Below are 115,343 nucleotides of genomic sequence, written 5' to 3' on the forward strand. Positions count from 1 at the left end.
TTTTCACCTTGATATAATTCAATAATCGTATCTTCTGAAGTAAGCAACAACTTCACACCACGGTCATAAAACTCATCAACTAGATAGATAAAACGACGAGTCCCTTCAGACAAATAATCCGTCATGTGCGGCACATTACTCACCAAGACCGTATTATAAATATTGGCAATTTCAATAAAGTCTGCTGGGCTACGTGGTTTTAGGCAAAGTTCAGAATATTCACACCACAGTACATCTTCCGTATGACCAATGGTTTCCACAATACGCTGATTAATAATAATTGGCTCTTGTGAAACTGTTTGGGTTTGCGTTAATGCGGTAAAACGCTGCGCCATCCACAACTTATGTTCGTGGGTTAAGGGTGATTTAAACAACTGTGCTTGCTTCAATACACGTAAACGGTAATCCACACCTGCATCGACATTTAAAATAACGCAGTTCTTTTTCACCATTTCAATAGTCGGAATAAAACGGTCACGATGAATACCATTTTTATATAAACCATCTGGTGCAATGTTTGAAGTTGCTACAAGTGTGATTCCACGTGTAAATAATTTCTGGAACAAGTCACTTAAAATCATTGCATCAGTAACGTTCGATACAAAGAACTCATCGAAACAAATCACCACAGCTTCTTTGTAAATTTGATCTGCAACAAGCTCTAATGGATTACGTTGTCCTGATAGCTTATTTAACTCGCGATGCACATATTGCATGAAGTGATGGAAATGCATACGGGTTTTACGGCGAAATGGTACAGATTCATAGAACTGATCCATTAACCATGTTTTACCACGACCTACACCACCCCACATGTACACACCCTTCGGTGCAGTTTGACGGCGGAAGCGACGGAATGCTTTTTTCGACGCTTTAAAACGCTGTATTAATTCCTGCCAAACACGATCCAGCTCATGCACTGCTTGCGCCTGCTCTTGATCTGGTAAAAATTGACCAGATGCTAAAGCTTGAGCATAACGCTCAGCCGGTGAAATCGGTGTGAAAGAGGTGTTTTGTGTAGACTGAAATTCGGACATATCATTGAATACTTTTTTGGGCTACATAAATTATAGCGGAGATTGAATTTGAAGATATAACACTTTGGCATTAATCAACTTAGGCTATTTGTTATATTGGCGCGGACTATGACCAAACCAGCGTTTAAATGCGTGATTAAACGCCGCCGGCTCAGAATAACCGAGCAATTCTGCAATCATTTCAATTGAATACTCATTATATTCAATCATACGGAGTGCTTTATCTTTAATAATATCTTCACGAATTTGCTTATAACTGGTATTTAACTGTTGCAGTTGATGACGCAAAGTTCTTTCAGGCAAGTTCAACGCTTGAGCAGTTGCTGCCATACTTGGCATCGCACCACTTTGTAATTCCAAATAATCTTGCACACGTTGAACCAATGATGGCGCATCTTCATCGGCGCTTAAACGTTCTAACTCCGCAATACATTTCGACTCATATAATCGAAAAGTAATAATATCTGCGGAAGGGATCCGAATATCTAAAACATCTTCATCGAACCAAAATGCCGCAAATGGCGCACCAAATCGAACTTGAGAGCCATAATAATCAGTAAACATTTTTAATTTTTCAGGATCTTTGGGGTCAGCGAACGGCAAATCAATTTGAACTTGCGGTGTAGATAGCCCCATCATTTTGTACAGATCACGGATGAATTTATACGTTCCTGAAATCTCTGACTGTGCCAATAATGCACCCAGTGGTGCATACACATCTTGGGGTTGATAACATAAGGCCACTTTATGCTGACTGATTTGCAAACTCAAACGCCCAGTTAGATGTGTCAACTGTTGAAAGCGAATCCCCTGATTTAAAGCTTGGCGTAAAGTATCACTAGTAACCAATAACATCAGCAATGGGCCATAACCCGCCAACGTATAATGTTGACCAATAAATAACCCTTGTTCAGGTTCTACATCTTTACCAATGACTTTCAGTACATCCCACTCCAAACTCGGATGGATCACTGAGGTGGGATCGAGTGCGTCGACACGCAGCCCAATGGTTTGCAAACGTTGATCGACATCTACGCCTGCTTTACGCATTCCTTGTACTAAATACATCAGGCTTAGAATGGATCGTTTCATAAATCGTAAAATGACATTAAATTTCTTCTTTTTTACTACAAATTTGCAATTATGAACATTGCCGTTTCGATCAATTTTTCTGTCACCTCAATCATATTGTTCTGATCATGAACTCAAGTATGCTTAGCCTGTAATCTCGCTTGGAATTAAAAAAATGATGCAGGAAGCGCAAACAAAAACAATGCAAACCTCTAAAGCCAATTCGGAAATTCATACGCAAATCGCTATCATCGGCGGTGGTTTTGGTGGTATTGCTATGGCAATACGGCTTTTCCAACAAGGCAATCAAGATTTCCTGATTCTCGAAAAAGCCAATGATTTTGGTGGAACTTGGCGTGAGAACCGCTACCCTGGCGCTGCGTGTGATGTGCAATCACATATGTATTCGCTTTCTTTTGCACCCAAAACAGATTGGTCAAAACGTTATGCCGAAGCACCTGAAATATTTGATTATATCCAACACGTCACCCGTGAATATAATTTAAAACAATTCTGTCGCTTTAATAGTGAAGTGCTTTCAAGTCGATACAATGAATCAACCTGCGACTGGCATTTAGAACTCAAAGATGGTGTTAAAATTACCGCTCAATACGTGATTTTTGCATCTGGCCCGCTACATGTCCCGCAAATTCCACACATTCCGGGCATTGAAAAATTTAAGGGTAAAGTGTTTCATTCTTCGCAATGGGATCATCAATATCCATTAGAAGGTAAAAAAGTCGCATCGATTGGTACAGGCGGCAGTGCCATCCAATACATTCCAGAAATCGCACCACAAACACAGCAACTGTATGTTTTTCAGCGTACCGCGGCTTGGGTCATTCCACGAGATGAACGTAGTTATCATGGTTTAGAAAAATCATTATTTAAAAAATATGATTGGTTTCGAAAAATTCACCGCGCTCGCCTGTATTGGACCAACGAATCACGTGTCGTACCAATTGTTAAACCAACCACCATGAAATATGCGCAAAAACTGGCAGAACTGTATATTAAATACCAAGTCAAAGATGCTGAACTTGCCAAGAAACTAACGCCAAACTACATCATGGGTTGTAAACGCATTTTAATTTCTAATAAATACTTTCCAACGTTTAATCGACCTAATGTGGAATTGGTCAGTGATGCAATACAAGAAATCACTGAAAATGCCATTATTACCAAAGATGGAAAATCCCGTGAAATCGATTGTCTGATCTATGGCACAGGCTTTATTACCGATCCAAGAATTTATTTAAAATCATTTAAATGTATTGGTGAAAATGCTCAAGAACTCAAACAAGTTTGGCAAGCTGGCGCAGAAAGTTTTTATGGCATTTGCACCAAAGGCTTTCCAAATCTATTCCAATTATTAGGCCCCAATACCGTACTTGCGCATAATTCAGTGGTATTTATGATTGAGGCACAAGTCGATTACATCTTACAAATGATGCAATTGGTTTCAAAATCTAATGTTCAAGCCATCGCTGTCAAAGATCAGGTGCAAGATCAATTTAACACTCATGTACAAGACATGCTTGATGGCACGGTATGGCAATCAGGCTGCGTAAGCTGGTATCAACAAAATGGCGGTAAAAATTTTGCACTGTGGCCAACTTATACATGGAAATATTGGCTGGCTACTCGAAAAATAAATCCAGCCGATTTTCGACTCCTCAGTAAAACAAAATCTAGTCATGCAGCTTAAGTAATAACAGTTCATAATAGGCAGGTATTCATTATCTGCCTATTTTTGTATGCAATCTTTCTGGTTGATTTTCCAGCTCTTGGCCTGTTTAGGGCTTGGTTTTATACTTGCACGTCGCCTACCCACTTGGCTTGAAAAAATCGCCTTTAAACTCCTGCCTTACTTTACTTATATTTTGTTATTTGCGATTGCGATCGAATTTTCTGAAACATTACACACCATTTCAGCACCTCTGCAAATCCTCTCTTCATCAGTACTTATTGCACTATTGACCTCAGTGGGTGCTTTTATTTGCTGCTATATTTTATTTAAGCTTTTAGGCTATAAACCCAGTCATGGCAAAGTGTCCATGCAGTTAGTAACAAGCTCACTCATCAATATTAGCTATGCTTTTATTGCATTGGGTTTAGGTTATGCTTTTGCTGAAATGGCAGCACATTTTAGTCTTCAGCCACATATGAGTACTTGGGATCTACTTTTAGTCTTCATGTTTCTGATTGGGCTTGATCTCGCCTACTCACCGCTCGATCGTTCTTGGTTAAATTGGAAAATTCTACTTGTTCCACTCGGTTGTATCGTCGGTTCACTTTTGGGCGCTTTTGCTGCTGCCTATCTATTGCCACAAATCAGCTTGAAAGATTTGATTATGCTGTCACAAGGCTATGGTTTCTATTCGATGACAGGCATCGTCGTAACTGAATTAAAAAATGCGCATCTAGGTAGTATTGCGTTGATGAATGATTTATTCAGAGAAATCTTTGCGATTGTGTTTATGTATATTATTGGCTGGCGCTACCCACGCTCTGCAATTTCATCTGCGGGTGCAACAGCTATGGATGTCACCCTACCCATGGTCAAACAAGCCTGTGGGAATGATTTTATTCCACATGCCATGGTCAGCGGCTTTATCCTTTCTGTACTTGCACCTATATTGGTAAGTATATTGGCGGCTATCTAACCCCCTCACCTAAATCCTCTCCCAAAGGGAGAGGACTTTCTCTCTCCCTTTGGGAGAGAGTTAGAGAGAGGGTAAATATTAAAGTGTCGCCAAAATATCTTTTAAAGTTTGACGCATATTGTCCGATTTAGTAATTGGACGGCCAATCACCAAATGTGTAGAACCATCAAGCATAGCTTGTTTAGGTGTCACAATTCGTTTTTGATCATCAGCAGCAGAACCTGCAGGACGGATACCCGGTGTCACTAAAGCAAACTCTGCACCCAAAGTTTCACGCAGCATTTTCGCTTCTTGAGCTGAACACACCACACCATCTAAGCCACTTTCTTTCGTTAAAGTCGCAAGACGTTTCACGTGTTCAAATGGTTCAACATCCAAACCTAAATCAGCAAGATCTTCACGCCCCATCGAGGTCAAAACCGTAACAGCAATCAGCTGAGTATTGTAATTGCCCGCCTTTAAGCGCTCTACACAGGTTTCCATCATTTTACGGCCACCTGATGCATGGACATTGACCATCCACACACCCATATCCGCAGCTGCACAAACTGCTTGCGCTGTAGTGTTTGGAATATCATGGAATTTTAGATCTAGAAATACTTCAAAACCTTTATCATGCAATGCCTTAACGACACTTGGGCCCTCATGGGTAAATAACTCTTTACCAACCTTAACTCGACATAATGCAGGATCTAACTGCTCTGCAATTGTAAGTGCGTCATATTGGCTTTTAGCATCTAGTGCAACGATGATACTCAAGAGACTTACCCTTCATTTTGACAAAATTAGTACATTATAGATGGATTCAACTTGATCAGAAAGTCATAAAACTCATGTTATTTGAAATGATTAATTTGAATTGAGCTATCTCATTATTTTATTTGAGATAAGCGTATTATTTTTTCAGCCCATAAAAAAACACTCCGATGATCCACCAGAGTGTTAAATATAAAATTTAAATCTACTCATAAAAGTAGTTCATTTACTTCAAAAACCCAATTATAACGGGTTAGAAGGACGCTCATTTGCATCAATATCTAAAACTGTCTTTTCATGACGCGTATGTGCAGCCGCTTCAGCAGCAGCCAGTTGAGCAGTTTGAATTTGCTCTTTACGTAGGCGGTCAATATCTTTACGTAGACGTTTAATTTCCCAGTTATTTTGAAATACTCGAAATACTTGCACTGCCAATAAAAGACCTAACACCAAACCTAATGACAAGGTTAATAGCAATAAAAGCCCTAAACGCATTGCAGGCACTTGTGTAAACAACAAATCGACCGAAAGTTCAGTTCCGTTTTGCAGAACCAAAGCCAATGAGTATCCAAATAGGACCAGTAGAATTACGACCAATACGTAACGCATAAACACCCCTAACAATGTTTTGAATTAGTTTGCAGATTCGTTTACCGCATCACGTAAAGCTTTACCAGGTTTAAAGTGCGGTACAGCTTTTGCTGCAACTTCAACTGATTTACCTGTTTTTGGGTTACGACCCACACGTGGTTCACGGTGATGTAATGCAAAACTACCAAAACCACGGATTTCTATTCGGTTGTCTGTAGACAAAGCTTCGATCATTTGATCGATCATTATCTTAACGGCCTCTTCCACTAAGGGTTCAGCTAAGTGTGGGTTTTTAAGAGAAATACGCTCTATTAAGTCAGACTTATTAAGTGCTTCAGTAGTCATCTGCGACCTCTTTAATTATCAAGCTACCTAGGATCAGTTTCCTGATAATAACCTGTTTAAATACAAAACGGTAGCGTAATAATCACTTACTACGCTACCGTTACAGTAATTGTGTAAAATATATTAATTAATTTACATTAACAATACAATTCAAACACTTACTTAGTGGTTCATTTGAGCTTTGATCAAATCACCAATAGTCTTAGGACCATTGTCTGAAGTTGCTGTAGCTGTCTTGTTCAAGTTAGCTACTGCTTCTTTTTCTTCAGCTTCGTCTTTCGCTTTGATAGACAAGTTGATAGAACGTGATTTGCGGTCTACGTTGATGATTTTAGCTTCAACTTCTTGACCAACTTCAAGGAACTTAGTTGCATCTTCAACGCGGTCGCGGTTGATTTCAGATGCTTTAAGAGTCGCTTCAACTTCGTCAGCTAACTTAACAGTAGCGCCTTTAGCGTCAACTGCAGTTACAGTACCTTTAACAAGCGCACCGCGTTCGTTAGCAGCCAAGAAATCGTTGAACGGATCGCTGTTCATTTGTTTGATGCCAAGGCTGATACGGTTGCCTTCAGCGTCTACTGAAAGGATAACCGCTTCAACTGTGTCACCTTTCTTGTAACGACGGATAGCTTCTTCGCCTTGTTCGTTCCAAGAAATGTCAGACAAGTGAACTAGACCATCGATACCGCCTGGTAAACCGATGAAGATACCGAAGTCAGTGATTGACTTGATAGTACCTGAAACTTTTTCACCTTTGTCGTGTTCTTTAGCAAACTCTTCCCATGGGTTAGCACGAGTTTGTTTGATACCAAGAGAAATACGACGACGCTCTTCATCAACTTCAAGAACCATAACGTCAACTTCGTCACCGATCTGAACAACTTTAGATGGGTGGATGTTTTTGTTAGTGTGGTCCATTTCTGAAACGTGTACTAAGCCTTCAACGCCTTCAGCGATTTCAGCGAAGCAACCGTAGTCAGTTAAGTTAGTTACACGAGCTTTAACGATAGAACCTTTAGGGTAACGGTTCATGATCGCTAACCATGGATCTTCGCCTAATTGTTTAAGGCCTAAAGATACGCGGTTACGTTCGCGGTCGAATTTAAGTACTTTAACAGTAACTTCTTGACCAACTTCAACAACTTCTGAAGGGTGCTTGATACGTTTCCAAGCCATGTCAGTGATGTGAAGAAGACCATCAATACCACCAAGGTCAACGAATGCGCCGTAGTCAGTAAGATTTTTGATAGTACCAGTAACTGTTTGACCTTCTTCAAGCTGAGCAAGAAGAGCTTCACGGTCAGCTGAAGATTCAGCTTCCATAACAGCACGACGAGATACAACAACGTTGTTACGTTTAGCATCAAGTTTGATTACTTTAAATTCTAACTCTTTACCTTCTAAGTGAGTAGTATCACGAATAGGACGAGTATCAACTAAAGAACCTGGAAGGAACGCACGAACTGGACCGATGTCAACAGTGAAACCGCCTTTAACCTTACCAGAGATAACACCAGTAACGATTTCGCCGTCTTCAAAGATTTTTTCAAGTTTAGTCCAAGTTTCAGCACGTTTAGCTTTTTCACGTGATAAAACTGTTTGACCCATACCGTTGTCAAGAGCTTCAACAACTACGTCAACAGTGTCGCCAACTTGAACTTCAAGTTCACGTTGTTCATTTAAGAATTCAGCGCGGTCAACAATACCTTCTGATTTAAGGCCAGTGTCAACTGTTACCCAGTCAGAGTCGATATTTACTACAACGCCTTGGATGACAGCACCCTTTTCAACGTTGAGGTTTAATTCGCTTTCTTCAAAGAGGGCTGCAAAAGATTCGGTCATGATATACCTAGTAAAGTCAGCGGTCTTGGATCAGACAAGGCCGGTTTAATTAAGCGTCTACATAGTCCATATAAGACTGATCAAGCTATGCTTCTGCTGAAAATTCTTTAGTTTGCTAATTGCTGATCGATGTAATTCGTCATCAGCGTGAATACTTCATCAATACTCAAAGTTGAACTATCAATGAAATAAGCATCTGGCGCAGGCTTGAGTGGAGCGACTGTGCGTTCCATATCTCGCTTATCACGCGCTTCGATATTAGCTAAAATGTCGTTTATTTTAACATCCACGCCCATAGCCTGCAACTGATTTAGACGGCGCTCTGCACGGGACTGAGCAGAAGCCGTTAAATAAATCTTGGCTTGAGCATTGGGAAAAATCGTAGTTGCCATGTCACGGCCATCTGCAACCAAACCAGGTGCTTGGGCAAAGGCATGCTGACGTTCTAAAAGCGCAGTTCTAAGTGCAGGAATTGCAGCAACTTTTGAGGCAAACTCTCCGACTCTCTCAGTACGGATAACTTTTGAGACATCTTCACCATCTAAAAGCACCGAAACACCTGCTTCATTTGTCACAAATTGTATGTCTAAATTTGTTGCAATTTTTACGCATTCATCGAGCTTTGAGTCTAATGCATCAATTAAGTCTTGCTTATGCAATGACAATCCCAACAGACGATATAACGCACCTGAGTCGAGTAAGTGGAACTGATAATGTGCCGCAATTTTTGCTGCCAATGTTCCTTTACCTGAGCCACTTGGGCCATCAATTGTAATGATTTGAACTGTCATTGCTCTTCCACTTTTGTTTATACGGTTTTTGCAAGTTTTGAAAAACCAATTTTAATCGCTGACTTCAGTTGCGCAAGGATTAATTGACTAACGAATGGCGCACGCGCCTGTAATTCAATCGTATAAGTGACTAAAGTACGCGCAGCATCAATCGCTTCGAATTGAATCACACCCAAATGATGTTTCACCAAAGGGTTTTTAATAATCTTATATTCAATGCGTTGGTTTGGCTCAAGCAAGGTAATTTGCTCTTGTAACGGCTTCACTGGCCCAAAGCCCATACGACGTACTGAACCTACACCATCAGGACGCTTAGGATCTGCAGAATCTTTGACGCGCACCACTTGAATCGGTGCAAAAGCCACGTTATAGGTCGAATGTTTTGAAAGTAAGTCAAAAACCTGCTCGACCGGTGCATTAAATTCTTTTTTTACTTGAATGGATTTCATGGTGTACCCTATTTTATTTGACAATATTAATTGTCAGTAGAGTTTACTTGATTTTTTAAATTAAGTTCAGTCAAAGTGGCTTTTTCCTGTAACTTCATCAGTCGTTTTTGTTCACGACGCATTTTAAAAAAATCACTTAATTGTTGGGAGCATTGCTCTTGTAGGCAACCATGCTCAAACTCAAAGATATGGTTATAGTAGCCTGAATTTAATAATTGACGCGAACTGACCAAAGAACCTGCTTTAGGCTCAGTCGTCGCAAATACCACACGTTTAATTCTCGAATGTACCAAAGCACCCACACACATTGTGCATGGCTCCAATGTTACATATAAGGTTGCATCATCAGGTAAACGGTAATTATCGATATTTAAACAAGCTTGACGCAAAGCTTGTACTTCCGCATGCGCGGTGGGATCTTTCAAAGAAATAGGCGCATTAAACCCTGCACCTATGACTTGATTTTGACTCACAATCACTGCACCTACAGGAATTTCTTGCAATTCGGCAGCTTGCGCAGCTTGCTCGAAAGCAAGCTGCATCCAATGCTCATCACTATGTTGGTTTTGTTCAGACATCAATTAACTAAATTACACCATACTGTCTTAACAGTGCATTCCAACTGTCAATATTGGTTACAGGAGGATCGTCAGCCAAAATCCCTTTAAGGGAAAGGTCTGTACCTTTTTTCCACTCTGGGGACAGGTCTTTATCAACAAGACGTGCACGCACACCTTCCACAAAGTCCGCATGACGAATTTTCCACTCTGAAATTTGAGTTTCTAGTTCAAACACTTCATTCCAAGAATGCACTTTTTTCCCCCACTGCCACAATAACCATGTTAATGCTGCGGTTGCAGGTGAACCTTTTTGCAGATTTTCACTGGCTTGGCGTAGCCAATCACTGCGTGCATCGCTTAAACCAATAATTGATTCATAGTCATGTTCAAAATTGTGCCCACGGCACACACTCTGAATCACATCTAATGAATTTTGTAATGGGCCCGGCCCCACAGGACGATGCATACTATTTAAAGTGTCATCAATGGCACGGAAATCGCCCGCTGGATAATGATCCCAATCAATATTGATGACAGTTTCAAGTACGTTATCACGCTGAGCATCACAAATATGCGTTGCCCAGCCGATACCATAAGCACCTGCTGCGGTCATAATCGAGCCTGTTAATCCCGTAAACAAACCAATAGCACCACGGTCAGCTAGGAAACGCGTCGCACCTACATCTGGATACAAACCGATATTAATTTCAGGCATTGCTAAACGCGAATAAGGTGTCACCAAACGGAAAGGTGCGGCCATAAATAGACCTAAACCACCACCCATGACATAACCTTCGCCCCAAACCAAAATCGGCTTTGCATAGTTATGCAGCAGCAAATCTAGGGCATATTCTTGTTCAAAGAATTTATTCGCCGTTTCAACTTCATCATTGACCACCAATTGTCGCAATTTGCGTACATCGCCACCTGCACAAAATGCTTTCGGCGTAGTGGAATCCAACCAAATCGCTTTAACAGCATCATCATGTTGAAAGTCCTGAAAGACTTCAAGCAATGCTGTACAGATAGATTCATCTAATGCATGAAGCGATTTTGGGCGATTCAGGCGAACAATGCGCCAGCCCTTTTTCGCTTCTTCCACAATCAGATCTGGGTGATAATTTTTTGAAACGGGAGAATAAGTCATGCGTCCAGCTGCCAGTCTATTGGCTCAATGCCATTTTGTTTAAGATAATTATTACTTTTTGAGAACACCTTACAACCAAAAAAACCACCGCGGTTTGCAGCCAAAGGTGATGGATGCGCGGCTTTTAGCACCAAGTGCTTATTTTGGTCAATGCGTTGTCCCTTACGCTGTGCATATGCCCCCCATAAAATAAAGACAATATGCTCACGTTGCTCATTTAAAACATCAATCACATGGTCTGTAAAATCTTCCCAGCCACGTTTTTGATGTGAAGTTGGTTGCCCAGCCTCAACAGTCAGTACCGCATTTAAAAGCAAAACACCTTGTTCTGCCCAGCGTGTTAAGTCCCCATGTTTTGACACAGGCACCCCAAGGTCGGTATTTAACTCATGGAAAATATTACGTAAAGAAGGTGGTAATGCAACCCCCTTTTGTACCGAAAAACTCAAGCCATGTGCCTGATTTGGCCCATGATAAGGGTCTTGGCCTAAAATCACCACCTTTACATTCGCCATAGGCGTCGTATTTAAGGCATTAAAAATCAGCGGATTCGGAGGATAAATCACTTTATCCTGTTTCATTTGTTGTATCAGAAAGTCTTTTAACTCATCCATGCGGGGGCTAAGCAGAAACTCACTTAGACCATATTTCCAGCTAGCATCAAGCTGCACTTTAGCGAGTTTTGCTTGTTGCTCTTCTGTTAAAGACATCACTGTTAACTAATCCTAATAAAACCAAATATTTACTTAAATTTTAACTTGTAAATCAACTGCAGGGTTTAAAAATTTTTGACCCTGTTTTAATTTTTCATACATCTGGGGATCGTTCCATTCCGACTGAACCTGTTCGGAAAAGACGATTTGATCTAACTGCAACAGCCCCATTTGTGCGTTGTCGATATCTTCTAAAAAGCTTTGCGCATAGCCTGTGTCCGTCTCATGTACGATCACAGAATACACTTCAACATCACCCTCACCATTTTGAGTTTCTGTTGATTTTAGAACTTGTTGTGCCAAGTAAAAGAAGATCCGTGAAAACTGTTCTGCTGAAGGCGATACGGGTAGTTGAACCCAACGTGCGCTGAACTGCTTGCAGGCACGAATGTACTCGGCATCATCATGTTGCCAAAAACAAATCGCGTGATCAAAACTGTCAAATAAGTCTTTAATTACCCCTTTGAGCAAACCGAAATCGTAAACCATTTGTCCATGGTCAAGTTTCGACGCTTTAAGTAATAGTTCGACTTTATAACTGTGTCCATGAATGGAACGTTTGCAACGGTCTGACGTGCAATTACGCACGATATGCGCGTTTTCAAACTTAAATAACTTACGAATTAACATGTGTCGTAATGCAATCAAATAATCTATGGGTTCTTAGAGATTATAATGCAAAAGTCTAACAAGAGGCATTAATTTTGCTATTCAGCACAATTGGGAAAAGGCATCATGAAAATTTAGCGACCTTTAAGACCTAAAATGGTGCCATACTGCGAAAAGCCACATATACATCTTTATCTTTTCGCACTAACTCACTGGTAAATTGACGCTTTCTTTCATTTAAAATAATTTCAATTTGCGCTTTAAAATAGTTCGACTGCACACCCAATTGTGAATTTAAAACTTCTCGATTTTCTGTGCTCACCTGTGCAAATGGCTCCATTGCCCATAAATCATTGATATTTTCGAAATGTTCAAATTTGGCAGCTTTTTGTTGCAAAGCTTGTTCGACTGCATTGACATCTAAACGATCATCCAAGGTCGCTAACAAAAATGCAGGAGCAGTATTAATGTTTACTGTTGTTTCATGCGAGGGCAAGCTACTCACATAGGGCGCAATCAGTTTATATTGAGCACCTTCAAAACCACGGACTGATTTCAGTTCTTCCACACTATGAAATTTTGCATTTGGCGGTAATGCCGCATTATTTAAACCACGATAGTACGCCAGCTCTGCCCCCATCGGGCCAGAAGTCTCATCATCTTCATCTTGCCAATCAATCACGGCTTGACTTAATTCTGCGGGTAAACCAACACGCTGCAATATTTTTTCAAACCATAGCTTTGCTTTGTCATTTACCACACCCTCTTCTGAAACCAAACTATTGAGGTTAAATTTTCCAGATTCGTCTTGCAGCACACCTGCAACAGTTCCACCTTCCACTGGAAAGGCGGGCATAGGCTGAGCCCAATTTTCTTGGAGGTGATCCACCTGCCCTGCATTTTCGGCATCATTTACTAAAAGTTCAGCAAAAAATGCTTCGGCACTTTTCGCATATAACAACGACTGATTTTGGCGCATCACATAAGCGGTATTTTCAGAAGTATGGGCTTGTTGTTTTGCGATACCTGCTGCAACTATGGTTGCCAAAGCTACCATCATCAGGATAGTTAACAAAGCGATACCACGTTGCTGTTTCATACGCAACTCCGAACTTCAAATGACTCTACTACCTGACCGCTAACCATTCTTATTTTTATCCAATAAAAAATCAGTATTTAACAAACTGAATAACCATTCGTAGTTTGTCCCATCAACTGTGAGCTGCATCCTGATACCCCGCGGTAACAGTTGTATGGTTTTTTCATTATTCAAATCAGCGGCAGCATCTGGCCAATTCTCTAACTCATTTGGATTGAGTACCGTGATTTTATATTGTTCAACATTATCCAGTAAAACACTCGAATCTGGCTGATCATGCCCCGTTTGGTTGAGATTTTTAAATTTTAGCCGATACAATTTTTTTTCATCAGCTTTGTATTGATATTCCACTCGCTCGTCAGGTGCAATGCCCTGATTTAATGGATCAGTGACACCTGTCTTACTGAAATTAAATCGGCCATTTTGCAATACTAACGCTGGTTGAATATCTCCATTAATATTGGCAGTTAAGGGCACAGCTTGTACTGTGTCTCTGAGAATTTGCTGATGGGCATCTTGCAACTGACTAAGCCTTGCCTCATGGGTTGCGTTTCGTTCCTTCACTTTCGAGACATAATCAAAAACCTTCCAACCCAAAGCAGACAGCACTGCGAAAATAGCAATCGCAACCAAAAGCTCAACTAAGGTAAATCCTGCTTGATTCTTCATTCCTTGCTGTACAAGCACAGGCATATCTTGAGATGTACGTTTTTTTCTAGTTATTATTTTCATCCAACGGAGCCTTATAGTTAAAGAACACCAAACTGCTAATCCCTGCTTCAACATCGCCTGTTTCAGCATTCATCAAACTCACTTGGATATCAATCCGTTGTACATTTGGACTAATGGTGGCTTGGGCTTTTTTGTCAATTTGCCATTGTTCGCCTTGTTCAGTGACTTGTTTAGATGCAGTACCCGTCATCCATTCACGATTGATTTCCATCTTAGCGATTTCATTCAACGCGACAAATTGTGCTTTATTTCTTAAAATTGCGTGTGCTGTCGACTGTGTATATTGCATCGCAACATTAGACAAAGCCATTGCCGCAGTCGCAAAAATCGCCAATGCCACCATGACTTCAAGTAGTGTAAACCCTTTAGCCCGCATTAACTTTCCCTAAATGATCGATTTCGATTTCATTACCAATGGGACGTTCTTCAAAATAAAACTGTATACGCACAGGCTTTACCTCACCATTGCCCAACCAAATCAACTTGGGTGCATTGGTATTTAACAAATCATCATTATTGGCATTTGCATACTGCTGATCTAAAGGCTGAATCGTAAAAGAGACATTTTCAGGTAATACTCGGGTTTCAAAATCTTTATAGTTTTGCCATTTATTATTCTGATTTAAAATACTATTTTCTACACGTTTTTGTTCTGGTAAATATTCTTGTACCGCATAGCTTTGCGTGTTGACATCCGTTCCAGCGTTTTGCTGTAAGGCCAATATCAAAGCTTGATCATTTGCATCGCGTAAAATTCGTTTCAGATCCATTACAAACACTTCACGTGCCTGCATGGCTTTGCGTTGATCTGTCCCACCGATATTTAAAAGCACCAATGAGGCCATGATGCCCATAATCACAATCACCACCATCAATTCTACGAGGGTGAATCCACGAACCGATGATGGTGATGCACTTTTCATAAGCAGCCTTTAAGCGAATTGAGCAACCGCATGCACTTGTTTTGGTAAGGCCAAGGCTTGATCAATATAAGCAACCCGCAAGGTGTCTCTTGAACCCAAATAACGCTGATAAAAACTAGAGTTCAAAATTGCTGCGGCGCCATGTGTAAGTGACCAAATCGAAGCAAGATAATCACGTACTGGCATGCTACTTTGAATCGACTCCAAATAACGCTCAGTCATACGAATGATCAATCGTAGGCGTTGTTTGCGCACTTGATATAGTTCACTAAACAAGTGCTGAATACCCACACCCGTTGTCGATAAACGCTCTTCAATTTGGTGAAACAACACTGTACGTTCTGGGTGATGTAAGTGATGCAACATAAAGAAAGCAAGGTGTTCAGGAAAAGCTTTATCGGTGTCTTTAATCATTTCCAATAACATGCGTTCATTACGAATAATGAGCAACATATATAGTTCATCTTTACTTTGAAAATGTTTATATAACGTCCCTTTTGCCAAGTCGAGTTCTGCCGCTAGCGCATCTAGTGTCATCCCTGCTTCGCCATTTTCCAATAGCAGCTGCTCTGCCACTTGGAAAATTAATGCCTCTCTTGCTCTAAACTGAGCTTGACGATCCATCTTCACCCTATACTCTCTTACTCTTATATCAATTCAAATTATTTACTTAAGATTGAGGAGATTTTCAAAGTTTTGCATTGTAATGAAAGCCATCTCTTCAATTGACTTATCATATACATCACTTAAGGCTTTGGCTACATAAGGAACGTATTTTGGTTCATTAGACTTTCCTCTATAGGGCATCGGTGCAAGATATGGACTATCTGTTTCAATGAGCACGCGATCCAGTGGCACTTGCTTGGCCACATCACGCAAATCTTGTGCATTTTTAAAAGAAACAATGCCTGAAAATGACACGTAATAACCGCAATCTAAGACCGCTTTTGCCGTTTCCCAATCTTCAGTAAAACAATGCAAAATACCGTGAGTGGATTTCTCTGCACGGATAATATCCACCGTATCATGCTTTGCAGAACGGGTATGAACAACCACTGGTTTTTTTACAGCTTGTGATGCGTGAATATGGCGGGCAAAGCATTCTTTTTGCTCTGCAATAAAGTCTGTACTATGAAAATAGTCCAGCCCTGTTTCACCAATCGCCCAAACCTTTTCAGGTTGTGCTAATTCAATGAGATATTCTTCTGTTGCCCGAGCCATCGTTGCAGGATCTTCACATGGGTGAACCCCAACGGAATAACCCACATCAGCATGACGTGATGCAATTTTTGAAAGTTCGATATGGTCATCTAGATCAACCGAGATACTCATAAATTTTGAGACCCCGGCTTGACGAGCCTGATCCAATGCAAGATCTAAATTACCCTCATAAGGGCTTAAGTCAAGCATGGTTAAATGGCAATGGGTATCTACAAACACAATATGTACCTACAAGTCTTCACTGTTGTAACTACATAGTGTAACTTCTACGCCCCTCAGATTTAAGCCCTGCAAGTAAACGTTCTGCTTCTGTTTTGAAATAAACGCCTTTTTCGCCGCTTAATTGAATTCCAAAGCCTTGTGGTTTAATGCCATTTTGCTTTTGCGAAATCCAAATCACTTTCCCTGTCAAAGGAATTTTTATACTTTGTTCAGGCAAAGTCGCCAATAAGAAAACCTCATCACCCATTTTCACAGCTTGCTTTGATGGTACAAATAAACCGCCACCAACGACATAAGGCATGTAGCTCGCAAAAAGTGTTTCCACATCTGGAATATTAGCGTGAACGATCCCGCCCATACGTGGTTGCATGATGTTTCCCCTTAATTAAACATTCATCAGTTTGATGCAAAGCTCATCTACGACCAGATTCCCCTGTACGTTCTGCTCAATGAACTGCTTAGACTGCTGTAATTCTGTATAAATCCCAAAGAGTGTTTCGAGCGAATATTGCTCTGCCAACACCCCAAAATCCAAATCTATATTTTTTATGGATTGATTTAGCTTGACACAAATTATATCGGACAACAAGTATTCAAACATTTGACTAAAATCACTAAAACTCAGAGCTTTATTCCACTTGGTCGCAATTGCCATCGGCATATTTTTTTGTGTCACAAGTTTTTGCCAATCTTGTAGAAACTCTTGGCGCATATTTAGCCATTCACTACTTGCCAATGAAATCGCTTGTAATGGCATTTGACTAGCTAAGTTCATGAGAACTTTGCGCTGGGTTTCACCACTATCGGGCAAATGCTGCTGTAAATATTGCTGTGATTGTTCCGGTTCAATACGATCCAATGCATAGTGCTGCATTCGACTGCGAATGGTTGCCGGCAATTTCAAATAATGCTCTGCCAATAACATAATCACAATCCGCTCGCCCGGCTCTTCCAATGTTTTCAGCAATGCATTTGATGATGCAATGTTTAATGCTTCAGCAGGCTCAATCAACACAACTCGCCAACCGTCTACGGTTTGCTGTACAAAAGGCAATAAATCACGAATTTTCTCGATTTTAATTTTGGCGTTTTGCTTTTTATTGTCTTCATCTGTACTGATATGGACAAAATTTGGATGTGTATCTGACTTTAACCACTGGCAACTCCCACACTCACCACATGGCTCAGTTCGCTCATCACGTTTTTGACACAGCACCCAAGCAAGAAATTGTTTTGCAAATGCCTCTTTACCACAGCCTTTTTTGCCATACAAAAGCACGCCATGTCCCAGTTGTGGAAAACGGCTGGTTAATGTATTCCATGTATTTTGCTGCCAAGGGTACACTTGCGCCACAATGTCATTTTGCATAAATCGTTAAACCTTATTCGAAGTTTGAAACATCCATTTGGTTCAAACGATCAAGGTCAGCTTGAGTATCTACGCCCGGTGGTAGGTTCGCTTCTGCCACAGCAATGGCAATACGGTGACCATTTTCCAAAACGCGTAATTGTTCAAGGCTTTCTAATTTTTCTAGTACACCCATATCCCAAGTGACATATTCTTGAAGGAGTTTTACGCGGTATGCATAAAGTCCTAAATGACGAAAAGCTTGATCATGCAAGGTTTTTTCAGCTTGCTTTGCACCGTCTCGGTCATAAGGAATAGTCGCACGACTGAAATAAAGCGCTTGATTGTGCTTTGACATCACCACTTTGACAATGCTGTCACGTTGAAATTCTTCTAGACTATGAATCGGCTCGCAGAGTGTCGACATCGAACATGTCGGCTGATCTACAAGTAATTGTGCAACTTGTTTTACCAATTGAGCGGGAAGCAAAGGTTCATCACCTTGCACATTGACAATAATGTCATCACTTGCCCAACCTTTGATACGCGCAACTTCACTTAAACGATCTGTCCCAGATGGATGCTCTGCAGAGGTCAATACCACATCAACCCCTTCCGCACGACACACTGCGGCAATACGTTCATCATCTGTAGCAACACAAAGATCATCGAATCCTGCAACTTTTTTGGCTTGATCGACCACACGTAAAATCATCGGACGGCCATGAATTTCAAGCAATGGCTTACCTGGTAAACGTGAACTTGAAAAACGTGCAGGAATAACAATATGTTTCATAAATTAAATGCCTTCGGGAAGTTTCAGACCCAGTTGTTTCAACTGTGCATGCAAAGTTTCATAACACGCAGGTGACAACACTGCATCTACAGGAACAACCCATATTTCTCTTTTAAAATCTGGATTATTTTTGAGGATCGCTAAAATTTTAACTGCATCTTTTTCAGTAGTAATGATGGGATTGGCATCTTCAAACTGCAAATCACTCAGTTCATATTCATAATGATCTGGGAATTCATGACATTGAAATTGATGAATCCCCATGTTTTCTAGGGTTTTATAAAATCGTTGCGGAAAACCGATACCCACTACGGCATAAAAATCTTTATTTGCATCAAATGTCGTCACAAGATCTTTATTGAGCAAATAAGGCTGCGCCGCTTCTAGGTGCATATTCAGTGGAGAACTTGGATCTGCTGAATGCTCAATGACCGTTCCACTGGCAAGGCGCTTTTTCGGTTCACGCAAATAACCTTCGGGTAATAATTTTTCATTGCCTAAACCACGGTTATTATCCAACACGATCCACTCCAACTGACGTTGAAGCGCCCAATGCTGCAAACCATCATCACAGATGATCAAATCCAATTCATGCTTGGATAGTAGCAGCTCAATACTTTGCTGGCGATTTGGACCGACCGCCATTGGCACACCTGTAGACTGAACGATTAAGCTCGGTTCATCACCCACGATTTCAGCCGTCGAGTCTAAATCCACATAGGCCGGAAATGGTCCTTGACCACCATAGCCACGACTGATCACACCAACACGCAGGTTTAAGCTATTTAAATAACTGACCAAGTGAATGAGCAAGGGGGTTTTGCCACTCCCACCCACTGTGATATTTCCAATGACCATGACTGGAATAGGCGCTTTATAGCTTTGCTTAATACCTGATTGATAGAGTTTTTTATTAAGTAAAAAGCCGCCACGATAAAGCCATGACAAAGGTCTAAACACAATGAGCCACTTTGCCTGTTCATTCCAAGCATCCTGAATCAATTGTGCAAAAGACATGTCTTAATTTTCCTCAAAATTACGCTGATGAAGTTGGTAATATGCACCACGTTGTGCCATCAATTCCGTATGAGAACCTTGTTCAATAATACGCCCTTTATCCATCACTACAATACAGTCTGCATTTTCAATGGTCGATAAACGATGCGCAATCACGATCGTGGTACGATCTTGCATCGCAGCGTCAAATGCTTGCTGAATAAAAAATTCAGATTCATTATCCAGCGCACTGGTCGCTTCATCTAAAATTAAGATCGGTGCATTTTTCAAAATGGCACGTGCAATCGCAATCCGTTGACGTTGACCACCTGATAGATTTAAACCTTGGGCACCCAATGGTGTGTCATAACCTTGCGGTAAATCCATAATAAAATCATGTGCAAATGCAGCTTTAGCAGCAGCAATGACTTGTTCATCTGTTGCATGCTCGAGCTGACCATAAGCAATATTTTCACGCACTGTACGGTTAAACAAAACCACTTGCTGATTGACCATCGAAATCTGAGTACGCAAGCTATTGAGCTCTATGTCGTGAATATCATGCTGATCAAGCAACAATTGGCCTGAGGATACCTCTTGGTAACGCACCAACAGATTGACCAGTGAGGTTTTACCTGCACCTGAACGCCCAACCAATGCAACAGTTTGCCCTGCATTCACTTTTAAATTGAAGTCATGAATCGCATGGTGACCATCGGCATAGATCAAATTAACATTTTTAAATTCGACATCACCTTTCAAAGCAGGCTTAAGCGTGCCGTTATTTACTTCTTCAGGCATATCAAGCAATTCAAAAACTGAATAAGCTGCTGCCATGCCTCGTTGTAGTTTTTCATTGACATCCGTTAAGGTTTTAATCGGCTTACTCAGCATACCTGCGGCAGTGATATACGCTACAAACTCACCTGCTGTTGTATCTTGTAGAATCTCTGGGCGTAGCGCGATATACATCACGATACTGAGCGCGATCGACATAATCAGCTGAACAATTGGGCTATTGAGTTGCTGCACCACAACCATTTTTAAGCCGCGGCGTAAGTTCTCCATTGAGCTTTCATAAAAACGTTTTTGTTCATAATCTTGCCCTGCAAAGCCCTTCACCACTAGGTTGCCTTGTACTGTCTCTTGCACCACATGGTTAACGTCACCCATGGTACTTTGTACTTGCATGGATAATTTACGCATGCGTTTCGACGCTTTACGAATGATCAGCCCAATAATTGGGCCAAAAATTAAAATACATAGAGTTAAACGCCAGTTGGTATACAGCAAATAACCCAATAATGCGATGGTAATCAGACCCTGTTGTACAATCGTTTTCAGTGACTCAGATGATGCTGCCGTCAACTGTTCAACGTTATACATAATTTTTGCAGTGATATGACCGCTCGAATTATCTAAATAATATTGCGAAGGCAAACGCATGAGTTTTGCGAACACTTGCTGACGAATATTAAAGATTAAGTTTCGAGAAATCACTGCGGTAAAGTATCCCCCCATGAACAAACCGAGTCCACGGAAGAACATCAATAAAACCACCAAGAGTGGAAATAAGGTTGTAAAGCTTTGATCTTTGTTTTGAATGGCTTCAATAATGCGTTCCAATAATTTTGCGACAGAAACTTCTGTCGCAGCATTAATACCGAAACCAAGCAAAACCAGCAGGCCGATTCCCCAAAAAGGTTTTAAATAACTTAATAGGCGTAAATAGACCTTAAAATCGTGCTTCACTAATAACCTCGAGTTGGAACTTTAGTACTGATGTTGACATTCACAAATCCAAGTTGACCTGCAACATCCATCACCCGAATCACATCTTGATGTGTTGCTTTTGCATCTGCGGCAATCACAAACATTAAATCACGACGATCATTGGCTGTCTGTTTAATTGCAGTATTCAAATCAGAAACTTCTTTACTGGCCAATGACTGACCATTGACAGAATAATGGCCTGATGAATCCACCACAACTTCAATTTTTTGATCATAGTTTTTAGGTGGAACACCTTGTGCATCTGGCAAAGTGAGGTTCATTCGACTCATCTGATTAAAGGTAGTCGAGAGCAACAAGAACACCAAAATAAACATCAAACAGTCAATCATCGGTGTGAGGTTGATATGAATATCTTCAACCTGACGACGTTTAAATTTCATGCGCAGTCTCCACTCAGCTGGCTTTCTGAATGTCCTGACTTTCTACTTCAGGTGTTTTTTTATAAAACAAAGCGGCATGAAACAATGTCGACTGCTGTTCTAACTCAGCCACATATTCCTGAACCAAACGTTGGAAATAACGATGCGCAAATAATGCAGGCACAGCAATTAACATACCTGCAGCAGTGGTAATCAAGGCTTTTGAAATACCCGGCATCATTAACACTGGATCACTATTAGTACCAATATCAATCATTAAGAATGCTTCAATGATACCGATCACCGTACCCAACAAACCTAGTAACGGTGCAACAGCGCTTAAGGTGCCCAAAAAGTTGATATTTTTTTCTAAATAACCAATTTCTTGTGACGCTGTGACTTCCATTTGCGCACGTGCATATTGCTCGTTTTGATCTTTACTAGCGTAACCTGCGCCCAATACACGACCCAATGTACTTTGCTGTAAACTTGGACTTTGCTTTAGCTGCTGCACCACATCTTTCACCGATGTGTTTACATTCATCATCAAGTCTTTTGGCAACACCATTGATTTCTTTAAACGAATAAAGCGCTCAATGGTAATGGCTACCGTAAAGATCGAACAAATGACGAGCGGGATCATTAACCACCCGCCCGCTTTGACTAATTCCCACATTTGATTTTCCCCAATAAATCGAATTTAAAAATTATTCAGCTAGACAAATATTTAAAATGCCATCTAGCTCTTCAAGAGTATGGTAGCTAATCACCAGCTTGCCTTTCCCTTGTTTATTATGATCAATTTTCACGTCTGCACTGAAACGATCAGAGAGACGTTGTGTCAGTTGTTGAATGTCTGATGAAACAATTGGTTTAGCTTTTTGTTGTTTTGGTGCATTCAAATCACGAACAAATTGTTCGGTTTGACGTACAGACATACTTTTTTCAATCACCATTTCAGCAACTTTAAGCTGATCTTTGGCTTTTAACGTCAAGATCGCACGTGCATGCCCCATATCGAGCAAACCTTGCTGCATAAAGTCTTTGACTTGATCCGCTAAAGACAAGAGGCGTAGCAAGTTACTAATCGTGGTACGTGCTTTACCAACCGTATCGGCAATCTCTTGATGACTTAAACCAAATTCGTCATGGAAGCGTTGTAAAGCCATGGCTTGATCGATTGGGTTCAAATCTTGACGTTGAATGTTTTCAATCAACGCCAAGGCAATTGCCACTTGGTCACTCAAGTCACGAACAATGGCTGGAACTTCGGTTAAACCTGCAAGCTGAGCCGCACGCCAACGACGCTCACCTGCAATAATTTCGTAGGGATGCTTTTCATCTTCGACAGGACGAATGACGATTGGTTGCATGACACCATGCTTTTCAATCGATGCAGCAAGTTCTTGTAAATCTTGTTCTTTAATGAAACGACGCGGTTGATACTCGCCGCGTTTCAATAAATGCACATCAATTTGTTTTAACTGTCCATGATCTAAAGCTTTTGCTTCGAGCTGTAGTTTTTCTTTTTGGATTGAGCCGAGTAAGGCATCCAGACCACGACCTTTAGCCAGTCCGCGTTTTTTTACGGTCATGCTTTAGTTCCTTTTTTTACTTTGGTTTTTTTTAACATCTCAGCTGCCAAGTTCAAATAAGCAACTGCACCCTTCGAGCTTTTTTCAAAATAAATCACTGGCAAACCGTGCGCAGGCGCTTCAGCCAAACGAATATTACGCGGAATGACCGTGTCATAAAGTTTCTGACCGAAGTATTGTTCAAGCTCAGCAGACACATCACGTGTTAAGGCATTACGCGCATCGTACATGGTACGAAGCACACCCACGATCTCTAGATCTGGGTTTAAAGCTTGCTGAATACGGTCAATGGTTTGGGTTAAGTCAGCCAAACCTTCCAAGGCATAATATTCACACTGCATTGGAATCAGCACCGCACGTACCGCTGCAAGGGCATTGACAGTGATCAAACTTAAACTTGGTGCACAATCGACAATAATATAGTCGAAGTCTTTTTCAACGCTTGCCAACGCTTCACGCAAAATAAACTCACGACCGTCTTGATCCGCAATCGCCAGTTCAACGCCGGCTAAGTCACGGTTTGCACCTAAAACTTTATAGCCCACTTCCGCTTTATAAATAGCGGTTTCAATCGGCACTTCACCAAGTAAGACATCCGTGACTGAATACAACAAATCATTTTTTTGAATGCCCGAACCCATCGTGGCATTGCCTTGTGAATCCATGTCCACAAGTAAAACTCGTTTTTTTAATATGGCTAAAGATGCAGCCAAGTTCACAGCCGTTGTGGTTTTACCTACGCCACCCTTTTGGTTTGCAATCGCAATAATTTGAGCCATGGTAACCCCAGTCCTTTGAAAATTTTAAATACGTTTAAGAAAAATTAAATGACGCTGCTCATCAAGTCGTGGAACTTTTAATGCAACGATATCAATCTTGAAATCACTTTTTAGTGTTTCAACTTCTTCTTCAGGAATTAAGCCTTTCATCGACGCGATAATACTTTGCGCATGCATATACGGTTTAGACGCATCCACAAAATCCGTTAACGACGCAAAAGCACGACTCGTAATCACATCAAACTGCCCCAGTTCATTAATGCTGTCTTCATTTTCGACACGTGTTTGTACCGCAATGACATTTTTTAGTTTTAAGTCAGCAATAAATTGTTTTAAGAATCGAATTTTTTTACCGTTGGCATCTAAAAGCACACATTCACGTTCAGGCTGACACAGTGCAATGATCATGCCCGGCATGCCACCACCCGTACCGATATCCAATAAACGACCTGCAGGCAAATCATTTAGGATACTTAAGCTATCCAATAAATGCTTAACCAACATTTCTTTAGGATCACGAATAGCAGTCAAGTTATACGCTTTGTTCCACAGCACTAGGGCATCTTGGTATTTCAGCAATAGATTTAATGCTTCTTCACTCAAATCTAAGCCAAGCTTTTGACTACCTTGCTTTAAGTCTTGAAAAAAAGGATGCATAAAGAAGACATCTCAATAAAAATTAACTGAAGTATACCGATTTCTAAGCCGTGGAACAGTAGCTAACGCTTAGCGAATATGCACTTAATCGTACATGCCTTGGCGAATCTGTAGATCTAGATCACTTAAACGCTCAGGTGTGCCAACATCAACCCACGCAGTTTGCATTTTCTCTGCAGAAATTTTTCCATCCAACATAGCTTGTTTCAATAAAGGTGCGAGCGGACGCTTGCCAGCTTCCAATCCATTAAACATGTTTGGATGTATAACTGCGATTCCGCTATAGGTGAGTGCCTCGCCTGTATGTTCTTGCTCAAAGGTATAACTACGCCCAGCATCCAAGATAAAATCACCCTTTGGATGTTGCGTTGGGTTAGTCACATAGACCAAGTGTGCCAAGTCATCTTTTAGCTCAACATTGAGCAAGGCTGAAAAATCGTAGGTCGTCCAAACGTCACCATTGACTAAAATAAACGGTTCTGTCCCAAGCAAAGGTAAGGCATTAATAATACCACCGGCTGTTTCCAAGCCTTCTGCTTCACGTGTCCAGCGAATATCCACACCAAACTGCGAGCCATCGCCCAAAGTACCAATCAATATATCTGCAAGCCATGCAGAATTGATGATGATTTCAGTTACGCCAATTTTTTTTAGCTTTTCTATATGCCAAACAATCAGTGGTTTTCCACCCACTTCAAGCAAAGGCTTTGGCTTATACAATGTTAAAGGGCGCATCCGATTTCCGAGACCCGCCGCTAAAATCATGGCTTTCATTATGCAACAACCTCATAAGTGCCGTATTTGGCTTCAAATTTCGGCAATACTTTAGCCTGAATAAATTGCATAAAAGGTTGTAATTCTGCATACGGTTTACTTTCTTCAAGTAAATACCACATCACACGCGGCAAATCTTTGAGATAACCTGACTTACCATCACGCTCAAATAAGCGCACAAAAATACCTAAAATTTTGATATGACGTTGAATCGCCATGAGGTCTGCGTCTTGTTTGAATTGCTCAAAGCTACGACCTTCTTTTGCCGATGCAGGTAGCAAATCATAGAATGTTTTAAACCATGCATAAACGCGATCTGCATTCCACTGCACATAAGCATCACGTGTGATTGAGATCAAATCATAAGTATCTGCACCAATCACAGCATCTTGGAAATCAATCACGCCCTGATCTTGCTCACCGTCAAGTACCATCAAATTACGGCTATGAAAATCACGATGCACAATCACTTGAGGCTGAGCCAATGCAGCATTGGCTAAGATAGCAAAGGTACGTTTAATGAGTGCCGATTCTTCTGCAGTTGGCTGCACTTGTAGAGATGGCAATAACCAATCGGTTAACAGCTCCATTTCAGAAATCAGCTTTTCATAGGCATATGCAGGAAAATGAGCAGCACCATCAATTGACTGTAATTGAATCAACTGTTTAAAACTTTGAGCATAATGTGCGTCTACTGTTTGATCATTTAACAATGTCGACAACAAAACATCACCAAAATCTTCTAACAATAAGAAGCCTTGATCAAGGTCTTTGGCCACGATATGTGGTACACGCACACCATGTGCATCAAAAAATTCATCAATCGACACAAAAGGACCACAATCTTCTTTTTCTGGTGGTGCATCCATAAGCATAAATGTTTTATTATTCAATTTGATTCGTGCATAACGACGGAAGCTTGCATCGCCTGCTAAGAAGTTAATTTCAAATTGATCTGAACCGAGTACAGATGAAATCCATGTTTGTATCAATTGTTCACGTTGTGTATTCATTTGCGATAAATTCTAATACAGGCTGAGTTTTTAAAGTGCTAAGTGTAGCTACTTATCAACTTTTTCTCTATGATGCGACAATAATTAATTGCGATTAAGCATACCTGGTTAATGAGACAAATGAAGCATCAGTTTAAATTTAATCCTTTAGCGACTGCGATCTTAACCCTTCTATGTGGTAGCTCGTTACCAAGCTATGCAGCACCTGTTTCAAACCCGTCCACGGATGACGATACAGAACAACTCAAACAAAGCATTTCAGAAGCTTATCCGGGGCAGCAGTTCTTCGAACAATATTATGTCGATAAGTCTGCACCTGAAGCACAGATTCGCAACACCAATCAATTAAGTTCAGCGTTTTGTACAGGCACGTGGATTACCCCTGTTGCGCCAACAACGAAAGCAGTCGCACCTGAAGATGCAACCTCAACCATTACCGCAGACTATGGTCATTTTGACCCGAATGGCGATTCCATTCTTGAAGGTAATGTACTGATTGACCAAGAAGGTCGTCAAATTCGTGCCGATCAAATCAAAATTGATAAAACCCAAACCTATGCCAATGCGTCTGGCCGCGTACAAATGGCACAGTCTGGGTTGATCTCTCAAAGCGATTCCATTGATTACAATTTAAAAACCCAACAGGGTGATTTAAATAACAGTTTCTTTATTGCTGAACAGCAACATGCGCATGGTCGTGCTGAAAAAATTTCACGCACTTCAACCGAAACACTTGAATTAGAAAATGCGGTTTATACCACTTGTCCACCCGATGAAAAACCAACGTGGAAAATTCAAGCAGACAAAATTAAGCTGAATCAAGAAACTGGTCGTGGCGAAACAAAAGGAACAACACTTTATGTAAAAGATGTTCCGGTCATGGCTGTACCCTACTTCAACTTCCCGATTGATGACCGCCGTACCACAGGTATTTTGACCCCAAGCTTTGGTTTTACCAATGACGGTGGTATTGAACTCGCAGTACCGGTTTATCTGAACCTTGCACCAAACTATGATGCTACAGTAACGCCGCGTTATATCGCAGATCGTGGCGCAATGATGGAAGGTGAATTCCGTTATTTAACTAAAAATTTTGGTTCAGGGATGGTTTGGGGTGGTTATTTACCATCCGACCAAAAGTATGACGATCAAGATCGTAAAGACTTACATTTCCTCCATAACTGGAAAATTAACGATCAATTCACGACAAATTTAGAATACAACTATGCATCTGATAAAGACTATTTCTCAGATCTCAATAATAATCCAAACTCAAAAACTGACCTGAACTTACGCCGTGCATGGGAACTCAATTATAAAAATGGTATCCCCGGCCTAAAAGCACAGCTTAAAGTTGAAGACTTCCAAACACTGGATAAAACTGTCAGTGATGAAGACCGTCCGTATGCGCGCTTGCCGCAATTCCTACTGAACTACAAGACTGGTAATCCGCTCGGCTTACAGTACGAATTTAACAACGATACAGCATATTTTAAAAAGAATCTGCGTGGCGATAATATTCCGCAAAACAATAGTGATGCGACAATGTATGAGCCAAGTGGTGCACGTATTTATAACGACTTTAGTGTGCGTTATAACTATCGTAACCCATGGTCTTTTGTAATTCCAGAAGTGTCTATTCGTAACGTAAACACGATTTATGATCAAGATACTGTTGATCGTGCCAATACAAATAACAATCACTCTAGTAGTGAAAGTAAATCGGTCATTGTACCGCAATTTACTTTAGATGCGGGTCTTGTGATGGAGCGCGAAGGTCGTTATCTACAAACTTTAACGCCACGTTTCTTCTACGCGTATTCTCCATACAAAAACCAAGACACTAACCCAAACTTTGACTCAACCACAGCATCAATTAACTATGACCAGTTGTTTAGCCCGCGTCGTTTCTACGGTAATGACCGTTTAGAAGACAACAACTTCGCATCTCTAGGTTTAAGCTATAGTTTATTTGATGATGTAGGTCTTGAGCGTTTAAAAGCTAGCGTTGGTCAAAGTTTCTATTTTGAAGACCGCCGCGTCACGCTAAACAACGTCTCTGATAAATTTGATACCGAACGCCATACTGGCCCTGTCGTGAGCATTTCTAGCCAGCTATCTGACAGCATCAGTGTCAATGCCAATTCTGCATGGATGGCGAATGGTGATAATGCTCAGCGCGATATTCAAATGTATTACACAGGAAATAAAGGCAATTTATACAATGTCGGTTATTTCTATCGTAAAGACATTCCGAACCGCCAAGACAGCTATGACCAAGCAGTAGCATCGTTTATTCAACCTATTCACAATAACTGGCGTATTATCGGTCATGCACAATATGACCTCGACAACAGTATTGCGCGTGAATATTTACTTGGTGTGAACTACGAGTCATGCTGCTGGGGTGTTTCAGTTTATGGTCGTTCGTACTATAACGATTTAGATGATGTAACATCTTCAGATGTTAAACCAAAACGTGCCATTATGGCGGAGTTCACCCTAAAAGGTTTAGGTGGCTTCAACAATAAATTAACCTCTTTGCTTGAAAACCGAGTGTTGGGTTTTAACAATATTAATCAATCTTGGACAGAACGTTAATGAAGACAAAACAGTTAAAACAAATTTTTAAAGCGTCAGCTTTGGCACTTTGCCTATCGACTTCTGTATCTGTATTTGCTGCTGCGCAACCTAAAGATGAAATTGTAGCTGTCGTTGACAATAGCGTGATTCTACGTAGTGATCTTGATCAAAGCATTGCCGAGATCACTCACCAACTTCAAGCAAAAAAACAAACCGCCCCACCGACCGAATACTTGCAGCAACAAGCTTTAGAACAGCTGATTACGCGCCAAGCACAGCTTGAACAAGTGAAACGCTATAACGTCAAAGCGGATGAAAAATCACTCAATGAAGCCGTACTTAAAGTTGCGAAAGATGCCGGCTCTCCAAGCTTAGAAGCGTTTCAGCAAAAATTAGATGCTGTTGCACCAAATACCTATGCAGGTTTACGTGCACGTATCGCTGAAGACATCGCGTTACAACGCCTACGCCAACAGTTGGTCACTTCTCGCATTCAAATCAGTGACCAAGATGTGAAAAACTTCTTAAGTTCACCACAAGGTCAAGCTGCGCTAGGTAATCAAGTCCACGTCTTACATGTACGCGTTGCTAGCAGTGATAATGCCGTTAAAATCGCTGAAGACATTCGCAAAGAACTGGCAGCAAGTAACGATGTTAAAGCGATTACCAACAAATACAGCACCAAAGACATTAAAGTTGACGGTGCAGATATGGGCTTCCGCAACTTATCTGATATTCCAGATGAACTTGCTGCACGTGTAGCACCTTTGCAAGTCGGTCAAACCACTGAACTGATTTCAGTACGTGATGGCGTTCATGTTTTAAAATTGGTTGACCGTAAAGGTGGCGAACAAAAAGCCATTGTTCCACAATACCAAACTCGCCATATCTTGATTCAACCTTCTGAAGTGGTGAGTCCTGAAAACGCAAAACAAATGATAGACAGCTTGTATAACCGCCTGCAAAAAGGTGAAGATTTTGCTGTCTTGGCTTCAACATTCTCGAATGACACCGGTTCTGCTGCCAATGGTGGTAGTTTAGGTTGGGTTAGCCCAGGTGTTATGGTTCCAGAATTTGAAGCGATGATGAAATCAACAGCGAAAGGTGAAATCAGCAAACCTTTCCAATCTCAGTTTGGTTGGCACATCCTGCAAGTAACAGATACACGTCAACAAGACATGACACATGAAGTACAAGAACGTATGGCACGTCAGATTTTAGGTGAGCGTCAATTTGACACTGAACTGGACAGCTGGTTACGTGAAATTCGCAACAATGCCTATGTTGAAATTAAAGATCCTACTCTAGATCGTAAAAAGAAATAAGTGAATAAACAAAAAACCAGCTTCGGCTGGTTTTTTTATGTCGATTCTTATCATCATTCAGCACTTTAGTAATTATTACATACCCTTTGTGAAAACAATCTACTCTTTTATAGGCAAAAAAACCTCCCATTTGGGAGGTTTTTTTTAATTCAATTAACGATTGTTGTTTTCGTCGTCTTGAGCATCTTCAAATTTAGTTTCGCCATCAAAACCAGCATTTTGACCGCCGAAACCACTTTGACCACCGAAGCCACCTTGACCACCAAAGCCACCTTGACCACCGAAGCCACCTTGACCACCGAAGCCACCTTGACCACCAAAGCCACTTTGACCACCGAAGCCACCTTGACCACCGAAGCCACCTTGACCACCGAAGCCACCTTGTTGACCGCCGAAGCCGCCTTGTTGACCACCGAAGCCAGCAGCGCCTTGAGCACCAGCAGGAGCACCAGCAGGACGTGGGTTACGTGCTGGAACAACAGTTGAAATAGCGTGTTTGTAAACCATTTGGCTTACAGTATTTTTTAATAAAACAACGTATTGGTCGAAAGATTCAATATGACCTTGCAATTTAATACCGTTTACAAGGAAGATCGACACTGGAATACGTTCTTTACGGAGAGAATTTAAGAACGGATCTTGTAAAGTTTGACCTTTAGACATGTTATAACTCCAAAAAATAATAAAAATCAGCGCAAAAGCTACCTTTACTTTTCAATTAAAAATTATCAAAAAGGTAGTCTGTAAATTTTGCTTTATCCGTAGCACTTTCGCAAGTCTTCTTGAGCCTGCTGCGCAGTTAAATATGTAGTAAATTTATGCGTTTCTTGCAAAGATCTTAACCAAGTATATTGACGTTTTGCAAGTTGTCGTGTTGCAAAAAGTGCCTTATCCTCCATTTCACTCTGTTTTTCGCTACTTTGATCACTATTTTTCAAAAAATCTAAAGCTTGACGATATCCAACTGAGCGCATAGAGGGTAAATTTTCATCTAAATCGTATTTTTCAATGAGAGCTTTCACTTCATTTAAAAATCCAATTTCCCACATTATTTTTAGACGTTGAGCTATACGCTCATGTAATTCTAATCGGTCTGGCAATAATGCGTAATTATGAAAATTGTAACGGTATGGTACGTTTTTAGGTTGCTCAGCTTGTAACTGCGTAATGGGTTTACCTGTTAATTTAAAAACTTCGAGCGCACGGATAATTCGTTGCTTATCACTCGGTTTAAATTTTTCACCTGCCAATGGGTCTACATTGCACAGTTCTGCATATACAGCGTCCCAACCTTGCGACTCAGCTTTGGCTTCAATTTCAGCACGTACAGCATAGTCTGCACTTGGTAAGTTTGAAGACAACCCTTCCAATAAAGCTTTGTAATACAACATCGTGCCACCGACTAAAATCGGTGTTTTACCTCGGGCATGCATATCATCAATCAGCACACACGCATCTTCCACAAAGTTCGCTGCCGAATACACTTCTAGCGGACTGATAATATCAATCAAATGATGTGGATATTTCTCCAACTCAGCTTTACTCGGCTTGGCCGTACCAATATCCATATCCTGAAAAACCAAAGCAGAATCGACAGAAATTAATTCGAATCCACCTTGCTCGTATAACTCACATGCCAAGGCGGTTTTACCGCTTGCAGTTGGTCCCATTAAGTTGATGACCGGCAATTGATTTGACATGTAAAACTACTCTCCCCGAGCAAAAAGTTTATCTAGCTGTGCCAATGGAAACGCACGCCACGTCGGACGTCCATGGTTACATTGGCTGGCAAATTCAGTTTGTTCCATCTGACGCAGTAATGCATTCATTTCAGATAGACTTAAAATACGGTGTGCGCGTACAGCGCCATGACAAGCCATGCCTGCCAATATTTGATCACGCTTTTGTAGTAACCCTGCAACCTGATCACTTGGGTCTAAATCATTTAATAAATCTGGAATCAGCGCATCAAAGTCTGCTTTATGCAAAATGGCAGGAACACCACGAACAATGACTTGCTCATCGCCATATTGGTCTATTTCTAAACCTAGGCGTGCCAATTGTTCTTTGAGCTCATCGACGCGCATCGCTTGCATCCGACTGATACTGACGACTTTAGGAATCAGCAATTGCTGTGATGTCCAAAACTCAGGTTTATCCCAAGCCGTTTTCATTTGTTGTAAAACAATGCGCTCATGCGCAGCATGCATATCAACAATGATTAAACCTTCGGTGTTTTGGGCCAAAATATAAATACCATGCAATTGCGCAATGGCAATCCCCAAAGGATGCTCATCGACTTTCTGCTGAATATGTTCAGCCAATGCGGTATCCGGATCATTTAACGACTCAGTTTGACGTAAAGGCGCCAAATAACTTTGCAATGCATTATTGAGCTGTCTGGAACCCGCTAAATTTGACTGATATCCAGCACTATTGTTCGACGCATTTGAATATTGCTGTGTATAAGCTTCCTGCCCTGTTGGCGCATGATTAGAAGCATATTGCACTGTTGCAGGTGAACTAAAGTCAGTGAGTCCGCCTGAGATCTCTGGACTGACAAAATTTGAGCCTTGCTCTGCAACTGGCTGAGATTGATGTAATGAAAATTGTTCCTGATGACGCGGCTGCGGAATAATATTTTCGTGTGCCTGCCCGTCGAGTTTCATTGCAGATGACAATTCGGCTGTCGCGGTTTGAAATTGCGCTAAAGTCGATTTGGCAAAATGGCGCACAAACTCATGTACTTCACGTTGATTTAGAAAACGTATTTCATGCTTGGTTGGATGCACATTCACATCGATATTTTCTGGATCAACTTCCATAAATAACAAATAAGCCGCATGTTGATGTCCATGCAAAATACCGTCATAGGCCATGCGAAGTGCATGTGAAACTGTCTTGTCTTTTACGATACGTCCATTCACATAGACATATTGCATATCGGCTTGCGCACGTGCATCTGAAGGATGACCTAACCACCCACTGAGACGCATATTGACGCTATCAGCATCCATCCAGTACGCATTTTCAGTAAATTGACGGCCTAATAATTGTTGCACCCGCTGAAAACGCAGCGCACCACTATCTGCAATAGGCAAGTTCAGCTTAATGCTATTGTTATGCTCAAGGACAAAACGTATATCAAAATGGGTCAGTGCTAAACGACGGACAATTTCTTCGATATGTCCAAACTCAGTCCCCGGTTTTTTGAGGAACTTACGCCGTGCAGGTACATTAAAAAATAAATCTTGCACACGGATGGTGGTGCCTTGCGTCGCTGCCACAGGCTGAATTTCTTGCGAATCAAATGCGGTGCCATTTACTTCGACCTGATAGCCTACACCGTCATCATTTTGGCTACTGGTCAATGTCAAACGAGACACCGCAGCGATCGAAGCCAAGGCTTCCCCACGAAAACCTAGACTTACAATGGCATGCAAATCTTCAGCAGTTTGGATTTTACTTGTGGCATGGCGCATGACCGCCAAAGGTAGATCTTCAGGGTGAATACCCCGACCATTGTCTATTATTTCAATCAGTGTACTGCCGCCTTGTTCAATACGAACAATCAGCTCAGTCGCCCCTGCATCAATGGCATTTTCCAGTAATTCTTTGACCACAGAAGCAGGACGTTCAATCACTTCCCCTGCGGCAATTTGGTTGGCTAAGGCAGGATCAAGCGTTCGAATGCGGCGGGCACTGATTTCATTCAGCATGGTTAAATTTTTGCTCCAAAGCGTTTTGCAAAGTTTCTGAAGAAGAGCTTAAAGTCGCTGTACGGGTGGTTTCATCCGCAGACTTTTCAATATTAATAATTAAATCAGCCTCAGGGATTTCGTCGCCCCCTTTAGATGGCCATTCAAATAAAAATAGGGCGTTCGGCGTTTCTAAATAATCACGGATACCCATAAGTTCAAGCTCATAAGGGTCATTCAGACGATATAAATCAAAATGAAAAATATCTTGTCCTTGAATATTGTAAGGTTCAACTAATGTATAGGTTGGACTTTTTACCGCACCTTGATGACCCAAGTGTTGTAAAAAATAACGTGTTAACGTGGTCTTTCCTGCACCCAAGTCACCAATTAAATACGCTACACCCGTCGTAAAATGCGTCGCCAGTACGGTAGCTAAGTTTTGGGTATCGACTTCACTATTAAGTTCCAGACTGAATGAATACTGCATATTACTCACAACATGTACATAAGAATTAAATATGATAGCATCGCACTGGCTAAAATGGATATGTTCACACTACAGATTGAGCATTTTTCATGATGTGTTCTCTGCTTCATTTGCTCAGTTTTTAGATCTTTCTTCATGCACAGTTTTGAATTTACTCCCCCGATGATCAATGGTGTTAGTGCCAGCAAAGTCTTCCTTGACGGTCAACACACGCAAGCCTCTACCGTCTATGCATATTTGTGTGAACAATTTCCTCATATCCAAGCAGCAGAGTGGCAACAACGATTTAAGGATGGATTGGTCTATGCCGCAAATGGTGACGTTTTAACGATAGACAGTCCTTTTGAAGCCAATCGTCATGTTTATTATTATCGATTCTTAGCGCATGAAATCCATGTTCCTTTTGAGCATCAGATTTTGTTTGAAAATGATCATTTCATTGTGGTCGATAAACCACATTTTCTCACCATGAGTCCAACCGGTCAGTATGTACAAGAAACCTTATTGGTTCGACTCAAAAAACAAACGCAGCTTGAACAGCTAACGCCGATTCATCGTTTAGACCGTGAAACTGCAGGTGTGGTGCTGTTTTCCAAATGTGTCGAAAGCCGTGGGCTGTATCAACAAATGTTTGCCACTCGAAACGTTCAAAAAACCTATCATGCCATTGCAGCTTATCGAGATGAATTAAATTTCCCAATCACAACTCGCTATCGCATGGAAAAAGGTCAACCTTTTTATACAATGCAAATAGTAGATGGTGAACCTAACAGCGAAACCTTCATTCAGCTGATCCAGCAGCATGGAAACCGCGCTAAGTATGAATTAAATCCCCATACCGGCAAGCAACACCAACTTCGTGTACATTTAAATGCTTTGGGCATTCCAATTCAAAATGACCCCTTTTATCCAGTAGTACAACATAAGGCAGATGACGATTTCAGCCAACCTTTACAACTACTTGCGAAACATCTTGAGTTTATCGATCCTGTGACAGAGCAGGCTTTTCAATTCAGTTCTGCCTATGAATTGACACTGTAAATCGATTGTCATTACATTAAATTGATAAAATACTGCCAAACTTTCTTGAATTTAAAACAGTTTTGATTAGAATAAATGCGAAAAGTTAAGTATTTTAAAGCTTTCTAAGAATATGAGAAAAACTGAAGTCTACCAAATCCGCCTCGATTCACAGGAAAAGAAACAGGCCTTTGCCGTGTTTAAACAATTAGGCATTACACCTGCACAGGCTGTACGTCTATTCTTTAAACAAGTTGTTTTAACCAAATCAATCCCCTTCTCTATTGAAAACCAAAATATCAATATTGAACAATTGATTAAGTTACGCAAATTAAAACAACAAGAAGCCCAAGCCATTTCAACCACTGAAATTAGCCCTGCGGAATTAGAAATTTTAAATAATGATCCATTATTAGATGATGATCATCTCGACTTGTTTGAAGAGCTCAATGCAATTTTGGGTGAAGGTGACAAAACTTAACACTGTCGCATTTATAAACAATTTATAAATCAACCAATTTCGAAAATTCGATATGCTTCATGCAAGACTGATAAAAATAGCATGGAGTATAGAAAAAAATGATCGTTCGACGCGCAACAGAAGCAGACCTTCATCCACTTGCTGTTTTATTTGATGAATATCGCCAATTTTATGGCACCTCTTCTAATCTTGATATCTCATATAAATTTCTAAGACAACGTTTTGAAAATAATGAAAGCGTAATTTTTATTTGCTTAAAAGATGATGTGATTACTGGGTTTATCTTACTGTATTTGGGCTTTTCATCTGTGGCTTGTTCAACCTACTATATTTTAGATGATGTCTATGTCAGCCCTGTATATCGTCGTCAGGGTTCAGCCAAACAATTGATCGATACCGCGGTTCTCTTTGCTCAACATGAAGGTGCGCTTCGAATCAGCCTCGAAACTCAAAAAAATAACTATCACTCACATCAGCTCTATGAATCGATGGGCTTCATTAAAGATGATGAATTTCAAACTTATCATTACTTTATTCGCTAATGCCTTGCTCGGCATTAAAAACATCATCAACGCATATTAGAAACGCATCTTTAAATAATTAGCAGACATATTTATGGGCTTTAATACCGCACATTCATCCTTCAAATGATGACGTATCAAAGCCCTGTACCTATTACTGTGAATTTAGATTTTCACGAAATTTCGATTGTTCAATTTGCGCTGCATTCAAATAGATCCATTCACCCTCAGCAATATCTTCAAGCTTTAATTGTCCTATTTGAGCACGATGTAATGTTTCAACTTTATTGCCGACAGCCGCCAACATCCGCTTCACTTGATGATATACCCCTTGATGGACAGTCATTTGCAATTGATGTGAAGCCAATAGCTGTACATCGGTTGCAGCGAAAATGCCTTTTTCGTTTCGAAGCTCCACGCCTTGTTCTAATTGTTGTATTTGCTCAGGTGTCACAGGATCTGCGGTATGCATCGAATACACTTTGGCAACATGCTTTTTAGGGTGTGTAAGCGCTTGTAGATATTGACCATCATCCGTGAGCAGCAACAGTCCAGTGGTGTCTTGATCCAGTCGCCCGACGCATTGCAGACCACGATTTAACAGCACATCATCAAATAATTCAAAAACACTAAAATGATGGGTTGCCTGATGCGAACATTCATAACCTTGAGGTTTATTTAACGCGATATAAACATGCTCACGATAGGTATAGTCCTGTCCATGCACACTGTAAGTTAAATCATTCAAGTCCAGCTTTTGCTTTGGATTATCTACAATCTCACCGCGTATTTCGACCGCACCATTTTTAATCAACTGTTGGCAATATTTACGCGAACCAAAACCTTGTGATTGCAGCATTTTTTCCAAAAACATAGAACAACCTAATAAACACCATATATTGCTATTTTATACTGAACCACGAGCCAACTTGCAGGAAAAATAGCGGAAATAATCTTGAACGCCAGTTTTTAATGTTTCTGCGCTACACTATTGATTATTTATTGAAGTTTCTCACGAATATCCTATGTCTCAGTTGGATTTAAATCTGATCGTGTTATTGGTGTTATTGGCTTGTGGCATCTTTAGCCACAATACAGCGATCACCATAGCTGCAGGTGTCTTGATTGTTTTCCGCATCACGCCTTTAAGTGAATTTTTCCCCTATCTGCAACAATATGGCTTAAACATTGGCATTATTATTTTAACCATTGGCGTACTCACGCCGATCGCTAGCGGAAAAATTCCTGGTGATTCGATTTTAAAATCCTTTTTAAGTTGGAAATCCCTCGTCGCAATCGCCATTGGCATCTTTGTAGCATGGCTAGGCGGACGTGGTGTCAAACTGATGTCCAATCAGCCTGATGTGGTTGCCGGACTATTGATTGGGACAGTCGCAGGTGTTGCGATGCTGCGTGGTGTACCTGTCGGCCCACTCATTGCAGCAGGCATCTTGTCTTTACTGATTGGGATTAAGCAATAAGGCCGTTGCTGACATAGCGGTTTAACAAAATGTTAATTTGAGCCATGCTGCATTTGAAATAAACACCGACTAAGCATAATTCCAACGAATGACAACGCTGACATCAAGATACCTGCCCAGAACCACGCTCCAGTCTGTGAAACTACGGTGGCAATCACAGGTGGCAAAACAAATTGGGAAATGGCAGAACATTGTAAAATCATGCCGACCGTCGTACTGATTGCCGCGGGATAAGGTGCAAAATGCAGTGATTGCGCAAAGACCGTCGCAGCAACCAAGCCTCCAAAAAGCGAAAAACTAAACACCGTTAAATATTGCAGTAAAAACGGTAACGCATCTTTAGAGAGATAAAAACCTAAGGAGCAAATGATCAAAACAGCAAAACCCAGTTGGACTAAAGTTTTAGCTTGAAAACCACGCTGTAATAGCAGTCCACACCCCCAAGTGCCCACTGCATTCGCAACGGCAACACTGGCTGTTAAAGCACCTGCCAATTCGGCTGAAATTTGATTTTGCGCATAAATCATCGGTAAGAAACCCACCAATGCAAACCATTGCCCTGCATATGTCCCAAAAATGAGCGCCAAAAGCCATGCTGCAGGATGTTTCAAGGTATCCCGAATGAGACCGATAACAGGTGTTGTATTCAGCGCCACATTAGGCTGAGGAATAAACATAGCGATACAGAGTAGTAATGCTGCAGTAATCATAGCGAAACTGAGCCAAACCACACTCCAACCATATTGAGCAATTAGAAATGGCGCAACCAATAAGGCTATGCCCATACCTCCGCCCATATAAGCACTCCACAGTCCCATCTTTGCGCTGATGTGCTGTAGCGGTACAAGCTGACGGATAAATGCAGGCCCTGTGAGTGTCACCAATAAGAAGCCAAATCCTTCTATGACACGCAGTAGCAACAAGACATCAAAGCTTTGTGCAAAGCTCCCCCATGCACTTGCTATCGTCAATAGACTTAAGCCCAATAAGATACACAGTTTAAATCCAATTTTTTGGATATAACTACCAATCAACAATGCAAAGCACATTCCTGCACCCTGTACTAGTGAGAGCAATAAACCAGACTGAATAAAGCTAATGCCGAGTTGCTGTTGTAATACAGGTATTGCGGGCGGTAGTTTCCCGATATGCATTGCAGCAATAAAACCTGCCGCAATAATGAATAAATCTTTTGACATCCCTTTCATTGAATTGTCATGCTCTTTTCGCCATGCAATAGTGCACAGCTTAACAATTCAAAATATTATTTTGAGTCAAAAAACAAATGACCTTAGATGATTTTTCAATTATTTAATCATCTTGCACCGTCACATGCTAAGCGCACTTTGATTTAAATTAAACAATGATATTCCGTGATGTCATCTGCAATTGTTTGAGACAACACGTATTCCCATCAAAAATGTTTTTTCTGATACTTTCAATAATTTGGCGGTAGTGAAGGAATTCACCTGCATAACAATTAGTGAATTATTTAAGCAGTGAGTTATTCAATATTTACTTGTTTCCGTTCACGCTTATTGGCGTACATTTTCAAATCAGCCATTTCGACCAATTGATCGATGGATTCGGCATCCTCTGGAAATAAAGCCATGCCAATACTGGCACCAATTTTCAAGCTCATTTGCTCGAATGCAAATGGCAGTCCGCAACTTTCTGCGATTCGATTCATCGCCGTTTGCGCACGCTCTAAGTTGGCAATATTGGTTAAAATCACAGCAAATTCATCACCACCCAAGCGTGCAACCAAGTCATCTTGACGCGTTTCACGCAAAATGCGCTGCGCGATTTCTTTCAGTGCAGCATCCCCAATGCGATGTCCAAACTGATCATTAATCGGCTTCAGACCATCCATATCAATCATCAAGATACCCAACACTTTTTTCTGCGCACGTGCTTTTTCTATCCCTTGGCGTAAAAAGTCGACAAACAAAGCCCGATTAGCTAAGCCGGTTAAGCTATCTTGCGTCGCCAATTTATATAGCTCTGTCGCACCGAAATGTGTCGCATGGTACATCGCCGCAGCGATCAACTCAGACATCAAACTTAATATATGCAAGTCGGCTTCCTGAAAGGCATCGACTTGGTCAGAGTAAATCTTTAAAACACCGACACCTTCATCACAATGAATCAATGGCACTACTGCCATCGAACGCAATCCAACACGTTGACATGCCACGCGATCTACCCGTGCATCTGTTTCCGAATCTTGGCAATACAGTGTTTGTTTTTGTGCAATACATAGACCTGATAAGCTGTTTTCAATATGAAGTCTTAAACCCAGTAAATGGCTCGCCCCGCCAGACACTGCACGATAGACCATATCACCATCTTCAGCCAACTCTACAACTGCACCTTTAGCGTGTGTAATCTGCTGCGCCTGTTCTGCGACCACGGTCATCACTGCATTTAGATCTAAACCCAGTTTGGCAATAGCTGTCTGCGTTTGAATCACAGACATGAGTTGAGTTGGTGAAGGTTCTATAGTATTCGGCATGATTGAGTTCAAACAGGGTTCAATGTGAGATACAGCTCAATTCTAAAAATTATTCATCCACTTGTATAGCAATCTTAAAGTGATTTCTGTGCATTCAAGCACTTTAGATACAACTCTTTCAAATACTGGTCTTCGAAAGAAAATGCACTCAAGGAAACAACAGAGCAAGCAGAATCATCGATACATATATCGAAGGTTGGGGAAAGTCATGATGTATGGATGGCCCACGTATTTTACGACTCTCCCTCACGATATTATTTCAAGGCATAAATTTCACTCTGCATCCATTCTCCGCCTTCCAGTTGTACATCGACAGCAACACGTTGATATTCAGTACCTTCAAATTCATCTAAAGCAGCCCAATGAGCTGCTAAGTTTTCAGAGATAAAAACATAGCCTTCAATGGCTTGACCTGCCTTCGATAAACGAATGCCCGGACTGCCCATCGCCGCACCCCAGCCTTTATGTTCTAATTCACCCCACACCACACCTTTCTTCCACTCGCCACCAATGCGATCCATCACGTGAGCATTGGGCTGACCTAGACGTCATGTCCCGTATACAAAAAGACTCTGAGTCATAGCTCCTCCTTAGTTGGAATAATATTGATTGCGTTTTTGTGAGAATTTGGCCAACTGTTTTAGGAAGCCTTCAAAATAGCTTTTTTCAGCCTCTTCGGTACGATAACCGGCGTACAAAGTTCGTCTTAAACCTTCAGGTGAAACACAATCTAAACGTCGAGAGGTCACCCAACCTTTTTGTTCATATTCATTTACCACCCAATCTGGTAATGCCGCAATGCCACGACCGCTTGCAACCAACTGAATCAGCATCTGGGTCAAATCTGTGGTACGGACGTGTTTAGGCTGAATATTGGCCGGTAAAAATAATTTCGCCATGATATCTAAACGATGTTTATCGACCGGATAGGTAATCAGCGTTTCTTCTGCTAATTCTTGAACAGTCACATTTGTCGCACGAACCAATGGATGTGTATTGGACAATACCAAACGAGACTCATATTCAAAGATAGGGAAATATTCCACACCTTTTAAATTGATTGGGTCTGCCGTAATCAGAAGATCAAACTCGCCTGTTTGTAATAGTTCATGCGGATTGGCTTCAAAGCCAGAGGCAAAGTCCAAATCTACATCGGGGTATTGCTGACGGTAGACATTCAATAACGGCATCAGCCAATCAAAACAACTATGACATTCAGAAGAAAAAATAATTCGGCCGGTTTGACCATGCACAATACGTGTAATGTCCGATTGCGCAATTTGAACTTGCGGCAAAATATCATCAGCAAGGCGTAGTAAACGTTGCCCAACATTCGAAAAGGTCACAGGACGTGTGCGTCGGTTCACCACCTCTACCCCATACCAATGATCTAGCTCTTTCAACTGGTGTGAAAGTGCAGAAGGCGTTAAACACAGATCATTAGATGCAGCGACCAAAGAACCGTGTTCTCTGAGTGCCAATAAGGTTTTGAGATGGCGTAATTCCAACATAATGAGTTCCACAAACGACATACTGAATGAGCTGAAAATCAGTATTTTTAAATTATATTTATCATATCATGATATTTATGAATCATATTCATCATAAATTTTATTTAACTATTTTTTATTCACATGAATATACTTCATCAAGTTTTACTGAATCATCTTTAGCTAATGTGTTTTTTTCACATTACAAATCAGGTAATTTTTTTCCACAATGCGGGCAATATGCATACTGCTCACGCTCCTGCTTTAATGATTCCTCTTTTTGCTCACGTAACAATTGCCAAATAATATCCTGTGTTTGCTCACGGGTTAAACCCACTGTTTTTCGGATTTCTTCGATTTTTTCAGGCTCAAGTACAAAATCAATTTCACGATTTTGAATCAACTCACGAAAACTGAGTTCTAATTGTTGTTTGCGTTGCTCCAATTCATGTGCCAAACCATTGGCTAAAATACCTGCTGGCAATGCTGCCAAGCCAACCCCTAATATCGTAATCATTGCACCTAATATCCGCCCAACAGGGGTTATCGGTGTTACATCGCCATAACCGACCGTCGTTAAAGTAACAACAGCCCACCACATGGACGCAGGAATAGAACTAAAGACCTCTGGCTGTGCTTTACTCTCAACTAAATACACCCCAGCTGCGGCCATAATAATCATAATAAATAAAATAAAAACAACAGCTTGAAATGAACCTTTTTCACGTTCAATGACACGTAACAAAATTTGCAACGACACAAAATATCGAGTTAATTTTAATAAACGCAGTAATCGTAAAATACGTAAAAAACGCAAATCAAAATGGACAAAGAAATTTAGATATGCAGGTAAAATTGCCAATAAATCAATAATTGCGCCACCACTTTTTACCCAATTCAAACGATTACGCCAAGCGGAGTAAAATGGGTCTTTATCTGCAATCGACCAAAGCCTCAATACGTATTCAACACTAAATACAATGATTGAAAAATTTTCAAAAAAATCAAAGTAAACTTGATAAGACAAATAAATATCATTGACCGATTCGAGTAAAACCGCAGCAGCATTACCTAAAATCAGCAATATCAAAGCATAGTTGAGAAAATGACTAAATTTAGTTTCATAATCATCATTATGTAAATTGTTATAGACAAATTTACGCAGTGAATACCATGCACTAAAAGTCATAATTCAAATCGTTAGCAAATTAACTTGCTACAGTGTAAACCATCGCTTAGGAAAAATACGAATCCTTTAGACAGTCTACTGTTAAATCTATTGAACGATATTAACCACACTTTATTCATCAGTATTTTTCGTATGCACCATATATCCATTATTCCACAAATAATAAAGCCAAACGAACTTGGTCATATCCCATGCGTGGACTGGTTAACTCCACAATTGGACGCAACTTAACCGTGCCGTCATCATTATAATGTGCTGGGTCTTGTCGTTTCGCCAAACGTTTATAGATTTTACGCACCTGCTCAACCACGTCTTCTCCCGGATGTGCCACCGAGATATCTAAACCTTGCTCTTTTTGCAGACGAGCCAAATGGTTAATAATCGTAGCTGGTGTTAAACCACGCTCCACAGCAATATCCTGAATTTCATAACCTTCCTCAAACAACTCCCGAGTTTGATCTAAAGTCGCTGTGGCAAAGCTTTGTTTTGCACCAGTTTTGGCTATTTTCTTTTCATTGCGCTCGATTTCCACTTCATTCAGCGTTCCACCACAATGACGAATAAAGGCTTTATGTTGTACGGTTAAATCAGCCTCTGCAAAATTGGTTTCCGCTTCATCAGAGAGTTCCTGAAAGCGTCGATCAGCTTTAATGGCCAAACTGTCGAGTTCTAAGGCTTGTTCATTAAAACCAAGTAAACGCAAACCATCTAATGTTTTTAAACGCGACAATGCCACATAACCCTGACCTTTCTCAAAAGTATGCGTCAAGTTAATTTCAGCCGCTGCCAGGGTCATCCCTTGAGATTTGTGAATGGTGATCGCCCAAGCCAAACGCAGTGGAATTTGTTGGAAACTGGCAATGGTTTTACCATCATCATTATCGACAGACCATGTTTCAGGTTCTACCACCAAGGTCGTGCCATCAGTGAGTTTTACTTTAGGCAAGATGCCATATTCATCATCTTCTTCAAAACCTATCACTTCACCGAGGCTGCCATTGATATAGCCCACGTCAAAGTTGTTTTTTACAAACATCACTTTGGCATTTTTCTTTAAGGTCAAAGTTTCCGGCGCACGCACTGAAGATTTTAAGGTTTCAATCAGTTTGTCATTACCATCGCATTGAGCATCAAACTGGCGAGATTCCTGTTCAATTTCATTTAGATGTTTATAGTTAATACTATCTACATCCATATTATGGGTATACAAGCGCGTAAAGGTTTCACCTATATTTTGTGAACTTGTCTGCCTTAAAGCATGCAAATGATCGCCCGTAATTTGCTGAGCACGAATCGCATTTAGAATATCATTGAGATAGTCATTACCCTGACGATGTTGTTCGGTCAAATAACACACGCGAAACTTCGCTTCTACCCATGCCTCAGACATAAAGCAAAACTTGTCACGGTTTAATTCACCTTTGCGTCCCACAGGGGGTAACTGGAAGAAGTCACCTGCAACAATGACTTGAATCCCCCCAAAAGCATCTTCACTGTCTTTAAAAAATTTTAAAACTTTATTCACCAAGTTTAATTGCTTGGCATGCAACATCGAAATTTCATCGATGATTAAAACTTGGGCATTTTCCAAATGCTCTTTTAAATATTTACGTTCTTTTAAGCGCTTTAACTCATCTTCGGAAATCGCATCTTTAATCCCAATCCCTGCCCATGTATGAATTGTCATGCCATTCATATGGGTTGCAGCAATCCCTGTAGAAGCCGTAATTGCCACCGGCACTTTGCGCGCTTTTAGATAATTGATGTACTGATTTAAAGTATAAGTTTTACCTGCACCAGCCGAACCTGTTAAAAACACATTTTCGCCTGCTTTGAGCAGCTTGAGTGCAGTTTCTTGTTTCATAAGACCTATACCGTAAAAGAACGGCTATAGCCTAACGATTTTTGACTCAAAAGTTAAGCGCACAACACAGTTTACTAAATCCGTATTTCGCCAATCTAACTTTAAGCTATTGAACCTATTTAAAAATTCTTTGGCGATATTTACTTTTTCTATTTCTGCTTGGGTATTATTTGAATACTCAAGTTGATCAAAAACCAAAATGTGGTTTTGCACATGACAGCCCAAAGTCATCGATACATGCAAAATGGGATGGTACATATGAAAAGCTACATATACTCTTGCAATGATACTGGCGCTATAACTTAATGCCAAACAATGTTTAAATTGAATAGATTCATCAATAATTCGATCGATAGTTTTTAATTCTTCAAAGACCCACTCTTGAAAATATATTTTGTCGTCAGTTGTAAACGGCTGCCAGACCGTTGTCGCAAATTCACGCTTTAATTGAGTTAACACTTCCTGCTTTTGTTGCTTGGCATGCCAATGTACCGCCTGATGAAAGACTCCATTCCAGGTAATATTTTTTGGGACTGTATGACCTGTAGAATAAGTCGCACTGACATAATCACGCACATAGGCATCAAATACAGATACTCTTAAATTAGCATGCTTTAAATAAAATAAATTTCGAAAATCCTGCAGTTGAATTTTATGCTGTCGTAACATACTTAAAAACTGGCGATTTTCTTGGGTTTCTGGACGGATATAATCCATCAAAGCCTGCGGTAAATGCTGCGTACAACGTACTAAATGTTGCAGATAGGCCTGCATAATACGGCTCAAAGGTAGATAGACTTTTTTTATGGCCTGATCCTCCGCGCCTAACACCTGTCGCATTAAGATCAACCACTCATCTAAATACAAAATCGATGGGCTGATCACCACCCGGTGATCATCATGCTGCTGATATTTTCGCTGCAAAACAAATTGCAGATTTTTTTCATGATTAAACCAGCCATGTTCATGCGCAATCGCATGGCAATTTTGAATAAATAAACGCGCTGCAATAAATTGAAAATGTTGTAAGGTCGCAAGAATCAACGAGGGATGAATATGCTGCGTATCGACAAAACTCAATGCTGTCACAGCCACTCGTACATTACTGTGTTGGAAATTACGACTCAGCCAATCCAACACTTCGGCTGACTGTTTGAACATCCATCGCACTGCACGATTGTTATCGAGTAAAGGGAGTTTTCCACATTTTTTTTGCCAAATTGCTGTGGCTTGCACAAAATTGCTATGGCTTAATATGTCCTGTTCTGCCCAAACATCCCGATGCATCATACGAATAAAGCCTAGTAAATTGGGACGCTCATATGCATGGTCGAGCAACAAAATAATATCTTCTATATGTTCATTTAATTCTTGTAAATTGAACCGATCTTCATAACTCAAACTCATGATCCGATAAATCGTCGGATCTAAAAATTGTGCCGTAGCAAAACAAATCTCGTCCAAACTATCCATTAACAGTTGTATCGGCAATATTTCAGCTTCTGTAAGTGAGTTGAGCGCAAACATCTGCTCAATCTTTTGCATCAACCAATGTGGTAGACTGATCTGGCATTCAATATACGCTTGTAATAGTGGTGTCTGATAAATCTGCTGCTCTTGCATCAACTGATCAAAAATTTGCGCTTCAACTGCTGTCATCTGTGCTAAAAACTGCTGAACACGCGCTGGCCCATTTAGATGTTGAAAAATCGACTGTAAGATCAATTGTCTAAATTGCTGTGCTTTTTCTCTGAGCAAGAGTGAATGTTGCGGCTTTAAGTCCCCAGTAAAAAAATACAATTCATGAAATAAGAAATCTTCTATTGCCTCAATACAAGGCGCTGTCGAATGCAATTCAGCAATTTTGATGAGTCTAAACGGATTTCTAGGAAACTGATAGCCAATTGATTCACGACTTTGTAGCTGTAAGGTCCATAGTCCATTACATAGTTGAATGCGGTGCTGCTCTTGTTCAATTTTAAATATATTTTGTGAATTGAGTGCCGTAGCAAACTCCATTTGCTCTTGATACAACTGCTTTAAACTTGGTGATATTCGAATAAGTTGCCGAGCAATATGCTCAAGCTGCGGGGTCAAGCTGTTCTGTTCCATCTTCCGCCCTAACGATCGTTGATTATTTTTCAACCTTCACTATAGTCAAAGTTTAATGCTCCGACTACTGCCATTAATCGGCCAGATAGCTGTACAAAAGGTCAATACGAAGGCGTTAAATAAAATAATCTAAAGGCTATTGTTGTGACAAAATTCACCATGATTTTGAGCTGTGACGGATAAAAAATAGATAAAGTTTCAGAGTAGTCACTATTATTGATCTGTAGAATGTTGTTCTGCACGGATTTTTTTAAGCTGTTCTATCGCAGTGTAAATATCTTGTTGTAGAACCTCTCGATAGAGCTTTAAATCCTCCACACTCTGAATATGACTCAAACTTTGACGAGGTAAAAATTGAAAATAGAACGGAATGCGCTTAGGAATAATACGTTTGGGTAAAGACGGAATCACATCACCATGACGTAATAATTTATCGAGCTTTTGTATTTTTAATAGTTGTTTAAACCAACGATGTTCAACAATCACACTGGCATCAAAACCCAGTTCAAAGACTTCATCCCCACCTAAAGCAGCAAAAGGCACGATGTCATAATTAAATTCTTGCGCCAGTTTTAAAAAGCCATAACGTTGCTTCCAGATCAGTTGATAGGCTTCTCCTTTTCGCTTCAATACCTCTCGACCGCCACCAGGAAAAACCAAAATGGAATAACCTTGTTGCATCACTGTTCTGACATAGTCCTGAATACCTTGGACTGCACCGAACTTTTTGACCATGCCACGCCAACCGGGCAAATAAAAATGGCTATGATCAGCAATACTGACCACAGCCACTTTATGTTCATTGTAGAGATAATCAATAATCACCGGTGAATCGAGTACACCGTAAATTGTGTGATTCCCTACATACATTGCAGGTTTAGATGCATCGATGTATTCAGCGCCTAAAAATGTTGGCGTGAAATACATGCGGGATAAAGCGCTTAAACGCTTTATCCATTTTGCATCATGTTCAACCTGCAAATGTGCCGACCTTAGGCGGCATCATGTTTTTGAACAAGTACAGAACCTACTGAGTAGCCTGCACCAAATGAGCAAAGCACACCGTATTCGCCATGGTTTACTTCATTTGCTGTACGGTGCAAAGCAATAATGACACCTGCTGATGAAGTATTGGCAAATTCATCAAGAATGATTGGCACAAGGTCTGGCTGAGCGTGTTCTTTACCCACAACCAGTTTCAGAATCAATTCATTCATGCTGGCATTCGCTTGGTGTAACCAGAAGCGTTTTACATCTGTTGCCGCAATTTTGTTGTCATCCAATTGCTTAGTGATCATTTTCGCCACTAATGGACACACTTCTTTAAATACTTTACGACCGTCTTGACGGAAACGGTTGTTGTCGATGTCAGCATCGACTTCACTCATATTTAAGTAACCGAAGTTGTTACGAATGTTGTTTGAGAACTGAGTAAACAGGTCAATATCCAACACTTCAAAACCAGCTTTGGTTTCAGTTTCTTCAATGATCGAAGCCGTTGCAACGTCACCAAAGATGAAGTGGCAGTCACGCATACGGAAATCTGTATGACCAGATGTGATCTCAACGTTTACCAATAACACGCGACGAGCGCCTGATTTGATCGCGTCATAGGCTTGCTTGATACCAAAAGTTGCAGCTGAACATGCAACGTTCATGTCATAGGCATAACCCTGAATACCCAAAGCAGTTTGAATTTCAATTGAAACGGCTGGATATGCACGTTGAATGTTAGAGCATGACAAGATCACAACATCGATGTCTTCTGCAGTCACGCCTGCATTTTCCATCGCTTGTTTAGCCGCAGCAACACCCCATTCCGCTTGTAGCGAAATTTCATCATTTGGACGTTCATGTAGCACTGGGCGTAAACGTTTTGGATCTAAAATACCGCTTTTTTCAGCAACATAACGTGCTTTCACGCCAGACGCTTTTTCGATAAATTCTGCACTTGAACCACGGCGCGCTTCTAGCTCACCGGCTTCAATTTTTTCAGCATTGTCGCTGTTGTACTGTTCCACATAAGCATTTAAAGCTTCAACTAACTCTTCGTTAGTAATTACGTCTTCTGGATGATAAAGACCTGTACCCGTAATGCGGATGCCCATGTAAAACTCCTTTTAGAAATTACCTATATCTTAACTGATTCCGAGCTTATCCCATACTTTTTGCAAGCGGGATGGAGAAATTGGCATCTTGGTCTTCATTGGTTGAGAGAAAATAGAGATGCGTAACTCCTCAACCATGAAATACAATTCTTTAAGGCGAGTGTCATTTTTAAACTTAAATAATTTTTCCATCCATGGGTCAACTTGATCAATGGCAGAATTGTCCCTTTGTAGGTTATTTGGCAAGCGGTCTAAACGCAAGACTAATGCCTTCAAATATCTTGGAAATTCGAGCCACACATCGGAAGTTTTGCCATAAACAAAATCTGAAAGTTGCATCAAATCGAGCTGATCTTCAATGTCATCAATATTCTTTCCAAACACAGAATCATCTAAAACCAATAATTTCCGACGTATATCCTGCCATTGAATATAGGTTTCAGTTAAAACAGCTAACGCTTGTTGCCCATGGGTCAAGAAAGATTTCTTTACATTTAAAATCAGGTTTTGGTACTCCTGCATATTGACAGGTAGCTCATTTATTGCAAGCTGAAGTGTGGCATAAACTAACATTTGCTCTAGTTTGGCTTTGTCACCTAGCGGTGAATAAGCCAATGCCAAGGGTTTAGAAATCTGTTTTTTCAACTGACGAACTAAATCCCCCAACTGCATATGAACCAAACGAATGATCCCTTCGCGATGTTGTTTGACTGCTTCAAATTGGTCATTGAAGGTCTGAATCACCACACCCGATTCATCTTTGGCATCCAACTCCGCAAAGCCTTTGACTGGAACAAGCGCTTGGTATTGTTTTACCACCACACCCGTGACTTTTTGTGATGCTTCGAACACAAAATTATCAGGGAAGGTTTTAAACTCACCTTTTAACTGTTTGACTGGGCTATGAGTTTCCGTACGACAGCGTGCTTTGAGTTCATCTAGGTCACGACCTTGCTCAATCACACGGCCTTTTTCATCAATGACTTTGATTAAAGGCAGCAGATATTGCTCAACGCGCTCCCAAGAAAAGTCCTTATCTGTGATTTGCTCACCACGTAGTTGGAACGCCAAGAAACTAAAAATATGCTCGCGCAAATGCACGGCATCGACACGATCCATCAATTTACGCGCTGTATCTGGTATTGGCACCAAGTGACGGCGTTTATCCTTAGGCAATGCTTTAAGCAAGGCTTCAATCAGGTCTTGTCGCCAACCAGGTATACCCCATGACCAAATATTTTCATCCACTTGCGGCAAAGCTTGAACTGGAATTTTGACCGTTGCACCATCTTCATCATGACTTGGGTCAAAACGATAACTTGCAGCCAAACGCAGTTCACCATTTCGTAGGTAGTCTGGAAATTGCTGGGTCGTTGGACGGTCATTCATCCAAAGCGCATCATCATCGATAAATAAATACCGTGGATTTTGTGGTTCTACCGTTGCACGCCAGTCTTCAAAACTACGACGACTTGCCACCTCTTCAGGCACTTTTGCAGCATAAAATTGGTAGATGGTTTCCTCATCCACTACTAAATCACGACGACGCAGTTTATCTTCAACACGCTCAACTTCTTCGAGTTTTAATAAATTGTGTTTTACGAACGGTGGCGTAATACCCAAATGTCCCGTCGTCAACGCATCGCGTAGGAAAATTTCATGCGCCGCCGGATGATCCACTTTTTCATAATTAATCTGACGACGTGGCTCAATAATCAAACCAAACAAAGAAATTTGATCATAGGCATTGACTACACCAGATTTTTTCGACCAATGCGGCTCAAAATAATGATGCTTCAATAAATCGCCTGCAGCCAATAAAATCCATTCAGGTTCAATTTTCGCCAATGTACGAAGATATACCTGAGAGGTTTCCACCATCTCAAAAGCCATGACCCAAGGTGTATTGGTTTTATGCAAAGTTGATGCAGGGAAAATGCGTGCCTTTTGCTGACGCACCGCCATGAACACATTACGTTCATCGGTTTTGTTGGCAATAAATGAAAGTAAACCCGTTAATAACGCACGGTGCAGATTTTCATAATTGGCCTTCTTTTCATTAAAGGACAGTTTTAAGCCCTGAGCCAAATCCACCAATTGCTCATGGGTTTTTTTCCACTCACGGAGGCGTAACCAACTCAGGAAATGGTTGCGTGCAAAAGTTCGACGCTTATTTTCACTCATGTCACGATTTGCGACTAGAGCTTCCCATAATTTGATATAGAACAAGAAATCCGAGTCAGCTTCACGGAACAAAGCATGTTTCTGATCGGCCTGCATTTGTTTATCCGCAGGACGTTCACGTGGATCTTGTACCGCTAAAGCAGCGACAATAATTAAGACTTCATTTAATACGCCAAAATGCGCTCCACCCAAAATCATCCGTGCAAGACGTGGGTCAATCGGCATTTTTGCCATTTGCTGACCAATTTTGGTTAAACCACCACCCTTCGCCGGAGGAAGCCCCCCTTTTGTAAAGGGGGATTTAGGGGGATTACTTTCAATAGAATCTCCCCCAACCCCTCTTTGCGAAAGAGGGGCTTTCCCTTTCTCAACCATCGCCCCAAGCTCAATCAAAAGCTTACGACCATCATTCACCAAACGATGATCTGGCGGCTCAATAAAATCAAAGTCTTCTAATTCACCAAAGCCCAAACTTTGCATTTGCAAAATAACCGAGGCCAAGTTGGTTCGTTTAATCTCAGGCTCGGTAAATTCAGGACGACTCATAAAGTCTTCTTCTGAATATAGTCGAATACACACACCCGGCGCGATACGACCACAACGACCTTTACGCTGATTTGCTGCCGCCTGTGATACAGCCTCAATCGGTAGACGCTGTACACGTGAGCGATAGTTATAACGGGATATCCGTGCAAAGCCACTATCAATTACGTAGCGAATATTCGGTACGGTTAAAGCCGTTTCTGCCACGTTGGTGGCAATAATAATACGTCGCCCACCGCCTGATGGATTAAAGATCTTTTGCTGTTCTGCCAAAGCCAATCGAGCATATAAAGGTAAAACTTCGGTATGTCTTGGCCCAAACTTTTGCAGTGTTTCCTGTAACTCACGAATTTCTTGTTCAGTGCTGGCAAAAATCAAAATGTCGGCATGTTCAGGATGACCTTTTTCCTGCGCATCTTGAAAACATTCTTCTACAGCTGAAACCACGGCACGAGGTAAATTTTCTTCAAAATCGTCAAATTCATCATCATCACTACCGACAATGCTCAGCTCTGAAATCGGACGATAACGCAATTCTACAGGGAAGCTTCGACCTTCGACCTCAAAAATAGGTGCCCCATTAAAGTAATTCGAGAATCGATTTACGTCTAAAGTTGCTGAAGTAATAATGACTTTGAGATCTTTACGACGAGGCAAGAGCTGTTTGAGATAGCCCATGATGAAGTCGATATTCAGCGAACGTTCATGTGCTTCATCGATAATAATCGTGTCATATTTATTTAAGAATCGGTCATTGGCCAGTTCAGCCAATAAAATACCATCGGTCATTAACCGAACGATGGAATCTTGTGAACCTTGTTCATTGAAACGAACTTTAAAGGAGATCGACTCCCCCAGCTTTTCGCCCACTTCTTCTGCAATACGTTGCGAAACACTACGCGCTGCTAGTCGACGGGGTTGAGTATGGCCAATCAAACCCGTTAAACCACGACCTGCAAGCATGGCAATTTGAGGCAACTGTGTGGTTTTACCCGAACCGGTTTCACCTGCCACAATAATCACTTGATGCTTTTGAATCGCATCGATCAGTTTGTCTGCATACTGCGTAACAGGTAAGTCTTGATTTAATTTAATATTTGGGATGCGGGCAATCCGTTCGCGGACTTTCGCATTCGACTTTTCAAACAGTTCTTTATGCTGCTTTTCGTTGGCGTCTTTTCCCTTACGCAATCGATTTAAACGGTGAACATCACGAGCCATCACCATCTGATCTACATTTAAATCTTTCGCCACCAAGAATACGCCTTACAACTACATGAAACCCGATATTCTACTCGGTTTCATCGCATTTCCCAATGCAACAATTGAAAACCCGAAGTGAATTTATCTGGCGCGACTGGCGTGGTGCGGTTTAGATCTCAAATCTGAAAATAGGATGAATTCGCCATATCCCCCTTCATCCGCCTAATTGAACAAAAGAAATGCTTCGCTGATGAGCGAATCGGCATGCCTAAAGATGGATTAAATCAACAATAGAAAAATTTAAATCACTTTTTTTAAATTTTACCCTTGAATTTTAAGGGGTGTGGCTTCATGTCTGTGTAGGGCGTTTAGGGTAGTTCCTGTCATTTAATCCTCACACAACTGCGGTTAAATGAGATGAAATACTGGTCTATTGGGAAATGAGTAAATCACTATTAATTCGGATTTTCCGATATTAGTTATGTAAAAATACTATTTCAGCAATAAGAAAAATTTCTGTACCCTATTGGAAATCAAAAACAAACCTCAATCATGGAGACAATGATGAGCTTAATTAATACTGAAGTTAAACCGTTTAAAGCTACTGCATTCCAAAATGGTCAATTCATCGAAGTAACTGAAGCTGATCTTAAAGGTAAATGGTCTGTTGTATTCTTCTACCCAGCTGACTTCACTTTCGTTTGCCCAACTGAACTTGGTGACCTTGCTGACAACTATGCAGAATTCCAAAAACTAGGTGTTGAAATCTACTCAGTTTCTACTGACACTCATTTCACTCACAAAGCTTGGCACGATTCTTCAGAAGAAATCAAAAAAATCCAATACGTAATGGTTGGTGATGCGAACTGGACTCTTGCTAAAAACTTTGACGTATTAATCGAAGCTGACGGTCTTGCTGATCGTGGTACTTTCGTTATCGATCCAGAAGGTAAAATCCAAATCGTTGAAATCAACGCTGGTGGTATCGGTCGTGATGCTCAAGAACTTCTTCGTAAAGTTAAAGCAGCTCAATACGTACACGCTCACCCAGGCGAAGTTTGCCCAGCTAAATGGAAAGAAGGCGACGCAACTCTTGCTCCTTCAATCGACCTAGTTGGTAAAATCTAATCTGTATTAGATTGAACTGATTCAAAAACCACGCTTTTAGCGTGGTTTTTTTATGCCTATTATCTGCGAGTATGTACCTCTATACACCCTACGCAGTTCACACTTTATTCATACAGCTATAACGCCCTAGCACTTTCCATCTATCTATAGATATTCATCAACTTAGCACTTACACAAATATAATAAAAATGCGCCTCATACCTGATAGTTTAGACTTACATCTTTGTCGGTATTTCAGTATTTTTAACTTGAATTTTAGGTCAATTGCTTATTTCAGGAAGATGTAAGCCCATGAAAAAATATTTCGTCTCGATCAGTTTAATTTTATGTTCGTTTACGACTTTTGCTGCCGTGAACTGCGAAGGTGAAATTAAAAACCAAAGTATTCGTGAAGATATTAAAGTCAAAAAAAATTGTCAGCTTGAAGGTTTAATTGTTCATGGCAATGTTATTTTAGAAAATGGCGCTAGTGTTGAACTGCATGACAACCACATCAAAGGCAATATTGAATCTAATAAAAATTTTACCAAGATCATTGCCAATCATAACAATATCAGTGGCAATGTCGATTTTACAACTGGGAAAAACATCCAACTCATCAATAACCAAATTTCAGGCGACCTCAAATTAAAGAAAAATAATGGCAATATTGTGCTAAATAATAATGAAATCGCAGGTAATTTGATTTGTCTTGAAAATGCTTTTTCAATTAATGGCAGTAACAACCAAGTCAAAGGCAATAAATCAGAACAATGCCGTAGTTTTTAACCCGCCCTACACTAATATGGGAGAATAACGCTTATGGCATTTCTTTGAACTGGCAATATTTTTATCAAATTAGTTGATAAAGAAATGAAAAAAAATGTGAGATAAAACTTTATTTTTTAACAATTCTGCAATACTCCACGCCCCGAATTTGTCTTAATTTCAAAAGAGATAAACCTTTAACTGCAGTATGACTATAACAACGCAATAAGGGGGTGGCTTATGACAACAACTGTTGTAACTTCTTGGAAATACAGTTCTTCTTCACGTTACTTAAAAATATTTTATGCGAATGGTTCTGGGGATCTCTTTTATCCAGTTTCACCTTTTATTTATGATAATTTACTTCGATGTAGTGATAAAACGGCATTTGTCCACAAATATCTAGAATATGATCTACATTTTTCACGAGTAAGCTTACAGGGTTAAACCGCTACAAGTTTAGCGCTATAGCAACAGTATTTTTATTAGGGTGTGTTGACATTTACAGCCGATAAATTGAGCTAAAGAGGCAACCATATAAATATACAAGCTAAAGCAACAGCGCTTTGATAGTTACGTTTTAGCTTATCGTATCTTGTGGCAATTCCTCTAAATTGTTTTAATCTACAAAATGCATTTTCAACTAAATGTCTGATTTTATACATATACCAGTCCATATCATCATTGCTAGATTTGGCATTTGATCTTCGAGGAATGTTTGCTTTCGTATTACTTTCTCTAATTTTCTTTCTGAAACTTTCTGAATCATAGCCTTTATCTGCACATAGCATTTCTGACTCTGTTAAATCTAATTTTGATACAAGATCAGGTGCAACCTTAATATCATGTGAAGTTCCATCTGAAATAATAAATTCAATAGGATTACCATTTGAATCGATTGCTAAATGTATTTTTGAACTATTACCACCAATACTTTTGGAAATACTTTGATTCTTAATACCAGCTGAATGTTGATGCGCTCGTACATGGCTCCCATCGATAAAAATCCACTCTTTATCAGCATGCTGGCTGAATAATTTAAAAATATTCATAAACTTACTATTTTTAGACCATCGATTATATTTCTTAAAAATAGAATTTGATTTACCAAACTCTTGAGGTAAATCACGCCAAGGACAGCCTGTTCTAATTCGAAATAAAATCGCTTCAATAAAATTCCGTAAATTTAATTTGAGATAAATATTAAAGTGACGGAAAATAGCAAGTAACTTGGACCAGTGTTGATCATTTAGCATTGTTCGAGGCATAGCGAGTGTAAAATTGGGTTTGGCGATTTAATTTTACTATCTCGCTATTTTTTTAATCAACAAATGTCAACAGACCCTAATTAAAAAAAATCGATCAAATCAGGGCTGAATGCCCTGATTTTTAGTTGCGCCAAGTCACCATAAAGAGCCCTGCGCCCACATTTAATGTCATACTGATAAAACGATCATCCGCTTCAACACGTTGGATAAATTCAGCGACCTCATTGGCATGTGACAGCACATTATCCACGATTAACACGCCACTTTGAACTTGTATCAATTCAGCTAAATATGGCCAATACGCGATATACGCATCACGTTCTGCATCCAATAAAATGAAGTCATAACGCTGATTTAACTGCTGTAAAAAATGCAGCGCATCGCCATGATGAAATTCAATGTATTCGGATAAAGCTAAATTTTCCGCATGCTGTTTAGCTTGTTCGATACGCGCTGCATCAATTTCAATGGTTTCGACTCGCCCTTGTGTAGACTGGGCAGCATCTGCCAACCACAGCGTGGAATAGCCTGTAGATGTTCCAATTTCCAAGATCTGTTTGGCTTGTTTTAAGCGAATTTGCATAGCTAAAAACAGTGCAGACTCAGGCTCAATATTTCGGTAACGCGCAAGTCGGTGATTTTGCGCAGCATCGTGAGCACTAAAGTCTGCATAGAGTTGTTGCATATAGTTTTTAAAATTTGCATCCATGCTCATGATTCTGTCCTTTTGTTATTTCTTTCATATTTAAAGATTAAAGTACTAAATATCTACTCAGTGGGTTTCTTGGATCAGTTTAAAACGTGGAATTACTTCACCATCAATTTCAACGGTTTCCATAAACATCTCTAAGGGTCTGACCCACATTGAATAGTCGTCATACAAGCACTGATAGACCACAACTTTTTCACGCGTTTCACTATGTGTTGCAACATGAAAGACTTGATACAACTGACCTTTATAATGCTGATAAATTCCCTGTTTAACCTGCATGCCATTTCCCTAAAAAGTTCTCAATACAATAGCGTTGACTCTAGCATTCTCTCGCTCAAAGCGCGATGAATTCGTTTATTTTTCCACTATTTAACTTGTATTTCTCGATAGTGGCCCAATATTGACTGCATTCACATCGGTATATTCTTATGATTTAGAAAGAAATTTAACTATTTGATTTGTAAAACCGATTAATTTTATAAAAACAAACCGTTTCACCTATTTAATGGTTTGTTCTATCATTCTCTCATCAAATAAATTTACTCCTCTGGAGACGTTAGCAATGTTAGATCAAAATACTTCTGCTCAATTAAAAACCTTACTTGAACGCCTTGAAGGCCCGATTGAAATCGTCGCGACTTTAAACGGTACTGACAAATCAGACAAAATTAAAGAATTGGTAACTGAAGTTGCTGCCTTATCTGATTTAGTGACTGCACGTTTTGATGGTAACAACAGCCGTGCGCCAAGCTTTGGTATTGCAAAAGCAGGTGAAACACCACGTGTATTCTTCGCAGGTTTGCCGATGGGCCATGAGTTCACGTCCTTGATTCTAGCTTTGCTACAAACTTCAGGTTATGCACCGAAAGTTTCTGACGAAGTACTGAACACTATCAAAGGTCTAGGTCTTAAAACTGACTTTGATGTGTTTGTATCTTTAAGCTGCCATAACTGTCCTGACGTGGTTCAAGCACTTAACTTGATCGCAATTTACAACCCAGGTACAACTGCAACCATGATTGATGGTGCATTCTTCCAAGACGAAGTGGAAGAACGCAAAATCATGGCTGTACCGATGGTATTCCAAGACGGCAATCACATCGGTCAAGGTCGTATGACCTTGGAAGAAATCATTGCCAAATTAGACACCAACTCTGCTGTAAAAGATGCTGAAAAGCTAAATGCCAAAGAAGCATTTGATGTCCTTGTGATTGGTGGTGGCCCTGCAGGTAATACTTCTGCAATCTATGCAGCACGTAAAGGTATTAAAACCGGTATCGTGGCTGAACGCATGGGCGGTCAGGTCATGGATACTATGGACATTGAGAACTTCACGTCGATTCAAAAGACCCAAGGTCCTAAGTTTGCTGCTGAAATGGAAGCACATGTACGTGAGTACGGTGTGGACATCATGAACTTGCAACGTGTATCTGACATCAAAGGTGCAGATGAAACAGCCAATGGCTTGGTTGAAGTGACTTTAGAGAATGGTGCAAAACTTGAATCTAAAACAGTGATTCTTTCAACAGGTGCACGCTGGAGAGAAATGAACGTTCCGGGTGAACAAGAATACCGTACTCGTGGTGTTGCATACTGCCCACACTGTGACGGTCCATTGTTTAAAGGTAAACGTGTTGCAGTGATCGGTGGTGGTAACTCAGGTGTCGAAGCGGCGATTGACCTTGCAGGTATTGTGGAACATGTAACGCTAGTTGAGTTTGATACTAAGCTTCGTGCTGACCAAGTCCTTCAAGACAAGTTAAACAGCTTACCGAATACGACTGTGATCATGAATGCATTATCTACAGAAGTGGTTGGTGATGGTTCACAAGTGACTGCATTGAACTACAAAGACCGTGCAACAGATGAAATCAAAACGATTGAATTGGCAGGTATCTTTGTACAAATCGGTTTGTTACCAAACACTGATTTCTTAAAAGAAACAGCGGTTGAACTTTCAAACCGTGGTGAGATCGTAATTAACGAGCGTAACGAAACCAATGTGAAAGGTGTATTTGCTGCCGGTGACTGTACAACAGTACCTTACAAACAAATCATCATTGCGACAGGTGAAGGCGCGAAAGCATCATTATCTGCTTTTGATTACATCATCCGCTCTGGTCAATAATTCAATTTAGACAGAACAGCAAAAGCCAGTTTTCGAACTGGCTTTTTTTATGTCTGAAAATTCATCTCTTGTTTCATTTATAAATTAGTAATAAAACAAATATTTAACTCTCTGACGCTTTTCACTTACACAATAATGAGCAAAACAAACCGTTTAAAACTTGTACAGCAGCTTATTTGCACATTAAGATAAAACAATCATCACGGATTGATGGTTGACAATAACAACAAGAATGTTGGTCAAATTCGACGAAATGGAGAAACGCAATGCACTATCAATATCACTGTGCTTGTTGCAATAAAGTATTGGCTTCAAGCGATAAAGAATGTTCCGAATGTGGCTCGCATAATATCCGTAGCCCATATGGCTTTTGGATATTTTGCATACTCAGTTGTTTGGCTGTTGCCATTCTATTTAAGAGTGTTCAAGTGTATTTGCAACAGCACGATACTGAAGCTACGACCCAACTCAACATCTTTGAAGTACTCAAGCAAGATGGTAAAAATTAAGCTTTTTTACAACAGCCAAATACAGCCGTATGAACAGGCTGGCAATGTGTGAAATTTAGCCAAGTTAAATCTAAGCACTATTATCCAGTTGCTTTAAAGTCATTCAAAGCGAGAAATTAAAATGATGAAAGCCTGAATGATTTCAGGCTTTTTTATGCGCTAGCATCGCCCTGCTCACTTATCTTCACGAGGAAAATTCTTTAAACTATGACAATAGCAAAGAGGTTCTAGACGATGGTGCAGTTAATCAAAAAAGGCGGTTTACGTGAACGCGCCAATCGTAGCCGATTATACAAGGGCTCTGAAAATACCGAAACCACCCTCAAACCGAACCGTTATCGTGATCATGCTGAAACTACCGATGTTGCACAAGATCCATCAAATACAGCACCATCTAAAGACCAAGATCAAACCAATCCAGAGCAATAGAACTTGGACATAAAAAAGCCAAGTTTTAACACTTGGCTTTCGCTTTGCTTACAGCAATATGTTTGCAGCTATTGAAGATTGAACATTCTAATTGCGTCGAACCACAGCCAAATCGCAAAAATTAAAAATAACGCCCCTGAAACCACATCAATATAACTACCCGAACGTTGGTAGAGTGCTTTAATTTTAGGCAAAGACATAATCATCATAAACAAACTAAACACGATAAAGGTCTGAATCGGAATAATGACAGCTAGCTGTGCTTTTAGGTTGCTACTGGCTGATGAGCTCAACGCCAGTGAGAACACACTACTAAAATAGATCAGTGTTTTCGGATTGGCTAAATTCGTAAATAAACCTAATAAGAAATAATTTTCAGTTTTCTGCTGACTTAAGTCCTGCCCATCTTCTAAATTGGCTGTTTGATTTAAACTTTTAAGCCCGCCACTAAACATTGCCCAGCCCATTTTCGCTAAGAAAAATCCACCTACAGCCATTAAAACTTGTTGTATCCATGGAAATTGCTCGACCAAAACCGTAAAGCCCAATAAGGTTAAAACGACCCACACCACAATCCCAACTGAGATCCCCGCAATAATTTTTAAGGTATTTGCACGGGTTGTTGATACTGCACATTTAGCAATTAATAATACATCTGGACCGGGACTCAACTGCGCAACAAAATGAAGCGCACAGATGGTGAATAACAGTGACATGCAAGCTGATTCATTTGAATTAAAACGTGAAGATTATATCGCTTGTTCAATTTTTTTGTTGGCAACACAAGGTTTATTTTTAGGCCGTATCAAAATTTACGCAAAAAAAGCCGAATACACATTCGGCTTTTCATACTGAGTTACTTATTTTTTATTGACATCTTTCAGTTCAATTTGTTTCGCTTCTGGCGTCACTTCACGAGCTTCACCATCAATAACGGATGAATCACGACCTGATTGCTGATTTTGCATATCTTGCATTTGACGCATCATATCTGCAAATGGGTTCTGACCTTGAGCACCGCCCATGCCTCCCATATCGCCCATCATGCCACCCATCATTTTTTCCATCATAGCTTGCTGACGCTTCATCATTGTTTTCATCATGACTGCTTTCATGGCATTTTGTACAGGTGGAATCAAAATAAGTAATGCCATAATATCTGAGATTAGACCCGGTAACAGCAATAAGAAACCAGCCAAAATTTTTGGTAAATTTCCAGTTAAAGCTGGATCATTACTCATTTGACCTGCTTGCATTTGCTGCATTTGAGGCATCAGACCTGATGAATATTTACGGATAATATTCATCCCTATAAAGAAGGCCGCCACGAACCAGAAAAAGACATACCACATGCTGCCGACGAGGTCGCCCACACCGATCCAGACAAACACTTCCAGGATCAAGCCTGCTAAAATCAGAAGAAATAATTTCATGAAAATTAAACAAATCTAAGTAAATTAATTTAAGGTGTTGCGTTCAACTGCTCAATCACTATCAAGCTTTTTTGACACGCTTATGTAACAATATGGGCATATTTTTATTTTTAAAGGGCAAATAGGCAAACATGTCATTAATTATCGGTATTGACCCTGGGTCGCGCTTAACTGGTTACGGCATCATCGAAAAGGATGGTTCTAAACTACGTTTTGTCGATGCTGGCACCATTCGTACCGAAACGACAGAAATGCCTGAACGCTTAAAACGTATCTTTGCTGGTATTGATCGTATCGTAAAGTTTCACGGACCTACTGAAGCCGCGGTTGAGCAAGTCTTTATGGCTCAAAACCCTGACTCTGCCTTAAAACTGGGTCAAGCACGCGGTGCTGCCATTGCCGCTTTAACCAATTTAGATTTACAAGTCGCTGAATATACAGCACGTCAAATCAAACAATCAGTGGTCGGCTATGGTGCGGCAGACAAAGAACAAGTCCAAATGATGGTTATGCGCATTCTGAACCTAAGCATCAAACCACAGCAGGATGCAGCCGATGCTTTGGCTGCCGCAATTTGTCATGCGCATGCGTCTGGTAGTATGAGTAAAATGGCTGTACTGAATGCCTTAGGTGGTATGGCTCGTGGTCGAAGTCGTGTAAGCACTCGACGTCGATAAATAATCGTCAAAACATATAGCTCAGTAATTCAGATTGTTTTCAAAAGCCCACTCAATCTAGTGATCAAATTTAGCGGATCATTTTAAAATTGCTATAGTCTAATTCATGCATTGGAATTTCTTGCTGATCGATTTTAGTTACGTCTGCTCGTAAAGGCCCCACCAGACTGTGTTTCAGTATTTTATGAATGGCGTCTTCAGTTCCAATAATCAGTGCTTCAACTTCGCCCGTCGCTAGATTTTTCACATAGCCATTTAAACCAAGTGCAATCGCTTGCTGTTCAAACCAACGACGATAGCCAACGCCCTGCACTTTACCTTGAATTCGCAATTTAACTGCATGCATTTTAGTCTTCAACTCCTGAATGATTGACCACATGATAAACCGCTTGGGCCATATCCTGCGCTTGCAAACCACGCATCCCCGGCTTCGCCAATACATCACCTGCTAAAGCATGCAGGCTTACGATTTCGTGCAGATGAATTTGCTGATGGAATTGTGCTTTTAAACTTGCAATCATCCCTGCAAGCACATCGCCCATACCGCCTGTACCCATTCCTGCATTACCTGCGGTGCAAATCCAAAGCTGATCTTCAAGTATTAAGCTGCCTGCCCCTTTAAGCACCCATTGACCTTGAAATTTTTCTTTTAAATACTGAATTGCTTGTACACGATCCGCTTCAACTTCTGCAGTAGATAGACCCAATAATTTTGCAGCCTCACCCGGATGTGGCGTTGCATAGGTGCGTGTATTCAATTTTTCAGGTGTTTCAGCTAGAAACCACAAGGCATCTGCATCCAAAACAATTTCCAAGGTTGACTGCTGAATCAATGGAAACCATGACTGAAACTGCTGTTGTGCCCAATTGTCACGACCAAGCCCCATGCCAAAGCTAATCGCATCGACATGATCGATCAGTTGCCGAATCGCTTCTGTATTTAAAGCATTGATATCGCGTAGCATAATATTCGGTGCGCGCGCCAAAATTGCGGTGTGATGTCGTGCATCACAAACAACCGTGACCTTACCTGCACCTGCATGGAATGCAGCCTCAGCAGCCATAATCACCGCCCCACCCATTTCAGCATGTCCACCAACAACTAAAACATGTCCATAACTGCCTTTATGACCAAAAGCTTGTCGCTCAGGTAAAGTGATTTTCTGCGGTGACAAATACGCAAGTGGCTCAAGCTTAATATCAGTCGGTATGCATGCTATCACCGAAACTTCACCTGCATATTCCTTCGCTTGGCCTGTAAATAACCCTGCTTTTAAACCCAATGCCGTAAAGGTATAATCGGCTTGAAATGCGATGGGTAAAGGCTGTCCTGTATTGGCATGTAAACCGCTTGGAATATCAATCGCAACTTTGAGTCCCGTGCATGCATTCAATCGTTGAATAATGGCTTGCCACTCGTGAGAAAGTTCACGATTGAGCCCTATACCAAATAATGCGTCGATATAGACGTCATAGTCACGCTGAAAATCAAAATGTGTATAGATCTTGAGCTTGTGATCTATCGTTTCCTGTACCGCAGAATGCAAATCTTTCGATGCCCCTATTTCAGCGGCATAGATATCGACTTGAAAGCCTGCTTGCTGTAGATATTGCGCTGTAAGATAGCCGTCGCCTGCGTTGTTACCCTGCCCACAACACACTGCAATATTTTTTAAATTTTGCTGCTTTAACATTGGAATAAGTTGCTGAGCAATCGACCATGCGACCTGCTGCATCAGACCATAACTGCTATTGTGCTGAGCAAACCAACGCTGCTCCCAAGCTTGAATACTTTGGCTAAGATAAACAGGGCTATGGTAAACTTGCAGACGCATTGTTTTTCCTTGTTATGATTATGGCCGCTTCAACTCCTGCACAAAAAATTCCTGTCGATCAATATGATCCAGAAACCCTAAAAGCATGGATTAAAGCGCAAGCCTTAAATTTAGGTTTTTCTGATTGTGTCATCGCAAAGCCAGATGCTCAAGAGGAACTCCCTCGTTTTAAAGAATATTTAGAACGTGGTTATCATGGCGATATGAAATTCCTAGAGGAAAACCTTGAAAAACGTGCCAATCCTGCACTTTTAGTCCCCGGCACACGCAGTATTATCTGTGTCCGCATGGACTATTTGGTCGAAACCCCAAAACCACGTTATGTTCCTGATGAGCCAAATGCAGCCATCATTGCACGCTATGCACGAGGTCGTGACTACCATAAAGTCATGCGCGGACGTTTAAAAACTTTGTCGAATATTATCCGTGAAAAAATCGGAGATTTTGAATCTAGACCCTTTGCCGACTCTGCCCCAGTGTTTGAAAAATCCTTAGCTGAAAATGCAGGCATGGGCTGGACAGGCAAACACACCTTACTGATCCATAAAAAATCAGGCTCATTTTTTGTATTAGGTGAGCTGTTTACATCACTCGATTTGCCTTTTGATTCTCCGGCAACCAAACATTGTGGTTCATGCACAGCCTGTATTGATATCTGTCCAACTCAGGCCATCGTTGAGCCCTATATGTTAGATGCACGTAAATGCATTGCCTACTTAACCATCGAATATAAAGGCATCATTCCTGAAGAATTACGCCGTGGCATTGGCAACCGTGTGTTTGGCTGTGATGACTGTCAACTTATCTGTCCATGGAATAGCTTTGCGCATAAAACTCAAATTGAGGACTTTTATCCACGTCATCGCCTCGACCAAGTGAGTTTATTAGATCTTTGGCAATGGGATGAAGCCACTTTTTTAAGCTGTACTGAAGGCAGTCCTATCCGACGAACAGGCTATCAAAGCTTTATGCGAAATATCGCCATTGGCTTAGGCAATGCACCATACAGTTCAAATATTGTTCAATCATTAAAAAATTCTCGCGAAAAACATGACGCGATTGTGCAAGTTCATATTGATTGGGCAATTGCAGAACAAAACTCAAAAATGCTTTAAGGGCTTTTATTCTATATTTTCCAGATCCTTACAAAGTTTTCTTTTAAGCTAAAACTTAGTGACGCAATCAAAGAAAATTGATTTTTCAGCTTAAAATAAACATTGCAGCGATTGTGCTGACATTTAACACAACTTTGTAAGTATCTTAAATATCAAAAGTTCTTTAAAAAAGCCATTTCAATGCACTTTAGCTAAATTTCAATGTTACAAAATAGTCTTGGAAGTCTGCAAATTTTACGTATGATGATCTGCATTAGGCAGAAAATATGGATTATTTATGAGCTACCGAAATGACTGGACACATCCAGAAATACAAGAGTTGTATCAACAACCATTGATGGATTTATTATTCCAAGCACAGACCATTCACCGTGAATATTTCCAAGCCAATCATATTCAAGTCAGCACCTTACTTTCGATTAAAACCGGTAAGTGCCCTGAAGACTGTAAATATTGCTCTCAGTCTGCACATTATGACTCTGGATTAGAAGCTGAAAAACGTCTGGCTGTGGAAAAAGTCATCAATGAAGCGAAAGCTGCGCTTGCCTCAGGTTCTTCGCGTTTTTGTATGGGCGCTGCATGGCGCAATCCACATGAACGGGACATGCCCTATGTGCTAGAAATGGTGCGTGAAGTCAAAGCGCTGGGACTTGAAACCTGTATGACCCTTGGCATGCTGAATCAGTCTCAAGCAGAGCGCCTACATGAGGCAGGCTTAGATTATTACAACCATAACCTCGATACCTCTCGTGAGTATTATCCCAATGTCATTAGCACGCGTAGCTATGATGACCGTTTAACGACGCTAGACTATGTTCGCCAATCTGGAATGAAAATCTGTAGCGGCGGAATTGTGGGCTTAGGTGAAAGCCGTGATGACCGTATCGCCTTTTTGATGGAGTTGGCAACGCTGCCGATTCATCCTGAATCCGTGCCGATTAATCTCCTTGTCCCTATTCAAGGTACCCCACTTGCAGAGGTTGAGAAACTTGATGTGATCGAATGGATTCGCACCATTGCAGTCGCACGGATCATTATGCCAAAAAGCTATATTCGACTCTCTGCAGGTCGTGAATCCCTGAGTGATTCAGAACAAGCTTTGGCATTTATGGCAGGTGCAAATTCACTCTTTTCTGGTGAAAAACTGCTGACCACGCCAAATGCAGGCGAAGGCAAAGATCAGCTTTTATTTAGCAAACTCGGTTTAATCGCGGAACAGCCCAAACCAACTGCTGCACAGCTTTCAACTGATGCCATGCAAATGGCTTAAAACCCAAGCCCCGAACATCGGGGCTTAGTTTTATTGAATGATCAGTGGTAGGTTTCAATGTGCAATGCAAGAGATGGTGCGAATAAATGAATGGTTGAATCACCATGAGTATGGAAAATATATCGATTACTTCGCAAAGTTATGTGCTGTTATTAAAATTCCATAGCCTGCATTTAAATAATCCCCTTCACGAATAATGTCTTGACCATTAGCATGTTGAACCACCAATTGCTGCTGAATCACATCATAATGAAAAGATTCAAAGCAATCCTGATGTTGTAATAACCATGCAATGGTATCTGCCATATTGGCATCGACGGTATAACGCTCGGCTTGAAAATCTTTACTCATATCTGCATGAAAACTGTGAATGTATTTCTATTTTAATGATTTCAATATTGACCGGCATTAAAAAAGTGAGCTTTCGCTCACTTTTTTTTCGGCTGAGACTCTGCATTACTTTGTCACACCGCACTTACGACATTCCTTGTGCGAACCGATTTCTTCCATTTGCTCGTATTCGTAAATATGCATGCAAAATAGTTTTCTGAATAATTGAAGCATGTTGTTAAAACTCCCGTTTATTTATTAATGTGCTTCTGAATATTTCGTCCTGAAATATTATGATCATGCCTAAACACGCCATAGCTAATTTATTAGCATATTTTTCCAATGAGTCAAATATCTTTACTTTAAAATGACACAATTTCGGATAATCGGTTATTTTTAAGCCTTCCTTATATTCACCTGAGTTATAAGGATTTTTATTAATATCAACATCACAGATATAGATTAATTTTCAGCAAATTTTGCACAAAAAAAACTCCCCCTTAGGAGAGTTTTTTCAAATAGATGATCACATGAGTAACGTTATTCACAAGCCCAGATTTAAACGTTCTGACTGGCAAACTTCGCACGTGCAGCATGCAATTTTTTATAGCTATCAATCAGACGTAAATGACGATCTAAACCTTCAAGTTGCATATTGGTTTCAGTTAAACCGTAGAAGCGAAGACTGCCATCCATTGAACCAATCACTGCATCCATACGTTCGTCACCAAACATACGACGGAAATTATGTTCATAGTCATTGAGATCTAAGTCATCGTCCAATTCAACTTCTAAAACCACATTCATGCATTGATAGAACAAACCACGTTCAACTGTATTAGTGTTGTACTGAAGGAAGGTTTCGACCAACTCTTTTGCTTCTTCAAATTCTTGTAAGGCAATATAGATCAGTAGTTTGAGCTCAAGAACCGTTAATTGGCCCCATACGGTATTGTCATCAAACTCAATCCCGATGAGCGTCACAATATCCGTGTAATCATCCACCTCAAGCTCTTCTAAGCGCTCAACCAGTGACACTAACTCGTCTTCATCTAAACGATGAATGTTTAAAATATCCTCACGGAAGTCCAAAGCTTTGTTGGTATTATCCCAAACCAAGTCTTCAACCAAATACACTTCAGAATAACCCGGAACTAAAATACGACATGCCGTAGCACCTAGATGCTGGTAGACCGCCATATACACTTCTTTGCCCATGTCTTCTAGAATCGCAAACATCGCTGCAGCTTCTTCCGCATTGGCATTTTCACCTTCAGATGTGAAATCCCACTCTACAAAATCATAGTCTGATTGTGCGCTAAAGAATTTCCAAGACACCAAACCACTTGAGTCAATAAAGTGTTCTACAAAGTTATTTGGCTCAGTGACTGCATTTGAGCTAAACGTTGGTTTTGGTAGATCGTTTAGACCTTCAAAGCTACGGCCTTGTAGAAGCTCGGTTAAGCTACGCTCTAAAGCTACTTCGAGTTTAGGGTGCGCACCAAAAGATGCAAAAACCCCACCAGTACGTGGGTTCATTAAGGTTACGCACATCACAGGGTACTGACCACCAAGTGAAGCATCTTTTACCAATACAGGAAAACCTTGTTCTTCTAAGCCTTGAATACCCGCAACAATACTTGGATATTTGGCTAAAACCTCTTCTGGTACATCTGGTAGAGCCAATTCACCTTCTAAAATCTCACGTTTGACCGCACGCTCAAAGATTTCCGATAAACATTGCACTTGAGCCTCAGCCAAGGTATTCCCTGCACTCATCCCGTTTGACAAGTATAAATTTTCAATCAAGTTTGATGGGAAATACACTGTTTCACCGTCGGACTGACGGACAAATGGAAGAGAGCAAATACCGCGTGCTATATTTCCTGAATTGGTGTCATATAGATGTGTACCTAATAACTCATTTTCTGGGTTATAAATTTCACGTGTGTAGTCATCTAAGATTTCAGTAGGTAACTCGCCTTCTGGGCCGGGTTGGAACCATTTTTCATCTGGATAATGCACAAAGTCAGCATTGGCAATCTCTTCACCCCAGAACTGGTCGTTATAGAAGAAGTTGCAATTGAGACGTTCAATAAATTCACCCAAAGCCGAGGCTAAGGCACTTTCTTTGGTTGAACCCTTACCATTGGTAAAACACATGGGCGATTGTGCATCACGAATATGTAGAGACCAAACATTCGGCACGATGTTACGCCATGACGCGATTTCAATCTTCATGCCTAAACCAGCCAAAATACCTGACATATTGGCAATGGTTTCTTCTAATGGCAGATCTTTACCCGGAATAAACGTGGTACTGTCTGACGCTAAATTTGGCATAAGTAAAGCTTGTGCATCTGCATCAATGCTTTCTACTTCTTCAATGACAAACTCAGGACCAGTTTGAATCACTTTTTTAACCGTGCAGCGGTCAATTGAACGCAAAATACCTTGACGGTCCTTTTCAGAAATATCCGCAGGTAGTTCAACTTGAATTTTGAAAATTTGCTTATAGCGGTTTTCAGGATCAACAATATTATTTTGTGATAAGCGAATATTATCTGTCGGAATGTCTCGCGCCGCACAATACACTTTTACAAAATACGCTGCACATAATGCTGATGACGCTAAAAAGTAGTCGAATGGTCCGGGAGCAGAACCATCACCTTTATAGCGAATAGGTTGGTCGGCAATTACCGTGAAGTCATCAAATTTGGCTTCTTGTCGAAGGTTATCGAGATAATTAACCTTAATTTCCATGTGGGCACCTAAATATTCTTATGTGTCAGTGCAACACATAAAAATGAAAACATAAGCCGAATAACTGTAGGACATTGACTTAAAAATGTGAGGCCAGTACCAATCTATACGCTGTTGGGCACGGTACTGACAAGAATGGGCATTATTATAAGGTTATTTTGACTGTTTGATAACTTTTGTCGTGATTTACATCACGATAGGATTTGACACTTTGTGCATTTTGGTCGAATCAAAGCTTAACTGCTGCAACTACAGCCAATTTGTTGTGTTAGTGTGCAGCCGTGAAGAAAAAGGCTTGTCTTTTAAAAAAATCTTCGCTAGTATGCTTTGCGTCTGAACTTGTTGATAAATAACACATTCAGAATATAGGGCCTATAGCTCAGTTGGTTAGAGCAGCGGACTCATAATCCGTTGGTCCACAGTTCAAGTCTGTGTGGGCCCACCATATAAATCAACCCCTTACGTGTATTAATCGTAAGGGGTTTTTTAATGTTAAAAGCTAAGTAAAGTTTGTCTAAGCCTTTAAAAGATATGGCAGATAACATATAGATACGTACAAAACTTCAAGTCAACTTGAGTAAGCTACGATTGGTTAATACGAGAAGTAGGTTATAAAGAAATACATTCAAGAAAAATTTAAAAGCTTAAGTTCTAGATACCCTTAAATAAAGTCACGATTTGTTATACTTAAAAGGTATTATTTTATTCATTATAAGCAAATGTTTTTTGATTCATGACATTTAGAAATACTATATATTTCACACTTTAAAAGCACAAATATTAAGACTCAATCTGTTCAGGCTTTCTTAAGTCCAAATAAAACTCAACAATTGACCAAATCACAATCAAAGCAAACATAGCAACAGCGAATAACACAGCAGTTAAATAAATCATGCTTGAGTTCTCCGTTAGAAAACGAGTTAAGACCAACAGGTTAAAAGTTTTAACCTACGACAAAAGTCTAATAAGAATTTCTAACGGTGCCTAGCCATATTTAGCAAATTTTTAAGAGTATTTTTATCTATGATGATAGCTTTTCTATATAAAATTTAACCGATTTATTGTTAAAAAGTATCAGTCTTCAATCCCCCTTCTTATTCTGATTTGAAATATATGCACAATTCAGATCAAAGCTCACTTAAATCCTCTTGACTCATGATCCAAACAAGCAGAAATTACACCTTTTTAAAATCACCGTATCACCGACTATGTTGAAAAAGTTTATTGGCGAATCTGCATTTAAATTGGCAGGCTGGAAATACCACGTAGAACCTGATGTTTTAGAAAATAAACAAGTGATCGTCGGCTTTGAACACACCTCAATGATGGATGCTGTTCTTTCACTGGCCCTTTGCCAAATTTACGACATTAAAATTCACACGCTGATTAAAAAAGAACTCTTTAAAGGTCCATTTAAACCTGTTCTTGAAGCGATTGGCGGTATTCCTGTAGACCGTAAAGCCAATAAAGACATCGTGACTCAAATGGTTGAGCATTTTGAAGCTAGCGAAAAATTTAATTTAGTCATTGCTCCAGAAGCGACCCGTGCAGTACGTGGTGAAACACGAAAACCAATTCGTACAGGCTTTTGGTATATTGCTAAAGCAGCAGGTGTGCCGATTGTATTAATGTATGCCAACTCAAAAACCAAACAAGGTGGTATTTTTGGCAAGATTTACCCGACTGAGCTCGATCACGATTTAGCTTTAATTAAGCAACTCTATAAAGATAAAGTAGGTTTAGATATCGTGATCCCAGAACCTAAAAATAAAGACTAAGCGCCATTCACGTTTTAACGAACTACGTATTTAAAGATATAAATGTCACGTGCTCCATGCATTGTACATTTATATCTTCCTGTTATATCAAGATAGAGCTCACCCTTTTAGCCCGATTCTCATCATAAGAAAAATTACAGTACGGGCGTTTAGACATTTCGCATTATTTTCTCAAATTTGGATATTTTTTTTTCAACTACTCAATTCCTGAAATCCAGTACTTTCACACAAAAAAGCCATTATGGTAGAATTTGCTCAATTTGATAGGCATAAGGCCAATCTACAAGGAGCATATTTCGCATGGCGGGTCATTCCAAGTGGGCTAATACTAAGCATCGTAAAGCAAAACAAGATGCGAGCCGCGCTAAAGTATTCACAAAATTTATCCGTGAAATCGTGACAGCTGCACGTTTAGGCGGCGGTGATGTAGCGTCTAACCCACGTTTACGTGCTGTTGTTGAAAAAGCATTAGTTGCAAACATGACACGTGACACCATTAACCGTGCGATCCAACGTGGTGTGGGCGGTGAAGAAAATACCGATCTAAAAGAAGTAACCTACGAAGGATATGGCGTTGGTGGTGTTGCGGTCATCATTGAAACAATGACGGATAACTTGAACCGTACTGTTCCTGACGTTCGTCATTGCTTCTCGAAAACTGATGGTAATTTAGGTACTGCAGGTTCAGTAGCTTATATGTTTACCAAACGTGGTGAGATTACTTTTGAAGATGTTTCTTTAGAAGATCAAATCATGGACGTCGCTTTAGAAGCGGGTGCTGAAGACATCGAAGTGGACGAAGAAGAAATTCTAGTTATCACCACACCTGAAACTTTCGGTGAGGTTCAGGATGCACTTGCAGCAGCAGGTTTAAAATCTGATAACGCCGAAGTGGTCATGAACCCTTCAACTAAAGCGTTAATTTCAGATATCGAACAAGCGAAAAAAATCATCAAAATGATTGATATGTTTGAAGATCTTGACGACGTTCAAAACGTGTATACCAACGTTGAATTTACCGATGAAGTGATGGCTGAGTTAGAAGCTCTATAGTTCAATCGAGTGAAGTATAAAACGCACCCTTCGGTGCGTTTTTTATTGCCTAGCTTTCAACTGTTTGAGTTTATATATGAGGGCTGCATTTAAACCTTATTTAATAAGCCATTACAGTTAAAAACATTATATTGTTTAATTACAAAGCTCGAATGTAATGCAACTACGTGTTCAATTTTACCAATGCGCTTGAGTAAAATTTCACTATAGTTTTCCATATCACGTGCAACGACTTCCACAATAAAATCGGCAGACTGCCCTGTCACTAAAAATGCATTAATGACTTCTGGGATACTTTCTAATGCTTCTAAAAATTTAGCAAAGGTGTCTGTATCATGCTTACTCAAAGACACCTGCAGCAGCACATGCAAACTAAAGCCCAATTTTTGATAATTAATTTCACGTTTCAGACCACTGATAATATTGTGATCAATCAATTGTTTGATCCGACGATGAACTGAACTGACCGATAAATTCACCCGCTCTGACAGTTCATTTAAATTGACATCTTCATGGGTCAAAATTTCTAAAATTTGTTTATCAAAACGGTCTAGTTCCATCAGTCTACTCCAGCCATTTTTGAAAACAGTGCTGATGAACCCGATTCATCAAACACCTGTTGTCATTTTCAATGTTATTTTAAGTTTTAAAATCAGCATTTATGTGCAAGTTTTCTCATGTATAGCATGATTTATTAAAAATAATAAAGCTCATATGCATTATGAACATAATAATTTGCATAAATATCGTGTTTAAATGAATGTTTTTTCATCACGGTTTGATTTTTTATATTACCAAGTAAGTATTAAGTGGCTTAAAAAAAGCGCGCCATTAGGCGCGCTTTTTTTAAGCAGTATGACGCAAAGTTTCATATAAAGGGCTTATACACCACGCCAATCTACCCGTGCATTCCGTTCTGTTTGGTATATGCGTTGTACATATTGACCTAAAGGCAAATCGCTCAAATAGGCTTTATAAGCTTTGAACTCTTCTGACAAGGTTTCGCCATGCTCTTTTTCCCACGGCGTTCCGACAACCTCTAATAACGGCGCTAACATTGAACACACCGCAATATCGGCTAAACCTAATCGGTCGCCCACAAAATAACGCCCACCTTGTTCAATCAGACGTTGATTTAAATCAACCACAATTTCATCCAGTCGCTCACGTGAAGCCGCAACCTTATCTGTATCTAATTGATAACCCTTAGAAACCAGTGCCTTTATAATCGGTTTTGAATATTTTTCAAACTGACGTAAATAGCCTTTTTCACCAATTAAAATATCAAGTGATTCTTCACTTTCATTTAATACATGTGCCAACCCCCAACGGCGCACATGTTGCCCTAACTCAATGGAGAGTTCATTAATTTCTAAAGCGTCTTCACGCAGTTTGACATCTGGACGGATCAGACTATGTTCGGGGTAGGTCGCATCCAAGTAAAAGGCGATTTGAGTTGAATCTGCAACCCAATGATCTTGATCACGTAAAATCGGTAATTTGTTTTGCCCTGTTTTAAGCTGTGCAAATGCACGATGTACACCCGGCATTAAATTATGAGCCACATAATCCAACTCTTTATGATCGAGTAACCAGCGCGCCTTTTCACAAAAATGTGAGAGTGGAAACTGGTAGAGAGTTCGCATAAATGCTCCAAGTTTTTGTTGTAACTGTAGTTTATAAAACCCAGTAATTTTATAGGGATACTTTAGTCACTGTGTTATTGAAACACAATGTCATTTTTGCACCTATTCTGCATCTGTAGTGCAACTCAAGCATTATTCAGACGTGAATTCATCTCTATCTCTGCGCGATTCAATAAGATATACATTCTCCTGCCCATATCACCTGACTTTATTATGGCTTTCATGTAAAATCATCCACAATTTTTTTATAATACTTTGTGAGTTATTTCATGGGTTTTAACTGTGGTATTGTCGGCCTGCCGAACGTTGGTAAATCAACGCTTTTCAACGCATTAACCAAAGCTGCGATTGCTGCTGAAAACTTCCCATTCTGTACAATTGAGCCAAATACTGGGATTGTACCTGTACCTGACCCACGTATGGATAAACTTGCTGAAATTGTAAACCCACAACGTGTTGTCCCAACCACGATGGAATTTGTGGATATCGCAGGTCTCGTTGCTGGTGCATCTAAAGGTGAAGGCCTTGGTAACCAATTCTTAGCCAACATTCGTGAAACGGATGCTATTGCACATGTTGTACGTTGTTTTGAAGACGAGAATGTCATTCACGTAAATGGCAAAATTGACCCACTTGACGATATCGCAACAATCAACACTGAACTTGCACTTGCTGACTTAGAAGCTGTTTCTAAAGCAATTACACGTCTAGCAAAATCTGCAAAAGGTGGCGATAAAGAAGCGATTGCGACCAAAGCTGTTTTAGACAAAATCTTACCTTTACTGGATGAAGGTAAACCTGCGCGTGCAGCTGACCTTGATGAAGATGAACGTAAATTGGTGCGTGGTTATGGCTTCTTAACCCTTAAACCAACCATGTATATTGCCAACGTTGCAGAAGATGGTTTCGAAAATAACCCTCACTTAGAAGCAGTACAAAAATTAGCTGCTGAAGAAAATGCGATTGTGGTTCCACTTTGCAACCAAATCGAAGCAGAAATTTCATTACTTGAAGACGAAGACCGTGCGGAATTCCTTGAAGCTTTAGGCATGGAAGAACCTGGTCTAAACGTAGTTATTCGTGCAGGTTATGGCTTACTCGGCCTTCAAACATACTTCACAGCTGGTGTACAAGAAGTTCGTGCTTGGACAGTAAAAATTGGTGCAACTGCACCTCAAGCTGCAGGTGTGATTCACACTGACTTCGAAAAAGGCTTTATTCGTGCTGAATGTGTTGCCTACAACGACTTCGTTCAATACAATGGTGAAGCTGGCGCTAAAGAAGCAGGTAAATGGCGTTTAGAAGGTAAAACATACATCGTTCAAGATGGCGATGTTTTACACTTCCGTTTTAACGTATAAAACAGCACCCATAAGAAGCCAGCAATTTGCTGGCTTCTTTAATTTTAGGCAAATGATGAAGCCAAAAAATAAGCATATTTAAAAACTTAAAACCTGCTTAAAAACAAAATTATATCGACACGAATACATGATTTGGTTGCTGAGTCACCACAGTGCAAAGACTTAAATCTCTACCGTTCTGCTATAAATTTACCCATAGGCACTAATGCCTATTTTCATAGAACAATAGCAATGAAAAAAATCAGCACAATTCTAACAGCAGGTATCTTTACAATGCTTAGTGCAACTGCGTTTGCATGTCCACAAGGCACCACACTTACAGGTGGTACAGGTGCAAACCATAAAGGTGGTACTTGTGTTTCCATTGCTAAAGATGCAAAACATCAGGAACGTACTGCTACACATGCAGCACAAGCTGCGCAGCATGATGCAAAAGTCGCTCGACACGATGCAAAACAAGCCAGCCAATTGGCTCAGAGCAAAGTGAAACATAATCAAAAATTAGCAAAACATGATGCAGCTCAAGCACAGCATCTTGCAACACAAGCAAAATCAGAAGCTAGAACTTCAGCCCATGCTGCCAAAGCTGCAAATACTGACGCAAAAGCAAAAATCGCTGCACAAAAGGTCGCAGCGGAACAACATAAAGCTGCTGTGAAATCATAAACAGTTGAGAATTAACACATCGCAAAAAAAAGCCGGAATTATCCGGCTTTTTTATTCAAAACATTTATGGGTGAGCGGTATGTAATGCTTTTGCATCCATCTCAGCACGCTGTCTTCTTGCTTCTGTCAGCATGCGTTGTTCAAGCTCTTTACGAAAGCCGAGTAGAAATACAAACTCAGCTAGGACAAATAAAGGCCCTATTGCCAAGCCAATGACATCATCCATAAACGCAGGCTTTTTCTTTTCATAATAATGACCGATAAATTGGATGATCCAACCCACAACAAAGATCCCCACACTCCAGATCAACCATGACATAAGGCTCATTTTTGCGATCATTAAGGCTAAGGGATATGTGACGGCAAACACCAAAAGCATGATCAAACCGAAAATTTTATCTAAACTCAGGTAATAAATGACACTGGCAATAATCAACAACAATGCAAGAGTCAGTTCAAAACCCGAAATCATTAGCCCTGCTCGTGCGGTTAGACACATAATTGAAAACACAATAAGCGGAATACCCACAAAATGCGTCAGCACATTTTTTCGATCTAAATGATATGCTGCATACTGGCTTAGCAATCTTTCAAGTTTGCTCATTAACTTACTTCTTGTTCATTCACTCATTTCACTATATAAAAAATGCATCAATAAAGTTGTCATCTAATAGACAAGTTGGACCATAAAATAAGGATATGCTGTGCTGGACGCTCAATATGTGCATCAACTCAATAAAAATGTGTGGTATTCAGGCTTAAATATTTCCTTCCAAGACTTTATCTGCCGCCATGCCCTGACCTTAACTTTCGAAAAAGACGCACGTGTTTTTTTATCAGGACAGCGTTTTAATGGTATGTATGCAGTCTTAGATGGCGCAGTTCGCTTAGGCTATATTGATATTCATGGCAAAGAAGCGATTGCCGCCATTGCTGAGCCAATTATGTGGTTTGGCGAAATATCCTTGGTTGACCAATTACCACGCTCTCACGATGCCATCTGTATCAAAAAATCCACTTTATTACACTTACCGGCTCAAGCAATTCAGCAATTATTACAACGACACCCTGAGTTTTGGTTTCATATTGCCCAGCTCACCAGTCAAAAACTTCGCTATGCCTTTATGGAACTCATTGCCTTACATACGCAAAGTTTAAGTCAACGTCTCGCACAGCGTCTGCTGTTTATTTTAAATGGATATGGAAATCATTTGGAAATTGAGCAACACACCATACACATCTCACAGGAACAACTCGCGCAACTGATGAGTTGCTCAAGACAATCAGTCAATCAGGAGCTTCAGCAGTTGGAAAAAATGCAGGTGCTTCGTGTTGCGTTTAAACAAATTGAAATTTTAGATCTAGCGCAGTTACATCAGATTGCTCATGCACTTCCTGTGCATGATGTCTGACATTTGTGATTTAAATAAGTGCATTTAATTGCACCAGAATGATTCTTTATAGTTATTTTGCTTTTATTTGTGGCACTTCGCTTTATCGAGTTTTGATCACGACAATAATTGGCAAACATTTACACTGTCAAAACCATTTGTACATGCTGCAACTTCTTGAGTTGATGCTTCTGATTTGTCTTCAGTCGCTGCTTGTACATTGATCGCTGTAGTCAAAACAGCCAAAACCGATAACTTCATTAATGTTTTTTTCATCTTAATCACCTATTCAATGTCTTTAATTTAACTTACATACTTCATCTTTTACGCAGTAATTTTTACATACTTTATCAAATAATGATAATTTTAATTTTTAATCACATTATCTATACTTTATATTATTAATATTTTAAAGATATTAATTAAAGAGAAGGTCAGACGACTGGCGTTCTAAAATGGGGGGATTTTTTATCAATAAATTTTTCTCAAAAGATATTTTTACTATTCATTATCTATGCTTTATCTATTTAACTTCAGAAAACAACCATGCAATTTGGAATTTAGCTCAATACTACGGCAGCGCACTGATTTAATTTTTATATAAAATAGCGATGATTTTAGGAGGATTTTCCAATCCTCTCTTATAGATTTATTCTTGTTTTTGATATTTTCCAAAAAAAAGCAGTGAAAATTCACTGCTTTGATCGGGTTAAATGCCTACTTTTTTCGGATCGGTATTTCCGAGTTCAGGGTTTTCAATCGCACCTTTGCATTGATTTTTATCACGCTCATAATCTGCTTGCTTCTGTGCAACAGTCGAACTCTGATCAATACTTTCACGTGCCCAAATTTCCAAACTTGTCAAAGCTTTACGACACAGCGCGTATTTGCCTTCCGTAACAGAATCGGTCATTTTGACATTGATACGCCATTCCGTACTCAATTTACGCGCTGGAATACGAACTTTCTCTTCCATCTGATCGACTTGTTTTGCATAAACAATCGGATCGACTTCATTGATAAACGCCCAAGCTTTGGCAGCATACTCCGTTGCATCATTGGTTAATTTAGGTGCTGCTTTAATTTCGACTTGAGCTTGTTCAGCTCCATCATTACCACAGGCCTGCAACAACACCGTGCTGCTCAATAATGAAACAATCAGTATCCCACGCATCTTTAACCTCTGCATATCCGGCTCATTTCAGCAAACATATTCGGCAATATGCTAGTGAATTCGCGTACAATACTCAATCATCATTTGACCTGTTGTTCAACTCTTTCAAAGGTGTGTCGTGTCTGAGCACAAACTTCCTACAGTTCAGCCTGCGGGTTTTTGGCAAGGTGCTAAAGATAGTCAAGCCATTATCTTTACCTATCTTCCTGTTTCTTTTGCATTTGGGGTTTCTGCGACTCAATTTGGCTTCACTGCATGGGAAGCATTATTTTTATCTTGCTCTATGTATGCAGGTGCCAGTCAATTTCTCGTCGTGGCGTTACTGGGAAGTGGAACATCCATTTGGATGACTGCTCTTACTGTAATTGCCCTCGATATCCGCCATTTACTCTATGGCCCTGCCTTACAAAACCTGATTCAAGACCGACTCAATTTAAAGAAAACGGCAGTTTGGGCTTGGGGTTTAACCGACGAAGTTTTCGCATCAGGCATGATCAAACTGTCGCAACGTCGTCAAGAATGGTCGGAATCTTGGATGTTAGGACTCAGCTTATTTAGTTGGCTGTCCTGGGCAACAGGCTCATTTTTAGGCGGTTTATTTGCCGATCAAGTCAGCAACCTTCCACAATTTTTACAAGCCGCACTCGACTTTCTACTGCCTGCATTGTTTTTAAGCTTTTTACTTGCCGCATTTGAGAAAAAACATACATTTGTGGTCACGGTTACAATTATTGTTTCTGCGATTGCCTGCTACTTTATTGACTTGTCTGCCGCGATTTTTATCGGTATTTCTTCTGGTATTTTTGCCGGTTTATTCAAACATTATGTTTTAAAAAAACCTGATCCTGAGCATATGGGTGAAGCATCATGAATCTAGAAATTATCTTGGTCGGGATCTTGGTCGGAATTGTGAATTTTGCATCACGGTTTGGGCCATTTTTTGTAATTCAGAAATTTCAGCAAGGTTCACAGCAGCGTGGTTCTTTATGGCTAAAAATCGCTTTGGGCTCGATTGGCATTGCCGCAATTAGTTCAATGTTGGTGGTTGCAACCTTACCACCTCTGCTTGAAACCCCAAATAAAAGCTTTGCCATGTTGGTTGGATTTGCTGTGCTTGCAGGCTTGTATTTCAAGTTTAAGAAAATTGTACCAGCCACGCTCACTGCAGCACTGACTTACGGCTTAGTCTATACCTATATACCTTTTCATCTCTAAAGCCGAGTCAGCGACAATCCAAATAAAATCTCGAGCACATGCTTATTTATCCTGTGCTTTTTAATCTGCAATATTTATGAGATAGTCAGCATATAACATAAAAAATCTAGCGAAAACCAATAGATGGCAAAGTACCATTTTATTCAAGGCAAAATTTATATTCATTCCTGACAACCATCTGAATTGAACTGGGACTGCAAAAGCCCATAGAAAGCGTATATTTTCAATGCTTCATTCAAAACCAGCTGTTCAGTGGTAATTTCTGCGCTGTACATTGCCAACCTGCAGATCTGATCCGCGCCATTTATATAGAGAAAAATCAGCAACAAAAGATTGTGGGCTTATATAACTGCACACAGCAGATTCTGCTCTTACATCCACGTCGCCTGATGTTTTCACACATATCGATGCCTCGTCTGTTCAGCAATTTTCTGCAGCTGATCGGCTTCTTATTGATTTTTCTATTGTGCATTTTCAGCCTCAGTTCATGGCTCAATTCATCATTTCACCTTCTGTCGGTGGCTACAGACGCGCTTCAATGTGCAAATTTGGATATTGAGCCATTCCCTGCATCTGTAAAAAATGCAGGTATATTTAAAGTGAATTTAAATAAAAACAACTAAATACCACTTTTTAAAGATTTTCACAGGTAAATAATTACACGAACGCATACCCATAAAGATATAAAAAAAATTGTTGGACAATATCATTTATTTATGTGAATACTCGCTTATCTCTCGAACAAGTTCTGCTATGCTTAAATTCCCATAAAATCAAGCATGGATGATTACATGAGCGTCACTATTGGTACTCCACTTCAGTCTTCAGCGTATAAAGTCTTACTGTTAGGTTCTGGTGAACTCGGTAAAGAAGTTGTGATTTCATTGCAACGTTTGGGTGTAGAAGTTCATGCTGCCGATCGTTATGACCATGCTCCTGCCATGCAAGTTGCACATTTTTCTCATACTTTAAATATGGCAGATCCTGAGGCACTTAAAGCCTTAATATCTCAAGTTAAGCCTCATTTGATTGTCCCTGAAATTGAAGCCATTGCGACTCAAGTTTTGGTCGAGATTGAAGAACAAAATATTGCCACTGTCATTCCTTCTGCAAAAGCTGTCAACCTGACGATGAACCGTGAAGGGATTCGCCGTCTAGCTGCCGAAGAGCTTGGACTCCCGACTTCAGCCTACCGATTTGCCAACACACTTGAAGCGTTCCGTGCTGCATGCGATGACATTGGCTATCCAAATTTTGTTAAGCCTGTCATGTCGTCTTCGGGTAAAGGACAGTCACGTGTAAAAAGCTTTGATGAAGTCGATGCTGCTTGGGAATATGCACAAACAGGTGGGCGTGTAAATCAAGGTACAGTGATCGTGGAATCACAAATTGACTTTGACTTTGAAATCACCCTGCTGACTGTTCGTGCTAAAAATGCAGAAACAGGTGAAATTGAAACATCATTTTGCGACCCGATTGGCCACCGCCAAGACGCTGGCGACTATGTAGAAAGTTGGCAGCCACAACTCATGACTGCTCTTGCTTTAGAGGAAGCCAAGCGTATTGCCAATAAAGTAACCATTGCATTAGGTGGATGTGGCATTTTTGGCGTGGAACTGTTTGTCAAAGGCGATAAAGTATGGTTTAGTGAGGTATCACCTCGTCCACACGATACAGGCCTTGTCACTCTTGCATCGCAATTCCAAAGCGAATTCGAACTGCATGCACGTGCCATTCTTGGTCTGCCTGTGAATACTGCTCGACACAGTACTGCTGCGAGCGCAGTCATCTATGCAGGCGTGGATGATACCAATTTATCATTTACTGGCTTAAATCTTGCTTTGGCTAATCCAGACACCGATTTACGCCTCTTTGGTAAACCAGAAGGCTTTAAACGTCGCCGTATGGGCGTAGCAACAGCACGCGCTGAAACCACAGATCACGCGCGTGAACTTGCTCAACATGCTGCACAACAAGTCAGTGTTCAACAAAACTAAGTTTGTAACACCTTAACGGACCACTGTTCATGATCAATACGCTTCCTCTGCTGAATTACATTAAAAGTAACCACGACATTCAGGCGATTAACCAATGGCGCTCAGATGTTGAAAATCAGCTACAGGAATGCTTTGAAAATGGACAGTCGATTCGTGATGTGATTTTGGCTCGATCGAATCTAATCGATGAAGCCTTAAAGTTCTTATGGACACATGCTGAACTCGACCAAACCGATCTCGGTTTGTTTGCTGTCGGTGGCTATGGTCGCCGCGAAATGCTGCCTTACTCCGACGTCGATATCATGATTTTGTCTGAGGATGAAATCAGCCCAGAACAAGAAAAACTCATCTCTAGCTTTATTTCCACGCTTTGGGATGTTGGTAATTTCAAGCCGGGCATCAGTGTACGTACTATTAATGATTGTGTTGCTCAAGCCACCAATGATTTAACTGTGGCAACAGCGCTGATCGAAGCACGTTTGATTGTGGGCAATGAACACCTAGCCAAATGGCCACGCCGTATCGTATCGCAGACATGGACGGATAAAACCTTCTATGATGCAAAAATGCAAGAGCAAGCAAAACGCTATGCTCAACATAACAATACCGAAAGCAACTTAGAACCCGATATTAAAAATGCGCCCGGTGGTATCCGTGATATCAACCAAATCGGATGGATTGCAAAGCGTCATTTCCGTGTCAATCGCATCTATGACCTTGTACATCTAGGTTTTATTTCAGAGTTTGAACTTGGCGTTCTTGAAGAAACAGAAAGCTTTCTTTGGGAAATCCGTCATCATTTACATCGCTTAACCAAGCGCGACGAAAACCGATTATTGTTTGATTATCAACGTGACATTGCCGCTAAATTTGGCTATCAACGTGAAGAAGGTAAATCACCAAATTATCCAATCGAACAGTTCATGAAACGTTACTACCGTAGCGCTCAGCAAGTGACGACTTTGAATGAAATGCTTTTGGCTTATTTCAATGAGTCTGTCATCACGCCACGCTTGCCTGACTATGAACGTAAGATTGAAGAGATCAATGCCAACTTCAAATTAGTCGATGGCAAATTGGCGGTGCAGCATCATAAAATTTTCTCTGAAAATCCAAGTGCTATTTTAGAAATTTTCTACCTCTTGGCGAATCGTCCGGAAATTGAAGGCATTCGTGCCCGAACTTTACGGCTATTGTCTCTTGCGGCAAAACGTATTGATCAAAACTTCCGTGACAATCCTGCACATCAAGCCTTATTTATGGCAATCATTCGCTCACCCTACCGTTTATATGACACCATGGTGGCGATGAAACGGTATGGTGTGCTCGGCAACTATATTCCTGCCTTTGGGCAAATCATGGGACTCATGCAATATGACTTGTTCCATATTTATACTGTCGATGCCCATACCCTGTTATTGCTACGTAATTTAAACCGTTTTAAAGAGCCTGAATTTGCCAAAGACTTCCCTGTCGTTAGCTCAGTGTTTCAACGACTAGCGCGCCGTGACATTGTGTATTTAGCAGCAATTTTCCATGATATCGCCAAAGGTCGTGGTGGTGACCACAGTGAACTTGGTGCAGCGGATGCAATTGATTTCTGCCGTACCCATGGGTTTACTGAACGTGAGTGCAACCTTGTCGCATGGTTGATTCAAAACCATCTATTGATGTCCGTTACTTCTCAGAAAAAAGACATTTCCGATCCAGATGTGGTGAAAGAATTTGCTGAGAAAATGGGCGATATGGAGCATCTCGACTATCTCTACACCTTAACAGTTGCCGATATCAACGCAACCAATCCGACGCTTTGGAATACATGGCGTGCATCACTCATGCGTCAACTGTATACACAAGCACGTGATGTGATTCGTTCAGGTTTAGGTCGTCCTGTAGACTATCCAATGCTGATTGAAGACACTAAATTTGCGGCCAGCGAACTGTTAGTCAATGATTTTGCGCTCTACGATGTAGAAACTGTTTGGCAAGAACTCGGTGATGAATATTTCCTAAAAGAATCTGCCGATGAAATCGCATGGCATACACGCGCCATTTTAAAACATGGCAATAATGCAGAACCATTGGTGATGATGCGAGCACATCGTAAATTTGCACAAGATGCGGTACAGATCTTTATTTACACTCAAGATCAACCTAACTTGTTTGCGACCACAGTGGCAATTATGGACAGAATGAATCTAGACGTTCAAGATGCTCGGATTATCACAGCATCCACTGCATTTAGTTTGGACACCTATGTTGTACTTGACCGTTTTGGCACCTTATTAACAGATCCTGAACGTGAACAAACCGTTATTGAAGCGCTCAAAAAAGCCTTGAGCCAATCTGACAAGTACCCAGGCCTGATGCAACGTCGTATTCCACGTCAACTGCGTCATTTTGATATTGAAAATACCGTGAGTATTTCTTTTAATGAAGCGCTTCAACAAAATATGGTTGAAATTGCGACACTTGACCATCCGGGCTTACTTGCTAAAGTCGGTGGTTTATTTATGATGCAAGGCCTAGATATTCACTCTGCGAAAATTGCGACGCTCGGTGAACGTGCTGAAGATATTTTCTATGTCACTAAAAAAGATGGCTCACCTATGAGCGATTCAGAAGCAGAAACGTTTGCTGCACAATTAAAGTCAGCACTCGATGAAGCTTCGAATCAGGTTTGTAGTCATCATTAACTTAAATTGATCGGTATCCATTCCATGAACTCCAGTTTGTCATTATTGCACCCTTATCCATTTGAAAAGCTAAATAAGCTATTTCAGGATGTGAAACCCGCAGAGTTGCCTTTGATTCCCCTATCGATTGGTGAGCCAAAGCATCCTGCACCGGAGTTTGTGAAACAGGCCATTATTGATAATTTTCAACACTTATCAACTTACCCAAACAGCAAGGGTTTACCTGAGCTTCGCACAAGTATTGCAAATTGGTTAACCCGTCGCTTTAAACTCAATAGCATCAGTGCAGACACCAACGTCCTGCCTGTATCAGGTACACGTGAAGCGATCTTCTCGTTTGTACAAGCTTTGGTTAAACGTGAAGATGCCCCTTATGTGGTGATGCCAAATCCGTTTTACCAAATCTATGAAGGCGCAACTTTACTTGCGGGTGCAGAGCCTTACTTCATCAACTGTACAGAAGAAAATAACTACCTTGGCGACTTTGACGCTGTACCAGCTGAAGTTTGGGAAAAAACCGCTTTACTGTTTGTCTGCACACCGGGTAATCCTACAGGTGCGGTACTTTCTAAAGAACAGTTTAAAAAACTGATTGCTCTGTCTGACCAATATAATTTTGTGATTGCATCTGATGAATGCTACTCAGAGCTTTGGTTTGATGAAGCGCCTGTTGGTCTGCTTGAAGTTTGTGCTGAAATAGGCCGTGATGACTATAAAAACTGCGTGGTATTCCACTCACTGTCTAAGCGCTCTAACTTACCGGGTATGCGTTCTGGCTTTGTTGCAGGTGATGCTGCGCTTTTAAAACCTTATTTACAATACCGTACTTATCATGGCGCTGCGATGCCTGTTCAACACCAGTTAGCTTCAATTGCAGCTTGGGATGACGAAGCACACGTCGAAGAAAACCGCGTACAGTACCGTGCAAAATTTGAATTATTCCAACGCGAACTGGGTCACCTACTACCATTACAAAAACCTGATGCTGGGTTTTACTACTGGTTAAAAGTCGATAATGATGAAAGCTTTGCCAAAATGCTCATGGAAAAAGCACACGTTAAAGTGCTTCCAGGCCGTTACTTATCGCGTGATACAGCACAAGGTAATCCGGGTGAAAACCATGTCCGTTTAGCCCTTGTTGCCGATATTGCCCAATGTGAAGAAGTAATTCGTCGCTTAAAAGCAGTACTTTAATTGATGTAAAGCGCTTTGCTTATAACAAAAATGCCCCAAATTTGGGGCATTTCTATTTGAGTCATTTCTTAACCATCATTTAGTGAAAATCATTTAAGAGTATTCACTTTGAAACAATCATTGAGAAATCACTGAAAACCATTAGAAATCAAATGTAGCACTCAATTTAAATGTTCGAGGTTCGCTGAGTGACAAATACGTATAGTCGTTCACCGATGCAGAGGCCCAATAATCTTTATCTAAAACATTAGTCACAGTAAAATTCAAACTGGTGGGTATATTCTTGATTTGCGTTTTATAGTTTGCACCCAAATCTACACGTGTCCAATCTTTAAGTTTCAATGTGTTGGCATTGTTTGCATAAGTTGAACCCGTATAGACAACACGCCCATTTACACTCACATCTTGCTCAATCGGTAGTTTCCAGTCCGCTTCGACATTGGCTTGAAACTCCGGCACACCAATCACACGATGTCCATCAAATAAATCTTGGTATGTGTCTTTTTGCTCGGTATCAATCCAAGTTGCGCCGCCCAATATTTTGATTGAATCTGTTAATTGACCATAGGCATTAAATTCAAGCCCTTGGTGAATATTCGTCGCTTGACTGATTTGTGCAGTCCCTGAGCTATTCACTGAGGCTTTTTGGCGATCTGTATAGAAATAATTCAATGTTCCGCCAATCAAGCCATTTTCATATTTCACGCCCAGTTCTTTTTGTTTCGAGACAAATGGATCGGCAATAAAGTTATTACCTTCGCTATCCAAAATCGCTTCGCCTTGCACCAAAGCTTCGATGTAATTGGCATACATAGACCATTCAGGCGTTAATTTATAACTCACACCTAATGCCGGAGTAAGCTGATTTTTATTAATATTGTATTTATAGGTTCCGTAAGAATATACGTCTTGATCAACTTCCTGATAACGCGCACCCAGCATGAGGGTCAAACGATCATCTAACATCGAAATATTGTCGCCCAAGGCAAAACTTTTCAAGGTACTGACACCTGCTTTTGGATAAGTCCCTTCTACCCCCAACCATTTGTCAATGTTAGAATCTTCGGTATAAATCGGATCATAAAAACTATCATTCAAACTGGTGGCATAACCATAGCTATAGCGTTTATCTGCACGATATAAAGAACCAGAAGCGACCACTTGATGTTTTAAAGCACCTGTTTCAAATTTAGTTTTGACACCCAATTCTGCTGAGTGATTACGATCTTTACGTGGAATCATCGATGCAGAAAGTTTTGCCGTTCCTGCTGCGGTATCACTTAATTGTTGGCTTGAGTAAACACCAGCTTCTTCTGATTTGCGGAAACCATATGCGGCATAGGCTGTTGTTGCATCGGTTAAGTCATATTCTGCTCGTACACTTCCGAATAAATCTTCTTCGTTTGAATAAGTCCATGCTTGACCATGATAATTAGCATACTGAGCAGCACTCGGAAGCTGTGTAACTGCATTGGTTAAACGTAAACTTGGTCGATTTTCTGAAAGGCGGTTATTGTTATATCCCAAATCACCAGATAGGCGGAAACGCTCCCCTTTGTAGTCCGCAGCAATCAAAGCCAATCCAAGTGCTTTCTTTTCTTGGTCAATCTCGGTTCCGCCATCATTGTAAGCGGTATTGACCCGCACTCCAAATTGATCACCTGTCCCAAAGCGACGTGATACATCCGATGCCACATAGGCACCATTGAAGTTTGTCCCCACCGTCACACGTGTTAAGGGATCATTACTGGCACGTTTCGGAAGTAAGTTAATTGACCCACCTATGCCTGTTCCACCTGGGATTGCACCATTTAAAAATGCCGAAGCGCCTTTGAAGACTTCTACCCGCTCAAACAGTTCTGTTGGAATATATTGGCGTGGCAATATGCCATACAGGCCGTTATATGCCGTATCATCTGATGCCAGTGCAAAACCACGAATAAAATAAGCTTCTTGAAAGTTCCCATAACCTTTGGCCGTACGCACACCCGCATCTGCTTGTAGCACATCGCCGACGCTCTTCGCTTGGCGGTCTTGAATATATTGCTGGGTATAACTGGTGATATTAAATGGTGTTTCTAAATTTTTCTGATTACCGAAAATACCCACTTTACCGCCCGTCGCAACTTGCCCCCCTGCATAAGGCTTCATCAAGCCATTTGCAGAAGCATCCGCACTGACGACCACATTAATGGCTTCTAGCGTTTGAACTTCAGTAGTATCGATATTGGCAGCGGGATGTTCATTTTCAGCGATTTCATTCGCATAAACATATGTAAACCCTTGTGTAGCACACGCCATCATCACACAGAGCTGCTTCATTTTTAACATTGGGAGAGTAATCCTAGAAAATACGCCCATATAATAAATGATAGTGATTAGCATTTACTCTTTCATTTCATTATTTGCGATGCTTTTTATTTATTACTTTTTATTTTTTAATTGTAATTTTTTATTAAGCTCAACTTAACGAGTTACACTCACCTGATTGCTGAAGAGTGTTTTCATTCATCAAATACACCGATATCAAGCAAGTTAATAACACTTGGGAAACCAATCACTCATCCACCATTAGATGAAAACCCGAGCAATGACAGTTCTAGTACCATGATTAAGACAACCCTTCTGCTATAGGCTTATTGAGGTGGATGAATAGCAAATTCATGTTCAACGGTATAACTAAGTTTTTTATCAACCATCGGAATAGGTTCAAGTCGCGCAACCAATAGGGATTTTTGTACTTTTTGATCAAAGCTTTTAGAGCCCGAACTTGCAATGAGTTTTGAGCTAACAATATAGCCTGTTGCAGCAATCACGGTGAGCTGTAGTTTGACGGGATGCTTATATGTTTTCATTTCAGACGCAGATAGCACATATTGTGGTGCATTCACCCAAGAGACGTCATACATTTTCGGTTTGACATGTGGATCAATTGCATCAGCAACACGCGTAGGTTGGTATTCTTCTACAGGTGTTTTTAATAATTGCAATAATGCGTTGACCCGAGCATCTCTCGTGCGGTCTAGATTGCTGGCATCAACAGACGTTTTTACAACTTCAGATGCGCTCAGATTGCTATCTGCCCATGCTGTACCCACACATACGGGTAAAAAAACCGTTAAAACACAAATTCGACGTTTAACTATCTGCCTAAACAATGTTATGACCTTCAAATAAAGAGACGTCAGTATAAAACATCCAAAAAAATAAAGACGCTTTCGCGCCTTTATATCAACCTCAGTTCGGCCAATGATTCACTTCATTTTACTGAGCCAAAGCTTTTTCAATATCTTCATTCAATGTTTCAGGCTTGGTCGTGGGTGCATAGCGGTTAATAACTTGCCCATTTTTGCCAATTAAAAACTTGGTGAAGTTCCATTTAATACCATTACCCAATACGCCTTTCGAGTTATTGGTTAAATAACGGAAAATCACATGCGCTTCAGGGCCTTTTACATTCACTTTGGCAAACATCGGAAAAGATACGCCATAGTTTTTTTGACAAAATGCGCCAATTTGATCATTTGAACCCGGATCTTGTCCGCCAAATTGGTTGCATGGAAAACCTAAAACCTCAAAACCTTGATCTTTATATTGTTCGTAAATTTTCTCCAAACCAGCAAATTGAGGAGTAAATCCACATTTACTAGCGGTATTTACAATTAATAAAACCTGGCCTTCATAATCTGCAAAGGATTTATTACTTCCGTCCAGTAATTCTGCTTCAAACTGGTGAATGGTGGTCATGGATAAGTTTCCTCATCATTTTTTTCTTTTGTTTCTAATTCTAAGGATGCTGAATTAATACAATAACGCAATCCAGTCGGCTGTGGTCCATCAGGGAAAACATGCCCTAAATGTGCGTCACAATGATGACAAACAATTTCTGTTCTGACCATACCGTGTGTCGTATCTACATTTTCTTCTACTGCAGCAGGTTCAATCGGCTTATAAAAGCTCGGCCAACCACAACCGCTATCGTATTTTGTTTCAGAAGAAAAAAGCGGTTCCCCGCAACAACGACATACATACGTGCCAGCTTGTTTCGTATTCCAATATTTTCCAGTGAAAGCTTGCTCCGTGCCTTTCTGACGCGTTATGCGAAACTCTTCTGGCGACAATTCTCTTTGCCATTCTCTTTCTGTTTTATTGAGTTTTCCCATGATGACGTCCCTTTATATCGTGGTATTTAAAATAGGATAATCCTATATTTACGTCATTCAATCTTAAATTTCTAGTCTTTATTCAACAATTTACAAAATCTATATAATGACCCAAAAAGCAAAAAGTAAGCAAATATAAAATCGTGGTGAGCAAAATACAAAATTAAATGCTTTTTTGTGAGCACCTTTAGTGATAATCTTAGCGCTACTCTTGCTCAGGATTAAAAAATGTCGCAGAAAAAGAGCGTAATTTTTAAAAATCTGCTGCCCGTGATCAAACAATATCAACAGGCAGGGTTTACGCATGAAAAAATAGTTGCTTTACTCAGAGACGAACATCATCTCGATTTAGTAACGACCGAGACATTTAAAAGCTATTTATACCGTTATGCAAAAGTGACCTCCACTCTTTCCGAGAATATAAAAATGCCGAATACGTTTAACACCCCCCGCGAAATTAAGAAATCGTCTAAGCTCGAGCATGTTTGCTACGACATTCGCGGACCAGTGTTGCGAGCGGCCAATGAGATGGAAGAGGCTGGCCATAAAATTATTAAATTAAATATTGGTAACCCTGCTCCTTTTGGTTTTGAAGCACCTCAAGAAATTATTAACGACGTGGCACTCAACCTGCCTAATGCAATTGGTTATACCGACTCAAAAGGCATCTTCCCTGCGCGTAAAGCGATTTGTCAGTATTATCAACAAAAAGGCATCTTAAACATGCACGTCAATGACGTGTATGTCGGAAATGGCGTATCTGAACTGATCGTGATGGCAATGCAAGGCTTGCTCGACGATGGCGACGAAATGCTAGTGCCTATGCCAGATTATCCGCTTTGGACAGCAGCAGTTAACCTTTCTGGCGGTACAGCTATTCACTATAAATGTGATGAAGAAAATTTCTGGTATCCAGATACTGCCGACATGGAAAGTAAAATCACCCCTAATACCCGCGGTATCGTGGTGATTAACCCGAACAACCCAACAGGTGCGGTTTACCCACGTCATGTGCTTGAGCAAATTGTAGCTCTTGCGAAGAAATACGACTTAATTTTATTTGCTGATGAAATTTACGACAAGATCGTTTATGACGGTATTGAGCACGTCTCTGTTGCGTCATTGGCAGGCGATCAGCTATGTATTTCATTCAATGGCTTATCTAAAGCGTATCGAATTGCAGGTTACCGTTCAGGCTGGATGGCAATTACAGGCGATAAATCACGTGCGCTAGACTACATTGAGGGTTTAGATATGTTGGCTTCAATGCGTCTATGTGCCAACCACCAAGCGCAATATGCGATTCAAACAGCTTTAGGCGGTTATCAATCGATTAATGATTTAATCCGTCCAGGCGGACGTTTATATGAACAACGCAACATTGCTTGGGAAATGTTGAATGATATTCCGGGTGTGTCTTGTGTGAAACCAGAGGGTGCTATGTACTGCTTCCCTAAACTGGACCCTGAAATTTACCCAATTCAAGACGATGAGAAATTCATGTTGGATTTCCTCCGTGCTGAAAAAGTACTGTTGGTTCAAGGTACGGGTTTTAACTGGCCAACACCTGATCATTTCCGTGTGGTGTTCTTGCCTGCTGAAAATGAACTACGTGAAGCACTCACTCGTTTAGGTCGTTTTTTGGCGAAAATGCGTTAATTCATAAGTGCTTTAAAAATAAAAAAACCGTACGCCATGTACGGTTTTTTTATTACTGTATCTTTAAATTTGATTTCTTACTGTACTCACACCACAGCTATCTTTTTGAATAGTTAAGTTTTTATAAATTTATTTTGAGCTTAGACCTTAGTCAAAACTTTAAGATCTGTTGATTTTTCTACAGCATATTCATGTTATTTTTTAACCAATCATAAAAACACATGAGTACGGGATGTTCTCAAACAAAATTAAACTGAGCCTATTTCTCTGTCTAAGCATGTGCCTAGGCATCGGGATATTACGTTTTTCCTATACCGCACTCCTCCCTTCAACCCGCGAAGCATTTGGTTGGAGCTCAAGTTTTGCCAGCATCTTAGGTAGTGCCAATTTGCTCGGCTACTTAATCGGCGCATTTTGGGCCATGAAATTACCCCAAAATAAAAGCATGGTGAGCTACATCCAACTCGCGGCTATTGCAGGGACACTCAGTTTACTCAGTTGTGCATTTTCAGGTTTTTCAGAAATTTGGTACAGCACTTGGCGCGTAATTTCAGGGATCAGTGGCGGCTTACTGATGATCCTCTCCCCAAGTGTCGTTGCCCAATGTTCAGTGCTTCAAGATCGCTTTAAAATCAACTTTATTGGTTTTAGCGGCATTGGCTTGGGGGTCTTAATGGCAACGCTATTTTTGCCTTACATCCAACAAATGTCGACAAAGTGGGCTTGGTTGATTTTATTTTCTTTTTCAAGCCTGATTTGTATTTTACTCAGCGTACTTTTGAAGAGTTTTAAAACACAGCTCACATCATTCACCACGATTTCAGCTGCAGAACATAAAGTTGATGGAATTTTCTATTGTCTCTTAATCGTGTATAGCACCAGTGCTTTTGCTTACGTGCCCCATTCATTATTTTGGATTGACTATTTAACTCACACCCTACACCTAAGCCCGATCGGGATCAATTTCAATTGGATTTTATATGGTCTAGGAAGTGCTTTAGGAGCATTTGCTGCTTACTGCCTAGCACAAAAACTGGGAAATATTAGTGCTCTTAAAATATTATATAGCAGCTATGTCTTGGCGATTTTTATAGCAATTATTAATATCCATCCACTTTTTACTTTTTTATCTTCTTTTGCTACAGGCCTGCTCAATCCAGCAGTGGTTTTTCTCACCTCTTATACCATTCTGCAAATCTATGGTAGCGCCTATAAAAAGCTCTGGAGTATTGCAACCCTGTGCTTTGCATCTATTCAATTGATCGGTGGTTTAAGCTTTAGTTTTTTACAGCGAATTGGTATTGATTATTCACAGCAATTTATTTTAGCCGCATGCGTACTCTGCATTGGAACACTACAACTCTTTTGGTTTACTCGAACACCAAAATTCAGCAAAAATACCGTCTAGGTCGATCACAAGACATTCAACTGCATCATCATTCACACATACAAAAGTCATGCATACAAAGAAAAGACCTATATAAATAGGTCTTTTCATTTTGATAAAGAGTGAATGGGCTAAGCTTTTTTCAGCTTTTTCTTTAATTTTTTCAGAGCAGAATTATGCTTTGAAATTTTGTTCAACCTCGCTTTAATTTCCTTTTTAAGTGATTTGGTTTTCTTAGACAAATTCATCTCCTTCTCGTCTACGTATAAAACTTAAATTTCGATCAATTAAAAACCATTCGGCCAAATGAACTTTGATTCACAAAGTCTTTAGCCTACTAATGATGTTGTTGACGCTGATTTCGTTGATGTGGCTGTTGTTTCTGTTTCTTTTGGTCTTGTTGCTGTTGCTGTTGTTGTTGTTGCTGATCATTTTGCTGCTGTTGATCAGATTGTTGGTTTTGTTGATGCTGTTTACGAGACATTTCATTTCTCCTTATCATCATAAGTATCACAATGTACTGTTACTAGATGTACATCTACTAAAGGACAACAACCAATGTACCGCTAATTTTCATGGAACCAACCCGATAAATGTTTCGAATTACGTCATTGTAAAATTTCTGGAGAATAATTAATTTGAAATCAATCCCCCTCTATTTTCTGCATTACCTAAGTTCACTCGAATAGTGTGGTTTTAAACTTTTGGTAACATGACAAGCATGCCAAACCATCTGATTGATTGCGTGAAGTCATCTTTTTATCTCGTATTTTTAAATGGCCTTGAGTAACCCTTTTTCTGTGTGTTTAATTAATTCCCATAAAAAAAGGACTGAATCATTCAGTCCTTTTTTCACCTAGCATTTTTTACACTTAGATTGGCAAATAAACTCAGTCCATATGCTCAATGATGGCTTGTCCAAACTCCGAACAACGTAATAGTTTTGCACCTTGCATGAGTCGTTCAAAATCATAGGTCACCGTTTTGGCTTCAATGGCACCTGCGATCCCTTTAATAATTAGATCTGCCGCTTCAGTCCAGCCCATATTTCGCAGCATCATTTCTGCAGACAGAATAATAGACCCAGGGTTTACTTTGTCTTGACCCGCATATTTAGGTGCAGTGCCATGTGTCGCTTCATAAACTTGTACCGCGCCACCAATATTGGCACCCGGTGCAATACCAATGCCGCCAACTTCAGCCGCCAAAGCATCTGAAATATAGTCACCGTTTAAATTTAGGGTAGCAATGACTGAATAATCGGTCGGACGCATGAGAATCTGCTGTAAAAAAGCGTCCGCGATCGCATCTTTAATCACGATTTCTTTGCCCGTTTTTGGATTTTTTATTTTGACCCAAGGACCACCATCTAGCAATTCACCACCAAAGCGCTCAAGTGCGACTTCATAACCCCACTCTTTAAACGCCCCTTCGGTATATTTCATGATATTACCTTTGTGCATCAAAGTGACATTCGGCTTATCATTATCAATGGCGAATTGAATAGCTTTACGTACCAAACGCTGAGAACCTTCTTTAGATACAGGCTTAATCCCGATACCGCAATTTTCCTCAAAGCGAATCTTAGTGACGCCCATTTCCTCTTTAAGAAATTTGATCATTTTCTTGGCTTCAGGCGAATCTGCTTTCCATTCGATCCCTGCGTAAATATCTTCTGAGTTCTCTCGGAAGATCACCATGTCTGTACGTTCAGGATGCTGAACAGGTGAAGGAACGCCCTTAAACCAACGTACTGGGCGCACACAGACGTAGAGATCTAATTCTTGACGTAGTGCAACATTTAGCGAACGAATGCCACCACCGACAGGCGTCGTTAACGGCCCTTTAATTGAAACCACAAATTCGCGTAAAGCCTCAAAGGTTTCTTCGGGCATATAGGTGCCATAAATTTTATTGGCTTTTTCACCACAATAGACTTCCATCCATTCTATGGCACGTTTTCCACCATAAGCTTTTTGTACTGCGGCATTCACCACGGTTTTCATCACGGGCGTGATATCAACACCTATACCATCGCCTTCAATAAACGGAATAATTGGATTATTGGGAACATTGAATGATAAGTCTGAATTTACTGTAATTTTTATCCCATCCACTGGAACGACGATCTTCTGATAACCCATTTTTATGATCCTCCCTGAGAAGCGAGTGAAAAAATAATTGCTGTTTGATAAGACTTTTAATTGCGCTTCACGCATAATACTCTAAAGCAAATCTACCTTTTTTGAGATTTAGATGGGAAATAGCTGCATTTCCCTATTGAATAAATCTTAACCAATTTGAATTATTGTATTTAATAGAAGTTATTTCCTATGAAAATCGTCATCTTAAACAAGCCATATGACGTGCTCTCCCAATTCCGTAAAGACGAAGCGCATATGACCATATCTGACTTCGTGGACGATCCTAGTCTACGTATTGCAGGTCGTTTAGATATGGACTCTGAAGGTTTGGTATTTTTAACCGATCATGGTGGTTTAAATCAGTACATTACCAACCCTGAAAATAAAAAGTTCAAAACTTACTTAGTGCAAGTCGATGGTGACATCACAGAAGAAGCACTTGAGCAATTACGTAAAGGCGTTGAGCTGAAAGATGGTATGACCTTACCAGCCAAAGCCATCAAAGTGCAACAGCCAGAATGGTTATGGGAGCGTGATCCTCCTGTACGTTTCCGTGCAAACATTCCAACCTCTTGGGTTGAAATCCAAATTTGTGAAGGCCGTAACCGCCAAGTTCGTCGTATGACTTCAGCAGTGGGTTTCCCAACTTTACGTTTAATTCGTACACGTATTGGTGCAATTGATTTAGTTCAATTGGCTTTAGAGCCAGGTGAAACCAAAGAAATTGAACCTTTACTTTACCCTGACTTTCAAAATGTACCTGCTGAAGAACCTTACCGTTCACGCTCTTATGTGAAAAAACCAGGCGGTACAGGTGGTAAGCCAATGGTTCGTAAGAATAAAGATGGCTCAGTGAAAAAGTCTGGTACAAAACGTATCTGGCAAATGGATGAGAGCGAAAAACCTAAACGCCGTACCAATGGTACAACTCGTCCGAATACCAAAGCCCCACGTGGCCGCGGCCGTAACGGACGTTGATAAAAAGCTTCAAAAAAGGCCTACATTTGATGTAGGCCTTTGCAATTTTATAAATTTAATAATGTTTAAGATTTAATTAATAGATCTCTTTCATAAATCAAAAAACGATCTTCTTTTTGGTTAATATTTGCACTCCGGATTTCTTAGCATTCGTGCATAATCTGCGGATGAAATACATCGATTCAAACAAGCTTTCTGATCCTCAGTTCAAGCGATACACAGGCATCTCATGGTCAACTTTCTATTTGATGGTTGAGCAATTGAAGAAACATGTCCCTGCCAAAGGCAGACCGCCCAAGTTAAGCCTGGAAGACCAGGTTCTGCTCTGTCTAAGCTATTGGCGGGAATACCGAACCTTATTTCACGTTGCGACGAGCTACGGGGTTTCAGAGCCCACAGCCTCAAGAATTGTCCGTCATGTTGAAGACTGCCTGATTCGGTCCAATCTCTTTAATTTACCCAAAGATTTACCCGAGGGCGAAGGCATCGATTGGAATGTTGTGATCGTGGATGCCACAGAAATTCCAATCCAAAGGCCTAAAAAAACAGAAGAAAAGCTATAGCGGCAAGAAAAAGATCCACACTTTCAAAGTACAGGCCATCATTCATTATCAAACTCAAAAAATCCTGAGTTTATGTACGAGTCGTGGTGCCGTACATGATTTCGAACTCTTCAGACGTAACTTGAATCAGATTCCTGCAGGTGCATTTATCCTTGCGGATAAGGGTTATCAGGGAATTTATACAGTGTATCCAAATAGCTTGTTGCCATTAAAAGCAAAGAAGCGCTGTAAACTGGATTCCGAACTAAAAATCTATAATCAGGAAATCAATAAAAGAAGAATTGGAATTGAGCATGTATTTGGCAGTTTGAAAACCTTCAAAATTCTTGCTGAGCGATATCGCAATCGAGGCAAAAGACTAGCATTAAGATTCAATCTAATTGCTGGAATTTATAACTTGGAGCTGAGTGAAAAATGACTTATGAAAGAAATCTATTGAACAAATCGTGACTCAACAACTTGCAGAAGATTTGAGGGCAAAATCTCAAGAACTGAGTTTTTATAAATGTCATGCAAAAAAAGCTGTTATCTATTAATTAAAAATTTTATTCGATAGAAATTAAAGCTCAAACTTTTAAAGTAATTTAATACGTTCAGTACATGAATGTTTTAATGACTATGGGCAAGAATAAATGCCGACAAGATACTAATCAATTAGAATTTCAACAATAAAACCCATACTAAGTATGGGTTTTACATGAAATTTAAATGTTTTTCAAATTAAGCCTTCAACCACTTCTCAGCTTTAGCCTGATCTTCCACTTTAAGTTCAACTTCCGTCAATTCTGAACCTGCCGCTTCTACTTCAAAGCTCATCAGTTCATCGCGGCGGAATGCCAGTACGTTATAAGCTCCGTCTTGCTTGGCATATTTTTCTACCAATTTAACGGTCGCTTTTAGACCATCAATCGCAATAATCACATCGTTCGCAGACAAACCAGCTTTTGCCGCTGCACCATCACGACGAGCAGACTGAACCAACACACCTTCAGGCTTATCAGCCAGTTTTAGACCAAATGGCAATGATTTGTCATTTTTTAGCGTATAGCTTAAGCCAAACTCTGGGAACAACTGGTCTAACGGCAATTCATCCGTAGTATTAATCAAATGATTGATTTGTTCTAACCAATCATCACCTGTTAATTCATTACATAAATTGAAAATAGTCCGTTCATTGACTTGAATGCCATTTTGCGCATTTGCATATAACTTACGCATTAAGGCATCAAGACTTGAACCACGTAAACGCAAGCCTAGATCTAAACACAGCGCCACGAGGCAGCCTTTGTTGTAGTAACTTGTACCTGCATTATTTGAGTTTTCATCCTGACGGTAGAATTTCACCCATGCATCAAAGCTTGATTCAGCCACAGTTTGAATCTCACGACCCGGATTTTGCAAATAGCGATCTATTTGTGCTTTTAAAAGCTTGATATAAGAATCCTGATTGATCACACCGCTACGCAGCAAGATCAAATCATCATAATACGATGTAAAACCTTCAAAAATCCAAAGCAAAGAGGTATAGCCTTCTTTGTTGAGGTCATAATTCACAAAGTTTTCTGGACGGATAAATTTTACCAACCATGAGTGGAAATATTCATGGCTGCATAACCCTAAGAAACGTTGATAATCTGCCGATGGTTCTACAGGTTCATTGGCTTTTGGTAAATCATCACGCGGGCTAATTAAACTCGTACTGTTTGGATGCTCTAAACCACCATAGCTATTCGCCGTTGCCATGGTCATAAAGGTATAGTCTTTAAATGGCGCCGAACCAAACATTGAAATTTCAGTCGAACAAATTTTTTCGATGTCTTGCTGCATACGCTGCGCGTTCATAGCATGTTTGCCCGACACCACAAACTCATGCGGAATGCCGTTGGCTTCAAAACTAAAACGGGTTTGTTCCGCCAGTTCAAACGGTGCATCAATTAACTGAGCATAGTTATCTGCATATAAGGTATAACGACCTTTCACTAAACTTTTTGACTTTAATCCAGTCGCAAGTTGGAAATGCTTTAACTCGGGTGGCAAGAAAACTTCAACCTCAATGGCTGTATCTTCTTGGTCAACTAAACCTAAACATGCGCAAGCTGGATTGACATATAAACGGCTTTGATCGACATAAGCACCACGGACCGATAAATCGAAGGCATATACATCATATTCAACCGTGATCAACTCATGATCTGTATTGAATAAACGCCATTTATTTTTTTCAAATTTCTCAATTTGTAACAAACGCCCATCTTCATCATATGCTCGAACGGCTTCGATATGCTTCGAAAATTCACGGATTAAGTAACTTCCGGGAATCCAAGTAGGCAACGAAAGCACCTGTGTAGGATTTGCCAAGAAACGTGCAGTGACATGGACTAGATGCTGACGATAATCGTCAAATTCGATTTGATAATGCAACATAATGGGCGATATAAAATAAATAAAAGATAACTTATCAATTAGATTAACATTTTTTACAACTGAATGCGGAACTGTCGCAATTGTCTACAATTATGACTAGTCAGCAGAAAAAAAAAGGCATAGCATGCCTAAAAATTTTTTCGTTTTACCACCAACGGAATGGTTGGTTAAGGAACCTCATTGAAACACATGATTTACCTCATCGCGCTGCTTAGTTTTCTATGCTCCACGATAGCAAATGCTGCCCTTTTAAATATTGTCCCTGAAACCGTTGAAGCTGAAGCTTGGACCATTTTAGACCCTCAGTCGGGTCAGGTGATTGCAGAACATAATAGCCATGTTCAGCGTGCCCCTGCTTCACTTACCAAAATGATGGTGGCTTATATTGCTTTAAAGGAAATTAAAGCAGGTCATTTAAAGAAAAATGAAATCCTGACCGCAACCCCAGTCGTACAAGTGGTTCAATGGGATGAATCACAAATGTATCTCAAAGCAGGTGAACAAATTTCAGTTGATCAGCTTTTAGCAGGTCTTGTGGTCATGTCAGCCAATGATGCCGCAGTGACTTTAGCTGAACGCATTTCTGGTGATATTCCAAAATTTATTGAACGCATGAACAAAGAAGCTAAAGCTTTGGGCATGAATGACACCAATTTTCAAAATCCAGCCGGTATTACCATGCCAGAACATTATTCATCGGCGGCTGACCTTGCACGTTTAGGGCAAGCGCTAGTGACGGAAACACCTGACTATTTATATTATTCAAAACAACAAAGTTTTAGTTATAACCAACGCTTCCACCATGCAACTAATATTTTACTCAAACAAGATCCCACCGTTGATGGCTTAAAAACAGGTTTTACTAAAGCTGCAGGTTATAACTTAGCTTTAACAGCCAACCGTTTGATCGCGAATCCTGACGCGCCAGAACGTCGTTTGATTGTTGTAGTATTAGGGGCAAAAAGTGGATTAAAACGTGCAGAAGTAGCACACAACCTCATGAACTTGGCTTATACCTATACACGTAATGAAGTTGCAATCAAAGATAAGCAATTAATTGCAGAATTACCTGTGGTTAAATCAACCTTGAAAATGTTTAAGGTGGAAACTCAACAACCTAAACTGATTACAACTTCACTTTATGATCAAGCTTATGCCATCGATTTAAAAGCTTTTGATCCTACACAGCAACGTATTCTTTTAAATACTGGCAATGGCCAAATTCAAGCCATTGAACCACTTCATGAAACACAGACCAAACTGAGTGTTGAAGTAAATGAAAAAGAACTCACTGCGCCTTTGGCTGAAGTAATGAAATTAGCCACCGTTACTGTTTATCAAAATAATCAGCTGATCAATACCTTTGATATCGAAGATGACGTGCAAATTGAAGAAGCCAATATTTTTGAGCGTTTCATGATGTGGATCAAAGGCCTTTTTAGCATCTTTAATACTGATTCAGCTGAAGTTAAAACCTACCCTCTAGGTCAATGATGTGATTATGTAACTTGTAAGACAATTCGTTATTCGTGCAAAAAAGAAGATGGCATACTCGTGCCATCTTCTTTTTTTCAACAATAATAAAATAGGTAATTCAATGAATAACGCTGATGACTCCAAGTTACACCATATTGTCATTGTCGGTGGTGGTGCCGGTGGTTTAGAACTGGTCACACAACTCGGTGATTTACTCGGTAAAAAAAAGAAAGCGCGCATTACCCTCGTGGATATGAAACTCACGCATGTTTGGAAGCCCCTCTTGCATGAAATTGCCGCAGGGACGATGTCAGTCAGCGAAGAAGAAATTAATTACTATGCGCATGCTGCGAAGCATCATTATGAATTTGTCTTGGCTAAGTTTGAAAATGTTCAGCCTGCTGAAAAAACCATTCAGCTCAGCAAAGTCCAACAAGGTAAATATGAATCTACTCAAGAACAACTGCAACTGAGTTATGACACCCTTGTTCTTGCTTTAGGCTCAGTTTCCAACGATTTCAACACGCCGGGCGTGTATGAACATTGCCATTATTTGGACAGTCTGCAACAAGCTGAAATCTTCCAACAAGATCTCTTACAGTTATATTTGGATGCGCAAAATAGCAATACAGCACGTGAGTTGAAAATTGCCATTATTGGCGCAGGTGCAACTGGCGTTGAACTCTCCGCAGAATTGGTCGAAGCCAAACATAATTTTTATAAATATGGTTTAAATAAAATTCATCCTCAAAGCGTACAGATCAATTTGATTGAAGGTGCTGATCGGATTCTGCCTGCACTCCCTGAAAAAATGGCCGAGCATGCACAGCAGCAATTACAACGCATGAAAATTGAGGTCTTAACCTCTAAACGTGTGGAAAAAGTCGATGCTGAACATGTTTATTTTAATGATGGAAGCAAAATTAAAGCCGAACTAAAAGTTTGGGCGGCAGGCATTAAAACACCAGAAGTAATTTCTAAACTTGAAGGCTTTGAAAAAGACCGCATGGGGCGTTTAAGTGTATATGCAACATTACAAACTAAGGCACACCCAGATATTTTCGCGTTTGGTGATTGTGCACATTGCCAACCGCGTGCAGATGAGCCTGTCCTCGGCCCACGCGCTCAAGTGGCCAGCCAACAAGCGTCATTTCTCGTGGATTGTTTAAAGGCGCGTATCCGTGGTCAACAACTCCCAATGTTCGTATTTTCAGACAAAGGCTCCCTAGTCTCATTAAGCAAGCATAAAGCGGTTGGTGAACTTTTAGGTCAGGTCAATGTTCAAGGCTTTGTTGCCAAATCAATGTACGTTTCACTTTATCGAATGCATCAAGCCACAATTTACGGCTACGCACATGCAGGACTATTAACGGCTAAAGATTTTGTTACACGAAAAATTGCGCCTAAAATTAAATTGCATTGAAATTTACAGATTTGCCCCGATTAATGAAAAAATCATCATAAACATTTAAAAATTGCATTTTTTTGATAAATTTAGTCTACAAAAGTGCAATTTCACTTTATGATGTAACCCTTAAAAAATTGAATGGATCAATAACATGACTGCTATTGCAAATAACTCTGTGGTTTCTTTCCACTACACATTGACTAATGCAGAGGGTGAAACTCTCGACCAATCTCAAGGTGAGCCACTAGCATATTTGCACGGCGCTGGTAACATCATTCCAGGTCTTGAAAAAGCTCTTTTAGGCAAAACAGTTGGTGAAAAATTCACTGTAACTGTACCTGCTGCCGAAGGTTATGGCGAATACAACCCTGATCTCGTTCAAGAAGTTCCTGCTCAAATGTTCCAAGGCGTGGATAACATCCAACCAGGTATGCAATTCCAAGCTCAAACTGATGACGGCGTACAAATCGTGACAGTTAAAGCGGTTGAAGGCGACAACGTTCTTGTTGATGCAAACTTTCCACTTGCTGGTCAAGATTTAACTTTCGAAGTTGAAATCGTTGAAATCCGTGAGGCTTCTGCTGAAGAACTTGAACACGGTCACGTACACGGTGCAGGCGGTCACCACCACTAAGATCTTCTGATCTCTAGTGCAAAAAGGCAAAGTTTTTACTTTGCCTTTTTTATTGCGCCTGATATAGGTATGCCATATAAGAACTTTTCAAACTATTAAATACAAAAAAGCAGGCCATAGCCTGCTTTTTTTAAATGGATAATTAATTCATAATATTAACGACGTTGGTTATAAACCTGCTGCGCTGCTGGTAGATTTTTACGCATCGCTTCAATACGTTGTGAGTTTGATGGATGCGTAGACAGGAATGATGAACCTCCCGCACCTTCAAGCTTGTTCATTTTTTCCCAAAGTGTAATCGCCGCTTGTGGGTTATAACCTGCACGTGCCATTAACATTAAACCACCTTGGTCAGCACGGCTTTCTAGAGAACGTGAATACGGTAACCCTATACCGATTTGACTACCTAACTGCGCAGCAGCAGTGCCCAATTGACCGACATTATTGCCTGCGGCACTTAAACCAATATTCAGCGCAAGATCCGTTAAAGCTTGAGCACCCAATTTACTTTTTGCATGTTCTTCAAGAGCATGGACCATTTCATGTCCCATAACCGCTGCAATTTCTGCATCAGTTAAATTTAGTTTATTGACGATACCTGTATAAAATACAACTTTACCGCCTGGAGCTACAAAGGCATTGACTTGATCAGATTTCATGACCGCCAATTGCCATTGGAACGCTTGACCCGTTTGGTTCATTTGGTCTGCATAAGGACGTAGTTTTTGGAATACAGTATTAATGCGCTTATATGTACTCGAAGAGGTATCGAGCTGATTTTTAGAACGCGCATCTGTCACCATTTTGTTATAACTTTGTGTTGCTTGCGCGTTCAATGTAGCAGTATCCGCTCCTGCCATATCTGCCACTGTCGCACAGCCCGAAATCGTCATTACACCGGCCATACACAGGCTCGTTAGAATTATTTTTTTCATTAAGGATACTCCAGACCATTAAAATATAAGTGAATTTATGGATATTATATTCTTATGGTTTGGAGCTTAAAACGAAGTTATAGCGACTTATAATAGTATTTATGTAATTTTTTTAAGCTGAAAATTGAAGAACCAACCAATAGATTAAACAAACCACATTCAAACCTAAATAAACATGCATTAATGGCTTGATTTTTTCTTCTAACTGCACATTTTTTCGCTTAAAAAATAGGACAGCATTTTGTATCAAAACTATAGGTACAAGAATACAGGCAATAATCACCGACAACCCAATCAGGGCTTGATAAATTAATTGTGGATCTTGAGTTTGGGCACGAATGATCATCATAGCAATAGTGGGTGCTCCCCCCATCGCAAATAATAAAGAATAAAAAATGGTGGTCGAAATATTCTTTTGCATCCTGCACTTCTCTTCCTAATTCAAATTGCATTTTAGCAACTCACCACAAAGTGTATAGCGTACTAAAATGCAACTTTAGTCTTGAAAACCGCAGATATTAACGACGTACACTCGATGGTGTCGCATTTTTATAATATTGCTGTGCTTCTGGCATCATTTTTTGCATAGCAGCAATACGGTCATTATTGCTTGGGTGTGTAGACATAAATTTGCTCAGTGCATCATTGCCACTGTTGTCATTTGCATTCATTTTTTTCCACAATGAGATCGCTGCTTCTGGGTTGTATCCAGCTTTTGCCATCATCACTAGGCCACCTTTATCCGCGCGACTTTCCAAATTACGTGAATACGGTAAGCCCACACCGAACTGACTCCCCAAGTCAAGCAAGGTTGCACCATAGCCACCTGCTGCATTACCTACGTATTGTGAACCTATACTCACTGCAAGATTAGTCAGTGCAGAAGCACCAATTTTATTTTTTGCATGTTCCTCTAAGGCATGCACCATTTCGTGGCCCATGATTGCCGCGACTTCATCATCCGTGAGTTTGAGTGTTTCGACGATTCCTGTATAGAAAACAACTTTGCCACCGGGTGCGACATAGGCGTTAATTTCTTTAGATTTAATAACGGCCACTTTCCAATCAAATGCCTGCCCTGTCTGGTTCATTTGATCTGCAAATGGTTTCATTTTCCAGAAAACACGGTTTACTTTTTGATAAGTCGCAGACTTGGTATCGAGCACTTGTTTGGTCTGTGCGTCTTTCAGCATTGCGTTATAAGACTGAGTTGCCTGTAAGTTCAATGATGCAGAATCGGCACCTGCAAGATCAGCAATCGTGGTACAACCTGATAAAGAAGCTGCTACGGCAAAGCATGCCAAAGATTTTTTATAATTCATCATGATCTCTAGTTATTTATAAAGAGTGTCAAATATATACAAAAAATTGACTGACTCAATATTTTTATGCTTATTTTTTTCAAAATCTTTATTTTTCCATTATTTAAATTTAATATCTGATGTTACCCCGTAAAAATAATTTCACATTTTTTAAATACTTTTAAGTATACGACGGAGTCTTACATCTAGGGCTTAAATAAAGGGATTAACCTTCGGCTGGAGGTACCTCTTACGAAACGTTGTTTCTCATTTGGCAAAATGAGAAGCGTGCTTCGCAAGGAAACCATCTTGCGGTGCAATGCACCTCACCGACAAAACTCGTTCACTAGTGTCAAATTATTCACAGTATTGCAATAACATTTTTAATTAAAAGTTGTCCTGTCTCAAACACTTGCGGATGAGTTATCGCGTATCATTCTTTTATTTGAATCAAATGGCACTTCGGATGTTACTGCGTTTATCAGTTAATAATACCTGTCGGTTTTTGAATTTTTATTCTTCGCCCTATAAAAAAAAGTTCATCGCACTTTGCCGGGAAATGCAGCACGGATCTTGAGGAAGAAGTAGTCCGTGTCGCGGTATCCATAGGCCATCCGCTTAATGACTTTGATCCGGTTGTTCATGCCCTCCAGCACGCTGGTGTTCAGCCGGTGGAGGGCACTGGAAACGATACCCTCCATATATGGCTCCAGCTTCTTGGCAAATCGTACCAAAGCATCAATTCCGCTACCGAGGGCCATGCCGGCCCATTCCCGCCAGGCGCTTCTGGCCGTCGTCTCGCTTTCCGCAAATCATAGCGTCTTAAGTTGGTCCTTGAGCACGTACACCGTAGTCAAGAACGCATTGGCGGCCAGGAGTTCGTCCAGCTTGACCGCCTGCTCGGGCTCAAGGTTGTCAGCATTGCGTAACAGTATCCAACGGCTGCTTTTGATCACCTTGCGGGCGACCTTGTCATCTCGCAGTTGATTGGCCTGATCAACTCGCACTCTATCCATCACTTCGCGGCCATACTTAGCCACCACATGGAACAGGTCGTAGACCACCACCGCGTTGGGGCACTGGGCCTTCACTTCAAGATCGAAGGCTGAGTTCATGTCCATGGCCACTGCCTCGATCTGGTTCCGGGCATCGCCTAACCACTCGAAGAACGGCCGGATCGCCTCACGCGAGCGGCCCTCGCCAATCCACACCACTTGCTGGGTGTCGGCACAGGCGACCACCGTGGCGTAGCGATGACCCTTGTGCAAGGCGAATTCGTCCATCATCAGGCGGCGCAATCGACTTCGATCTGGCTCGTGCAAATCACGTTTGAGCCGCTCCATGTCAATAGTCTTGACTGTATGCCAATGCAAGCCCAAAAGATTGGCAACATGACTGACGGGCAGCATCTGTACTAATTTCTCAATCCAGTTGCGCAATGATTGCGTAATACGGGAGCGCGGTGGTAGCCAATCGATCCGCTCTCTGGTTGGACCGCATTGTGGACAACGCAGCCGCCGCACAGGTACATCCAACTCGACGCGATACTGCATAATTGGTGACTCGCGAACTCGGCGCCAATTGATGTCATGTACCAGGAAACAAGGGCAATCGCATCGGCTACAAATTGGCGTATGCTCCTCGTCGTGTGTAAGACGGATCAGCAAAGTCTGTTCATCTAGAAGCCCATGAGACGCTGGCGAAAAGCCCTTCCAGAACAGGCTCCAAACATCAGCGCTAGTCATGATCATGGACCGATTGCGCGCTATCGGTGCCTTGTAGCGCCAAGGCATCATGTTCTTCTTGGCTGAGATGGCGTCTGTTGGGATTGATGCAGGACAGACAAAGCACTGCTGTTGCGAGGATGAGGCAATAAGCGATGATCGGCCAGGTGGTACCAGTCGATAAAAGCGTAATAATGAGTGTCCCGATAATCCCTAACAGTAGTCCACCCAAACAGAAGTAGACTGCTGTAGCGGTCCCAGCGATATGATCGAAACCTCGAAGAGCGGCATTGGGTGCCACCGATACCGCAGTGGCGATACCAACACCCACGAGCCACATCGGGGCGATGAAGCCAAGCACCGAGACCGGTGCCAATGTCTCGCCAACAGCGAGCAACAGCGCTCCCGCCATCAGACACCCCATTCCCACTCGTAAGGTCTTCAGGCTTCCCCACCGGGGAATCAGTCGTCCCATGATTCGCGCTGTAGCCATCATAGCGATGGCCACTGTAGCAAATAGCAAGCTGAAGCTAAGTTGCGATAACCCTTGCCTCCCCATCATTAGCCAGGGGGCGGTCGAGAAAAAGACGAAAAAGCTGCCCATCCCCGCGCTGTAACAGAGCGTGTACAGCCAGAAGTTCAGGTGTTTCACAGGAGTCAATAGCTGCGACCACTGTAGGTCTGCCGTCCGGTGCCGCCGAGTCTCTGGCCAGAGTCGCCAGGCTGCGATAACAGCGCCTATCATTGCCATCCCTAGCAAGCCGAAGATTGCGCGCCATCCGAGCCACGCGTCGACCAGCGCTCCTAGCAGTGGGCCTATCGCAGGAACCATCGCAAGCATAGAGCCGAGCAAGCCATAGATGACGTTGCTTTCCTCACGGCCCGAATAGATGTCGCGTACCGTCGCGAAAGTGGAAACGAGACATGCCGAAGCGCCGCAGGCCTGAAGAACGCGGAAGCTCAGAAAAAGTTCTGGCGATGAAACTACGGTGAGGCCGAATGAAGCCGCAATATAGGCAATCCCGCCACCAAGTAAAACGGGGCGGCGACCCAGCCGATCCGACAGTGGGCCGAAGAGAAGCTGTCCGGCTCCAAGCAAAACCAGGTATGCCGTCAACGTCAGCTGGATCGTCCCTGCACCGGACCCAAGTGCATCCGCCATGAAAGGCACCACGGGCAGGTACATATCCATGCCCAGTGACGCCAGCAAATCGAATGGTGATAACAGCAATAGCGTGGCGGGAAGAGAATACCGCCAAGAAAAATCTTTTGAGCGCACGAAGCCATCTCCTTAAGTTAAGAATTTGGCGGCGCTCTTGCAGAGCAACTAGGTTCTTGAGAACGCCGCAACAACCGAAAACGAAGGTTGCTGCGGCTTACTTGTCTGCTTTCTTGGTAGCGCTCATGTGCGGGTTATCTCATGGATGAGTCCATATCGTAACAATCTTCACGCTAAAGTGCAAAGAACCTAAAAAAAGCCCCGCTTTCGCGAGGCTTTTGACATCTTAATTCAACAGCACATTATGCGTCGAATGGATGACGTAATACGATTGTTTCATCACGGTCTGGACCTGTTGAAATGATGTCGATTGGACATTCAATCAATTGCTCTAAACGTTTCACGTAGTTAATTGCATTTTGTGGCAATTGATCTAGTGATTTCGCACCGAAAGTAGACTCAGACCAACCTGGCATAGTTTCGTAGATCGGTTTTAAAGTTTCAAATGCAAGCGCATCAGAAGAACCTACACAACCAGAATCAGCTGCTTCGTAACCTACACAGATTTTCACTTCTTCTAAACCATCTAGAACGTCTAGTTTAGTTAAGCAAATACCAGAAAGTGAGTTTACTTCTACTGAACGACGTAGAATTTCAGCATCGAACCAACCACAACGACGTTGACGGCCAGTAGACGCACCAAACTCAGAACCTACTGTACCCAAGTGTTTACCGATCGCATCACCAACATCGTTAGCAGCATCATAAACAAGTTCAGTTGGGAATGGGCCAGCACCTACACGAGTTGTGTAGGCTTTAGTAATACCCAATACATAGTCAAGGTGTAATGGACCAAGACCTGAACCTGAGCTTACGCCACCAGCAGTTGTATTTGAAGAAGTCACATACGGGTATGTACCGTGGTCAACGTCAAGAAGTGAACCTTGCGCGCCTTCAAACATGATTTTCTTACCTGCTTTACGGTAAGCATGAAGTTCGCCAGTAACGTCCATCACCATAGGTTCGATGACTTTACGCCATTCGTCACATAGAGCGATTACATCTTCAACTTTAACGGCTTCAACACCGAAGAATTGAGTCAATTGGAAGTTATGGTATTCAAGAAGCTCTTCAAGTTGAGCTTTAAGATGAGCACCACCACGAACCAAGTCAGCAACACGGATTGCACGACGAGCCACTTTGTCTTCGTATGCAGGACCGATACCACGACCTGTAGTACCAATTTTCGCATTGCCACGTTTTTTCTCACGTGCTTGGTCAAGTGCGATATGGTGTGGAAGGATCAACGGACAGTTTGGAGAAATACGTAGACGTTCACGTACAGGCACGCCTTCTTTTTCTAAAACTTCCATTTCATGGATTAAAGCTTCAGGTGATAAAACAACACCATTACCAATTAAGCACAATACGTTGTCACGTAGAATACCAGATGGAATGAGGTGTAATACAGTTTTCTTACCACCAACCACAAGTGTATGACCTGCGTTGTGTCCGCCTTGATAGCGAACTACCGCAGCCGCTTGATCTGTGAGCAGGTCGACGATCTTACCTTTACCTTCGTCGCCCCATTGGGTACCAAGTACCACAACATTCTTGCCCATAATAGCCTCATTGCATCATGCTGTTAAAATTGGAAAAAACGTGTGTGCCCGCAGGCACATCCGCGATTAAATTTGTTTGATTGTCCACTCGCCATTTGCATTCACCAACTGGTGCGTTGCATATGGTGCAGAGCTTAAATCATCATTACCTAACAATTGAACCACACTGAACCCTTCGGTACGTGCTGCCTCAATTGCCTTTAATAAATCTGCTTCGATGCCTTTTGGTGCAACCAAAAATTGGCTTTTCTGAACTTGACCTGCAGTTAATGCATATAAGTCACAAGAGAAACCTGTTGCTGGGCGCGCACGGCCGAAGTGTTCACCAATACCGTCATAACGGCCGCCTTGAGCCAATGGCGCAGCGCGGTTTGGCGCATATACGGCATACATTAAACCAGTGTGATAGTGATATGAACGAAGTTCTACAACATCGATACCAATATGTAGATCAGGCCAACGGGCTTGGATTGCCGCTTGAGTCGATTTCACTGCATCAAAAGCCAGTTTAAATGCTTCATTTGCCAATACATCAGCCGTTAAATTGGCTTGCAATGCATCTAAGTCACTTGCAAAACGACCTAATGTATAGAAGTCAGCACCATTTGGAATGCTTTGTGTGAATTCAGCAAGTTCAGGTAGCGCTTTACGTTGATACAAGTCAGATAACTGACGTTCAACCGCTTTGCTCAAGCCAGCTTGTTTTACCATGCTGCGGAATAAACCGACATGCCCTAAATCAAGATGGATACCATCTGCATGACCTGCTTTAGCAAGCAAGTTGATCATGACATCAATCAGTTCAACGTCAGCATCAATGCTGTCTGAACCAAATAATTCTGCACCTAACTGTAAAGGTGCACGTGTGGTATTAAAACCCTGTGGCTTAGTATGTAGTACTGTACCAGCGTAGCAATAACGAGCTACACCTTCGACAGGATGTACATGCGCATCAATACGAGCCACTTGTGGTGTCATATCGGCACGCACACCAAGCAAACGACCTGAAAGTTGATCGATCACTTTAAAAGTGGCTAAGTCTAAATCTTGATTCGATTCTGAAAGAGAAGATAGAGATTCGATGTATTCAATGAATGGCGTGTACACCAACTGATAACCTCGAGATGCGAGGAAATCTAATGCTTCACGACGCAAAGATTCAATCACTTGCGCCTGTTCTGGCAGTACATCAGCTACACCATCAGGTAATAACCATGTCTCTGAAATGGGCATGTTGTAAACCTAAATTCTTGTCAGCGCGGAACAAATCCGCATAAAAAAATCGGGAGCACACCCGATTTCTCCTAGTTTAGCACGATAGTTTTACGCTTGCACACGACTTTTTCATAAAAGATGCTTCAGCATTCATTACTTCATATACAGCTTTAACTTTTACAACTAAATCCATGTTTATGCTTATATTTTAAAATCCTGTGAACGTTATTTTTTTAACCATTTGATAAAAAATAATAAGCGTCCTACTTTCTATAGATGAAGTTTTAAACAAAGTTATAAATATGATCAGGCTCAATAACTTAATTTAAGACACGAACATCAATCCAATGGAAGCGCTGTAGTTTGTTTAACGGCCTGTAACGGTATCTCTGTTTTTACATTTTGCACACTGGCAATCTGCGTTAAATGATGAATTTGAAACTTTCGATAGGCTTCTAAATCTGCCACGACGATACGTAAGAAAAAGTCACAATCCCCTGCCATGAGTTGACATTCAACCACCTCAGGCATCGTTTGAATCGCTGCGACAAAATCATTCACGGTTTTTGCATCTTGACCTTTTAGCCAAATCCGCGCAAATACCGTTAAACTTAAATTCAATTTTGACTGATTCAGTAAAGCCACATATTTCTCAATATAGCCTTCATCTTCTAGTTGCCTAACCCGTCTCAAACACGGCGAAGGTGATAAACCAACTAGTTGGGCCAATTCATTATTTTGTAGTTTTCCATTTTGCTGTAATGCTTGCAAAATGCGTTTATCTATCTGATCCATCAATAAAGGCACTAAATTTCACAATAATCTTTATTTTAGCAATTTTATTGCACAATAAAAGCAATCTTCCATAAAATAGCTGCCAAATGCTGCTCAGATATCCATAAAATATTGCTTTCGATCTCGCTTCATGGAAAACGTCATGTTGATGTTTAGACAAAGTACACTCAATCACACCCACTCACAGCATTCTATTGAGTTTAAACGAGGTCTAAAAACATCTATTCCAATGCTGCTGGGCATTATTCCTTTTGCATTAGTTTTGGGTGCTCAGGCAACACATAAAGGCTTTTCTAGTTTAGAAGTTCCGCTTTTGACTGGCCTTAACTTTGCCGGTGGTTCTGAATTTGCCATTTTGGAAGTTTGGACCAATCCCCCTAATATTCTCATGCTGATGTTTATTACGTTTTTAGTGAATAGTCGGCACCTATTAATGGGGGCGAGCCTTGTCCCGTATTTACGACATTTACCGAATCGTACGGTTTATACCGCTTTATTTTTTATGTGCGATGAAAGTTGGGCTGTGGGTTTGGCTGATGCGCAAAAAAAATCTAATGTTTTGGGAATTCAGCGCGCCTTTAGTTTGATGTTCTATGCAGGCTTATGCTGTGCTCTATATTTGATGTGGGTTGGCTTTACCACGCTAGGGGCAATGATCGGGCCGATACTTGGCGATATTAGTCGACTTGGTTTTGATATGGCTTTCCCTGCTGTATTTCTTGTTTTACTGCGTGGCATGTGGAAAGGCTTTAAAGCGGCGCGTCCATGGCTGGTCAGTTTGATTGCCGCATCTTTGGCTTACTTGTATCTCCCTGCGGGCTGGTATGTTCCGATTGGTGCAGTTACTGGCATTGCTTCTGCATTTTTCCTAATTGGAGATGATGTATGATCCACACTAGCACCCTGATCGCGATTCTATTTATAGCCTTAACCACTTACCAGACCCACATCTTGGGTTATGTATTACTGAAAAATCGTAGCCTCACCAACAAACAGCGTCAAATCATGGAAGTTGTTCCCGGCTGTGTATTGATCTCAGTGATCGCGCCCTATTTTGTCAAAGATCATCCTGCTGATTTAATCGTGATGGCCATTACCCTATTTGCAGCATCACGTTTTTCATTATTGCCTACCGTTGTGATTAGCATGCTTTCAGCAGCCGTGTTAAGACAAATTTTGATTTAGTCCCATACGATCATGTTTTGAATAACGAAAGAACTACGATTTAAATCCAATGATGATGAATATTAGGAATCATCTTATTTGATAAAAAATACCCATACCTTGAGATCACATGCTTCATGCAGATATCGAGCTATGGGCAGTCTTCTTTATCTTTCGATTAGCTTTGATCGGTTTTGACCACTTTTGCCAAAATGTTCACCAATTCTGCATTTTGCAATTCAACTTGCTGTAATTTGTGAGTGGTTTGATCTAATACTTCTTGCTGGATATGCATTTTCTTTGCAAGGTCTTGCATAATTTCCAAGGTCTTTTTCAGGTTGGCTTCTAGATGCACCACTTTTTCCTCGAGTGGCAAGGTTTCATGCGCGGTAGATTGCGATACGTCACGATTAAACTGTAGCCAAATTAAAAATATAACCGCCAGTGCCAATAATAAAATAAATCCCCAAAGTAACATCAACATCATGCTCATACTCTTTATATATTTCTTTGACTTTCATCTTAAACAATAAATCGGCTGTGCTTGAATATTTTTTAAAGTTTTTCAATATTTTCGAGATACATCAACGACATTACGCATGATTTTTCATCTAATTTTAGAAAATAAAAAAACACCTACAAGCTAGTAGATGTTTTCTATATTGGATAAGTTTGAATTTTTATAAAGAGTGAAAACTTTCACATAAATCGAGCAAGCGGTTCGCATAGCCCCATTCATTGTCATACCATGCGAAAACTTTTGCTTGCTTTCCTACCACCATGGTTTGATTCAAATCGACAATCAATGAATAAGGTGAATGATTAAAATCACTTGAGACCAAGGGCTCATCGGTTACTGACATAATTTCATGATAATCAAAACGTGCAGCTTTGCTTAACACTGCATTTAACTCATGCTTGGTGATAACTGATTGAGACACAAAACTTAAATCGATTGCAGCAACATTGATAGTCGGCACACGAATCGAATAGCCATCGATTCGATCTTCCATTTTCGGCATGACCCGTTTCAACGCACCCAGAGCTGAAGAGGTCGTTGGAATAATATTTTGACCTGAAGCTCGCGCACGACGTAAGTCACGATGTGCATGATCCAATACAGACTGATCCGCAGTCACAGCATGAATTTCTGTCATGAGTGCTGTGTCTATAACAAAGGCATCATCAATAATTTTGACTAAAGGCACCAAAGCCTGCGTGGTACACGACACACTCGAAATAATTTGATCCGTCGCTTTGACTTCATGATGATTAACACCATACACAATCGCAGCATCAACACTGTCAAACGGCGCCGCACCAATAATCACACGTTTGGCACCTGCACCAATATGTTGTGTGGCTGCCTCTCGCGATCTAAATAAACCTGTGCATTCGAGTACCACATCGACATTCAGTTGCTGCCAAGGCAAAAGACTCGGCTGTGCTTCATTTAAAACTTGCACTTTGAGATGCGCTTGAGCACAAGAGATATCTAGAAAAATAGCGCCATCTTGTTCAAGAATTTCGACTTGGCCTGCAAAACGACCATGCGTGGTGTCATATTTAAACAAATGCACCATGGTTTCCACATCAGCGACATCATTTATGGCAACAATTTCATAATGAAATTCTTTTGGATTTTCAAACCAAGCGCGTAATACATTGCGTCCGATTCGACCAAATCCATTAATTGCCACTCGCTGCATGACTTACCCTTCATTTTGAAACAGTTATAAAGCGCTTATATATTAAAGGATTTCAACAATAATTCGTAATCATTAATTCTCTTAATACTTATTAAAATGGGTGTTGAGTGAAAATATTCAAAATAGCTTTTCGACTTTATAATGAAGAAAAATATTCTATAGACTATAAATCACAATGATGAAGCAAACACTACAACCATTTTATTTGTTCTGGCAAAAGCTTAAACCTACAAAGCTCTTTTACGCTTCCATCTCAATATTTTTGATATTTTTATTAGGTTCAACCGAGACTACAGCGCAAATATATCAACACTGTTCATCAGCGGAGATACAAAAATTACAACGCCTATTCTCAGACGATAATTCCTCCAATGCCAATGAACCTGTATTTCAGGACTGCATTCAACTTCAGCATAGTCGTCGATTATTAGCCCTTTCTAGTAATGCGACTGACGTGATTCAGGACAATGCGGGCAATTATGATCTAAAGCTTTATCTTATAGATAAAGGCACATTTCAAGTACTAAAAGTATTTAAGTCACCTAAAGGCATTGTGCCTACGACACGTTTAGATAATGTTCAATTTGATCTCACTCCCTATGCAAAAGATCAGGAC

The 115,343-nt window shown here is 40.7% G+C and carries 113 protein-coding genes, 1 tRNA gene and 1 pseudogene (2 of these 115 only partly in view); 39 read left to right on the forward strand and 76 right to left on the reverse strand.

The genetic code is table 11. The features are described 5' to 3' along the window. Both zapE and MST17_RS10035 read right to left on the reverse strand, forming a co-directional pair. On the reverse strand, positions 1-1,037 hold the 5' portion of the coding sequence (zapE, locus tag MST17_RS10030; protein WP_180026948.1) for a cell division protein ZapE. The gene continues 115 nt to the left of window position 1, outside the view; only the first 1,037 of its 1,152 coding nucleotides appear in the window; it begins with the start codon at positions 1,035-1,037; its stop codon lies off the left edge, out of view. A gap of 84 nt (positions 1,038-1,121) precedes the next feature. Beyond that, positions 1,122-2,129: an AraC family transcriptional regulator gene (locus MST17_RS10035; RefSeq protein ID WP_168378906.1), complete on the reverse strand. Its 1,008-nt coding sequence runs from the start codon at positions 2,127-2,129 to the stop codon at positions 1,122-1,124. A 181-nt stretch (positions 2,130-2,310) separates the two neighbouring features. On the opposite strand from MST17_RS10035, the gene MST17_RS10040 reads away from it, so the two are divergent. Together MST17_RS10040 and MST17_RS10045 are read left to right on the forward strand one after the other, a co-directional pair. Next, entirely contained in the window at positions 2,311-3,816 is a 1,506-nt protein-coding gene (locus tag MST17_RS10040; RefSeq protein ID WP_180026952.1) for an NAD(P)/FAD-dependent oxidoreductase, read from the forward strand. A gap of 49 nt (positions 3,817-3,865) precedes the next feature. Further along, positions 3,866-4,774 (forward strand): lysine exporter LysO family protein, encoded by a 909-nt coding sequence (locus MST17_RS10045; RefSeq protein ID WP_168378905.1) that lies wholly within the window; start codon positions 3,866-3,868, stop codon positions 4,772-4,774. Positions 4,775-4,852: 78 nt separating this feature from the next. Here MST17_RS10045 and pyrF read toward each other — a convergent pair whose 3' ends face one another. The 28 genes from pyrF to MST17_RS10185 form a co-directional block, all read right to left on the reverse strand. Continuing rightward, positions 4,853-5,533, reverse strand: a complete 681-nt coding sequence (gene pyrF, locus MST17_RS10050; RefSeq protein WP_168378904.1) for an orotidine-5'-phosphate decarboxylase — start codon at positions 5,531-5,533, stop codon at positions 4,853-4,855. Between the two features lie 240 nt (positions 5,534-5,773). Next, positions 5,774-6,139: a lipopolysaccharide assembly protein LapA domain-containing protein gene (locus MST17_RS10055; protein ID WP_078188931.1), complete on the reverse strand. Its 366-nt coding sequence runs from the start codon at positions 6,137-6,139 to the stop codon at positions 5,774-5,776. A gap of 24 nt (positions 6,140-6,163) precedes the next feature. Next, positions 6,164-6,466 (reverse strand): integration host factor subunit beta, encoded by a 303-nt coding sequence (locus tag MST17_RS10060; protein ID WP_067767464.1) that lies wholly within the window; start codon positions 6,464-6,466, stop codon positions 6,164-6,166. Positions 6,467-6,628: 162 nt separating this feature from the next. Beyond that, positions 6,629-8,308 carry a 30S ribosomal protein S1 gene (gene rpsA, locus MST17_RS10065; protein ID WP_078188933.1) on the reverse strand — a complete coding sequence of 560 codons (1,680 nt, stop codon included), beginning with the start codon at positions 8,306-8,308 and terminating at the stop codon, positions 6,629-6,631. A gap of 107 nt (positions 8,309-8,415) precedes the next feature. Beyond that, positions 8,416-9,099: a (d)CMP kinase gene (gene cmk, locus MST17_RS10070; protein WP_180026947.1), complete on the reverse strand. Its 684-nt coding sequence runs from the start codon at positions 9,097-9,099 to the stop codon at positions 8,416-8,418. A gap of 17 nt (positions 9,100-9,116) precedes the next feature. Continuing rightward, positions 9,117-9,548, reverse strand: coding sequence for an SRPBCC family protein (locus MST17_RS10075; RefSeq protein ID WP_180026946.1), 432 nt, complete (start codon positions 9,546-9,548; stop codon positions 9,117-9,119). A gap of 26 nt (positions 9,549-9,574) precedes the next feature. Next, positions 9,575-10,126, reverse strand: a complete 552-nt coding sequence (tadA, locus tag MST17_RS10080) for a tRNA adenosine(34) deaminase TadA (protein WP_180026945.1) — start codon at positions 10,124-10,126, stop codon at positions 9,575-9,577. Between the two features lie 7 nt (positions 10,127-10,133). Then, positions 10,134-11,255: an enoyl-CoA hydratase/isomerase family protein gene (locus tag MST17_RS10085; protein WP_180026944.1), complete on the reverse strand. Its 1,122-nt coding sequence runs from the start codon at positions 11,253-11,255 to the stop codon at positions 10,134-10,136. After that, a complete protein-coding gene (ung, locus tag MST17_RS10090; RefSeq protein ID WP_180026951.1) occupies positions 11,252-11,965 on the reverse strand; it encodes a uracil-DNA glycosylase in 714 nt (237 codons plus the stop codon). The genes MST17_RS10085 and ung overlap by 4 nt, the downstream gene beginning before the upstream one ends. A gap of 36 nt (positions 11,966-12,001) precedes the next feature. After that, the gene (locus MST17_RS10095; protein ID WP_180007335.1) at positions 12,002-12,598 is read right to left on the reverse strand and encodes a 6-carboxytetrahydropterin synthase; all 597 of its coding nucleotides are present in this window, start codon (positions 12,596-12,598) and stop codon (positions 12,002-12,004) included. A gap of 130 nt (positions 12,599-12,728) precedes the next feature. Next, entirely contained in the window at positions 12,729-13,676 is a 948-nt protein-coding gene (gene gspK, locus MST17_RS10100; RefSeq protein ID WP_180026943.1) for a type II secretion system minor pseudopilin GspK, read from the reverse strand. Between the two features lie 39 nt (positions 13,677-13,715). Then, positions 13,716-14,345 carry a type II secretion system minor pseudopilin GspJ gene (gspJ, locus tag MST17_RS10105; protein ID WP_111885090.1) on the reverse strand — a complete coding sequence of 210 codons (630 nt, stop codon included), beginning with the start codon at positions 14,343-14,345 and terminating at the stop codon, positions 13,716-13,718. Between the two features lie 46 nt (positions 14,346-14,391). Next, positions 14,392-14,784 carry a type II secretion system minor pseudopilin GspI gene (gspI, locus tag MST17_RS10110; RefSeq protein ID WP_078188947.1) on the reverse strand — a complete coding sequence of 131 codons (393 nt, stop codon included), beginning with the start codon at positions 14,782-14,784 and terminating at the stop codon, positions 14,392-14,394. Further along, positions 14,774-15,331 carry a type II secretion system protein gene (locus MST17_RS10115; RefSeq protein WP_180010304.1) on the reverse strand — a complete coding sequence of 186 codons (558 nt, stop codon included), beginning with the start codon at positions 15,329-15,331 and terminating at the stop codon, positions 14,774-14,776. The genes gspI and MST17_RS10115 overlap by 11 nt, the downstream gene beginning before the upstream one ends. A 9-nt stretch (positions 15,332-15,340) precedes the next feature. After that, positions 15,341-15,955 (reverse strand): TetR/AcrR family transcriptional regulator, encoded by a 615-nt coding sequence (locus MST17_RS10120; protein WP_168378896.1) that lies wholly within the window; start codon positions 15,953-15,955, stop codon positions 15,341-15,343. 42 nt (positions 15,956-15,997) lie between these two features. Then, positions 15,998-16,771 (reverse strand): TatD family hydrolase, encoded by a 774-nt coding sequence (locus MST17_RS10125; protein ID WP_168378895.1) that lies wholly within the window; start codon positions 16,769-16,771, stop codon positions 15,998-16,000. Positions 16,772-16,802: 31 nt separating this feature from the next. Beyond that, the gene (locus MST17_RS10130; RefSeq protein ID WP_111885061.1) at positions 16,803-17,144 is read right to left on the reverse strand and encodes a PilZ domain-containing protein; all 342 of its coding nucleotides are present in this window, start codon (positions 17,142-17,144) and stop codon (positions 16,803-16,805) included. Positions 17,145-17,159: 15 nt separating this feature from the next. Next, the gene (locus tag MST17_RS10135) at positions 17,160-18,143 is read right to left on the reverse strand and encodes a DNA polymerase III subunit delta' (RefSeq protein ID WP_180010303.1); all 984 of its coding nucleotides are present in this window, start codon (positions 18,141-18,143) and stop codon (positions 17,160-17,162) included. A 13-nt stretch (positions 18,144-18,156) separates the two neighbouring features. Continuing rightward, positions 18,157-18,918: a 3-deoxy-manno-octulosonate cytidylyltransferase gene (gene kdsB, locus MST17_RS10140; protein WP_180026942.1), complete on the reverse strand. Its 762-nt coding sequence runs from the start codon at positions 18,916-18,918 to the stop codon at positions 18,157-18,159. A gap of 3 nt (positions 18,919-18,921) precedes the next feature. Then, complete coding sequence (lpxK, locus tag MST17_RS10145; RefSeq protein WP_180026941.1) at positions 18,922-19,935, reverse strand: tetraacyldisaccharide 4'-kinase; 1,014 nt, start codon at positions 19,933-19,935, stop codon at positions 18,922-18,924. A gap of 3 nt (positions 19,936-19,938) precedes the next feature. Then, positions 19,939-21,666 carry a lipid A export permease/ATP-binding protein MsbA gene (gene msbA, locus MST17_RS10150; protein WP_180007340.1) on the reverse strand — a complete coding sequence of 576 codons (1,728 nt, stop codon included), beginning with the start codon at positions 21,664-21,666 and terminating at the stop codon, positions 19,939-19,941. Next, positions 21,666-22,088 carry a biopolymer transporter ExbD gene (locus MST17_RS10155; RefSeq protein WP_180010301.1) on the reverse strand — a complete coding sequence of 141 codons (423 nt, stop codon included), beginning with the start codon at positions 22,086-22,088 and terminating at the stop codon, positions 21,666-21,668. The genes msbA and MST17_RS10155 overlap by 1 nt, the downstream gene beginning before the upstream one ends. A 13-nt stretch (positions 22,089-22,101) precedes the next feature. Next, positions 22,102-22,743 (reverse strand): MotA/TolQ/ExbB proton channel family protein, encoded by a 642-nt coding sequence (locus tag MST17_RS10160; RefSeq protein ID WP_180026940.1) that lies wholly within the window; start codon positions 22,741-22,743, stop codon positions 22,102-22,104. 31 nt (positions 22,744-22,774) lie between these two features. Continuing rightward, complete coding sequence (locus MST17_RS10165; protein ID WP_111885065.1) at positions 22,775-23,662, reverse strand: ParB/RepB/Spo0J family partition protein; 888 nt, start codon at positions 23,660-23,662, stop codon at positions 22,775-22,777. Beyond that, on the reverse strand, positions 23,659-24,441 hold the full coding sequence (locus tag MST17_RS10170) for a ParA family protein (RefSeq protein WP_078188958.1): 783 nt from the start codon (positions 24,439-24,441) through the stop codon (positions 23,659-23,661). Before MST17_RS10170 ends, MST17_RS10165 begins: the two co-directional genes overlap by 4 nt. A 24-nt stretch (positions 24,442-24,465) precedes the next feature. Next, entirely contained in the window at positions 24,466-25,098 is a 633-nt protein-coding gene (gene rsmG, locus MST17_RS10175) for a 16S rRNA (guanine(527)-N(7))-methyltransferase RsmG (protein WP_180003083.1), read from the reverse strand. A gap of 84 nt (positions 25,099-25,182) precedes the next feature. Further along, positions 25,183-25,872, reverse strand: coding sequence for an N-acetylmuramate alpha-1-phosphate uridylyltransferase MurU (murU, locus tag MST17_RS10180; protein WP_180026939.1), 690 nt, complete (start codon positions 25,870-25,872; stop codon positions 25,183-25,185). Next, the gene (locus tag MST17_RS10185) at positions 25,872-26,885 is read right to left on the reverse strand and encodes an aminoglycoside phosphotransferase family protein (protein WP_180026938.1); all 1,014 of its coding nucleotides are present in this window, start codon (positions 26,883-26,885) and stop codon (positions 25,872-25,874) included. Before MST17_RS10185 ends, murU begins: the two co-directional genes overlap by 1 nt. Positions 26,886-27,005: 120 nt before the next feature. On the opposite strand from MST17_RS10185, the gene MST17_RS10190 reads away from it, so the two are divergent. Together MST17_RS10190 and MST17_RS10195 are read left to right on the forward strand one after the other, a co-directional pair. Beyond that, the gene (locus MST17_RS10190; protein WP_180026937.1) at positions 27,006-29,486 is read left to right on the forward strand and encodes an LPS-assembly protein LptD; all 2,481 of its coding nucleotides are present in this window, start codon (positions 27,006-27,008) and stop codon (positions 29,484-29,486) included. Further along, positions 29,486-30,793: a peptidylprolyl isomerase gene (locus MST17_RS10195; RefSeq protein ID WP_180026936.1), complete on the forward strand. Its 1,308-nt coding sequence runs from the start codon at positions 29,486-29,488 to the stop codon at positions 30,791-30,793. Before MST17_RS10190 ends, MST17_RS10195 begins: the two co-directional genes overlap by 1 nt. A gap of 153 nt (positions 30,794-30,946) precedes the next feature. On the opposite strand, the gene hfq is transcribed toward MST17_RS10195, so the two are convergent. From hfq to tsaE, 4 genes are all read right to left on the reverse strand, one after another. Further along, a complete protein-coding gene (hfq, locus tag MST17_RS10200) occupies positions 30,947-31,456 on the reverse strand; it encodes an RNA chaperone Hfq (RefSeq protein WP_180026935.1) in 510 nt (169 codons plus the stop codon). A 92-nt stretch (positions 31,457-31,548) separates the two neighbouring features. After that, positions 31,549-32,493, reverse strand: coding sequence for a tRNA (adenosine(37)-N6)-dimethylallyltransferase MiaA (gene miaA, locus MST17_RS10205; protein WP_180026934.1), 945 nt, complete (start codon positions 32,491-32,493; stop codon positions 31,549-31,551). 6 nt (positions 32,494-32,499) lie between these two features. Then, on the reverse strand, positions 32,500-34,512 hold the full coding sequence (mutL, locus tag MST17_RS10210) for a DNA mismatch repair endonuclease MutL (RefSeq protein ID WP_180026933.1): 2,013 nt from the start codon (positions 34,510-34,512) through the stop codon (positions 32,500-32,502). Next, positions 34,502-34,981, reverse strand: a complete 480-nt coding sequence (gene tsaE, locus MST17_RS10215) for a tRNA (adenosine(37)-N6)-threonylcarbamoyltransferase complex ATPase subunit type 1 TsaE (RefSeq protein ID WP_180007348.1) — start codon at positions 34,979-34,981, stop codon at positions 34,502-34,504. The genes mutL and tsaE overlap by 11 nt, the downstream gene beginning before the upstream one ends. Before the next feature lie 135 nt (positions 34,982-35,116). Here tsaE and MST17_RS10220 point away from each other — a divergent pair, with 135 nt between their 5' ends. The 3 genes from MST17_RS10220 to MST17_RS10230 all read left to right on the forward strand — a co-directional run bounded on the left by MST17_RS10220 (position 35,117) and on the right by MST17_RS10230 (position 37,024). Then, positions 35,117-36,022, forward strand: coding sequence for a pseudouridine synthase (locus MST17_RS10220; protein WP_180007349.1), 906 nt, complete (start codon positions 35,117-35,119; stop codon positions 36,020-36,022). Positions 36,023-36,134: 112 nt separating this feature from the next. Further along, positions 36,135-36,482, forward strand: a complete 348-nt coding sequence (locus MST17_RS10225) for a type II toxin-antitoxin system RelB/DinJ family antitoxin (RefSeq protein WP_078189014.1) — start codon at positions 36,135-36,137, stop codon at positions 36,480-36,482. A gap of 98 nt (positions 36,483-36,580) precedes the next feature. Continuing rightward, positions 36,581-37,024, forward strand: coding sequence for a GNAT family N-acetyltransferase (locus MST17_RS10230; protein ID WP_168378877.1), 444 nt, complete (start codon positions 36,581-36,583; stop codon positions 37,022-37,024). A gap of 133 nt (positions 37,025-37,157) precedes the next feature. Here the strand turns inward: MST17_RS10230 and MST17_RS10235 are convergent, their stop codons facing one another. After that, on the reverse strand, positions 37,158-37,877 hold the full coding sequence (locus MST17_RS10235; protein WP_180026932.1) for a pseudouridine synthase: 720 nt from the start codon (positions 37,875-37,877) through the stop codon (positions 37,158-37,160). 151 nt (positions 37,878-38,028) lie between these two features. On the opposite strand from MST17_RS10235, the gene MST17_RS10240 reads away from it, so the two are divergent. Next, on the forward strand, positions 38,029-38,484 hold the full coding sequence (locus MST17_RS10240) for a DUF441 domain-containing protein (protein ID WP_111885075.1): 456 nt from the start codon (positions 38,029-38,031) through the stop codon (positions 38,482-38,484). A gap of 32 nt (positions 38,485-38,516) precedes the next feature. On the opposite strand, the gene MST17_RS10245 is transcribed toward MST17_RS10240, so the two are convergent. From MST17_RS10245 to MST17_RS10290, 10 genes are all read right to left on the reverse strand, one after another. Next, a complete protein-coding gene (locus MST17_RS10245) occupies positions 38,517-39,683 on the reverse strand; it encodes a CynX/NimT family MFS transporter (protein WP_257224028.1) in 1,167 nt (388 codons plus the stop codon). 305 nt (positions 39,684-39,988) lie between these two features. Continuing rightward, on the reverse strand, positions 39,989-40,999 hold the full coding sequence (locus tag MST17_RS10250; protein ID WP_180026930.1) for a sensor domain-containing diguanylate cyclase: 1,011 nt from the start codon (positions 40,997-40,999) through the stop codon (positions 39,989-39,991). Positions 41,000-41,253: 254 nt separating this feature from the next. Further along, the gene (locus MST17_RS10255; RefSeq protein ID WP_257224027.1) at positions 41,254-41,520 is read right to left on the reverse strand and encodes a gamma-glutamylcyclotransferase family protein; all 267 of its coding nucleotides are present in this window, start codon (positions 41,518-41,520) and stop codon (positions 41,254-41,256) included. Positions 41,521-41,589: 69 nt separating this feature from the next. Beyond that, positions 41,590-42,510 (reverse strand): LysR family transcriptional regulator, encoded by a 921-nt coding sequence (locus MST17_RS10260; protein WP_078189020.1) that lies wholly within the window; start codon positions 42,508-42,510, stop codon positions 41,590-41,592. A 181-nt stretch (positions 42,511-42,691) separates the two neighbouring features. Beyond that, a complete protein-coding gene (locus MST17_RS10265) occupies positions 42,692-43,678 on the reverse strand; it encodes an ion transporter (protein WP_180007353.1) in 987 nt (328 codons plus the stop codon). Positions 43,679-43,826: 148 nt separating this feature from the next. After that, the gene (locus tag MST17_RS10270) at positions 43,827-45,542 is read right to left on the reverse strand and encodes an AAA family ATPase (RefSeq protein ID WP_180003112.1); all 1,716 of its coding nucleotides are present in this window, start codon (positions 45,540-45,542) and stop codon (positions 43,827-43,829) included. Positions 45,543-45,566: 24 nt separating this feature from the next. Further along, the gene (locus tag MST17_RS10275; protein ID WP_257224026.1) at positions 45,567-47,654 is read right to left on the reverse strand and encodes a hypothetical protein; all 2,088 of its coding nucleotides are present in this window, start codon (positions 47,652-47,654) and stop codon (positions 45,567-45,569) included. Between the two features lie 213 nt (positions 47,655-47,867). Beyond that, positions 47,868-48,635, reverse strand: a complete 768-nt coding sequence (locus MST17_RS10280) for a 1-acyl-sn-glycerol-3-phosphate acyltransferase (RefSeq protein WP_180026929.1) — start codon at positions 48,633-48,635, stop codon at positions 47,868-47,870. An 11-nt stretch (positions 48,636-48,646) separates the two neighbouring features. Further along, positions 48,647-49,762, reverse strand: a complete 1,116-nt coding sequence (locus MST17_RS10285; protein ID WP_180026928.1) for a beta-ketoacyl-ACP synthase III — start codon at positions 49,760-49,762, stop codon at positions 48,647-48,649. A gap of 30 nt (positions 49,763-49,792) precedes the next feature. After that, positions 49,793-53,743: a DUF3418 domain-containing protein gene (locus MST17_RS10290; RefSeq protein WP_180026927.1), complete on the reverse strand. Its 3,951-nt coding sequence runs from the start codon at positions 53,741-53,743 to the stop codon at positions 49,793-49,795. A gap of 513 nt (positions 53,744-54,256) precedes the next feature. Here MST17_RS10290 and ahpC point away from each other — a divergent pair. From ahpC to MST17_RS10305, 3 genes are all read left to right on the forward strand, one after another. Beyond that, positions 54,257-54,820, forward strand: a complete 564-nt coding sequence (gene ahpC / locus MST17_RS10295; RefSeq protein WP_005097370.1) for an alkyl hydroperoxide reductase subunit C — start codon at positions 54,257-54,259, stop codon at positions 54,818-54,820. Between the two features lie 291 nt (positions 54,821-55,111). Beyond that, the gene (locus MST17_RS10300) at positions 55,112-55,588 is read left to right on the forward strand and encodes a hypothetical protein (protein WP_180026926.1); all 477 of its coding nucleotides are present in this window, start codon (positions 55,112-55,114) and stop codon (positions 55,586-55,588) included. A 219-nt stretch (positions 55,589-55,807) separates the two neighbouring features. Continuing rightward, complete coding sequence (locus tag MST17_RS10305; RefSeq protein WP_078189026.1) at positions 55,808-56,014, forward strand: KTSC domain-containing protein; 207 nt, start codon at positions 55,808-55,810, stop codon at positions 56,012-56,014. A gap of 74 nt (positions 56,015-56,088) precedes the next feature. Here the strand turns inward: MST17_RS10305 and MST17_RS10310 are convergent, their stop codons facing one another. The 3 genes from MST17_RS10310 to MST17_RS10320 form a co-directional block, all read right to left on the reverse strand. Next, positions 56,089-56,835, reverse strand: a complete 747-nt coding sequence (locus MST17_RS10310) for an IS5 family transposase (protein ID WP_026056797.1) — start codon at positions 56,833-56,835, stop codon at positions 56,089-56,091. A 121-nt stretch (positions 56,836-56,956) separates the two neighbouring features. After that, complete coding sequence (locus MST17_RS10315) at positions 56,957-57,550, reverse strand: O-methyltransferase (protein ID WP_180027446.1); 594 nt, start codon at positions 57,548-57,550, stop codon at positions 56,957-56,959. 57 nt (positions 57,551-57,607) lie between these two features. Next, a complete protein-coding gene (locus MST17_RS10320) occupies positions 57,608-57,826 on the reverse strand; it encodes a DUF1653 domain-containing protein (RefSeq protein WP_078189028.1) in 219 nt (72 codons plus the stop codon). A 283-nt stretch (positions 57,827-58,109) separates the two neighbouring features. Between MST17_RS10320 and ahpF the strand changes: the two genes are divergently transcribed. The 3 genes from ahpF (at position 58,110) to MST17_RS10335 (ending at position 60,613) form a co-directional block, all read left to right on the forward strand. Beyond that, positions 58,110-59,675: an alkyl hydroperoxide reductase subunit F gene (gene ahpF, locus MST17_RS10325; RefSeq protein WP_257246857.1), complete on the forward strand. Its 1,566-nt coding sequence runs from the start codon at positions 58,110-58,112 to the stop codon at positions 59,673-59,675. Between the two features lie 266 nt (positions 59,676-59,941). After that, positions 59,942-60,184, forward strand: a complete 243-nt coding sequence (locus MST17_RS10330; RefSeq protein ID WP_078192893.1) for a hypothetical protein — start codon at positions 59,942-59,944, stop codon at positions 60,182-60,184. 234 nt (positions 60,185-60,418) lie between these two features. Next, the gene (locus MST17_RS10335) at positions 60,419-60,613 is read left to right on the forward strand and encodes a hypothetical protein (RefSeq protein WP_078192892.1); all 195 of its coding nucleotides are present in this window, start codon (positions 60,419-60,421) and stop codon (positions 60,611-60,613) included. Positions 60,614-60,681: 68 nt separating this feature from the next. Here the strand turns inward: MST17_RS10335 and MST17_RS10340 are convergent, their stop codons facing one another. After that, positions 60,682-61,329, reverse strand: coding sequence for a LysE family transporter (locus MST17_RS10340; RefSeq protein WP_180027227.1), 648 nt, complete (start codon positions 61,327-61,329; stop codon positions 60,682-60,684). 144 nt (positions 61,330-61,473) lie between these two features. Beyond that, positions 61,474-62,046, reverse strand: a complete 573-nt coding sequence (locus MST17_RS10345) for an FxsA family protein (RefSeq protein WP_078189033.1) — start codon at positions 62,044-62,046, stop codon at positions 61,474-61,476. 131 nt (positions 62,047-62,177) lie between these two features. Between MST17_RS10345 and ruvC the strand changes: the two genes are divergently transcribed. Continuing rightward, positions 62,178-62,723, forward strand: coding sequence for a crossover junction endodeoxyribonuclease RuvC (ruvC, locus tag MST17_RS10350; RefSeq protein WP_078189034.1), 546 nt, complete (start codon positions 62,178-62,180; stop codon positions 62,721-62,723). 70 nt (positions 62,724-62,793) lie between these two features. On the opposite strand, the gene MST17_RS10355 is transcribed toward ruvC, so the two are convergent. Then, complete coding sequence (locus MST17_RS10355) at positions 62,794-63,069, reverse strand: acylphosphatase (protein ID WP_180012138.1); 276 nt, start codon at positions 63,067-63,069, stop codon at positions 62,794-62,796. Between the two features lies 1 nt (position 63,070). Beyond that, entirely contained in the window at positions 63,071-64,558 is a 1,488-nt protein-coding gene (locus tag MST17_RS10360) for an NAD(P)H-hydrate dehydratase (RefSeq protein WP_180027228.1), read from the reverse strand. Between the two features lie 20 nt (positions 64,559-64,578). Here MST17_RS10360 and queG point away from each other — a divergent pair, with 20 nt between their 5' ends. Continuing rightward, the gene (gene queG, locus MST17_RS10365; protein ID WP_180027229.1) at positions 64,579-65,673 is read left to right on the forward strand and encodes a tRNA epoxyqueuosine(34) reductase QueG; all 1,095 of its coding nucleotides are present in this window, start codon (positions 64,579-64,581) and stop codon (positions 65,671-65,673) included. A 277-nt stretch (positions 65,674-65,950) separates the two neighbouring features. Continuing rightward, entirely contained in the window at positions 65,951-66,943 is a 993-nt protein-coding gene (gene bioB, locus MST17_RS10370; RefSeq protein WP_180027230.1) for a biotin synthase BioB, read from the forward strand. Positions 66,944-67,069: 126 nt separating this feature from the next. Here bioB and MST17_RS10375 read toward each other — a convergent pair whose 3' ends face one another. Both MST17_RS10375 and MST17_RS10380 read right to left on the reverse strand, forming a co-directional pair. Beyond that, positions 67,070-67,294 (reverse strand): hypothetical protein, encoded by a 225-nt coding sequence (locus MST17_RS10375; RefSeq protein ID WP_111885746.1) that lies wholly within the window; start codon positions 67,292-67,294, stop codon positions 67,070-67,072. 537 nt (positions 67,295-67,831) lie between these two features. After that, entirely contained in the window at positions 67,832-70,036 is a 2,205-nt protein-coding gene (locus MST17_RS10380; RefSeq protein ID WP_180022550.1) for an OsmC domain/YcaO domain-containing protein, read from the reverse strand. 368 nt (positions 70,037-70,404) lie between these two features. Between MST17_RS10380 and MST17_RS10385 the strand changes: the two genes are divergently transcribed. From MST17_RS10385 to MST17_RS10395, 3 genes are all read left to right on the forward strand, one after another. Next, positions 70,405-70,481, forward strand: a tRNA-Ile gene (locus tag MST17_RS10385). 763 nt (positions 70,482-71,244) lie between these two features. After that, positions 71,245-71,814: a 1-acyl-sn-glycerol-3-phosphate acyltransferase gene (locus MST17_RS10390; protein WP_078194352.1), complete on the forward strand. Its 570-nt coding sequence runs from the start codon at positions 71,245-71,247 to the stop codon at positions 71,812-71,814. Between the two features lie 300 nt (positions 71,815-72,114). Next, a complete protein-coding gene (locus MST17_RS10395) occupies positions 72,115-72,867 on the forward strand; it encodes a YebC/PmpR family DNA-binding transcriptional regulator (protein WP_111886000.1) in 753 nt (250 codons plus the stop codon). Positions 72,868-72,956: 89 nt separating this feature from the next. Here the strand turns inward: MST17_RS10395 and MST17_RS10400 are convergent, their stop codons facing one another. Both MST17_RS10400 and MST17_RS10405 read right to left on the reverse strand, forming a co-directional pair. Continuing rightward, positions 72,957-73,427: an Lrp/AsnC family transcriptional regulator gene (locus MST17_RS10400; protein WP_111885999.1), complete on the reverse strand. Its 471-nt coding sequence runs from the start codon at positions 73,425-73,427 to the stop codon at positions 72,957-72,959. Positions 73,428-73,748: 321 nt separating this feature from the next. Further along, the gene (locus MST17_RS10405) at positions 73,749-74,513 is read right to left on the reverse strand and encodes a glutathione S-transferase family protein (protein ID WP_168379640.1); all 765 of its coding nucleotides are present in this window, start codon (positions 74,511-74,513) and stop codon (positions 73,749-73,751) included. Positions 74,514-74,782: 269 nt separating this feature from the next. Here MST17_RS10405 and ychF point away from each other — a divergent pair, with 269 nt between their 5' ends. Together ychF and MST17_RS10415 are read left to right on the forward strand one after the other, a co-directional pair. Beyond that, positions 74,783-75,874, forward strand: a complete 1,092-nt coding sequence (gene ychF, locus MST17_RS10410) for a redox-regulated ATPase YchF (protein WP_078189045.1) — start codon at positions 74,783-74,785, stop codon at positions 75,872-75,874. 231 nt (positions 75,875-76,105) lie between these two features. Beyond that, entirely contained in the window at positions 76,106-76,540 is a 435-nt protein-coding gene (locus MST17_RS10415; RefSeq protein WP_257224046.1) for a hypothetical protein, read from the forward strand. 64 nt (positions 76,541-76,604) lie between these two features. On the opposite strand, the gene MST17_RS10420 is transcribed toward MST17_RS10415, so the two are convergent. After that, on the reverse strand, positions 76,605-77,144 hold the full coding sequence (locus MST17_RS10420) for a DUF962 domain-containing protein (RefSeq protein WP_078189046.1): 540 nt from the start codon (positions 77,142-77,144) through the stop codon (positions 76,605-76,607). A gap of 100 nt (positions 77,145-77,244) precedes the next feature. Here MST17_RS10420 and MST17_RS10425 point away from each other — a divergent pair, with 100 nt between their 5' ends. Next, complete coding sequence (locus tag MST17_RS10425; RefSeq protein ID WP_180027231.1) at positions 77,245-77,952, forward strand: Crp/Fnr family transcriptional regulator; 708 nt, start codon at positions 77,245-77,247, stop codon at positions 77,950-77,952. Positions 77,953-78,048: 96 nt separating this feature from the next. Here the strand turns inward: MST17_RS10425 and MST17_RS10430 are convergent, their stop codons facing one another. Together MST17_RS10430 and MST17_RS10435 are read right to left on the reverse strand one after the other, a co-directional pair. Next, positions 78,049-78,207: a hypothetical protein gene (locus tag MST17_RS10430; protein ID WP_257221543.1), complete on the reverse strand. Its 159-nt coding sequence runs from the start codon at positions 78,205-78,207 to the stop codon at positions 78,049-78,051. A 433-nt stretch (positions 78,208-78,640) separates the two neighbouring features. Beyond that, positions 78,641-79,120, reverse strand: coding sequence for a hypothetical protein (locus tag MST17_RS10435; protein ID WP_180027232.1), 480 nt, complete (start codon positions 79,118-79,120; stop codon positions 78,641-78,643). A gap of 103 nt (positions 79,121-79,223) precedes the next feature. On the opposite strand from MST17_RS10435, the gene MST17_RS10440 reads away from it, so the two are divergent. From MST17_RS10440 to dapC, 5 genes are all read left to right on the forward strand, one after another. Next, on the forward strand, positions 79,224-79,976 hold the full coding sequence (locus MST17_RS10440; RefSeq protein ID WP_078194362.1) for an AzlC family ABC transporter permease: 753 nt from the start codon (positions 79,224-79,226) through the stop codon (positions 79,974-79,976). Further along, positions 79,973-80,320, forward strand: coding sequence for an L-valine transporter subunit YgaH (gene ygaH, locus MST17_RS10445; protein ID WP_180027233.1), 348 nt, complete (start codon positions 79,973-79,975; stop codon positions 80,318-80,320). The genes MST17_RS10440 and ygaH overlap by 4 nt, the downstream gene beginning before the upstream one ends. 791 nt (positions 80,321-81,111) lie before the next feature. Then, positions 81,112-82,317 (forward strand): formate-dependent phosphoribosylglycinamide formyltransferase, encoded by a 1,206-nt coding sequence (gene purT / locus MST17_RS10450; protein WP_078194365.1) that lies wholly within the window; start codon positions 81,112-81,114, stop codon positions 82,315-82,317. Positions 82,318-82,346: 29 nt separating this feature from the next. Next, the gene (glnD, locus tag MST17_RS10455; RefSeq protein ID WP_180027234.1) at positions 82,347-85,013 is read left to right on the forward strand and encodes a [protein-PII] uridylyltransferase; all 2,667 of its coding nucleotides are present in this window, start codon (positions 82,347-82,349) and stop codon (positions 85,011-85,013) included. Between the two features lie 24 nt (positions 85,014-85,037). Next, on the forward strand, positions 85,038-86,207 hold the full coding sequence (gene dapC, locus MST17_RS10460; protein ID WP_180027235.1) for a succinyldiaminopimelate transaminase: 1,170 nt from the start codon (positions 85,038-85,040) through the stop codon (positions 86,205-86,207). A 141-nt stretch (positions 86,208-86,348) separates the two neighbouring features. Here dapC and MST17_RS10465 read toward each other — a convergent pair whose 3' ends face one another. The 4 genes from MST17_RS10465 to msrB form a co-directional block, all read right to left on the reverse strand. Continuing rightward, on the reverse strand, positions 86,349-88,538 hold the full coding sequence (locus MST17_RS10465; RefSeq protein WP_180027236.1) for a TonB-dependent siderophore receptor: 2,190 nt from the start codon (positions 88,536-88,538) through the stop codon (positions 86,349-86,351). A gap of 305 nt (positions 88,539-88,843) precedes the next feature. After that, positions 88,844-89,365, reverse strand: coding sequence for a TonB C-terminal domain-containing protein (locus tag MST17_RS10470; protein ID WP_180027237.1), 522 nt, complete (start codon positions 89,363-89,365; stop codon positions 88,844-88,846). Positions 89,366-89,471: 106 nt separating this feature from the next. Further along, positions 89,472-89,954 carry a glutathione peroxidase gene (locus MST17_RS10475; protein ID WP_180004104.1) on the reverse strand — a complete coding sequence of 161 codons (483 nt, stop codon included), beginning with the start codon at positions 89,952-89,954 and terminating at the stop codon, positions 89,472-89,474. Next, positions 89,951-90,370 carry a peptide-methionine (R)-S-oxide reductase MsrB gene (gene msrB / locus MST17_RS10480; protein WP_180009463.1) on the reverse strand — a complete coding sequence of 140 codons (420 nt, stop codon included), beginning with the start codon at positions 90,368-90,370 and terminating at the stop codon, positions 89,951-89,953. The genes MST17_RS10475 and msrB overlap by 4 nt, the downstream gene beginning before the upstream one ends. A gap of 228 nt (positions 90,371-90,598) precedes the next feature. On the opposite strand from msrB, the gene MST17_RS10485 reads away from it, so the two are divergent. Together MST17_RS10485 and MST17_RS10490 are read left to right on the forward strand one after the other, a co-directional pair. Then, entirely contained in the window at positions 90,599-92,029 is a 1,431-nt protein-coding gene (locus MST17_RS10485; protein WP_180027238.1) for a pyridoxal phosphate-dependent aminotransferase, read from the forward strand. A 232-nt stretch (positions 92,030-92,261) separates the two neighbouring features. After that, positions 92,262-93,437 carry a YbfB/YjiJ family MFS transporter gene (locus MST17_RS10490; RefSeq protein WP_180009464.1) on the forward strand — a complete coding sequence of 392 codons (1,176 nt, stop codon included), beginning with the start codon at positions 92,262-92,264 and terminating at the stop codon, positions 93,435-93,437. A 316-nt stretch (positions 93,438-93,753) separates the two neighbouring features. Here the strand turns inward: MST17_RS10490 and MST17_RS10495 are convergent, their stop codons facing one another. Both MST17_RS10495 and icd read right to left on the reverse strand, forming a co-directional pair. Further along, entirely contained in the window at positions 93,754-93,900 is a 147-nt protein-coding gene (locus tag MST17_RS10495) for a hypothetical protein (protein WP_180027239.1), read from the reverse strand. 406 nt (positions 93,901-94,306) lie between these two features. Continuing rightward, entirely contained in the window at positions 94,307-95,560 is a 1,254-nt protein-coding gene (gene icd, locus MST17_RS10500; RefSeq protein ID WP_180027240.1) for an NADP-dependent isocitrate dehydrogenase, read from the reverse strand. A gap of 189 nt (positions 95,561-95,749) precedes the next feature. Here icd and MST17_RS10505 point away from each other — a divergent pair, with 189 nt between their 5' ends. The 3 genes from MST17_RS10505 (at position 95,750) to MST17_RS10515 (ending at position 97,519) form a co-directional block, all read left to right on the forward strand. Continuing rightward, the gene (locus MST17_RS10505) at positions 95,750-96,538 is read left to right on the forward strand and encodes an rRNA large subunit pseudouridine synthase E (protein ID WP_078189062.1); all 789 of its coding nucleotides are present in this window, start codon (positions 95,750-95,752) and stop codon (positions 96,536-96,538) included. A gap of 167 nt (positions 96,539-96,705) precedes the next feature. Then, entirely contained in the window at positions 96,706-97,101 is a 396-nt protein-coding gene (locus MST17_RS10510) for a transposase family protein (RefSeq protein WP_071851480.1), read from the forward strand. Beyond that, a complete protein-coding gene (locus tag MST17_RS10515; protein WP_257246855.1) occupies positions 97,049-97,519 on the forward strand; it encodes a transposase family protein in 471 nt (156 codons plus the stop codon). Before MST17_RS10510 ends, MST17_RS10515 begins: the two co-directional genes overlap by 53 nt. Positions 97,520-97,821: 302 nt before the next feature. Here MST17_RS10515 and MST17_RS10520 read toward each other — a convergent pair whose 3' ends face one another. After that, positions 97,822-99,525, reverse strand: a complete 1,704-nt coding sequence (locus MST17_RS10520) for a M61 family metallopeptidase (protein WP_180027210.1) — start codon at positions 99,523-99,525, stop codon at positions 97,822-97,824. 180 nt (positions 99,526-99,705) lie between these two features. Between MST17_RS10520 and MST17_RS10525 the strand changes: the two genes are divergently transcribed. The 3 genes from MST17_RS10525 (at position 99,706) to MST17_RS10535 (ending at position 103,043) form a co-directional block, all read left to right on the forward strand. Next, positions 99,706-101,019, forward strand: a complete 1,314-nt coding sequence (locus MST17_RS10525) for a D-alanyl-D-alanine carboxypeptidase PBP6B (RefSeq protein ID WP_306669803.1) — start codon at positions 99,706-99,708, stop codon at positions 101,017-101,019. 103 nt (positions 101,020-101,122) lie between these two features. After that, positions 101,123-102,424: an NAD(P)/FAD-dependent oxidoreductase gene (locus tag MST17_RS10530; RefSeq protein WP_180027212.1), complete on the forward strand. Its 1,302-nt coding sequence runs from the start codon at positions 101,123-101,125 to the stop codon at positions 102,422-102,424. Between the two features lie 136 nt (positions 102,425-102,560). Then, positions 102,561-103,043, forward strand: coding sequence for a peptidylprolyl isomerase (locus MST17_RS10535; RefSeq protein WP_078189067.1), 483 nt, complete (start codon positions 102,561-102,563; stop codon positions 103,041-103,043). Positions 103,044-103,198: 155 nt separating this feature from the next. On the opposite strand, the gene MST17_RS10540 is transcribed toward MST17_RS10535, so the two are convergent. The 8 genes and pseudogenes from MST17_RS10540 to MST17_RS10575 form a co-directional block, all read right to left on the reverse strand. Further along, positions 103,199-103,978 carry a M48 family metallopeptidase gene (locus MST17_RS10540; protein WP_168379353.1) on the reverse strand — a complete coding sequence of 260 codons (780 nt, stop codon included), beginning with the start codon at positions 103,976-103,978 and terminating at the stop codon, positions 103,199-103,201. A gap of 112 nt (positions 103,979-104,090) precedes the next feature. Further along, positions 104,091-104,399 carry a hypothetical protein gene (locus MST17_RS10545; RefSeq protein WP_078194385.1) on the reverse strand — a complete coding sequence of 103 codons (309 nt, stop codon included), beginning with the start codon at positions 104,397-104,399 and terminating at the stop codon, positions 104,091-104,093. 97 nt (positions 104,400-104,496) lie between these two features. Further along, positions 104,497-105,300: a M48 family metallopeptidase gene (locus MST17_RS10550; RefSeq protein ID WP_078194387.1), complete on the reverse strand. Its 804-nt coding sequence runs from the start codon at positions 105,298-105,300 to the stop codon at positions 104,497-104,499. Between the two features lie 518 nt (positions 105,301-105,818). Then, positions 105,819-107,024 (reverse strand): annotated as a pseudogene (locus tag MST17_RS10555) (ISL3 family transposase). After that, positions 107,017-108,282 (reverse strand): CmlA/FloR family chloramphenicol efflux MFS transporter, encoded by a 1,266-nt coding sequence (gene cml / locus MST17_RS10560; RefSeq protein WP_020753574.1) that lies wholly within the window; start codon positions 108,280-108,282, stop codon positions 107,017-107,019. The pseudogene MST17_RS10555 and the gene cml overlap by 8 nt, the downstream one beginning before the upstream one ends. Positions 108,283-108,524: 242 nt before the next feature. Further along, positions 108,525-109,844, reverse strand: a complete 1,320-nt coding sequence (locus MST17_RS10565; RefSeq protein ID WP_078189071.1) for an adenylosuccinate synthase — start codon at positions 109,842-109,844, stop codon at positions 108,525-108,527. Positions 109,845-109,910: 66 nt separating this feature from the next. Beyond that, complete coding sequence (locus MST17_RS10570) at positions 109,911-111,077, reverse strand: ATP phosphoribosyltransferase regulatory subunit (protein WP_180027213.1); 1,167 nt, start codon at positions 111,075-111,077, stop codon at positions 109,911-109,913. Positions 111,078-111,398: 321 nt separating this feature from the next. Then, on the reverse strand, positions 111,399-111,854 hold the full coding sequence (locus MST17_RS10575) for an Lrp/AsnC family transcriptional regulator (protein ID WP_078194390.1): 456 nt from the start codon (positions 111,852-111,854) through the stop codon (positions 111,399-111,401). Between the two features lie 142 nt (positions 111,855-111,996). On the opposite strand from MST17_RS10575, the gene MST17_RS10580 reads away from it, so the two are divergent. Beyond that, on the forward strand, positions 111,997-112,743 hold the full coding sequence (locus MST17_RS10580) for an AzlC family ABC transporter permease (RefSeq protein WP_180027214.1): 747 nt from the start codon (positions 111,997-111,999) through the stop codon (positions 112,741-112,743). Next, positions 112,740-113,039 (forward strand): AzlD family protein, encoded by a 300-nt coding sequence (locus MST17_RS10585; RefSeq protein ID WP_180020865.1) that lies wholly within the window; start codon positions 112,740-112,742, stop codon positions 113,037-113,039. The genes MST17_RS10580 and MST17_RS10585 overlap by 4 nt, the downstream gene beginning before the upstream one ends. 157 nt (positions 113,040-113,196) lie before the next feature. Here the strand turns inward: MST17_RS10585 and MST17_RS10590 are convergent, their stop codons facing one another. Both MST17_RS10590 and MST17_RS10595 read right to left on the reverse strand, forming a co-directional pair. After that, the gene (locus MST17_RS10590) at positions 113,197-113,499 is read right to left on the reverse strand and encodes a hypothetical protein (RefSeq protein WP_168379360.1); all 303 of its coding nucleotides are present in this window, start codon (positions 113,497-113,499) and stop codon (positions 113,197-113,199) included. A gap of 199 nt (positions 113,500-113,698) precedes the next feature. After that, positions 113,699-114,727 (reverse strand): type I glyceraldehyde-3-phosphate dehydrogenase, encoded by a 1,029-nt coding sequence (locus MST17_RS10595; RefSeq protein WP_180020863.1) that lies wholly within the window; start codon positions 114,725-114,727, stop codon positions 113,699-113,701. Positions 114,728-114,902: 175 nt separating this feature from the next. Here MST17_RS10595 and MST17_RS10600 point away from each other — a divergent pair, with 175 nt between their 5' ends. After that, on the forward strand, positions 114,903-115,343 hold the 5' portion of the coding sequence (locus MST17_RS10600; protein ID WP_180009413.1) for a hypothetical protein. Its footprint extends 375 nt past the window's final position; only the first 441 of its 816 coding nucleotides appear in the window; the start codon lies at positions 114,903-114,905; its stop codon lies off the right edge, out of view.

The sequence above is a fragment of the Acinetobacter sp. YH16056_T genome (assembly GCF_024605895.1).
In the GTDB taxonomy this organism is placed as follows: domain Bacteria; phylum Pseudomonadota; class Gammaproteobacteria; order Pseudomonadales; family Moraxellaceae; genus Acinetobacter; species Acinetobacter amyesii.

What these genes read in the sequence shown, in the direction of transcription:
- MST17_RS10345 (WP_078189033.1), bottom strand. Translation starts at nt 62,046, where the DNA reads ATGAAATTATTTCTTCTGATTTTAGCAGGCTTGATCCTGGAAGTGTTT.
- MST17_RS10275 (WP_257224026.1), bottom strand. Translation starts at nt 47,654, where the DNA reads ATGGAACAGAACAGCTTGACCCCGCAGCTTGAGCATATTGCTCGGCAA.
- MST17_RS10475 (WP_180004104.1), bottom strand. Translation starts at nt 89,954, where the DNA reads ATGACCACCATTCACCAGTTTGAAGCAGAATTACTGGACGGAAGTAAT.
- MST17_RS10165 (WP_111885065.1), bottom strand. Translation starts at nt 23,662, where the DNA reads ATGACCGTAAAAAAACGCGGACTGGCTAAAGGTCGTGGTCTGGATGCC.
- MST17_RS10130 (WP_111885061.1), bottom strand. Translation starts at nt 17,144, where the DNA reads ATGCAACCACGTATGGGCGGGATCGTTCACGCTAATATTCCAGATGTG.
- tadA (WP_180026945.1), bottom strand. Translation starts at nt 10,126, where the DNA reads ATGTCTGAACAAAACCAACATAGTGATGAGCATTGGATGCAGCTTGCT.
- MST17_RS10380 (WP_180022550.1), bottom strand. Translation starts at nt 70,036, where the DNA reads ATGGAAATTAAGGTTAATTATCTCGATAACCTTCGACAAGAAGCCAAA.
- MST17_RS10580 (WP_180027214.1), top strand. Translation starts at nt 111,997, where the DNA reads ATGTTGATGTTTAGACAAAGTACACTCAATCACACCCACTCACAGCAT.
- MST17_RS10310 (WP_026056797.1), bottom strand. Translation starts at nt 56,835, where the DNA reads ATGCCTCGAACAATGCTAAATGATCAACACTGGTCCAAGTTACTTGCT.
- ahpF (WP_257246857.1), top strand. Translation starts at nt 58,110, where the DNA reads ATGTTAGATCAAAATACTTCTGCTCAATTAAAAACCTTACTTGAACGC.
- mutL (WP_180026933.1), bottom strand. Translation starts at nt 34,512, where the DNA reads ATGCTGAATGAAATCAGTGCCCGCCGCATTCGAACGCTTGATCCTGCC.
- MST17_RS10320 (WP_078189028.1), bottom strand. Translation starts at nt 57,826, where the DNA reads ATGCAGGTTAAACAGGGAATTTATCAGCATTATAAAGGTCAGTTGTAT.
- ahpC (WP_005097370.1), top strand. Translation starts at nt 54,257, where the DNA reads ATGAGCTTAATTAATACTGAAGTTAAACCGTTTAAAGCTACTGCATTC.
- MST17_RS10570 (WP_180027213.1), bottom strand. Translation starts at nt 111,077, where the DNA reads ATGCCCATTTCAGAGACATGGTTATTACCTGATGGTGTAGCTGATGTA.
- MST17_RS10120 (WP_168378896.1), bottom strand. Translation starts at nt 15,955, where the DNA reads ATGGATCGTCAAGCTCAGTTTAGAGCAAGAGAGGCATTAATTTTCCAA.
- MST17_RS10230 (WP_168378877.1), top strand. Translation starts at nt 36,581, where the DNA reads ATGATCGTTCGACGCGCAACAGAAGCAGACCTTCATCCACTTGCTGTT.
- MST17_RS10400 (WP_111885999.1), bottom strand. Translation starts at nt 73,427, where the DNA reads ATGGAACTAGACCGTTTTGATAAACAAATTTTAGAAATTTTGACCCAT.
- MST17_RS10155 (WP_180010301.1), bottom strand. Translation starts at nt 22,088, where the DNA reads ATGAAATTTAAACGTCGTCAGGTTGAAGATATTCATATCAACCTCACA.
- MST17_RS10085 (WP_180026944.1), bottom strand. Translation starts at nt 11,255, where the DNA reads ATGACTTATTCTCCCGTTTCAAAAAATTATCACCCAGATCTGATTGTG.
- tsaE (WP_180007348.1), bottom strand. Translation starts at nt 34,981, where the DNA reads ATGCAGTATTCATTCAGTCTGGAACTTAATAGTGAAGTCGATACCCAA.
- MST17_RS10565 (WP_078189071.1), bottom strand. Translation starts at nt 109,844, where the DNA reads ATGGGCAAGAATGTTGTGGTACTTGGTACCCAATGGGGCGACGAAGGT.
- MST17_RS10045 (WP_168378905.1), top strand. Translation starts at nt 3,866, where the DNA reads ATGCAATCTTTCTGGTTGATTTTCCAGCTCTTGGCCTGTTTAGGGCTT.
- MST17_RS10160 (WP_180026940.1), bottom strand. Translation starts at nt 22,743, where the DNA reads ATGTGGGAATTAGTCAAAGCGGGCGGGTGGTTAATGATCCCGCTCGTC.
- purT (WP_078194365.1), top strand. Translation starts at nt 81,112, where the DNA reads ATGAGCGTCACTATTGGTACTCCACTTCAGTCTTCAGCGTATAAAGTC.
- MST17_RS10305 (WP_078189026.1), top strand. Translation starts at nt 55,808, where the DNA reads ATGACAACAACTGTTGTAACTTCTTGGAAATACAGTTCTTCTTCACGT.
- MST17_RS10405 (WP_168379640.1), bottom strand. Translation starts at nt 74,513, where the DNA reads ATGCGAACTCTCTACCAGTTTCCACTCTCACATTTTTGTGAAAAGGCG.
- MST17_RS10395 (WP_111886000.1), top strand. Translation starts at nt 72,115, where the DNA reads ATGGCGGGTCATTCCAAGTGGGCTAATACTAAGCATCGTAAAGCAAAA.
- MST17_RS10315 (WP_180027446.1), bottom strand. Translation starts at nt 57,550, where the DNA reads ATGAGCATGGATGCAAATTTTAAAAACTATATGCAACAACTCTATGCA.
- rpsA (WP_078188933.1), bottom strand. Translation starts at nt 8,308, where the DNA reads ATGACCGAATCTTTTGCAGCCCTCTTTGAAGAAAGCGAATTAAACCTC.
- MST17_RS10430 (WP_257221543.1), bottom strand. Translation starts at nt 78,207, where the DNA reads ATGAAAAAAACATTAATGAAGTTATCGGTTTTGGCTGTTTTGACTACA.
- MST17_RS10490 (WP_180009464.1), top strand. Translation starts at nt 92,262, where the DNA reads ATGTTCTCAAACAAAATTAAACTGAGCCTATTTCTCTGTCTAAGCATG.
- cmk (WP_180026947.1), bottom strand. Translation starts at nt 9,099, where the DNA reads ATGACAGTTCAAATCATTACAATTGATGGCCCAAGTGGCTCAGGTAAA.
- MST17_RS10250 (WP_180026930.1), bottom strand. Translation starts at nt 40,999, where the DNA reads ATGCCGAATACTATAGAACCTTCACCAACTCAACTCATGTCTGTGATT.
- MST17_RS10170 (WP_078188958.1), bottom strand. Translation starts at nt 24,441, where the DNA reads ATGGCTCAAATTATTGCGATTGCAAACCAAAAGGGTGGCGTAGGTAAA.
- MST17_RS10255 (WP_257224027.1), bottom strand. Translation starts at nt 41,520, where the DNA reads ATGGATCGCATTGGTGGCGAGTGGAAGAAAGGTGTGGTGTGGGGTGAA.
- bioB (WP_180027230.1), top strand. Translation starts at nt 65,951, where the DNA reads ATGAGCTACCGAAATGACTGGACACATCCAGAAATACAAGAGTTGTAT.
- MST17_RS10540 (WP_168379353.1), bottom strand. Translation starts at nt 103,978, where the DNA reads ATGAAAAAAATAATTCTAACGAGCCTGTGTATGGCCGGTGTAATGACG.
- MST17_RS10185 (WP_180026938.1), bottom strand. Translation starts at nt 26,885, where the DNA reads ATGAATACACAACGTGAACAATTGATACAAACATGGATTTCATCTGTA.
- glnD (WP_180027234.1), top strand. Translation starts at nt 82,347, where the DNA reads ATGATCAATACGCTTCCTCTGCTGAATTACATTAAAAGTAACCACGAC.
- MST17_RS10245 (WP_257224028.1), bottom strand. Translation starts at nt 39,683, where the DNA reads ATGTCAAAAGATTTATTCATTATTGCGGCAGGTTTTATTGCTGCAATG.
- MST17_RS10545 (WP_078194385.1), bottom strand. Translation starts at nt 104,399, where the DNA reads ATGCAAAAGAATATTTCGACCACCATTTTTTATTCTTTATTATTTGCG.
- MST17_RS10220 (WP_180007349.1), top strand. Translation starts at nt 35,117, where the DNA reads ATGCACAGTTTTGAATTTACTCCCCCGATGATCAATGGTGTTAGTGCC.
- queG (WP_180027229.1), top strand. Translation starts at nt 64,579, where the DNA reads ATGGCCGCTTCAACTCCTGCACAAAAAATTCCTGTCGATCAATATGAT.
- MST17_RS10515 (WP_257246855.1), top strand. Translation starts at nt 97,049, where the DNA reads ATGCCACAGAAATTCCAATCCAAAGGCCTAAAAAAACAGAAGAAAAGC.
- MST17_RS10530 (WP_180027212.1), top strand. Translation starts at nt 101,123, where the DNA reads ATGAATAACGCTGATGACTCCAAGTTACACCATATTGTCATTGTCGGT.
- MST17_RS10360 (WP_180027228.1), bottom strand. Translation starts at nt 64,558, where the DNA reads ATGCGTCTGCAAGTTTACCATAGCCCTGTTTATCTTAGCCAAAGTATT.
- MST17_RS10035 (WP_168378906.1), bottom strand. Translation starts at nt 2,129, where the DNA reads ATGAAACGATCCATTCTAAGCCTGATGTATTTAGTACAAGGAATGCGT.
- MST17_RS10190 (WP_180026937.1), top strand. Translation starts at nt 27,006, where the DNA reads ATGAAGCATCAGTTTAAATTTAATCCTTTAGCGACTGCGATCTTAACC.
- MST17_RS10520 (WP_180027210.1), bottom strand. Translation starts at nt 99,525, where the DNA reads ATGTTGCATTATCAAATCGAATTTGACGATTATCGTCAGCATCTAGTC.
- MST17_RS10060 (WP_067767464.1), bottom strand. Translation starts at nt 6,466, where the DNA reads ATGACTACTGAAGCACTTAATAAGTCTGACTTAATAGAGCGTATTTCT.
- MST17_RS10340 (WP_180027227.1), bottom strand. Translation starts at nt 61,329, where the DNA reads ATGTCACTGTTATTCACCATCTGTGCGCTTCATTTTGTTGCGCAGTTG.
- hfq (WP_180026935.1), bottom strand. Translation starts at nt 31,456, where the DNA reads ATGTCTAAAGGTCAAACTTTACAAGATCCGTTCTTAAATTCTCTCCGT.
- ung (WP_180026951.1), bottom strand. Translation starts at nt 11,965, where the DNA reads ATGTCTTTAACAGAAGAGCAACAAGCAAAACTCGCTAAAGTGCAGCTT.
- ychF (WP_078189045.1), top strand. Translation starts at nt 74,783, where the DNA reads ATGGGTTTTAACTGTGGTATTGTCGGCCTGCCGAACGTTGGTAAATCA.
- MST17_RS10415 (WP_257224046.1), top strand. Translation starts at nt 76,106, where the DNA reads ATGAAAAAAATCAGCACAATTCTAACAGCAGGTATCTTTACAATGCTT.
- MST17_RS10495 (WP_180027239.1), bottom strand. Translation starts at nt 93,900, where the DNA reads ATGTCTCGTAAACAGCATCAACAAAACCAACAATCTGATCAACAGCAG.
- MST17_RS10285 (WP_180026928.1), bottom strand. Translation starts at nt 49,762, where the DNA reads ATGGGCATCCGCATTACGGGTACAGGTCTTTATCATCCAGAAGACGTA.
- MST17_RS10505 (WP_078189062.1), top strand. Translation starts at nt 95,750, where the DNA reads ATGAAAATCGTCATCTTAAACAAGCCATATGACGTGCTCTCCCAATTC.
- MST17_RS10135 (WP_180010303.1), bottom strand. Translation starts at nt 18,143, where the DNA reads ATGCAAAATGACATTGTGGCGCAAGTGTACCCTTGGCAGCAAAATACA.
- MST17_RS10095 (WP_180007335.1), bottom strand. Translation starts at nt 12,598, where the DNA reads ATGTTAATTCGTAAGTTATTTAAGTTTGAAAACGCGCATATCGTGCGT.
- rsmG (WP_180003083.1), bottom strand. Translation starts at nt 25,098, where the DNA reads ATGCATCCTTTTTTTCAAGACTTAAAGCAAGGTAGTCAAAAGCTTGGC.
- icd (WP_180027240.1), bottom strand. Translation starts at nt 95,560, where the DNA reads ATGGGTTATCAGAAGATCGTCGTTCCAGTGGATGGGATAAAAATTACA.
- MST17_RS10485 (WP_180027238.1), top strand. Translation starts at nt 90,599, where the DNA reads ATGTCGCAGAAAAAGAGCGTAATTTTTAAAAATCTGCTGCCCGTGATC.
- murU (WP_180026939.1), bottom strand. Translation starts at nt 25,872, where the DNA reads ATGAAAGCCATGATTTTAGCGGCGGGTCTCGGAAATCGGATGCGCCCT.
- MST17_RS10335 (WP_078192892.1), top strand. Translation starts at nt 60,419, where the DNA reads ATGGTGCAGTTAATCAAAAAAGGCGGTTTACGTGAACGCGCCAATCGT.
- MST17_RS10390 (WP_078194352.1), top strand. Translation starts at nt 71,245, where the DNA reads ATGTTGAAAAAGTTTATTGGCGAATCTGCATTTAAATTGGCAGGCTGG.
- MST17_RS10535 (WP_078189067.1), top strand. Translation starts at nt 102,561, where the DNA reads ATGACTGCTATTGCAAATAACTCTGTGGTTTCTTTCCACTACACATTG.
- gspI (WP_078188947.1), bottom strand. Translation starts at nt 14,784, where the DNA reads ATGCGGGCTAAAGGGTTTACACTACTTGAAGTCATGGTGGCATTGGCG.
- gspK (WP_180026943.1), bottom strand. Translation starts at nt 13,676, where the DNA reads ATGAAACAGCAACGTGGTATCGCTTTGTTAACTATCCTGATGATGGTA.
- MST17_RS10465 (WP_180027236.1), bottom strand. Translation starts at nt 88,538, where the DNA reads ATGTTAAAAATGAAGCAGCTCTGTGTGATGATGGCGTGTGCTACACAA.
- MST17_RS10235 (WP_180026932.1), bottom strand. Translation starts at nt 37,877, where the DNA reads ATGTTTTTGGAAAAAATGCTGCAATCACAAGGTTTTGGTTCGCGTAAA.
- lpxK (WP_180026941.1), bottom strand. Translation starts at nt 19,935, where the DNA reads ATGTCTTTTGCACAATTGATTCAGGATGCTTGGAATGAACAGGCAAAG.
- MST17_RS10055 (WP_078188931.1), bottom strand. Translation starts at nt 6,139, where the DNA reads ATGCGTTACGTATTGGTCGTAATTCTACTGGTCCTATTTGGATACTCA.
- MST17_RS10355 (WP_180012138.1), bottom strand. Translation starts at nt 63,069, where the DNA reads ATGCATGCAGTTAAATTGCGAATTCAAGGTAAAGTGCAGGGCGTTGGC.
- MST17_RS10435 (WP_180027232.1), bottom strand. Translation starts at nt 79,120, where the DNA reads ATGCAGAGGTTAAAGATGCGTGGGATACTGATTGTTTCATTATTGAGC.
- gspJ (WP_111885090.1), bottom strand. Translation starts at nt 14,345, where the DNA reads ATGAAGAATCAAGCAGGATTTACCTTAGTTGAGCTTTTGGTTGCGATT.
- msrB (WP_180009463.1), bottom strand. Translation starts at nt 90,370, where the DNA reads ATGGGAAAACTCAATAAAACAGAAAGAGAATGGCAAAGAGAATTGTCG.
- MST17_RS10195 (WP_180026936.1), top strand. Translation starts at nt 29,486, where the DNA reads ATGAAGACAAAACAGTTAAAACAAATTTTTAAAGCGTCAGCTTTGGCA.
- MST17_RS10260 (WP_078189020.1), bottom strand. Translation starts at nt 42,510, where the DNA reads ATGTTGGAATTACGCCATCTCAAAACCTTATTGGCACTCAGAGAACAC.
- MST17_RS10300 (WP_180026926.1), top strand. Translation starts at nt 55,112, where the DNA reads ATGAAAAAATATTTCGTCTCGATCAGTTTAATTTTATGTTCGTTTACG.
- MST17_RS10585 (WP_180020865.1), top strand. Translation starts at nt 112,740, where the DNA reads ATGATCCACACTAGCACCCTGATCGCGATTCTATTTATAGCCTTAACC.
- MST17_RS10240 (WP_111885075.1), top strand. Translation starts at nt 38,029, where the DNA reads ATGTCTCAGTTGGATTTAAATCTGATCGTGTTATTGGTGTTATTGGCT.
- MST17_RS10225 (WP_078189014.1), top strand. Translation starts at nt 36,135, where the DNA reads ATGAGAAAAACTGAAGTCTACCAAATCCGCCTCGATTCACAGGAAAAG.
- dapC (WP_180027235.1), top strand. Translation starts at nt 85,038, where the DNA reads ATGAACTCCAGTTTGTCATTATTGCACCCTTATCCATTTGAAAAGCTA.
- MST17_RS10040 (WP_180026952.1), top strand. Translation starts at nt 2,311, where the DNA reads ATGCAAACCTCTAAAGCCAATTCGGAAATTCATACGCAAATCGCTATC.
- MST17_RS10575 (WP_078194390.1), bottom strand. Translation starts at nt 111,854, where the DNA reads ATGGATCAGATAGATAAACGCATTTTGCAAGCATTACAGCAAAATGGA.
- MST17_RS10595 (WP_180020863.1), bottom strand. Translation starts at nt 114,727, where the DNA reads ATGCAGCGAGTGGCAATTAATGGATTTGGTCGAATCGGACGCAATGTA.
- miaA (WP_180026934.1), bottom strand. Translation starts at nt 32,493, where the DNA reads ATGTCAAATCAATTGCCGGTCATCAACTTAATGGGACCAACTGCAAGC.
- MST17_RS10420 (WP_078189046.1), bottom strand. Translation starts at nt 77,144, where the DNA reads ATGAGCAAACTTGAAAGATTGCTAAGCCAGTATGCAGCATATCATTTA.
- MST17_RS10510 (WP_071851480.1), top strand. Translation starts at nt 96,706, where the DNA reads ATGAAATACATCGATTCAAACAAGCTTTCTGATCCTCAGTTCAAGCGA.
- MST17_RS10075 (WP_180026946.1), bottom strand. Translation starts at nt 9,548, where the DNA reads ATGAAATCCATTCAAGTAAAAAAAGAATTTAATGCACCGGTCGAGCAG.
- kdsB (WP_180026942.1), bottom strand. Translation starts at nt 18,918, where the DNA reads ATGAAACATATTGTTATTCCTGCACGTTTTTCAAGTTCACGTTTACCA.
- MST17_RS10330 (WP_078192893.1), top strand. Translation starts at nt 59,942, where the DNA reads ATGCACTATCAATATCACTGTGCTTGTTGCAATAAAGTATTGGCTTCA.
- MST17_RS10265 (WP_180007353.1), bottom strand. Translation starts at nt 43,678, where the DNA reads ATGACTTTTAGTGCATGGTATTCACTGCGTAAATTTGTCTATAACAAT.
- ruvC (WP_078189034.1), top strand. Translation starts at nt 62,178, where the DNA reads ATGTCATTAATTATCGGTATTGACCCTGGGTCGCGCTTAACTGGTTAC.
- MST17_RS10115 (WP_180010304.1), bottom strand. Translation starts at nt 15,331, where the DNA reads ATGAAAAGTGCATCACCATCATCGGTTCGTGGATTCACCCTCGTAGAA.
- MST17_RS10375 (WP_111885746.1), bottom strand. Translation starts at nt 67,294, where the DNA reads ATGAGTAAAGATTTTCAAGCCGAGCGTTATACCGTCGATGCCAATATG.
- MST17_RS10270 (WP_180003112.1), bottom strand. Translation starts at nt 45,542, where the DNA reads ATGAAACAAGAAACTGCACTCAAGCTGCTCAAAGCAGGCGAAAATGTG.
- MST17_RS10550 (WP_078194387.1), bottom strand. Translation starts at nt 105,300, where the DNA reads ATGAATTATAAAAAATCTTTGGCATGCTTTGCCGTAGCAGCTTCTTTA.
- ygaH (WP_180027233.1), top strand. Translation starts at nt 79,973, where the DNA reads ATGAATCTAGAAATTATCTTGGTCGGGATCTTGGTCGGAATTGTGAAT.